Annotated in this window: 105 protein-coding genes (2 of these 105 cut by a window edge); 53 read left to right on the top strand and 52 right to left on the bottom strand. The window is 63.7% G+C overall.

The window, feature by feature from the left end; translation table 11 throughout:
* The 3 genes in view from K5607_RS12810 to K5607_RS12800 are tightly spaced (at most 31 nt apart) and all read right to left on the bottom strand, a layout consistent with a single transcriptional unit that may run on beyond the window.
* Positions 1-276: the 5' portion of an adenine phosphoribosyltransferase gene (locus K5607_RS12810; protein WP_054774420.1), read on the bottom strand. 243 nt of this gene lie to the left of the window's left edge; only the first 276 of its 519 coding nucleotides appear in the window; its start codon is at positions 274-276; its stop codon lies beyond the left edge, outside the window.
* A gap of 31 nt (positions 277-307) precedes the next feature.
* Positions 308-985, bottom strand: a complete 678-nt coding sequence (gene murU / locus K5607_RS12805; protein WP_221047250.1) for an N-acetylmuramate alpha-1-phosphate uridylyltransferase MurU — start codon at positions 983-985, stop codon at positions 308-310.
* Positions 982-2,022: an aminoglycoside phosphotransferase family protein gene (locus tag K5607_RS12800; protein ID WP_221047249.1), complete on the bottom strand. Its 1,041-nt coding sequence runs from the start codon at positions 2,020-2,022 to the stop codon at positions 982-984. Before K5607_RS12800 ends, murU begins: the two co-directional genes overlap by 4 nt.
* Positions 2,023-2,108: 86 nt before the next feature.
* Between K5607_RS12800 and K5607_RS12795 the strand changes: the two genes are divergently transcribed.
* Together K5607_RS12795 and K5607_RS12790 are read left to right on the top strand one after the other, a co-directional pair.
* Positions 2,109-5,210, top strand: a complete 3,102-nt coding sequence (locus tag K5607_RS12795) for an LPS-assembly protein LptD (protein WP_221047248.1) — start codon at positions 2,109-2,111, stop codon at positions 5,208-5,210.
* A gap of 29 nt (positions 5,211-5,239) precedes the next feature.
* Positions 5,240-6,568 (top strand): peptidylprolyl isomerase, encoded by a 1,329-nt coding sequence (locus tag K5607_RS12790; RefSeq protein WP_054774114.1) that lies wholly within the window; start codon positions 5,240-5,242, stop codon positions 6,566-6,568.
* A gap of 72 nt (positions 6,569-6,640) precedes the next feature.
* On the opposite strand, the gene K5607_RS12785 is transcribed toward K5607_RS12790, so the two are convergent.
* Positions 6,641-7,114, bottom strand: coding sequence for a hypothetical protein (locus K5607_RS12785; protein WP_054774113.1), 474 nt, complete (start codon positions 7,112-7,114; stop codon positions 6,641-6,643).
* A 119-nt stretch (positions 7,115-7,233) separates the two neighbouring features.
* Between K5607_RS12785 and K5607_RS12780 the strand changes: the two genes are divergently transcribed.
* A complete protein-coding gene (locus tag K5607_RS12780; protein ID WP_221047247.1) occupies positions 7,234-7,647 on the top strand; it encodes a Spy/CpxP family protein refolding chaperone in 414 nt (137 codons plus the stop codon).
* Between the two features lie 160 nt (positions 7,648-7,807).
* On the top strand, positions 7,808-11,077 hold the full coding sequence (gene recC, locus K5607_RS12775; protein ID WP_221047246.1) for an exodeoxyribonuclease V subunit gamma: 3,270 nt from the start codon (positions 7,808-7,810) through the stop codon (positions 11,075-11,077).
* 22 nt (positions 11,078-11,099) lie between these two features.
* Here recC and K5607_RS12770 read toward each other — a convergent pair whose 3' ends face one another.
* The 5 genes from K5607_RS12770 to purM form a co-directional block, all read right to left on the bottom strand.
* Entirely contained in the window at positions 11,100-11,645 is a 546-nt protein-coding gene (locus K5607_RS12770; protein WP_054774746.1) for a uracil-DNA glycosylase family protein, read from the bottom strand.
* Between the two features lie 65 nt (positions 11,646-11,710).
* Positions 11,711-12,076 carry a cupin domain-containing protein gene (locus K5607_RS12765; RefSeq protein WP_082411775.1) on the bottom strand — a complete coding sequence of 122 codons (366 nt, stop codon included), beginning with the start codon at positions 12,074-12,076 and terminating at the stop codon, positions 11,711-11,713.
* Between the two features lie 91 nt (positions 12,077-12,167).
* Positions 12,168-13,802: an ArnT family glycosyltransferase gene (locus tag K5607_RS12760; RefSeq protein ID WP_221047245.1), complete on the bottom strand. Its 1,635-nt coding sequence runs from the start codon at positions 13,800-13,802 to the stop codon at positions 12,168-12,170.
* 16 nt (positions 13,803-13,818) lie between these two features.
* A complete protein-coding gene (locus K5607_RS12755) occupies positions 13,819-14,544 on the bottom strand; it encodes a glycosyltransferase family 2 protein (RefSeq protein ID WP_221047244.1) in 726 nt (241 codons plus the stop codon).
* A gap of 187 nt (positions 14,545-14,731) precedes the next feature.
* Positions 14,732-15,787, bottom strand: coding sequence for a phosphoribosylformylglycinamidine cyclo-ligase (gene purM / locus K5607_RS12750; protein WP_221047243.1), 1,056 nt, complete (start codon positions 15,785-15,787; stop codon positions 14,732-14,734).
* Positions 15,788-15,905: 118 nt separating this feature from the next.
* Here purM and K5607_RS12745 point away from each other — a divergent pair, with 118 nt between their 5' ends.
* Positions 15,906-16,958, top strand: a complete 1,053-nt coding sequence (locus K5607_RS12745) for a DUF2066 domain-containing protein (RefSeq protein ID WP_221047242.1) — start codon at positions 15,906-15,908, stop codon at positions 16,956-16,958.
* Complete coding sequence (locus tag K5607_RS12740) at positions 16,955-17,515, top strand: CDP-alcohol phosphatidyltransferase family protein (RefSeq protein ID WP_221047241.1); 561 nt, start codon at positions 16,955-16,957, stop codon at positions 17,513-17,515. The genes K5607_RS12745 and K5607_RS12740 overlap by 4 nt, the downstream gene beginning before the upstream one ends.
* A 663-nt stretch (positions 17,516-18,178) precedes the next feature.
* On the opposite strand, the gene K5607_RS12735 is transcribed toward K5607_RS12740, so the two are convergent.
* From K5607_RS12735 to K5607_RS12715, 5 genes are all read right to left on the bottom strand, one after another.
* Positions 18,179-19,168 (bottom strand): serine/threonine protein kinase, encoded by a 990-nt coding sequence (locus K5607_RS12735; RefSeq protein ID WP_221047240.1) that lies wholly within the window; start codon positions 19,166-19,168, stop codon positions 18,179-18,181.
* 50 nt (positions 19,169-19,218) lie between these two features.
* Positions 19,219-21,915, bottom strand: a complete 2,697-nt coding sequence (locus tag K5607_RS12730; RefSeq protein WP_221047239.1) for a PAS domain S-box protein — start codon at positions 21,913-21,915, stop codon at positions 19,219-19,221.
* Positions 21,912-23,201, bottom strand: a complete 1,290-nt coding sequence (locus K5607_RS12725; protein ID WP_221047238.1) for an urea ABC transporter substrate-binding protein — start codon at positions 23,199-23,201, stop codon at positions 21,912-21,914. The genes K5607_RS12730 and K5607_RS12725 overlap by 4 nt, the downstream gene beginning before the upstream one ends.
* 231 nt (positions 23,202-23,432) lie before the next feature.
* The gene (locus tag K5607_RS12720) at positions 23,433-24,743 is read right to left on the bottom strand and encodes a L,D-transpeptidase family protein (protein ID WP_221047237.1); all 1,311 of its coding nucleotides are present in this window, start codon (positions 24,741-24,743) and stop codon (positions 23,433-23,435) included.
* Between the two features lie 61 nt (positions 24,744-24,804).
* The gene (locus K5607_RS12715; RefSeq protein ID WP_221048941.1) at positions 24,805-25,788 is read right to left on the bottom strand and encodes an NAD(P)H-quinone oxidoreductase; all 984 of its coding nucleotides are present in this window, start codon (positions 25,786-25,788) and stop codon (positions 24,805-24,807) included.
* 151 nt (positions 25,789-25,939) lie between these two features.
* Between K5607_RS12715 and yacG the strand changes: the two genes are divergently transcribed.
* On the top strand, positions 25,940-26,146 hold the full coding sequence (gene yacG / locus K5607_RS12710) for a DNA gyrase inhibitor YacG (protein WP_054773187.1): 207 nt from the start codon (positions 25,940-25,942) through the stop codon (positions 26,144-26,146).
* 9 nt (positions 26,147-26,155) lie between these two features.
* Here the strand turns inward: yacG and K5607_RS12705 are convergent, their stop codons facing one another.
* The 3 genes from K5607_RS12705 to K5607_RS12695 all read right to left on the bottom strand — a co-directional run bounded on the left by K5607_RS12705 (position 26,156) and on the right by K5607_RS12695 (position 30,185).
* Complete coding sequence (locus tag K5607_RS12705; protein WP_221047236.1) at positions 26,156-27,205, bottom strand: SAM-dependent methyltransferase; 1,050 nt, start codon at positions 27,203-27,205, stop codon at positions 26,156-26,158.
* A gap of 159 nt (positions 27,206-27,364) precedes the next feature.
* Positions 27,365-28,264, bottom strand: a complete 900-nt coding sequence (locus K5607_RS12700; protein ID WP_221047235.1) for a hypothetical protein — start codon at positions 28,262-28,264, stop codon at positions 27,365-27,367.
* Positions 28,265-28,475: 211 nt separating this feature from the next.
* Positions 28,476-30,185, bottom strand: a complete 1,710-nt coding sequence (locus K5607_RS12695; protein ID WP_221047234.1) for a proline--tRNA ligase — start codon at positions 30,183-30,185, stop codon at positions 28,476-28,478.
* A 218-nt stretch (positions 30,186-30,403) separates the two neighbouring features.
* Here K5607_RS12695 and K5607_RS12690 point away from each other — a divergent pair, with 218 nt between their 5' ends.
* Positions 30,404-32,704, top strand: a complete 2,301-nt coding sequence (locus K5607_RS12690) for a dynamin family protein (protein ID WP_221047233.1) — start codon at positions 30,404-30,406, stop codon at positions 32,702-32,704.
* A gap of 62 nt (positions 32,705-32,766) precedes the next feature.
* Here K5607_RS12690 and K5607_RS12685 read toward each other — a convergent pair whose 3' ends face one another.
* The 8 genes from K5607_RS12685 to pgaB form a co-directional block, all read right to left on the bottom strand.
* Positions 32,767-35,259 carry a serine/threonine protein kinase gene (locus tag K5607_RS12685; protein WP_281427704.1) on the bottom strand — a complete coding sequence of 831 codons (2,493 nt, stop codon included), beginning with the start codon at positions 35,257-35,259 and terminating at the stop codon, positions 32,767-32,769.
* A gap of 175 nt (positions 35,260-35,434) precedes the next feature.
* On the bottom strand, positions 35,435-35,827 hold the full coding sequence (gloA, locus tag K5607_RS12680; RefSeq protein ID WP_221047231.1) for a lactoylglutathione lyase: 393 nt from the start codon (positions 35,825-35,827) through the stop codon (positions 35,435-35,437).
* A gap of 12 nt (positions 35,828-35,839) precedes the next feature.
* On the bottom strand, positions 35,840-36,268 hold the full coding sequence (locus K5607_RS12675; RefSeq protein ID WP_054774415.1) for a hypothetical protein: 429 nt from the start codon (positions 36,266-36,268) through the stop codon (positions 35,840-35,842).
* A gap of 99 nt (positions 36,269-36,367) precedes the next feature.
* Positions 36,368-37,156, bottom strand: a complete 789-nt coding sequence (gene rsmA / locus K5607_RS12670) for a 16S rRNA (adenine(1518)-N(6)/adenine(1519)-N(6))-dimethyltransferase RsmA (RefSeq protein ID WP_054774416.1) — start codon at positions 37,154-37,156, stop codon at positions 36,368-36,370.
* Position 37,157: 1 nt separating this feature from the next.
* The gene (gene pdxA, locus K5607_RS12665) at positions 37,158-38,159 is read right to left on the bottom strand and encodes a 4-hydroxythreonine-4-phosphate dehydrogenase PdxA (protein ID WP_221047230.1); all 1,002 of its coding nucleotides are present in this window, start codon (positions 38,157-38,159) and stop codon (positions 37,158-37,160) included.
* A 109-nt stretch (positions 38,160-38,268) separates the two neighbouring features.
* Positions 38,269-38,748, bottom strand: coding sequence for a poly-beta-1,6-N-acetyl-D-glucosamine biosynthesis protein PgaD (gene pgaD / locus K5607_RS12660; protein ID WP_221047229.1), 480 nt, complete (start codon positions 38,746-38,748; stop codon positions 38,269-38,271).
* Positions 38,749-38,838: 90 nt separating this feature from the next.
* The gene (pgaC, locus tag K5607_RS12655; RefSeq protein WP_221047228.1) at positions 38,839-40,230 is read right to left on the bottom strand and encodes a poly-beta-1,6-N-acetyl-D-glucosamine synthase; all 1,392 of its coding nucleotides are present in this window, start codon (positions 40,228-40,230) and stop codon (positions 38,839-38,841) included.
* Between the two features lie 8 nt (positions 40,231-40,238).
* A complete protein-coding gene (gene pgaB, locus K5607_RS12650) occupies positions 40,239-42,143 on the bottom strand; it encodes a poly-beta-1,6-N-acetyl-D-glucosamine N-deacetylase PgaB (protein ID WP_246598860.1) in 1,905 nt (634 codons plus the stop codon).
* A gap of 372 nt (positions 42,144-42,515) precedes the next feature.
* On the opposite strand from pgaB, the gene K5607_RS12645 reads away from it, so the two are divergent.
* The 5 genes from K5607_RS12645 to lipB all read left to right on the top strand — a co-directional run bounded on the left by K5607_RS12645 (position 42,516) and on the right by lipB (position 47,041).
* Entirely contained in the window at positions 42,516-43,604 is a 1,089-nt protein-coding gene (locus K5607_RS12645) for a D-alanyl-D-alanine carboxypeptidase family protein (RefSeq protein WP_082411510.1), read from the top strand.
* 28 nt (positions 43,605-43,632) lie between these two features.
* Positions 43,633-44,475, top strand: coding sequence for an aminotransferase class IV (locus K5607_RS12640; protein ID WP_246598859.1), 843 nt, complete (start codon positions 43,633-43,635; stop codon positions 44,473-44,475).
* Positions 44,472-44,741 (top strand): YbeD family protein, encoded by a 270-nt coding sequence (locus tag K5607_RS12635; protein ID WP_221047226.1) that lies wholly within the window; start codon positions 44,472-44,474, stop codon positions 44,739-44,741. The genes K5607_RS12640 and K5607_RS12635 overlap by 4 nt, the downstream gene beginning before the upstream one ends.
* Before the next feature lie 79 nt (positions 44,742-44,820).
* Complete coding sequence (gene mgtE / locus K5607_RS12630; protein WP_221047225.1) at positions 44,821-46,263, top strand: magnesium transporter; 1,443 nt, start codon at positions 44,821-44,823, stop codon at positions 46,261-46,263.
* 109 nt (positions 46,264-46,372) lie between these two features.
* Positions 46,373-47,041, top strand: coding sequence for a lipoyl(octanoyl) transferase LipB (gene lipB, locus K5607_RS12625; protein WP_221047224.1), 669 nt, complete (start codon positions 46,373-46,375; stop codon positions 47,039-47,041).
* Here lipB and K5607_RS12620 read toward each other — a convergent pair.
* Together K5607_RS12620 and K5607_RS12615 are read right to left on the bottom strand one after the other, a co-directional pair.
* On the bottom strand, positions 47,038-48,351 hold the full coding sequence (locus K5607_RS12620; RefSeq protein WP_221047223.1) for a YhjD/YihY/BrkB family envelope integrity protein: 1,314 nt from the start codon (positions 48,349-48,351) through the stop codon (positions 47,038-47,040). The genes lipB and K5607_RS12620 overlap by 4 nt on opposite strands.
* A 2-nt stretch (positions 48,352-48,353) precedes the next feature.
* Positions 48,354-49,907: a phytoene desaturase family protein gene (locus K5607_RS12615; protein ID WP_221047222.1), complete on the bottom strand. Its 1,554-nt coding sequence runs from the start codon at positions 49,905-49,907 to the stop codon at positions 48,354-48,356.
* Positions 49,908-50,099: 192 nt separating this feature from the next.
* Between K5607_RS12615 and K5607_RS12610 the strand changes: the two genes are divergently transcribed.
* The gene (locus K5607_RS12610; protein ID WP_054774505.1) at positions 50,100-50,345 is read left to right on the top strand and encodes a type II toxin-antitoxin system Phd/YefM family antitoxin; all 246 of its coding nucleotides are present in this window, start codon (positions 50,100-50,102) and stop codon (positions 50,343-50,345) included.
* Positions 50,345-50,770 carry a type II toxin-antitoxin system VapC family toxin gene (locus K5607_RS12605; RefSeq protein WP_221047221.1) on the top strand — a complete coding sequence of 142 codons (426 nt, stop codon included), beginning with the start codon at positions 50,345-50,347 and terminating at the stop codon, positions 50,768-50,770. The genes K5607_RS12610 and K5607_RS12605 overlap by 1 nt, the downstream gene beginning before the upstream one ends.
* 111 nt (positions 50,771-50,881) lie before the next feature.
* Here K5607_RS12605 and K5607_RS12600 read toward each other — a convergent pair whose 3' ends face one another.
* A complete protein-coding gene (locus K5607_RS12600; protein WP_246598858.1) occupies positions 50,882-52,111 on the bottom strand; it encodes an AMP-binding protein in 1,230 nt (409 codons plus the stop codon).
* Between the two features lie 153 nt (positions 52,112-52,264).
* On the opposite strand from K5607_RS12600, the gene K5607_RS12595 reads away from it, so the two are divergent.
* The 17 genes from K5607_RS12595 to K5607_RS12515 all read left to right on the top strand — a co-directional run bounded on the left by K5607_RS12595 (position 52,265) and on the right by K5607_RS12515 (position 65,331).
* Complete coding sequence (locus K5607_RS12595) at positions 52,265-53,491, top strand: NAD(P)/FAD-dependent oxidoreductase (protein ID WP_221047219.1); 1,227 nt, start codon at positions 52,265-52,267, stop codon at positions 53,489-53,491.
* Between the two features lie 351 nt (positions 53,492-53,842).
* The gene (locus K5607_RS12590; protein ID WP_221047218.1) at positions 53,843-55,012 is read left to right on the top strand and encodes a beta-ketoacyl-ACP synthase; all 1,170 of its coding nucleotides are present in this window, start codon (positions 53,843-53,845) and stop codon (positions 55,010-55,012) included.
* On the top strand, positions 55,005-55,475 hold the full coding sequence (locus K5607_RS12585; protein WP_246598857.1) for a hotdog family protein: 471 nt from the start codon (positions 55,005-55,007) through the stop codon (positions 55,473-55,475). Before K5607_RS12590 ends, K5607_RS12585 begins: the two co-directional genes overlap by 8 nt.
* Positions 55,472-56,200, top strand: coding sequence for a 3-oxoacyl-ACP reductase FabG (fabG, locus tag K5607_RS12580; RefSeq protein ID WP_054774812.1), 729 nt, complete (start codon positions 55,472-55,474; stop codon positions 56,198-56,200). The genes K5607_RS12585 and fabG overlap by 4 nt, the downstream gene beginning before the upstream one ends.
* On the top strand, positions 56,194-57,429 hold the full coding sequence (locus K5607_RS12575) for a beta-ketoacyl-ACP synthase (protein WP_221047217.1): 1,236 nt from the start codon (positions 56,194-56,196) through the stop codon (positions 57,427-57,429). The genes fabG and K5607_RS12575 overlap by 7 nt, the downstream gene beginning before the upstream one ends.
* 13 nt (positions 57,430-57,442) lie before the next feature.
* Positions 57,443-58,168, top strand: coding sequence for a beta-ketoacyl synthase chain length factor (locus tag K5607_RS12570; RefSeq protein WP_246598856.1), 726 nt, complete (start codon positions 57,443-57,445; stop codon positions 58,166-58,168).
* Complete coding sequence (locus tag K5607_RS12565; protein ID WP_221047215.1) at positions 58,161-58,937, top strand: lysophospholipid acyltransferase family protein; 777 nt, start codon at positions 58,161-58,163, stop codon at positions 58,935-58,937. The genes K5607_RS12570 and K5607_RS12565 overlap by 8 nt, the downstream gene beginning before the upstream one ends.
* The gene (locus K5607_RS12560; protein ID WP_054774904.1) at positions 58,924-59,193 is read left to right on the top strand and encodes a phosphopantetheine-binding protein; all 270 of its coding nucleotides are present in this window, start codon (positions 58,924-58,926) and stop codon (positions 59,191-59,193) included. Before K5607_RS12565 ends, K5607_RS12560 begins: the two co-directional genes overlap by 14 nt.
* Positions 59,190-59,438 carry an acyl carrier protein gene (locus K5607_RS12555; RefSeq protein WP_054774903.1) on the top strand — a complete coding sequence of 83 codons (249 nt, stop codon included), beginning with the start codon at positions 59,190-59,192 and terminating at the stop codon, positions 59,436-59,438. Before K5607_RS12560 ends, K5607_RS12555 begins: the two co-directional genes overlap by 4 nt.
* Before the next feature lie 5 nt (positions 59,439-59,443).
* Positions 59,444-59,995 carry a COG4648 family protein gene (locus K5607_RS12550; protein ID WP_221047214.1) on the top strand — a complete coding sequence of 184 codons (552 nt, stop codon included), beginning with the start codon at positions 59,444-59,446 and terminating at the stop codon, positions 59,993-59,995.
* Positions 59,992-60,375 (top strand): ApeI family dehydratase, encoded by a 384-nt coding sequence (locus tag K5607_RS12545; RefSeq protein WP_156302759.1) that lies wholly within the window; start codon positions 59,992-59,994, stop codon positions 60,373-60,375. The genes K5607_RS12550 and K5607_RS12545 overlap by 4 nt, the downstream gene beginning before the upstream one ends.
* Positions 60,359-61,102 carry a glycosyltransferase family 2 protein gene (locus K5607_RS12540; RefSeq protein WP_221047213.1) on the top strand — a complete coding sequence of 248 codons (744 nt, stop codon included), beginning with the start codon at positions 60,359-60,361 and terminating at the stop codon, positions 61,100-61,102. Before K5607_RS12545 ends, K5607_RS12540 begins: the two co-directional genes overlap by 17 nt.
* Positions 61,099-62,055 (top strand): lysophospholipid acyltransferase family protein, encoded by a 957-nt coding sequence (locus K5607_RS12535; protein ID WP_054774222.1) that lies wholly within the window; start codon positions 61,099-61,101, stop codon positions 62,053-62,055. The genes K5607_RS12540 and K5607_RS12535 overlap by 4 nt, the downstream gene beginning before the upstream one ends.
* Positions 62,048-62,464 (top strand): acyl-CoA thioesterase, encoded by a 417-nt coding sequence (locus K5607_RS12530; RefSeq protein ID WP_054774221.1) that lies wholly within the window; start codon positions 62,048-62,050, stop codon positions 62,462-62,464. The genes K5607_RS12535 and K5607_RS12530 overlap by 8 nt, the downstream gene beginning before the upstream one ends.
* The gene (locus K5607_RS12525) at positions 62,454-63,410 is read left to right on the top strand and encodes a sulfite exporter TauE/SafE family protein (protein WP_054774220.1); all 957 of its coding nucleotides are present in this window, start codon (positions 62,454-62,456) and stop codon (positions 63,408-63,410) included. Before K5607_RS12530 ends, K5607_RS12525 begins: the two co-directional genes overlap by 11 nt.
* Positions 63,411-63,455: 45 nt before the next feature.
* On the top strand, positions 63,456-64,019 hold the full coding sequence (locus K5607_RS12520; protein WP_054774219.1) for a hypothetical protein: 564 nt from the start codon (positions 63,456-63,458) through the stop codon (positions 64,017-64,019).
* Positions 64,009-65,331: an NAD(P)/FAD-dependent oxidoreductase gene (locus K5607_RS12515; RefSeq protein WP_246598855.1), complete on the top strand. Its 1,323-nt coding sequence runs from the start codon at positions 64,009-64,011 to the stop codon at positions 65,329-65,331. The genes K5607_RS12520 and K5607_RS12515 overlap by 11 nt, the downstream gene beginning before the upstream one ends.
* Before the next feature lie 71 nt (positions 65,332-65,402).
* Here K5607_RS12515 and K5607_RS12510 read toward each other — a convergent pair whose 3' ends face one another.
* The 6 genes from K5607_RS12510 to K5607_RS12485 form a co-directional block, all read right to left on the bottom strand.
* Positions 65,403-66,230, bottom strand: a complete 828-nt coding sequence (locus K5607_RS12510) for a polysaccharide deacetylase family protein (RefSeq protein WP_221047211.1) — start codon at positions 66,228-66,230, stop codon at positions 65,403-65,405.
* Positions 66,231-66,307: 77 nt separating this feature from the next.
* Positions 66,308-67,423, bottom strand: a complete 1,116-nt coding sequence (locus K5607_RS12505; RefSeq protein ID WP_221047210.1) for an acyl-CoA dehydrogenase family protein — start codon at positions 67,421-67,423, stop codon at positions 66,308-66,310.
* Positions 67,420-68,853, bottom strand: a complete 1,434-nt coding sequence (locus K5607_RS12500; RefSeq protein ID WP_221047209.1) for an AMP-binding protein — start codon at positions 68,851-68,853, stop codon at positions 67,420-67,422. The genes K5607_RS12505 and K5607_RS12500 overlap by 4 nt, the downstream gene beginning before the upstream one ends.
* A gap of 3 nt (positions 68,854-68,856) precedes the next feature.
* Entirely contained in the window at positions 68,857-70,140 is a 1,284-nt protein-coding gene (locus K5607_RS12495; protein ID WP_221047208.1) for a hypothetical protein, read from the bottom strand.
* The gene (locus tag K5607_RS12490; RefSeq protein ID WP_054774935.1) at positions 70,140-70,379 is read right to left on the bottom strand and encodes an acyl carrier protein; all 240 of its coding nucleotides are present in this window, start codon (positions 70,377-70,379) and stop codon (positions 70,140-70,142) included. Before K5607_RS12490 ends, K5607_RS12495 begins: the two co-directional genes overlap by 1 nt.
* Positions 70,380-70,585: 206 nt before the next feature.
* A complete protein-coding gene (locus K5607_RS12485; protein WP_221047207.1) occupies positions 70,586-71,074 on the bottom strand; it encodes a methyltransferase family protein in 489 nt (162 codons plus the stop codon).
* 327 nt (positions 71,075-71,401) lie between these two features.
* Between K5607_RS12485 and K5607_RS12480 the strand changes: the two genes are divergently transcribed.
* The 8 genes from K5607_RS12480 to K5607_RS12445 all read left to right on the top strand — a co-directional run bounded on the left by K5607_RS12480 (position 71,402) and on the right by K5607_RS12445 (position 80,032).
* Entirely contained in the window at positions 71,402-71,665 is a 264-nt protein-coding gene (locus tag K5607_RS12480) for a phosphopantetheine-binding protein (protein WP_221047206.1), read from the top strand.
* 8 nt (positions 71,666-71,673) lie between these two features.
* Complete coding sequence (locus tag K5607_RS12475; protein WP_054774951.1) at positions 71,674-72,285, top strand: COG4648 family protein; 612 nt, start codon at positions 71,674-71,676, stop codon at positions 72,283-72,285.
* Positions 72,282-72,917: a LolA family protein gene (locus K5607_RS12470; RefSeq protein WP_246598854.1), complete on the top strand. Its 636-nt coding sequence runs from the start codon at positions 72,282-72,284 to the stop codon at positions 72,915-72,917. The genes K5607_RS12475 and K5607_RS12470 overlap by 4 nt, the downstream gene beginning before the upstream one ends.
* A 2-nt stretch (positions 72,918-72,919) precedes the next feature.
* Complete coding sequence (locus tag K5607_RS12465) at positions 72,920-75,229, top strand: MMPL family transporter (RefSeq protein WP_221047205.1); 2,310 nt, start codon at positions 72,920-72,922, stop codon at positions 75,227-75,229.
* On the top strand, positions 75,226-76,425 hold the full coding sequence (locus K5607_RS12460; RefSeq protein ID WP_221047204.1) for a beta-ketoacyl-ACP synthase: 1,200 nt from the start codon (positions 75,226-75,228) through the stop codon (positions 76,423-76,425). The genes K5607_RS12465 and K5607_RS12460 overlap by 4 nt, the downstream gene beginning before the upstream one ends.
* Positions 76,425-77,174: a beta-ketoacyl synthase chain length factor gene (locus K5607_RS12455; RefSeq protein ID WP_221047203.1), complete on the top strand. Its 750-nt coding sequence runs from the start codon at positions 76,425-76,427 to the stop codon at positions 77,172-77,174. Before K5607_RS12460 ends, K5607_RS12455 begins: the two co-directional genes overlap by 1 nt.
* Before the next feature lie 63 nt (positions 77,175-77,237).
* Positions 77,238-78,443: an NAD(P)/FAD-dependent oxidoreductase gene (locus K5607_RS12450; RefSeq protein WP_054774554.1), complete on the top strand. Its 1,206-nt coding sequence runs from the start codon at positions 77,238-77,240 to the stop codon at positions 78,441-78,443.
* A 347-nt stretch (positions 78,444-78,790) separates the two neighbouring features.
* Positions 78,791-80,032 (top strand): cation:proton antiporter, encoded by a 1,242-nt coding sequence (locus tag K5607_RS12445; RefSeq protein ID WP_221047202.1) that lies wholly within the window; start codon positions 78,791-78,793, stop codon positions 80,030-80,032.
* A 39-nt stretch (positions 80,033-80,071) separates the two neighbouring features.
* Here the strand turns inward: K5607_RS12445 and K5607_RS12440 are convergent, their stop codons facing one another.
* Positions 80,072-80,281: a hypothetical protein gene (locus K5607_RS12440; RefSeq protein WP_221047201.1), complete on the bottom strand. Its 210-nt coding sequence runs from the start codon at positions 80,279-80,281 to the stop codon at positions 80,072-80,074.
* A gap of 11 nt (positions 80,282-80,292) precedes the next feature.
* On the bottom strand, positions 80,293-81,957 hold the full coding sequence (locus tag K5607_RS12435) for a SulP family inorganic anion transporter (protein WP_221047200.1): 1,665 nt from the start codon (positions 81,955-81,957) through the stop codon (positions 80,293-80,295).
* Between the two features lie 466 nt (positions 81,958-82,423).
* On the opposite strand from K5607_RS12435, the gene K5607_RS12430 reads away from it, so the two are divergent.
* From K5607_RS12430 to K5607_RS12400, 7 genes are all read left to right on the top strand, one after another.
* The gene (locus K5607_RS12430; RefSeq protein ID WP_054772925.1) at positions 82,424-82,741 is read left to right on the top strand and encodes a hypothetical protein; all 318 of its coding nucleotides are present in this window, start codon (positions 82,424-82,426) and stop codon (positions 82,739-82,741) included.
* Between the two features lie 291 nt (positions 82,742-83,032).
* Positions 83,033-83,755 carry a DUF2490 domain-containing protein gene (locus K5607_RS12425; RefSeq protein WP_054772926.1) on the top strand — a complete coding sequence of 241 codons (723 nt, stop codon included), beginning with the start codon at positions 83,033-83,035 and terminating at the stop codon, positions 83,753-83,755.
* 81 nt (positions 83,756-83,836) lie between these two features.
* Entirely contained in the window at positions 83,837-85,288 is a 1,452-nt protein-coding gene (locus K5607_RS12420; protein WP_054772927.1) for a sensor histidine kinase, read from the top strand.
* Positions 85,285-86,673 carry a sigma-54-dependent transcriptional regulator gene (locus tag K5607_RS12415; protein WP_221047199.1) on the top strand — a complete coding sequence of 463 codons (1,389 nt, stop codon included), beginning with the start codon at positions 85,285-85,287 and terminating at the stop codon, positions 86,671-86,673. The genes K5607_RS12420 and K5607_RS12415 overlap by 4 nt, the downstream gene beginning before the upstream one ends.
* Before the next feature lie 322 nt (positions 86,674-86,995).
* Positions 86,996-87,637 carry a YchE family NAAT transporter gene (locus K5607_RS12410; RefSeq protein WP_221047198.1) on the top strand — a complete coding sequence of 214 codons (642 nt, stop codon included), beginning with the start codon at positions 86,996-86,998 and terminating at the stop codon, positions 87,635-87,637.
* A gap of 203 nt (positions 87,638-87,840) precedes the next feature.
* Entirely contained in the window at positions 87,841-90,450 is a 2,610-nt protein-coding gene (locus K5607_RS12405) for a YbcC family protein (protein WP_221047197.1), read from the top strand.
* Positions 90,447-92,387 carry a proton-conducting transporter transmembrane domain-containing protein gene (locus K5607_RS12400; RefSeq protein ID WP_221047196.1) on the top strand — a complete coding sequence of 647 codons (1,941 nt, stop codon included), beginning with the start codon at positions 90,447-90,449 and terminating at the stop codon, positions 92,385-92,387. Before K5607_RS12405 ends, K5607_RS12400 begins: the two co-directional genes overlap by 4 nt.
* A gap of 157 nt (positions 92,388-92,544) precedes the next feature.
* Here the strand turns inward: K5607_RS12400 and K5607_RS12395 are convergent, their stop codons facing one another.
* The 9 genes from K5607_RS12395 to K5607_RS12355 all read right to left on the bottom strand — a co-directional run bounded on the left by K5607_RS12395 (position 92,545) and on the right by K5607_RS12355 (position 99,065).
* Complete coding sequence (locus tag K5607_RS12395; protein ID WP_156302307.1) at positions 92,545-93,045, bottom strand: hypothetical protein; 501 nt, start codon at positions 93,043-93,045, stop codon at positions 92,545-92,547.
* Positions 93,032-93,754: a hypothetical protein gene (locus tag K5607_RS12390; protein WP_156302308.1), complete on the bottom strand. Its 723-nt coding sequence runs from the start codon at positions 93,752-93,754 to the stop codon at positions 93,032-93,034. The genes K5607_RS12395 and K5607_RS12390 overlap by 14 nt, the downstream gene beginning before the upstream one ends.
* Before the next feature lie 11 nt (positions 93,755-93,765).
* Positions 93,766-94,329 carry an RHS repeat-associated core domain-containing protein gene (locus K5607_RS12385; RefSeq protein WP_281427751.1) on the bottom strand — a complete coding sequence of 188 codons (564 nt, stop codon included), beginning with the start codon at positions 94,327-94,329 and terminating at the stop codon, positions 93,766-93,768.
* A 3-nt stretch (positions 94,330-94,332) separates the two neighbouring features.
* Entirely contained in the window at positions 94,333-94,752 is a 420-nt protein-coding gene (locus K5607_RS12380) for an RHS domain-containing protein (protein ID WP_054772930.1), read from the bottom strand.
* A gap of 253 nt (positions 94,753-95,005) precedes the next feature.
* On the bottom strand, positions 95,006-95,317 hold the full coding sequence (locus K5607_RS12375) for a hypothetical protein (RefSeq protein ID WP_221047194.1): 312 nt from the start codon (positions 95,315-95,317) through the stop codon (positions 95,006-95,008).
* A 217-nt stretch (positions 95,318-95,534) separates the two neighbouring features.
* On the bottom strand, positions 95,535-96,329 hold the full coding sequence (locus tag K5607_RS12370) for an RHS repeat domain-containing protein (protein ID WP_485020569.1): 795 nt from the start codon (positions 96,327-96,329) through the stop codon (positions 95,535-95,537).
* 233 nt (positions 96,330-96,562) lie between these two features.
* Positions 96,563-96,916 carry a DUF3969 family protein gene (locus K5607_RS12365; RefSeq protein ID WP_221047192.1) on the bottom strand — a complete coding sequence of 118 codons (354 nt, stop codon included), beginning with the start codon at positions 96,914-96,916 and terminating at the stop codon, positions 96,563-96,565.
* The gene (locus tag K5607_RS12360) at positions 96,913-97,695 is read right to left on the bottom strand and encodes an RHS repeat domain-containing protein (RefSeq protein ID WP_221047191.1); all 783 of its coding nucleotides are present in this window, start codon (positions 97,693-97,695) and stop codon (positions 96,913-96,915) included. The genes K5607_RS12365 and K5607_RS12360 overlap by 4 nt, the downstream gene beginning before the upstream one ends.
* Before the next feature lie 398 nt (positions 97,696-98,093).
* The gene (locus K5607_RS12355; RefSeq protein WP_156302386.1) at positions 98,094-99,065 is read right to left on the bottom strand and encodes a hypothetical protein; all 972 of its coding nucleotides are present in this window, start codon (positions 99,063-99,065) and stop codon (positions 98,094-98,096) included.
* Positions 99,066-99,791: 726 nt separating this feature from the next.
* Between K5607_RS12355 and lipA the strand changes: the two genes are divergently transcribed.
* Complete coding sequence (gene lipA / locus K5607_RS12350; protein WP_221047190.1) at positions 99,792-100,769, top strand: lipoyl synthase; 978 nt, start codon at positions 99,792-99,794, stop codon at positions 100,767-100,769.
* Positions 100,770-100,800: 31 nt separating this feature from the next.
* Entirely contained in the window at positions 100,801-101,256 is a 456-nt protein-coding gene (locus K5607_RS12345; RefSeq protein ID WP_221047189.1) for a nucleoside deaminase, read from the top strand.
* Between the two features lie 41 nt (positions 101,257-101,297).
* Here the strand turns inward: K5607_RS12345 and hpnR are convergent, their stop codons facing one another.
* The gene (gene hpnR / locus K5607_RS12340; protein ID WP_221047188.1) at positions 101,298-102,854 is read right to left on the bottom strand and encodes a hopanoid C-3 methylase HpnR; all 1,557 of its coding nucleotides are present in this window, start codon (positions 102,852-102,854) and stop codon (positions 101,298-101,300) included.
* A 515-nt stretch (positions 102,855-103,369) separates the two neighbouring features.
* On the opposite strand from hpnR, the gene K5607_RS12335 reads away from it, so the two are divergent.
* A complete protein-coding gene (locus tag K5607_RS12335) occupies positions 103,370-104,311 on the top strand; it encodes a chemotaxis protein CheV (RefSeq protein WP_221047187.1) in 942 nt (313 codons plus the stop codon).
* Positions 104,312-104,399: 88 nt separating this feature from the next.
* Here K5607_RS12335 and ilvD read toward each other — a convergent pair whose 3' ends face one another.
* The 4 genes from ilvD to K5607_RS12315 form a co-directional block, all read right to left on the bottom strand.
* Positions 104,400-106,100 carry a dihydroxy-acid dehydratase gene (ilvD, locus tag K5607_RS12330; protein WP_054773372.1) on the bottom strand — a complete coding sequence of 567 codons (1,701 nt, stop codon included), beginning with the start codon at positions 106,098-106,100 and terminating at the stop codon, positions 104,400-104,402.
* Between the two features lie 74 nt (positions 106,101-106,174).
* Positions 106,175-106,843: a TIGR04211 family SH3 domain-containing protein gene (locus K5607_RS12325; RefSeq protein ID WP_221047186.1), complete on the bottom strand. Its 669-nt coding sequence runs from the start codon at positions 106,841-106,843 to the stop codon at positions 106,175-106,177.
* 176 nt (positions 106,844-107,019) lie between these two features.
* Positions 107,020-107,925, bottom strand: a complete 906-nt coding sequence (argF, locus tag K5607_RS12320) for an ornithine carbamoyltransferase (protein WP_221047185.1) — start codon at positions 107,923-107,925, stop codon at positions 107,020-107,022.
* Between the two features lie 11 nt (positions 107,926-107,936).
* Positions 107,937-109,112 carry an aspartate aminotransferase family protein gene (locus K5607_RS12315; protein ID WP_221047184.1) on the bottom strand — a complete coding sequence of 392 codons (1,176 nt, stop codon included), beginning with the start codon at positions 109,110-109,112 and terminating at the stop codon, positions 107,937-107,939.
* A gap of 240 nt (positions 109,113-109,352) precedes the next feature.
* Here K5607_RS12315 and grxD point away from each other — a divergent pair, with 240 nt between their 5' ends.
* Positions 109,353-109,670: a Grx4 family monothiol glutaredoxin gene (grxD, locus tag K5607_RS12310; protein ID WP_054774076.1), complete on the top strand. Its 318-nt coding sequence runs from the start codon at positions 109,353-109,355 to the stop codon at positions 109,668-109,670.
* On the opposite strand, the gene rnt is transcribed toward grxD, so the two are convergent.
* Positions 109,660-110,304, bottom strand: coding sequence for a ribonuclease T (gene rnt, locus K5607_RS12305; RefSeq protein WP_221047182.1), 645 nt, complete (start codon positions 110,302-110,304; stop codon positions 109,660-109,662). The two genes, grxD and rnt, sit on opposite strands and share 11 nt — an antisense overlap.
* A gap of 214 nt (positions 110,305-110,518) precedes the next feature.
* Here rnt and K5607_RS12300 point away from each other — a divergent pair, with 214 nt between their 5' ends.
* Complete coding sequence (locus K5607_RS12300) at positions 110,519-111,271, top strand: MlaA family lipoprotein (RefSeq protein WP_221047179.1); 753 nt, start codon at positions 110,519-110,521, stop codon at positions 111,269-111,271.
* Positions 111,272-111,406: 135 nt separating this feature from the next.
* On the top strand, positions 111,407-112,213 hold the full coding sequence (locus K5607_RS12295; protein WP_054774075.1) for an MlaA family lipoprotein: 807 nt from the start codon (positions 111,407-111,409) through the stop codon (positions 112,211-112,213).
* 79 nt (positions 112,214-112,292) lie between these two features.
* Here K5607_RS12295 and mobA read toward each other — a convergent pair whose 3' ends face one another.
* A protein-coding gene (mobA, locus tag K5607_RS12290; protein WP_054774074.1) for a molybdenum cofactor guanylyltransferase MobA crosses the window boundary here: on the bottom strand, positions 112,293-112,770 show its 3' portion. Its footprint extends 137 nt past the window's final position; the window shows 478 of its 615 coding nt (coding positions 138-615); its start codon lies beyond the right edge, outside the window; it ends in the stop codon at positions 112,293-112,295.

The following is a 112,770-nucleotide window of genomic DNA, read 5'->3' as shown; positions in this document are numbered from 1 at the left end:
GGACACGCTGTGCACGTCGTGGGGCAGCTTGCCCGGCTTGCGCAGCGGGATGAAACCGACGCCCAGCTCCCACGCCACCAGGGAGCCGAATATGAAGCCGCGCGCTTCCATGCCGGCCACTGCGGTGATGTCTTGGCCGAGGAACGGGTGCAGCAGCTGATGCACGGCCAGCCGCAGCGTGGCGGGATCGCGCACCAGGGGGGTGATGTCCTTGAAGACGATGCCGGGCTTGGGGAAGTCGGGGATGTCGCGGATTTTGGCTTTGAGGCGTTCCATGGTCGTCGCTCGCTGGAGTTGGTTGGGCGGGTTAAGTCTCGTGTTCGGCGCAGCGGTAGTGCTCGTCGGCCGCTTGCAGGCGCTGCGGCGTGCCGACGTCCAGCCAATAGCCCCGGTACAGCTCGCCGCTGACTTGGCCTTGCGCCATGGCCTGGCGCAACAGCGGCGCCAGCGGATAGCGGCCGGGTTCCAGGCCGGCGAACAGCTCCGGCCGGTAGACGCCGATGCCGGCGAAGGTGTGGCCGTCGCCGGCGTCCGGCCGCAGCAGGCCGTCGGCCAGGGCAAAGTCGCCGTGGGCCTTGTGGGGCGGATTGGGAATCAGCACCAGGTGGGCCAGGCCGGCGGGCCGGCCGCGCAGGCTGGCGAAAGGGAAGTCGGTGGCGATGTCGCCGTTGACCACCAGGAACGGCTTGTCGCCCAGCAAGGGCAGGGCTTGGCGGATGCCGCCGCCGGTTTCCAGGGCGCCGTCCGGTTCTTGCGAGTATTGGAGAGCGACGCCGTAGCGGTCGCCGTCGCCCAGGGCGGCGCGCAGCTGTTCGCCCAGATGCCCCAGGTTGACGACGATGCGGCGGAAGCCGGCCGCCGCCAGGGATTCCAGCAAATGCCCGATGAGCGGCTTGCCGGCGGCTTGCAGCAGGGGCTTGGGGGTGTGGTCGGTCAGCGGCCGCAGCCGTTCGCCGCGGCCGGCGGCCAGGATCATGGCATTCATTGGGCTCCGCCGGCGACCTCGTCCAGGCGCGGCACCACGTGTTGCTCCAGCAGGGCGACGAAGGGGGCGAAAATGTCGTAGCGGCCGGCCGATTGCAGCACGTAGTTCAGCGTGCGGGGAATGTCCTGCAGGTATCCCGATTTTCCGTCGCGCAGCTTGAGGCGGGAGAAAATGCCGATGGCCTTGAGGTGGCGCTGCATGCCCATCAGGTCGAACCAGCGCAGGAATTGCTCGTCTTCCACTTCCCCGTCCAGCAGCTTGGCGTCGCGCAGCCGGGCGGCGTAGTTCAAGGCCCAGGTTTCCACCCGCGCCAGCGGCCAGTCCACGTAGCAGTCGCGCAGCAGCGACACGGCGTCGTAGGTGATGGGGCCGGTGACGGCGTCTTGGAAGTCCAGCACGCCGGGATTGCCGTTTTCCGTGACCATGAGATTGCGCGAATGGTAGTCGCGATGCACCACGACGGTGGGTTGTTCCAGGGCATTGGCGATCAACCTGGCGCAGCAGTCGTCGAGCAAAGCCTGCTCTTCGCTACTAAGCTCTATTCCCAGCAGACGCTGCAAGAACCAGTCGCGAAACAGTTCGAATTCCCGTTGCAGCAAACCGTCATGGTATTCGGGCAAGCCGCTGGCGGCGGGGGGGATTTTCGATTGCATCGTGAACAGCGCGTCCAGGGCGTCGCCGTAAAGGGCGTCGGCGCTTTGCGTGTGCAGCCGGTCCAGATAGGGTTCGGAACCGAAGTCCTCCAGCAGCAGAAAGCCCCGCGCCACGTCGGCCGCATGAACGCCGGGCACTTTTACGCCGGCTTTGGACATGAGTTCCGCGACGCGCAGGAACGGGCGCACGTCCTCCAGCGGCGGCGGGGCGTCCATCGCGATGTAGGTGCGGCCGTCGAGTTCCGCGCGGAAATAACGACGGAAGCTGGCGTCGCTGGACGCCGGGGCGAGTGAGCGCAATTCCAGCTTGAGGCTGACGGTCAACCACTGGTTAAGCAGATCGTAGCGGGCATCGCTAGCGTTGGAGGGGGCGGACTCAGTCATGGCAGGCGCGTGGATACAGGAGGACGAAATGCGGAATCGAAAATTCAGGGGTTAGCGGGTAGAATGCATACAATCTTTTCTATTATTTGACCATAAAAAGGCCTGTTGCTGCATGGTCTGCGCTCCCAGTTGATCGGTATTCCCCAATAATCATGTGGCAAAACTTTCCCCAGCCGCCGGTGCGCAGCGTTTATCATCCCGGTAAGGCGCTTTGTCCCCGTTGGTTGCCGGCGCTGTTTGCCGTGCTGGCCCTCGCATTCGCGCTGAGCGCCGAATCGGCCAATTGGAGTTGCCGCAAAGGCCCTACCGGCAAATGGATGTGCGCTTCGCCCAACGGCGGCGACGCCGCCGCGAGCACCGGCGCCGATGCGGCGCCGGCCCCGGCTGCGGCCGCCACGGCTCCCGCCGAGTCGAAACCGGCGGAAACCGCCGCGCCCGCGGTGGCCGCTCCCGCCCCGGCGCCTGCTCCCGCACCCCAAAAACCCATCGTATCCGAGCGGCCGGCGGAGCCGGTCGCTCCGGCGGCTTCTGCGCCGGCACCGGCACCGGCACCGGCATCGCCTCCCGCGGTAGCCGCGCCGCAAAAGACCGCGCCGCCGAAACCGGCCGCGCCTGAACCCAAGTTAACCCAAGCGACGCCCGCGCCGCAGGCGGCTTCCGCTCCGGCCGCGGCGAGCGAGCCGTCCACGCCGGCTAGCTCCAGCGGATCGGGCTGGATCTGCCGCGGCGGATCGGGCAAGCCGGGCAAAAAAGGCTGGGCTTGCGGTCCCGACACGAAGGGGGTGGCTCGCGCGCCGGCTACCAAGGGCAAGAGCGCTTACGCTTTCAACAGCGTGGACGAAGCGCGTTTTCGCCGCATGATCAAGGCGATGGGCGGCGATCCTTGGGCCGCCAGTTGCGCGGGGCGCCTGCCCACCTCGGTGCTGCCGTCCAACTATGGCGATCGAGAATCCACCGCGCTGGAAACGGATTCCGATTATTTGGAAGCGGAAGACAACGAGCTTTACACGTTCACCGGCGGCGTGGACCTGGTCCGGGCCGACCAACGGCTGCTGGGCGATTACGTGCTGCACGACAAGGTCGCCCACACCCTCAACGCCCACGGCAACGTGGTGTATCGCGAGACGGGCACCACCGTCGGCGCGGACACCCTGTTCATGCAGCTCGACACCAACCAGGGAAAACTGCGCAACACCCAATACATTTTCGAGGAGACGCCGGCTCGCGGTAAGGCCGAAACCACCTATTTCGACGGGCCGAAACATTCTCGCCACATCAAGGCGACGTTTACCACTTGCAAACCGGGCAACGACGACTGGATGGTGCACGCCAGCCGCTTGCGGGTGGATAAAGATACCGGACGGGGCGTGGCTTCCAACGCCTGGATTGAATTCAAAGGGGTTCCCTTCTTCTATACGCCGTGGATATCGTTCGCGACGGATAAGCGCCGGCAGTCGGGTTTCCTGGCGCCGAACTTCGCTATGTCTTCGGCGATGGGGTTTGGTTTTTCCATGCCCTATTACTGGAATATCGCGCCTAACTACGATTTGACCTTGTTCCCGCGCTACAGCTCCATGCACGGTCTGATTCTCGGTACCGAGTTCCGCTATATGGAACCGAACTACCACGGATACTTCATGGGGCAGATCATACCGAGCGACAAGCCGAAAAGCGTTACTAGTAGCAATGTGGACCAAACCAATAAAGTGCAGCTTCCCAAAACTCGCGGTTTCGCATCCTTTGTGGACGATCGTGCGCTGCTGTCGAATGTCAGCTCCAACGTCAAGTTGAACTACGTGACGGATAACAGGTATTTCGCCGATATGTGGAATACCATGTATCGCCATGATTTCATAAACAGGGCATACCTGACTTCCAGCGCGACGCTGAATTACGGCCAGTCTTTTGGGGATAATTACGTTTATTCGCAGCTTTTCGCGGCCAATTATCAGCTGCTTGTGGATAATCTGCCGGCGGCTTCGAAGCCCTATCGATACGCGCCCATGTGGACCTTCGGTTTCTCCAGGCCGTTGGGGATTGCCGGGGGCACCTTTACGTTGGCGAACGAGCTGACGAATTTCGACCACGATGCGCGCCCGCTGATTCAGCGGGCCAACATCAAACCGACGATTTCTTTCCCTTGGAAGGAGTCGTGGGGTTTCTTGATGCCCAAGCTATCGTTGCAGCAAACCAAATACTGGATCAACAACAGCGTGGCGCAGACTCCCGCGCCCTCGTCGGCGGCCGCTTCCCGAACCACGCCGATCTTCTCCGTGGATAGCGGGTTGCAGTTCGATCGGGAGACGGATTGGTTCGGCAAGTCTTATGTTCAGACCCTGGAACCCCGGCTGTTCTATTTATACGTGCCGTATACGAATCAAGACAATATTATCAATATCACCTCGGCGCTTTACGATTTCAACTTCCAGAGCTTGTTCCGGGAGAACCGGTTTACCGGTCTCGACCGCATGGGCGACGCCAACCAGGCGAGCGCCGCTTTGACGACCCGCATGGTGGACCAAGCCACGGGCCGGGAGAAGATGCGGCTTAGTCTGGGCAAGATGATCGAGTTTACCAATCCGAAAGTGGTATTGGTGAAAACCGAGGGGCTCAGTCCGGCGTTGCAAGCGTACTATGCTTCCACCAATACTTATATGGCTTCCCGGAATGACTTTATTGCGGACGCCACGGTATCTGTCACGGATCACATAAAACTGTCGCCTTTGGTTCTGTGGAACTATACGAAAAATTACGCGGACCGGTTCCAGGCCACGGTGCATTACAATGCCGGGAACAATCGCTTGCTCAATCTCGGCTATCGTTATCGCCGTAATTTGGTCGATAACTCCGACGTTTCCTGGAGTTGGCCGGTTACCGACGAGTGGTCCGTCGTCGGGCGCTGGCAGTATGCCTGGCAGGCTAAAACCACGTTGGAATCTTTTGTCGGCGTGCAAAAAGAAACCTGTTGTTGGAAGTTCAGTGTGGTCGCGCGCGAATACATGACCGGCGTCGCGTTGGCGGGCGGCGGGACGGTCACGGACAGCAAAGCGCAATCGCCGATGGCCCAGGGCGTTTTCCTTTCGCTCGAGTTGAAAGGCTTCGCGAATATCGGCGACAGCGTCAACGACTTCTACGTCCGGTCGATCCCCGGCTTTGAAGGCGACGACGACAAGGTAAGAACGCCGTAATCTGTGTTTTGGAATTAATTTAAGTACTTATGCCCATAAAACTGGTGTTTTTGCTCGGATTAGCTTTGGCCGGCGGGGCGTCCCCCCTGTCGGTTTTCGGCGCTTCCGCGTCCTGGAGCGGCGGCGATCGCATCGTCGCCGTGGTCGAGGATAGCGTCATCCTCGAGAGCGAGTTGTCGCAGAAGGTATTCGACATCTTGCGCAAGCTGGAGCAAAGCGGCACGCCCGCACCGCCCGAGGATGTGCTGCGCCGCCAGGTGCTGGACCGCATAATCAGCGAAAAATTGCAGTTGCAAATGGCCGAGCGCGTGGGCATCAAGGTCGACGACGAGACCTTGCGCCAGGCGGTGCAGCAAATCGCATCCCGCAACGGCATGTCCTTGGACCAGTTTCGCCATGCCTTGGAAGCGGAGGGCATGAGTTATGCGGATTTCACCGGGCAGATCAGGGACGAAATCACCCTCAGCCGTCTGCGCGGCAACCAGGTAACCAGCCGTATCAAGGTATCGGACCGGGAAATCGACAATTACCTGGCCGCCGGAGGCCCCACCGGCGGCGGCAGCGACGGCGGGTCCGAGTTTCACTTGGGACATATCCTCATCGCCACACCGCCGCGGGCTTCCTCGGCGCAACTGCAGGCCGCTTACGAGAGAGCCATGCGGGTGACGATGGAATTGCAGCGGGGCGGGGATTTCAAGCGGGCCGCGGTGAGTTATTCCAACGACAGCTTGGCGTTGAACGGCGGCGACCTGGGGTGGCGCAAGGCGCAGGACCTGCCGGGGCAGTTGGCCGAGCTGGTATTGCAGATGCGGGAAGGCGAGATCAAAGGGCCGCTGCGCAGCCCCAGCGGTTTCCACATCATCAAACTGTTCGGCGTGAAAGGTTCCGGTGACCACACCAGCACCAAGACCCACGTGCGCCACATCCTGCTGAAGACCAGCGAAGTGTTGTCCGACGACGACGCCAAACAGCGTTTGTTGGCGTTGAGGCAGCGCTTGGAACACGGCGAGGACTTCGCCACGTTGGCTCGCGGCCATTCCGACGACAAAGGTTCGGCCATCAAAGGCGGCGACCTGGGGTTCGTGGAACCGGGCGCCCTGGTGCCGCCCTTCGAAGAGGCCATGAACAAACTGGCGGTCAACCAACTGAGCGAGCCGGTGCAGTCGCAGTTCGGTTGGCATTTGATCCAGGTGCTGGAACGGCAGCAACAGTCCGATACGTCGGAGTTCCGCCGTGCGCAGGCGCGCGAGGCCTTGGTGCGGCGCAAATCGGAGGAGGAGACCGAGTTGTGGTTGCGGCAGATGCGCGACGAGGCTTACGTGGAAATTCGCTTGGACGGAGCAGAGGCGGCGGAATAGCGCAGGCCCGGCCCAGCGGCCTGCGGTTTCTTGTCCGGAACGGGGCGATCCGCCGTTCCGGACATGGTTGCCTCAGTTGGTCATTATCACCGACGATTCCAGCATAATAATTTTCGCTTTACCGTCCAGCCGTTCCAGCACAGCCCGCTCCTGATTCAGGTTGCGGGTTTTTTTGTTCTTGGTTTCGATGGTTTCGGTTACCAGGTCGGTGTAGAGGGCTTTGCCGTCTTTGAGCAGGGTGACCAGCGGCGCTTTGCGTTCGAGCCGGTAGTTTTGCACGTCGGACAGCGTGGTTTTGAGCATGTCGCCGTATTCGTTGCGGCCCAGCGGCAGGATTTGCGGGCCTTCGGCGCTGGTCACGGCCACGCGGATCTGGGCCGATTCGGCCACGTGGCCGAGGGCGCCTTCCACGTCTTTCTTCTGCAGGGCCGCGTCCATGGCTTGGATGACGGCCTTCACTTCGGCTTCTTTCAGCGGCGCCGGCTTTTCGCCGGCCAGGGCGGCACCGGCCGCCAGCGCAAGAGCTAATGCAATCGTTTTTCTCACCGTTATGCCTTCGTTGTGGGGAAATGTATGGCGCCGCCGCTGCGGCGGGCGCTAGTATATCAGCCGGCGGCGCGGCCTCGCGCCGCGCCGCCACGCCATCCATACTCGAGAGGTCGCCGATGAAACGTTTCCGCCATTGTTTAGCGCTGCTGTTGGCTTTGATCGGTTTTGCCGCCTGGGCCGAGCCGCCCAACGACGATCATTGGCTGGCGCACATGAAAAAGCAGCTCAACCTGACCGAGCAGCAGCTCGGCGAGCTGAAAAAAATTCACGAGGAATTGAAGCCGGAACGGGAGGCTTTGCGCGAGCAGCACAAGGCTTTGCACGCGAAAATAGTCGACCGCCTCAAGTCGGTCTTGACCGAAGCGCAGCAGAAGAAATTCCAGGAAATGCATGAACGCCGCATGGGGGGCGGCGCTCAGGGGATGCATGGCGCCGGCGCGGAGGGCGATACCGGCGACAAGCCGCGTAGACGCGGAATGCGCGGCAGGCAGGCGCCCGCGACCTCGGGCGGTGAAGCGGACCAGCCCTAACGTCCGAGCCGGCGGGCGCTGCGCCCGCCGCTATCCCTTTGCCCCGGCGGAGCGGGCGCCGCTTTAAGGCGCTCGCTCCGGGGCGTCCGCCGGATTGGCAAACCGGCTCTATTCCCTAACCCTCTGAATCTAGCGGCGCTTTGCGTCGTTCTTTGCGTTCATGCTTTATTTGCACCAATCCCATCGCTTGGAAGTCTTGCTGAACGGCTTGGCGGAAGTGGCGCGCTCGCCGCTGCCGGACCCGTTCGCCGCGGAGTTGATGGTGGTGCAAAGCAAGGGCATGGGGCGCTGGATTTCCCTGCGTTTGGCGGAGCGCCAGGGCGTGTGCGCGAACGTGCAGTTTCCCTTGCCGGCCTCTTTTCTCTGGCAATTGTTACGGCTGTGCTTCGGCGAACTGCCGGAACGTTCGGCTTTCGCTCCGGAAGTGCTGGTATGGCGCATCCGCGCTTGGCTGGAACGGGCGGAGGACGTTGCGCGCTCGCCGCGCTTGGCGGCCTATTTGAACAGCGGCGACGAGCGGCGCCGCCAGCAACTGGCCGAGCGGTTGGCGGACGTATTCGACCAATACTTGGTTTACCGTCCCGACTGGATCGAGGCTTGGGAGGAGGGAAGGCTCCTGGCGCTGGGCGCGGACGAGGAGTGGCAGGCGGCCCTGTGGCGGCATCTGGCCGCCGGCCAAGGGGACAGCCATCGGGCGCGGCTGGTGCGGCGTTTGCTGCATCGGCTGGAGGACGGTTCGCCGCTGGCTTTGCCGCCGCGCGTGTCGGTATTCGGCGTGTCTTCCCTGCCGCCGGTGTTTCTCGACGTGCTGCAAGCGCTCGCCCGGCGTATCGACGTGCACGTGTACGCCCTCAACCCCTGTCGCGAGTACTGGGGGGAAATTCGCGACCAGCGGGAAATCGCTCGCATCGCCGGCGAGCGTTCGGCGGACGATTTGTACCTGGAGGTGGGCCATCCTTTGCTGGCGTCCCTGGGCAAGCAAGGACGGGACTTTTTCGACCGGCTGGCCGAGTTTCCCCAGTTGGACAGCGAGTTCGCGGTCGATGAGGCCGAGCCGCCCCGCCGCAGCCTGTTGGAGGTGTTGCAAGCCGATATTCTGGAGTTGCGCGATCGCCGCGACGACCGGCCCTGGCGCTTGGCCGCGGAGGACGATTCCCTGCAAGTGCATGTTTGCCACGGCCCCATGCGCGAAGTGGAAGTGCTGCACGACCGCTTGCTGCACCTGTTTCAGCGCCATCCCGATCTGCAGCCGGACGATGTGGCGGTGCTGACGCCGGACATCGGCTTGTATGCACCCTATGTGGAGGCGGTATTCTCGCGCCGGCAGGGCGACACGTTCATCCCTTACAGCATCGCCGACCGGGGCATGAGCGCGGAGCAGCCGCTGCTGGAGGCGTTTTTGGCGCTGCTGGACTTGCCCGACAGCCGCTACCCGACCGATTGGGTGCTGGGTTTGATGGAACACCCAGCGGTGCTGCGCCGCTTCGGTTTGGAGGCGGACGACCTGGATTCCGTCCGTCATTGGCTGCAGGAAACCGGCGTGCGCTGGGGCCGCGACGGCGATCACAAGGCCGGCCTGGGCTTGCCGGCCACGACGCGGCACACTTGGCGGGAAGGCTTGAATCGCTTGCTGCTGGGTTACGCCATGCCCGCCAGCGGGGCGGCGCCGGCTTTGTACGCCGGCTTGTTGCCCTACGACGACGTCGAAGGCGGTCGGGCGCGGATTTTGGGGCGGATGGCCGCGTTCGCCGAAACGCTGTTCCAGCTGGCCGAGCGTTTGGCCCGGCCGCAAACCTTGCCGCACTGGGCCGATTGCCTGAGGGATTTGATCGAACGCCTGTTCGATCCCGCGGAAGAAGAGCTGGCCGCCCTGCAGACGGCGCGCGACGCCTTAGACCTGCTGGCGCAATTGGGCGAGCAGGCCGGCTACGGCAGTCCGGTGGGCCTGGCCGTGGTCAAGCACTGGCTGGCCGGCCAGTTGCGCCAGAGCGGCGGCGGCTCGGGGTTTCTCACCGGCGGCGTCACGTTCTGCACCATGGTGCCGATGCGCAACCTGCCGTTCCGCGTACTGTGCCTGGTGGGCCTGGACGAAGGCGCCTTCCCGCGCCGGCAGCGGCCTTCGGGGTTCGACCTGATGGCGCGCAACCCGCGCCGGGGCGACCGCTCGCGGCGGGCCGACGACCGCTATTTGTTCCTGGAGGCGCTCATGTCCGCCCGCCAAGTGCTGTACCTCAGCTACCGCGGCCGCGACGCCCGGGACAACGGCGAGCGGCCGCCGTCGGTGCTGGTGGAGGAACTGCTGGACACGATCAAGTCCGGTTGCGTCGGCGCCGACGGCGGCGATCCTTTGGCGGGCATCGTCGTCGCGCATCCGTTGCAGCCGTTCAGCCCGCTGTATTTCCAGGGTGGCGACAGGCTGGCTTCCTATTCCAGCGCCTGGCTGGCCGCGGCGCGATTGGCCGGGCGCGGCGACGGCGACGGGGTCCCGCTGTTCGACGGCGAACTGCCCGAACCGGAAAGCGAGTGGCTCACCCTGGAGCCGGAGGACTTGGCCTGGTTTTACGCCAATCCGGCCCGCTACCTGCTGGAAAAGCGCCTGGGCTTGCGTTTGGAGCGGGCCGAAGCGCAGTTGCCGGTGCGCGAGCCCTTCGGCCTGGACTATTTCGCCGCCCAGGATGTGCGGGCCGACGTATTGCGGCTGCGCCTGGCCGGCGGAGCGCGCCAGGACGGCCTGGCCTTGGCCTTGGCCGACGCCAAGGGCTGGTTGCCCCACGGCGAGTTCGGCGCGGCCTTGTTTGAACGGGAGGAGACGATGGCGAGCGGCCTGGCCGAGCGCTTGGCGCCGCTGCTGCCGACAGAGCGGCTGGAGCCGCTGGCCGTGTCCTTCCGCGCCGACGGCGTGACCTTGAGCGGCTGGCTGAAAGGCGTTTCGCCGCAGGGCTTGCTGGACTGGACGCCGGACAAGCTGCGGCCGCGCCATTTGCTGGGGTTGTGGCTGCGCCACCTGCTGCTGTGCTTGCTGCAGCCCGACGGCGTGGCGTTGCGTAGCCGGCTGGTGGCGGTGGACGGCAGCGTTTGTTTCGCGCCGCTGGATGATGCCGGGGAGCAGCTCGCCCGGTTGCTGGCCCGCTACCGCCAAGGATTGCGCCGGCCGCTGCCGTTTTTCCTCAAGAGCGCTTTCGCCTACGCGGAAAAGCTCGCCAAGCCGCCGCGCGGGATCGAAGGCGCCGATGCCGTCCGGCTGGCGGCTTTGCAGGCGGCGGCCGCCGCCTGGCGCGGGGCGGAATTCGGCAACAGTTTTCCCGAGGGCGCCAACGCTTACTACCAGGCGGTCTATCGCGGCGTCGATCCGCTCGATGGGGAGTTCGAGGCGGCAGCGGTGGACGTGTTCGCGCCGCTGTTGCGGGCGCTGCTGGACGACGAAGGATGATGTCCCTGCGCCCGCGCCGGGATTAACCGGTTCTCGCGTCCCGCCAGGCGGGATGGGCGTCCACTTGTTGCAGGGCTTGGCGCAGCAGGCTGAGGCCCGGTTCCATGCGGTGCCAGGGCGATGCGCCGGAAGGATGGGGCAGGGGGATTACGTCCATGGCGATGCCGTGTTTCTCCACGCGGAATTGCCGGCCCACCTGTTCCGCCAGGGGGGCCGGCGGCAGGAACAGCGCGATGGCCATTTTGCCCACCGGCAGCACCAACCGCGGCTGCAGCAGTTCGATTTCCCGTTGCAGCCAGCCGCCGCAGCTTTCGATTTCGCGGGGGCTGGGCGGCCGGTCGCCGCCCTTGGGGTTCTTGCCGGGAAAGCAGCGGCAAACGGCTGCCATGTAGACGCGCTGGCGGAACCGCTCCTCTTCCAGTCCCACGGAAGCGAACCAGCGGAACAGCGTTTTGCCGGCGGTCCAAGCGAACGGCTTGCCGGCCGGGCCTTCCTTGGCGCCCGGCGCCTGGCCCACCAGCATCACCGGCGAGAGCACCGGCAGGCCGGACACCACCGGACCGATCATGGCCGGACAACGGACGCAGGCCAGCAATTCCTCCCGATGGCGGATCAGGGCCAGCTGGCGGTCGCTCACGGCTTTTTAGCGGGCGCCATTTCGAAAATGACCATCACCGCCTCTTCCTTGCCCCGGTTGCCGGCCACCATGGGTTCGCCGGTTTCCCAGAAGACCTGGCCGGCCTTGTAGGTGTACGTCTGGCCGTGATCCTCCACGGTGATTTCGCCCTTCAGCACATAGCGGGGGCCGGGACCTTCGTGGGTGTGCAGCGGCGTTTTCACGCCGGCCGGGAAGCTGACGCGGACGACTTTGGCGAAGATGTCGGCGGAGGGCAGTTGCACCGGCTTGGCAAGCAGCACTTCGCGGGCCGGGCCTTCATCGGCCAGGGCGGGCAGGCTGACGGCGGCGGACAACAGGGTGGGCAGCAGGATTTTCCACATGGCTCGTTTCTCCGGAATGGGCGCCGGCCGCGTGTGGCCGGCATTCCCGAGGCATTTTATCTGGAATCGGCGCGGAGCGGAAAACGCTCGGTCAAGGCATGGAGCCGGCGACGGCCGAGGCTTTCCACAGGCCCAGTTTGCGGCTGCGGTAATCCCACACCGTCTCGGCCTTGTCCTGAGGCAGGGGCGAGGGCTTGCCGGCCACGAAACGGCCGATGATGTAGCCGTCGGGATGTTCGGCGATCCACTGCGGCAACAGCGCCGCGCGGGTGGTGGGCAGTCGTTCGGTCAAGCGGCCGAGGAATTGGAAATCGCCGTGGTAGATGCCGGTGTGCACCACCGGAACGCCGGATTTTTGCAACTCGCCGATGCGGCGCGCGATGGGCGTTACGTCCCAGGCGGTGTAGTTGGTGTAGTAGTAAGCCACGTGGGCCAGGACGAACAGGACGCTGGCGAGAATCACGGCTAGCCCGCCGGCCGCTTGCGGGGCGGGCATGGGGCGTTTCCACGCCACCAGGAATACGCCCACGGCGATCATGGCCAGCTTCCAGGCCAGCGGCAGGGGCGCTAGCAAGGCCAGCAGGGCGCTGTCGGCCTTGGGTTGGCCGAGCAACACCTGGGACAGTTGCAGCAATTCGTTGCCGAGTCCGCCGACGAGGAAAATCAGCCCCAAGCCCCAGAACGGCCTCGGGCTGACCACGGCGGAGGACGCGGAGAGGGCGCGGGCCGCCAGCAGGGCCAGCAGCGGGAACAGCGGCAGCAGGTAATGCACTTGCTTGCCGCTGATGAAGGAAAACATCACCAGCACTGGAACCAACACGGCGCAGCACAGCCGCAGGCCTTGGTCCCAATGCTGGCGGACTGCGCTGCGCCACAGGGTGGGCCAGACCACCCAGGGAAACAGCAGCAGCGGCAGCATGGGGCCGTACCACCACCAGGGTCGCTGGTGGGCGAAGGATTTTGTGACGCGGCCGGCGAACTGCCCCCATAGGATCAGCTTGCCGTAGCGCTCGCCCCCGGCGGAAGCGGCGGGCAGGGCCCAGGCCAGGGCGATGGCGGCGCCCAGCAGCAGCGCGCCGACAAAGCCCAGGTAGAAACGGCCCCAGCCTTGCTGCGGCTTGTTGTCGCTCCACCACGGCGCCGACAGCACCGGCGGCAGCAGGAACACCAGGATCACCGGCCCTTTGGCCAGCACCGCGCCGCCGACGGACAGGCCCGCTACGAGCCAGCCGCGCCAAGCCCGGCCTTCGACGGCGCTCAGCACGCCGTGCAGCGCGCCCAGCACGAAGAAGCCCATCAGCAAATCGTACAGGGTCAGTGTGGCCCAGAAGGCCCACAGCGGAATGCCCAGCAATAGCAGCGGCGCCAGGCGGGCGGCCTCCGGCAACTGCGGCCACAGGCGCCGGCCCAGCCGTTCGGTCAGCAGCAGATTGCCCAGGCCGAACAGGGGCGCGATCAGGCGCGGCGTCCAGTCGTTGACGCCGAACAGCAGCCAACTCAGGTGGATGCCCCATTGCAGCAACGGCGGCTTGTGGCTGTAAGGATGGCCGTTGAGGTAGGGCACCAGGAAGTCCTGGCGGTTCCACATTTCCCAGGCCACGGTGGCGACGCGGGTTTCGTCCAGGGGAGTCAACGGCCGCAGCAGCACGCCGGCGACCACCGTCAGCAGCCAGAGGGGCAGGTAGGGGCGGGCCGCGAAGGCGGCGGCGATGCGGGTGAGGTTCATGGTGCGAAGCCGAGCGTCAGCGGCGCACTTCTTCGACTACCGGCACCTTGGCGCGCCGTTGCAGCCACATCACGCCGAGCACGTCCCAAATGCCGACCCAAAGGCGGCCCCAGGTGCCGTACTTGGATACGCCCTGGGTGCGCGGGCGGTGGTTGACCTGCACCGACACCACCTTGCCGCCGGCCCGTTGCACCAGCGCCGGCAGGAAGCGGTGCATGTGATCGAAATAGGGCAGGGTCAGGTACACGTCGCGGTTGAATACTTTCAGGCCGCAGCCGGTGTCGGGGGTTTCGTCCTGCAGCAAGCGGGAGCGGATGCCGTTGGCGAATTTGGAAGAGAATTTCCTCCAGGGGGTATCCTGGCGCTTCTGCCGCCAGCCCGCCACCATGGCCAGGCCTTGCGGCCGGTCGGGGGCTTTCAATTGGGCGAACAGGGCGGGAATGTCGGCGGGGTCGTTCTGGCCGTCGCCGTCCAGGGTGGCGATCCAGGGGGCGCGGGCGGCGCGCACGCCGGTGAGGACCGCGGTGCTCTGGCCGCAGCAGTTGACGTGGCGGAGAACGCGCATGTGCGGACGGTTGCGCTGGGCGGCCTTCAGGGCTTGCGGGGTGTCGTCGCTGCTGCCGTCGTCCACGTAGACGATTTCGTATTGGCACACGCCCTTGAGGGCTTGGTCGATTTCGCCGACGAGGCTTTCGATGTTCTCGGACTCGTTGTGTACCGGGACGACCACGGAAAGATCCATGCGCTGCTCCTTTTATTGTTGCTTTGCGTTACGGGGCTTAGTCGGGCAGGGGCCCGCCCGCCTTCAATAGTGTATCGGGGGGCGGATTAGGCCGCTTTTGGCTCGCTGGATTTCGGCAGAGTTTAGCGAAAGGCCAGTTAGCGGCGGCTTAATGCCGGTTTCCCCTTGAATTTTCAGGCGTGCCGATTCAGGCGCCTTGATTGGCGTAGCGAATCGGCTCGTCGCCGCGGGTTTCGACGATTTCGCCGATGACGCAGGCTTGCTCGCCGAGGGCGTTGAGCCGGGCCACCGCCGCGTCGCTATGGCCGGCCGGCACGCAGAGGATCATGCCGATGCCGCAGTTGAAAGTGCGCAACATCTCGCTCTCCTCGACGCCGCCTTGTTTCTGCAGCCAGTCGAATACCGCCGGGCGGCGCCAGGACTCCAAATCGATGACGGCGCAAACGCCCTTGGGCAGCACCCGCGGCAGGTTTTCCGTGAGGCCGCCGCCGGTGATGTGGGCCAGGGCGTGCACCGGCAGTTCCTTCACCAATTGCAACAGGGACTTCACGTAAATGCGGGTGGGCGCCATGAGCCGGTCGCCCAGGCTGGCGCCGTCCAGGTCGCTGGCCAGGTCAACGCCGCTGCGTTCGACGATCTTGCGGATCAGGGAGTAGCCGTTGGAATGGGGGCCGGAGGAGGCCAGGCCGATGAGCACGTCGCCGCGGCGCACTTTGCTGCCGTCGAGGATGTCGTCCTTTTCCACCGCGCCGACGCAGAAGCCGGCCAGGTCGTAATCGCCTTCTGCGTACATGCCGGGCATTTCCGCCGTCTCGCCGCCCACCAGGGCGCAGCCGGCCTGCTCGCAGCCCTGGCCGATGCCGGCCACGACGCTGGCCGCCACGTCCACGTCCAGCTTGCCGCAGGCGAAATAATCCAGGAAGAACAGCGGTTCCGCGCCCTGCACGACGATGTCGTTGACGCACATGCCCACCAGGTCGATGCCGATGGTGTCGTGGCGGTCGAGTTGCTGGGCCAGTTTCAGCTTGGTGCCGACGCCGTCGGTGCCGGCCACCAGCACCGGGTTGCGGAATCGGTCCTTGGGCAGCTCGAACAGGGAGCCGAACCCGCCCAGGCCGGCCAACACGCCGGGAATGCGCGTGCGGGCGGCGATGGGTTTGATACGTTCCACCAGGGCATTGCCGGCGTTGATGTCTACGCCGGCGCTACGGTAGTCGAGACGGTCGGCAGCTGGCTCGCTCAAGGGATACCTCGTTGGCTGAAAGCGCAAGCCCGCCGTCGCGGGCGGGCTTGCGTTATGGGTGATAGGGTTGTGCTATTTTACATGCATTTGCCGCGAATGCTGCGGATCGGAGAGCGAGGTGCGCGTAGTCACAGCCGTGATGGGGATTTGTCTGCTGGCGGCGGCGGGGTGGGCCGGCGCCGGCGAGGTGAAAAATCTGTACCAAGGCGAGGTTGCCGTCGCCGGACGGGACGAGGCCGCCGCTAAAGCGGCCATGCCCGGCGCCTTGCGCGCCGTGTTGGGCAAGCTGCTGCACCGCGACAGCCTGGCCGACGCGGCTTGGTTGAAAGGCTTGCTCGGCCAAGCGCCGCAACTGGCGCAAAGCTACGGCTATGCCGAAGAGCCGGCGCCGGCCGGCGGCGCGCCGAATTTACGCTTGCGCGTGCAGTTCGCCCCCGCCGCGGTCAACGCCGCCCTGGCGGCGCAGCATCTCGCGCCTTGGGGGGCGCAGCGGCCGGACGTGCTGGCCTGGCTGTCGGTCAAGGACGGAACGGCGTCGCGCCTGGTCCTGGCCGGCGACGGCGGCTTGTCCTCCCTGGCGCAGAAAACGGCCCAGGAACGCGGCGTCGCCCTGCTGCTGCCGGCGGCGGACGATGCCGCGGCCAGCCGTTTGCAAGACCCGTCCTTCGGCGACGACGCCCGCGTACTGGCGGCTTCCTCCCGTTACGGCAGCGCCGCCATCTTGGCCGGCCAGATCGTCAAGCAGGGCGAGCAAGCCTGGCAGGCGCAATGGCGCTGGTGGCTGGGCGGCGAAGCGCGCCGTTGGAACGAAACCTATCCCACGTTGGCGGACGCGCTTCGGGCCGGATTTGGCGCCGCCTACGATAGCTTGGCGCCGCCTGTCGCCGCTGCCGCGCCCGGCGCGGCCGCCGCCGTCAACGAGGCGGCCGGCGTGGTGATTCGGGTGGAAGGTTTGACCGGCCTGGCCGAGTTGGCCGCCGCGCGCCGCCAGCTGGAGGCGCTGGCGGCGGACAAACAAGCGCAATGGCTGGATATGGACGGCGACGCCGCCCGTTTCCGCTTGAAGGTGACCGGCGGTGCGGCGGCCTTGGAACCCCTGCTCGGCGGCGCCCACTGGCAGCGCAGCGGCGAGCCGGACGGCGACGCATTGCGCTATCGGTGGCTGCCGTGAAGGCGCGCCACATCCCCAATATCATCAGCGTCCTGCGCATCGGCCTGGTGGCGCCGGTGGCGCTGGCCCTGTGGGAGCGGCGTTACCCGGACGCGCTGTACTGGTTCGCCGCGGCGGCCGCGTCCGACGGTTTGGACGGCTTCCTCGCCCGGCGTTGCGGCTGGACCAGCCGGCTGGGGTCGCATCTGGACCCCATCGCCGACAAGCTGCTGCTGTTGTCCGCCTATGCGGTGTTCGGCTGGCAGGGCCTGCTGCCGGCCGACCTGGTGTACGCCGTATTCGTTCGCGACGGCGTGATCGTGGCGGGCGCGACGTTGTATTGGCGTTTGCGGGGGCCGTTCGACGCCCATCCTTTGCTCCTCAGCAAGGTCAACACCGCGCTGCAAATTCTGCTGGTGGCGGCGGTGATGTATAGCCAAGGCATCAAGCCGGTGGCGGCGCCGATGCTCAACTTCCTGGTCGTTTGCACCTTCGTCACGACCGCGCTGAGCGGCTTGTTGTACGTGCTGCTATGGAGCGAGCGCTATCGGCGCGAATCGCGCGCCGGCCGGAACTGAGCGCTTCGATTCATCCACAGAAACCGTGGAAAAACTTGTGGATAAGTTTGTGGATGGGAAGGCTTTCGTCGCCGCTGGCGCGGCCTCCATTGGATCGTCCAGAAACTTGCCGCGAGTTCCCTCTGGTCCAAGGGCTTGCGATAACGTATTGAAACTGTTATCGAATTAGCCTTTCCTGTTTGAGGTTGTAGCGCCGCAGCCCTTGTGGCGCAAGGGCTGCAACCCCCCTTCCGCTTTGTCAAGCGGACGGTGGATAAGATGTAGCGGCTTTGCTTTTTCAAGTCTGCGGCATCGTCCGGCGAGGGGAGGACTCATGGACTCTCGGCACGGAGCGCCTTTCGGCTCGCCGGGTGTGACGCCACGCGTCGAAAGGCGGCGCCGATTCATCCACAGAAACCGTGGAAAAACCTGTGGGTAAGTTTGTGGATGGGACGGTTTTCGTCGCCGCTGGCGCGGCCTCCGTTGGATCGTCCAGAAACTTGCCGCGAGTTCCCTCTGATCCAAGGGCTTGCGATAAGGTATTGAAACTGTTATCGAATTAGCCTTTCCTGCTTAAGGGCATGCGGCTGGAAGCCTTGCCGCGCAAGGGCTGGGACTCCCCTTTTCCTTTGTCAAGCGCCGCGGTGGATAACGTGTCGCGGTTCCCATTTGCGACCGCGAATTTTAGGCGGACCATAGCGGCGCTTCGTCCATCAAGGCCAATTGTTCGCGCAGTTCCAGGATACGTTCCTGCCAATAGCGGGGCGTGTTGAACCAGGGGAAGGCGGCGGGGAAGGCCGGGTCGTGCCAGCGGCGCGCGAGCCAAGCGGAGTAGTGGAGCAGGCGCAGGGTGCGCAGGGCTTCGATCAGGTGCAGCTCAGCCGGATCGAAGTCGTAGAAGTCTTCGTAGCCGGCCAACAAGTCCGCCAGTTGCCGCGAGCGCTCGGCCCGTTCCCCCGACAGCAGCATCCACAGGTCCTGAACGGCCGGCCCCATGCGGCTGTCGTCGAAGTCGACGAAGTGGGGGCCGTCGTCGGTCCACAGCACGTTGCCGGCGTAGCAGTCGCCGTGCAGGCGCAGGTGGCGCACGTCGCCGGCCCGTTCGTAGGCGCGCGCTATCCGTTCCAGGGCGTGTTGCGCCACGCTGCTCCAGGCTTCGCGCAAATCCGCCGGTATGAAGTCGTGCTCCAGCAGGTAATCGCGCGGCTCCAGGCCGAAGCTGGCGATGTCCAGCGTCGGGCGGTGGCTGTAAGCCCGCAGCGCGCCGACGGCGTGGAGCCGGCCCATGAGCCGGCCCATGCGTTCCAGGGTGTCGCTGTTTTCCAGGTCGGGCGAGCGGCCGCCTTGCTTGGGAAACAGGGCGAAGCGCTGGTCCCGGTAACGGTGCAGGGTGCTTCCCGCCAGGCTCAGCGCCGGCACCACCGGCAGCTCGTCCTCGTGCAGCGCTTGCACGAATTCGTGCTCCTCGAGGATGGCCGCATCGTCCCAGCGGCCGGGGCGGTAGAACTTCGCCACCAGGGGCGGGCCGTCGTCCCGGCCCACTTGGTAAACGCGGTTCTCGTAGCTGTTGAGCGCCAGCAGCCGGCCGTCGCAGTTAAGGCCCAGGCTCTCGACGGCGTCGATGATGCAATCGGGGCTCAGGGAGGCGAAGGGCGTGGCGTTGGCGTCGTTCATAGCGCCTATTTTACGGGGCTTGGCCCGGCTCCGCGGGGAAAATCGGCGAGCTAGGCATCGTGCGGTTCCGCCGGCGTGAGCGGCAGTACCAGGGTGAACGTGCTGCCCCGTTCCGGTTGGCTGTCCACTTCGATGCGCCCGCCCATCAGTTCCATGTAGCGTTGCGTTACGGCCAGGCCGACGCCGCTGTCTTCGGTTTCCCACTGGTCGTCGTCGAAGTTTTCGAACGGTTGGAACAGGCGCGGCATTTGCTCGGGGGATATGCCCGGCCCCTGGTCGGTGACGGCGAGGCGGGCTCGACCTTGTTGCAACGAGCAGTGGACCGTTACCGTGTCCCGCTCACGGCTGTATTTGATGGCGTTGGACAGCAGTTTGATCAGGCACTGCTCCAGCCGTTGGCGATCGGCCCAAACGGTCCACGTGGCGCATTCGGTCAGCTTCACCTCGATGAGGACGTGGCGCGCTTCCGCCAGCGGCTCTACCAGATTGGCCGCTTCCGCCAGCACGTCGTCCAGGGCGAGGGCCTCCATGTAAAGGGCGCTTTGGCCGGATTCCAGCTGGGACAGCTCCAGTACCTCGTTGATCATTTTCAACAGCTGCCGGCCGGCGCCGGATATCTCGTCGATATTTTCCCGCTGCGATTCGCTCAAGGGCTCGTCCGGATCGTCCATGAGCTGGGCGAAGCCGATGATGGCATTGAGCGGGGTGCGCAGTTCGTGGCTCATGCGCGAGAGAAACTCGGACTTGGCGCGGCTGGCGGCGTCGGCTTGCTCCTTGGCTTGCTTCAATTCCTGCTGGGCGAGCTTGATGCCGGTGATGTCTTCGGCCACGGCGACGATGTGGCTGATGTCTCCGTCGCTGCCGAAAATCGGCGCCACCGAGGCCAGGAACCAGCGTTCGTCGCCGTTCGCGATCACATTGCGATATTGCCCTTGCCAGACCTCTTTCGACAGGACGGTATGCCATAAATCTTCGCCTGCGGGCTCGATCAATTTTGCCGCCGAGCCGATCAGCTCCTCGGCGCTGCGGCCGGCGGCGCGGCACATTTCCGGGTTGGCGTATTCGATGATGCCTTGTTTGTCGGCGATGTAGATCATGGACGGGCTTTGCTCCACCGCCGCGGACAGGATGCGCAGCCGCGTTTCCGTGCGGCTGCGTTCGGTAATGTCGCGAATCAGGGCGGTGAAGGCGATGGCGCCGCCGTGCGTCACCGGGCGCACGGACAGTTCCACGGGGAATTGCGTGCCGTCCTTGCGGCGTCCCAGCAATTCCCGCGTTTGGCCTAGTACCTTGGCCACGCCGGTGTTGTGGTAGTGGGCCAGATAACCGTCGTGCCGGCTTTGGTGGGGTTCCGGCATGAGTACGGTGACGTTGCGGCCGAGCAATTCCGCCGCGGTGTAACCGAATGTGGTTTCTACGGCGGCGTTGGCTGCGACGATGAGGCCTTGGGCATCGATGGAGACGATGGCTTCGGCGGTGGAGTCGAAAATTAAGCGGAGTTGCGCTTCGTTTTCCCGCGCCGCCAGTTCCGCTTCGGTGAGGCGTTCGGTCAGCTGCACCTGGGTTTGCATTTCCTGTTGCAGGGCCGCCTGGTTGCTTTGCAGCTTGTCCACCATATGGTTGAAGGACAGCGCCAGGCTGGCGGTTTCGTCTTCGCCGGCGATGTTGGCGCGGTAGGTTAAATCGCCCGCGGTGACGGCTTCGCTGGCGGCCTTGAGCCGCTTGATCGGGTCGGCGATGGCTTGGGCCAGCAGCCGGGACAGGAGCAGAACGGTCAGGACCACGATCAAGCCGGTGCCGAGCATTTGTCTTTGCAGCGCCGTAACGGGGGCGAGGGCTTCCTCGGCGTCGATGCTGATCGCCATGGCCAGGCGCAGCGACGGCAAATAGCGCCAGGCCGCCAAATGGGGCGGGGCGTCGTCGGGGACATAGAGGCCGTCGCCGTCGGCGCCGCTCAGGGCGGCCAGCAGCGGCGGTTGCGGGGCTTCCTTGACGGCCGCGACGCGTCGCTTAAAGGCGGCGTTGGGATCGAAGCGGGAGGGCGCTACCAGCACGGCGCCGTCACCGTCGGCCATGGCCAGTTGCACGTCGCCTTTGCGGCCCAGTTCGCGGTAGTCCGCGACGAGGTCGAACAGATCCTCCTTGCGCAGTTGCAAGGCCAGCGCTCCCGCCACGTCGTCTTGGCCGATTACCGGGGCGGCGGAGAAAAAAGCGATGTCCCTGGAGGGGGCGTAATACTGTAAATCGGATAGGCCGCTGCTAAGGGTGGACAAGGCGCCGGTCACGGCGTGGCGCAGTTGCCGGTTGTCGAAGTCGTCGCTGAACAGGTTGCCGCCCAGGTCGGACTCTTTGGCGCTGCTATAGACGATGTCGCCGTTGGGGGCGATGAGGAACAGGTCGTAATAGTCGAAAACCTCCCGGTAGGCGGCCAGCAATCGCCCATAATGCGCATCCGCTTGGCGATACGCCTCTCCGCCTAGGCCGCCTTGGCTGAAGGCCAGTTTATAGGCTGCCAGCGCTTCCCCGACGGTGGGGGTTTCGGCCAGGGCGGTGATCTCCTGGCGTTTGGTTTCGGTGTAGCTTTCCACCCGTTGGATACGGGCGTCGGCGATGGCTCGCACGCGGTGCAGAATTTCCCGCGTCAGTTGTTCGCGGGTTTGCCGGTAATCGCCCACCATGACCAGCCCCAAGGGCAGCAGGGCGGTCACCAGCAAGGCCAGTATCAGCTTGTGAGTGATGCGTTTCATGGCGCGGCCCAACGGTTGCCGTAGGCGCGGTACAAGTCGTCCAGGCGCGCCTGCCATTCTTGCCGGGAGAAAAAGCGCGGAAACGGCTCGGGCCGGATCGGCGTTTCCGACGACCAAACCACCTGGAATAGCCCGTCCGGGGCGAGACGGCCTATGCGGGCCGTTTTCCATGCGTGCTGGTTGGCCTTGTCCAAGATCAGCGGGCCGCCGGGCGCGGCGATGCTGAGCCCGGCCAGGGCTTGGCGCACCATGGACGGCGTCGCGTCGCCCAGCCCGGCCACGGCCGCCGACCACAGTTTGACGCCGGCGTAGCCGGCTTCCATGGGGGAGGAGACTTGCCGTTGCTGGCCGTAACGGCGGCGGAACGCCGCCACGAAGTCGCCGTTGGCCTGGTTGGGCAAGGACTGAAAATAGCTCCAGGCGGCGTAATCTCCCGGCAATTGCCCCACCGTTTGTCCTTCGGCGACGCTGAACGACAACACCGGCAGCTTGTCGGGCGCGATGCCGGCCTCGCGCAGGGCGGCGAAAAACGCCAGGTTGCTGTCGCCGTTGACGGTATTAAGGATCGCGTCGGGGCGGGTTTGGACGATGTCTCGGGCTATGGCGCCGAAGTTTTGATCCGCCAGGGGACGGTACTCTTCGCCGACGACGGTGCCGCCCAGTAGTTCCGCCTGGCGGCGGATGACGGCGTTGGCGATGCGGGGAAATACATAATCGCTGCCGACCAGGTACAGGCGTTTGCCCAGGTTGCGCAGCGCCCAGCTGGTGGCGGGAATGATCTGCTGGTTGGGGGACTCGCCCAGGTAGACGATGTTGGGCGATTGTTCGAGTCCTTCGTATTGCAGGGGATAAAACAGCAGGTGATCGTGCCGTTCCACGACGGTTTTGACCGCTTTGCGGCAGGCGGAGGTCCAGCAGCCGAACAATGCCGCCGCGTGCTCCTGGGTGATGAGCCGTTCCGCTTCGGCGGCGAATAGGTCGGGGTCGGAGCGGCCGTCGCCGATCTTGATTTCTACGGGACTGCCGTCGATGCCGCCGCGGGCGTTGATTTCCTCCACCGCGAACCGTATGGCGTCCGCCATGGGCGCGGTGTCGGCGGCCATGGTGCCGGATTGGGAATAGAGCAGGCCGATGGTGATGGCCGGCGCCTCCGCCTGGCCGGTACCGAGGCAAAGCCGCCACATGCTTAACACCAGCAACAGTGCCAGCACGACGACCGCCGACAGTTGCGCCTTGAGGGAGCGTTGCTCGCTAGAGCTTATGTCGGTGCGTCTGTGCTGGGCCATGGGGATGGTGGGTCAGGCTTTTGATGTCGTCCAAAACCGGAACTCAAGGCGGTTCTCGGTCGTTGGGCGCCCCCTGGCCGCGATAGGTTCGCATTGCCGCGTCCCGGCGGTGCGGCCGGGTTTGCTACGAAACCAGCGGCCGGGGGGCGCCGGCCATGTTTCCATGCTGGCGTCTAGTTGGGATGGTAGCTCAAGGCGGCGAAATTTGGGGATTTGTTTCCTGCGCCGTGTTCAAGGCCGCGCCGGTTCGGCGGTCTCCTTAGGGCTGACCAGGTGCAAGGACGCCAGCTCGAACTCCATCTGAATGCGGTCGCGGGCGCGTTTGGCCTGCTCCGCGGCCGGGAAGGGGCCGGCCAGTACCTGGTAGCGTTCTTGGCCTTTGGTGCGTACCAAGGCCGGGATCGGCGGTCCCTGGTGATTGACCATGGCGGCCAATTTCTGCGCCAGGACTTCGTTCGGCGTGTCGAGCACTTGCACGTACCAGCGGCCCGGTTCGAAGGCTACCGGCGCGGGAGCGCCGTGGAACCGCTCGGGGTGCTCGACGGTGGGCGGATCCGTGGCGTCCTGGGCGATGGGCTCGGCCACGCCGTCGGCCGCTTCCAGAATGGCGTCCACTCTTTTCCAGTCCACCGTCAGGCGCTGCTTGGCGGCCAATTGCTTAAGCCGCGCTTTCAACGCCTTGCGGGCGTTTTTCGCGTCCGTGCCTTCCAGCGGCGTGTGGGCTTCCAGGTACCATTGGTCGCCCAGTTGGCCCAGCAAATACGGCTGGTTGACGATGTGAACCGGCGTTTTTACCGGCACCTCCTTGAACAGCCGCTCGATATTTTCCGGGTACAGGCGCAGGCAGCCGTGGCTGACGCGCAATCCCACGCCGTAGGGTTTGTGGGTGCCGTGGATCAGGTATTTGGGGCGGCTCAGATAGAGCGCGTAGGCGCCTAGGGGGTTCTCCGGGCCGGGCGGCACGGCGGCGGGCAACGGATCGCCCTTTTCGGCGTGTTCTTTGCGCACGGAATCCGGCACGTACCAGGTGGGGCCGGCGACCTTGTTGTCGATGCTCATTTCGCCGGTGGGGGTACTCCAGCCTTCGCGGCCTATGCCCACCGGGTAGGTGCGCACTTGGCGGTTGCTTTTATCCTTGGGGAAATAGAACAGACGCATGGCGGCCAGGTTCACGACTATGCCTTGTCGAGGGGCGTCCGGCACGATCCATTGGGTGGGCAGCAGCACGCGGCTGCCGGGCGCCGGCACCCAGGTGTCCACCGCCGGGTTGGCGTCGTTGATGGCTTGCAGCCCCAGGCCGAAATGGCGGGCGATGTCCGGCAGGTTATCGCCGTCCCGCGTGACCAGCATGGCGTTGGCGCCTATGACGTCGGCGTCTTTCTCCAGCGTGAAACGGTGGCGTTCCAGCTCGTCGTCGAATAGGTCGGCGCTGGGTTGGGGCGGCGGCTCCGGCGGTGGTTGAACCCAGGTACAGCCGGACAGTAAAGACAGCAGCCATAGGCCGATAAGGGGCTTAGCTAGGGGGAAGTGACGACGGGACACGGGAGTTTCCTTGGGATGTGATTGGAGGCTGCGGCCGCGATCTATCCCCGGGCCGCAAGGCTCAAGGGGACACGGTCAGCACGATTTTGCCCATATGGCCGCCGCTTTCCATCAGACGATGGGCCTCGGCGGCTTCGGCCAAGGGGAAAGTGCAGTGCACCAGCGGCCGGATGCGGCCCGTTTCCAGCACGGGCCAAACCTTGGTTTGCAAGGTGTCGGCGATGACGGCCTTTTCCTTGACGGGGCGGGCGCGCAGGGTGGAGCCGGTAAGGGTGAGGCGTTTCAGCATGATGGGCAAAAGATTGATCTGGGTTTTCGGACCCTGCTGCAGGGCGATTTGCACCAAGCGGCCGTCGGTGGCCAAGCAATCCAGGTTGCGTTGCAGGTAGTCGCCGCCGACCATGTCCAGGATCAAGTCTACCCCCCGGCCGGCGGTCAGGGCTTTGATGCGCTCCACAAAATCCTCGTTGCGGTAATTGATGGCCTTATCGGCGCCGAGCGTTTCGCAGCAGCGGCATTTGTCGTCGCTGCCGGCGGTGGCGTAAACCGTGGCGCCCCAGACTTTCGCCAACTGGATGGCGCTGGTGCCGATGCCGCCGGCGCCGCCGTGCACCAACAATGTTTCGTGGGGTTGCAGCCGGCCTCGGTCGAACACGTTGCTCCACACGGTGAAGAAGGTTTCCGGCAGAGCCGCCGCTTGGACAGTGTTGAGGCTTTTGGGCGAGGGCAGGCACAGCAAGGCCGACGCGAGGCAGTATTCGGCGTAGCCGCCGCCGGTGACCAGGGCGCAGACTTGATCTCCCTCCGCCCATCCGGGCACGCCGGGCCCCAGGGCGGCGATTTCTCCGGCCACTTCCAGGCCGGGAATGTCGGAAGCGCCGGGCGGCGGCGGATACAGGCCCAGGCGCTGCATCACGTCGGGCCGGTTGACCCCGGCGGCGGCCACTTTGATCAATACCTCGCCCGCGCCCGGTTGCGGAACAGGCCGGTGGCACAGGCGCAGCATTTCCGGTCCGCCGGCGGCGGCGATGTCCACCGCTAACATCTGTTCTGGGAGATGGGATGGCAAGGCTGATTTCCTCTGGCGTGGCGGGGGGAGGTCCGCCGGCTATTGTAAAACAAGCGGGTGGCGGGCAATTGATCGGCGCGGCCAAGTGCGGCAGCATAATCCCATCGTTTGTCGCGAGCTCAGAGAAATGCCCGAATCCGCCGCCGTCTACAAAATCGTCAAGTGTCCCACCTGCCGCAAGCCCGTGCCTTGGCTGCCGTCGCAACGCTATCGGCCTTTTTGCAGCGAACGCTGCAAGCTCATCGACTTGGGCGAATGGGCCAACGAAGGCCACGTCATTCCCGGCGAACCGTTGCAGGAGGAACCGGCTACGGACGACGGGACTTGCGGCTGACTGGGTTGATTACTCGGCGAAGCGGTGTTCGAAGCCGGGACGCCGGCCCAGGCGGTAGGTGAATTCCCAGCGCGCCGGCCCTTCCGGCGGCGCGGTGATTTTCAAGCGCTCCGGGATGGTCAGGCTGGAGTCGTAGCAACCCAGCGTATGCGGACCGAACACGCGGATGTGGGTCAGCAAGGCGGGCCGCAATCCTTGCCGTTGTTGCTGTTCCGGCCAGGGCAGGGCGACCGGCGGCAGGCGTTCCGGCGTGGCGGCGGCGCCAAGGGATTGGGCCATGGCCTTGTCCAGCACCATCACCGCGCCCAGCTCCAGACGGCGGCGTTGCAACGGAGGCGGGGCGCCTTGATAGTCCGGCGGCAGCAGGGTGAATTCCTTGCCGGCGTCGAGCAGCGCCGCGCTCACGGTGATTTGCTCCGGCACCAGGATGCCGTCTGCTTCCAAGTAACGGGCCAGATTGGCGCTTACCGCCAGTTGCGGCTCCGTCATCATGGCCCGGTTCATGGTTTCCGTCACCGCCACGTGGATGGGGCGCAGGTTGGCGAAGTCCGCCGTGCTGGCATCCACCAGCAGATAGTCGTCGATGAAGTCCTCAAAGCCGAAATGGCCGATGATCTTACGGGCGTTGTCCAACGCCAGGGGGTGTACGTCGACGAGGGTGAAGCGGAAAGCGCCGCGCTGCAATCGTCCCAACAAAGGCAGGATCAGCGTGGCGTAGGGGCCGCAGCCGGCGTAGAGCGTGTGGATGGCTTGGCCGGGAAAGCGCCGTTGCGCTTCCAGCAGCGCGGCGTGCAGGCCGCGCGCGAAACGGCTGGTGCGGGCGAAGTCCCAGGCGCAGCGGGCGGCCACCAGCGGGCTTACCGCTTTGCCGCTGGACAGGATGGTTTCCCGCGCCTGGTCGGGCTCCGCGCTTTGTTCGCCTATGCCGGTCACTTCCTCTCCCAGGACGGAAAAGTCCTGGCAAGCCTGGCGCAATTCGCCGTAACTGGCGTTTTCGTCCAGCAGCGCGGCGGCTAGGCGTTCCAGGCGATTGGCGGTGGTTTCGGAGGGATTCGTCATTGGGTGTCCTTAAAAACGATGTTTGTATTCCCTGGGTTATTATTGCCGCATTCGATGCGGCGCTGTAGTTCCGATCCGGCGGGGCCGGCCGCTGCAGCAAAAAAAAAGGGGGACCCGCGAGGGTCCCCCTTTTTCGACCGTTGGGTCGGGGCTGTTGGCTTAGAAGCCGATACCCAGGTAAGCGCCGGACGTGAATCCGTCGGTATTGGTGCCTCTGGCGCCAGTACGCGTGCTCTTGTAACCCAGCGAGTCGCCGGTGAAGTGGTAGCGGAAGTCCGCGCCGGCGTAGATGTTGTTCCAGATTTTGTAATCTGCGCCCACGCCGGTCATCAGGCCGGGGTTCAGCACGGTTACGCCGTTGCTGGGCGGGCTGATGACGTGCATAGCCAGACCGGCGGGAATGATCCACGGACGGAAGTCGCTGCCAGGCATGAACTTGATCTTGGGCGACGCCGTGAGGGTGAACATGGTGATTTCGTTCTTCGTCTGCGGACCCGTGGAGCTGGTGCCCAGGATTTCCGCTACGCCGGTGAGGGTGTTGTGGCTGGAACCGAAGTTCTTGTACTCGAACATGATTTCGCCCAACAGCTCGGCTTGGTCGGTCAGACCGAACAGATTGTCGCTGAGGCTGAAGTCCAAACCGGCGCCGCTGTACCAGCCGTTGTTGTCGCCGTTGCTGACCAGCAGTTCGGGCGCGCCGGACGTGCCCAGCGGGCCGTTGCCGCCACGGGCCTGCTTGACTTGGGTATAACCGCCGCGGAAGAAGACCATGTTGCTCTTGCTCTTCTTGGCGGAGGCAGCGGCAACGGATTCGGTTTTCGCGACCTTGGCTTCCAGGTCGGCTACTTTCGCATTGGAAGCGGATTCAGCGCGGACGCGGCTCAGTTCGGAGCGCATGGCGTTCATCTGGTCTTCCATCATTTTCAGGCGCTGCTCGATGACGCCTGCGGATTTGTCCGCAGCGGTCACCTTACCGGCGGCGCTGGCGCCCTGGGCGCCCATCATCAAAACGCTGGCGGCTACGGCCGACGCCAGCAAAACATTGGTTTTCTTGCTCATAGACACTCCCCTTGTTATTGGTTTCTACGGGACGTTGCGAATTTAATCGCGTTTGTTGCATTGTCGCAATGCCTTTTTGCGAAAGCGCAACAAAACCCCCGTCTCACCCGTGATCGTAACAGAATACCTCGTTATCGGCAAGGTTTTTGCCTGCCTTGCGGCAGGCGAATATTCCGGCTTTACGGCGCAAATACGGCGCGGTTTACCGGTGTTATTCCGCGGCGAGTTTTCCCCGGAGAAAAGCCACGGCGTCGGATAAGGGGATATTTTGGCTTTCCGCATCGCGCCGGCCGCGATATTCCACCGTGCCGCCGGCCAGGCCGCGTTCGCTGATGACCAGCCGGTGGGGGATGCCGATCAGTTCCATGTCGGCGAACATGACGCCGGCGCGGGCCTTGCGGTCGTCGAACAGCACGTCGACGCCGGCCGCTTTCAGGTCGGCATAGAGCTGTTCCGCCGCGGCTTGCAGCGTCTCCGAAGCGTGCATGTTGACCGGCACCAGGCACACGTCGAAAGGCGCGATGGGGCCCGGCCAGATGACGCCCTTGTCGTCGTGGTTCTGCTCGATGGCGGCGGCCACCACGCGGGTGACGCCGATGCCGTAGCAGCCCATGATCATGGTGCGGTTCTGGCCGTTTTCGTCCAGCACCTGGGCCTGCATGGCTTCGCTGTATTTGGTGCCCAGCTGGAAGATGTGGCCCACCTCGATGCCGCGGGCGATGGTCAGGTTGCCCTGGCCGTCGGGGCTGGGATCGCCTGCTTGCACGGTGCGCAGGTCTACCACGGCGGGCAGTTCAGCGTCGCGGCCCCAATTGGTATTTATATAGTGCTTGCCGGCCTGGTTGGCGCCGCTGACGAAATTGACCAGGTTGGCGGCGCTGCGGTCCACCAGCATGGGGATGTTTAGTCCCACCGGGCCCATGAAGCCGGCCACGCTGCCGGCGCCCTGGATTTCCTCGTCGCTGGCGAAAGTGAGCGGCGCGGCCACGCCGTGCAGTTTTTCCGCCTTGATAGGGTTCAGTTCGTGGTCGCCGCGCAGCAACAGGGCGATGACGCCGCCGTCTTCCGCTTTCACCACCAGGGTTTTCAGGCAGCGGGAGGGCGGCACGTTCAGGTGGGCGGAAACTTCCTCGATACTGCGCTGGGTGGGGGTGTCGACCAGGCTCATGGGCTGCGGCGCACCGGCTTCCGGCGCCGGCAGGGCGACGGCTTCGGCCAATTCCACGTTGGCGGCGTAATCGCTGGCGCTGGAGAAGGCGATGGCGTCCTCGCCGGAGTCGGCCAGCACGTGGAATTCGTGGGAGGAACTGCCGCCGATGGCGCCGGTGTCGGCCCGCACCGGGCGGAATTCCAGCCCCAGCCGGGTGAAGATGCGGCTGTAGGCCTCGTGCATGGCGTCGTAGGTTTGTTGCAGCGACTCGTAATCGTTATGGAAGGAGTAGGCGTCCTTCATGACGAATTCGCGCGCGCGCATTACGCCGAAACGGGGACGCACCTCGTCGCGGAACTTGGTCTGGATCTGGTAATAGCACAGCGGCAGTTCCTTATAAGACTGCACTTCGTTGCGCACCAGATCGGTGATGATTTCCTCGTGAGTGGGGCCTAGGCAGAATTCGCGGGCGTGGCGATCGCGCAAGCGCGCCAATTCCGGGCCGTAGAACTCCCAGCGGCCCGATTCCTGCCACAGTTCCGCCGGCTGCACCACCGGCATCAGCACTTCCATGGCGCCGGTGCGGTCCATTTCTTCGCGGACGATGCGTTCCACCTTGCGCAGCACGCGCAGGCCCAGCGGCAGCCAGTTGTACATGCCGGCAGCCAATTTGCGGATCAGGCCGGCGCGCAGCATGAGCTTGTGGCTGACGATTTCCGCGTCGGCGGGGCTTTCCTTGAGTGTGTTGAGGGGGAACTGGCTGGTGCGCATGGCTGGATTGGTCCTAAAAAGTCGATGATGGGAACGGGGACATTTTAATGGAAGGGACGTGCAAAGCGGCACAAATCCGCCGCACGCCCCCGCCGATCGGCTTGCACAAAGCGGCGCTAAGGCCGCGACACAAGTGGTAACATATCGCTCATTTACGCCGGCCGAACACGGGGTAGCGGGGAAGGGCCGGTTGTCGCAGCCATGATGGGAACTCATCGATGAAAGAATCGGATTACAGCAACTACGTCAAGGCGTTCAGCCGGTTGTTCGAGGCCTATGACGCCGCCGAACCCTATCTGGACCTTGGCGAGGACTTCAAATATTTCATCGGCCGCAAGCGCAACTGGCTGGAGCGGCTCAAGTCGCCTGAATTTCCCGTGGCCTTTCTCGGCGCCTTTTCCGCCGGCAAGAGCACCATCATCAACGCCGTGCTGGGCGACGACATCCTGCCCCAGGCCACCAAGTCCTTCACCGCCATCCCTACCCTGATCCGCCGCGGCAAGCTCAATCGGGCCGTTATCCACTATCTGGACGAGGCCGAACGGGAAGAGCTGAAGTGCCTGTATGTGGAAGAGTTGGCCAAGGAGCTGCGCAAACCCAGCGACGGCTACCAGAAGCTGGGCAACAGCGAGCTGATGGGCAAGCTCACCAAGGATATCGAGCAGCACCGTAGCCAGTTCGGCAGCTTCAACAAGCAGAAGTTCTTCGACGAGTTGAAGGTGCTGGTCGCCGGCTGGAACAAGCTAACCGGCGCGGTGAAGGAAATCGCCCTGGCGGACCTTACCGGCTACGTGACGGAAGACTACGAAGACGTGCTGTTCGTGGACAAGGCCGAAATTTACCTGGCCGACGTCAATATCCCGGAAAACGTGGTGCTGGTGGATTTGCCCGGCCTGGGCGTGGTCAACCCGCGCCACCGCAAGGTGACCAAGTCCTACGTGGAAAACGACGCCAAGGCCTTCGTCATCGCCATGAAGGTGTTCCACCTGCTGGAAGGCGAGGAGATCGAGCTGCTGGCGGAAGTGCACAGTCAGCGCAAGCGGGTGCTGCAAAGGGCCTTCTGGGTCATCAACCAGTGGGACGTGCTGAGCCTGCAGCATAAAAAGGAAGAGCTGGCCAATTTCGAGGAAAAGATCGAGCACTACGGCTTCCACATCGCCAAGGACCGGGTGTTTCGCGTATCGGCCCTCAACTACCTGCTGCTCAAACTGATCCAGGACGGCAAGCTGGAGAAAAGCGGCAAGATCCGCGAGCACGTGGACGCTCTGGAAAAGGCCATCGGCAAGATTCCGGTCAGGGGCGAGGCGGAAAACTACATTCGCTCCCTGGAAGAGGCCAAGAGCTTCGCGCTGTTCCGTGCCCATCTGTTCGAATACCTGGCCAATACCGCCCGGGCGGAATTCCTGGAGGAGGCGCGCAGCGAATACCAGGACTTGGCGAACCGTTTGCGTGATAAGCTGGAGCCGTTGTTCCAGTCTTATAAAAACAAGAGCGATGACGGCATGAAGAACTCCTTTATTGCTGGGGAATTGTCCAAGCGCCAACACGACATCATCGAGCGCTTGCGCGACACGGTGGAGGAGCACGTCAAGCAGTTGCGCACCGAGGTATTGCCGGACTTCGAGTTCTGGCGCGAGCAAGACCAGGCGCAACTGGCCGAGCAAATTACCATGGCCATCGACGGCCTGGATCGCAAGGCGCTGAAAAACGAGTTGCTCAAAGGCTTGGACTCCCACAGCGTGGTGAGCCGACTGCCGCACAAGATCGAAGAAAACCTGCGCATCCAGAACACCTTCCGCGCCCAGTTGCAGAAGCTGTTGGAAGACCAGATCGTGCGCCAATACCTGCGCCAGCTGTTGGATGCCATCACCCAGGTGGACGCGTTGCCGGAGGAGTTGATGGAGTCGTTGCAGGATCGCCTCAGCGGCCGCGACATGCTCAATCGCTTGAAAGGCATGTGCGACGTGTTCCTGTTCGACTACGGCAACATCATCGACGAACTGGGGCGGGCCATTATGACCAGCCTGTCCGGCGCCGAGGCGCGGCAGGAGCCCAACCTCGTCGAGTTGCTGCAAAAAAACGCCGACGCGGCGTTGGAGATCGCCAAGTCCATGAATCTGGTCGGCCCCAACGACAACGTCAAGCAAATGCTGGCCTTGGGACTGGACAAGCTGAACCAAATCCACGGCGCCCTTGCCGCCGGCGCCAAGCAGGCCAAGGGCGTCACGCGCCGTTCCAACGACATCGATTATGCCCTGGACTATTACAAGGGCGGTTTGTTGGATTACACCCGCAAGCAGCAGGAGCAAATCAACAAATACGCCCGGCGCGGCATCAAGAACTACTTCGAGGAATTGGAGGAAGAGCTGCTGGCCTATTTCGACGCGCAGAAAGGCGAAATCGCCAAGGTCATCATGCAACGGCTCACCAGCGACATCGACAACGAATTGGGCGCCGAGATGGAGAAGCAGAAAGTCATTAAGGAAGCCTACCAGGTCGTCACGCAGCGGATCGCCTAGCGGCTTGCCCGGGTTCCCGCCGTTCCGCGCGGGAACTCGACGGCCGCGGTTCTCGCGGCGCGCTAAACCTTTTTGGTCGACAGGTTCATGCCGATATTCGCCTGTTGCACCAGCTCGACGAATACGTTGAAGGCTCCCAGATCCAGAGGGCGGTCGCTGTTGCCCCGGTCGGCGTAAAACAAGCCGATCACGGTTTTGTTGATGCTGATGGGCATGACGAAACATTCGTTCTGCCCCAACTGGCCGCGTACGCTGGGGGTGAAGAATTTCTGCATGGCTTCGTCCCGTTGCGGGATGATCCAGCTTCCGCCGTTTTCCGACAGCGCGAAAGAGAAGATGTTTTTCTCGTGGCGGATGTCGAATTCCAAAACGCCCTTGCGGTATTCGCCGCCCATGCCTTTCGACGATTTCTCCCGGAGCGTTGCGTGATTCGGGGTGATCGCCGCGAACATGACGCGGTCCATGCCGATGATTTTCTGCATGCCTTCCATGACTTTCTCGAACAGCGCGCTGATATCGATGGTGCTGTTGAGCATATTGGAAATGTCCTGCAGAACGCGGACTCTTTCCTCGATATTGACGGAGCCGAGCCCGGCGGCGCTAACGGCAACGGCCTCTTCGCCGCCGTTTTCGGCGGGTTCGTCGTCCGCCAAGGTCGGCGTGACGATAAAATGAGCCAGGCTGCGGGCGCCCAATTGGGCCGCGACGGCCACGGCTTGCTCGGCGTTTTCCACGACGATGGGGCGCAGCTCGGCGGCGGATTTCTGCGTGATGGCGGTGAGTTGGTCCAGGCTTTCCTGCGCGCCGGGCGCATCCAGGCCTTGTTCCAGTTCGTCGACAAGCTTATGGCTGTAGTGAACCAGCTTGGTTCTATAACTGCCCGACGCGTCCGCGTCGGCGATGCACTCCTCGATCAATCCGCCCAACTGCCAGGCTTTGCATAGGGCCGCTTCCAGTTCCTTGAGGGTGAAGCCCAATACGCGCCGCTCCGCTTCCGTGGCGGCGACGCCGGAGGCGATCAACTGGCGGATCCGCACGCACGCCCCTTGGCCGTAACACCAGAAAGCCACGCGCCCGAAATTATTCATCAGGGCGGCGACGAACACCTCTTCCGGGAAAGGGTCGCCCGCCAGCATGGCGAAGGCCTTGGCTTGCACGGCGGCATGCAGCGAGTTGGCGATGAGTCGGTTGATTTCCTCGCTGTTGTGCCGCGAGGCTGCGGATTCCATGTAGGAGCAGGCGATGGCGAGGTTGTGGATGTTCTTGATGCCCAGAATGATGATGGCCCGGCTGATGTTGGGCAGCTTTTGGCGGGACGGATTGTAATAAGGGCTGTTTCCCAGCTTCAGCAGCTTGGCGGTCAGGGTGGGGTCCTGCTGGATAATGCGCGCCAACTCCATGGCGCCGGCCGCTTTGGAGTTCATCGCCTGGTTGATGCGCAAGGCGGTGTGGGAAAAGATCGGCAATTCCTGTTTGGTCAGATAGGCGACCCATTCCTCCAGGGTGGCGGGAGGATGTCTCTGCGTTGCCGTTGCCGTTGCTGGAGCTGGAGCTGGAGCTGGAGCTGGAGCTGGAGCTGGAGCTGGAGCCGGAGCCGGAGCCGGAGCCGGAGCCGGAGCCGGAGCCGGAGCCGGAGCTACGGCTTCCCTGGCGAGTGCCGGGCGGGCATTGGCTGATGCGGCCGCGCTGGCCGCCATCACCATTTGTTTGCGTAAGCCGTTGAGCGCCGCGTTGAATTCTTCGGCGTTCTGGTAGCGGTCGGCGGCGTTCTTGGCGAGCGCCTTGGCGACAATGGCGTCGCAAATCGGCGGCAACAAGGGGTTGAGTTTGGTGGGCGCCGCGGGTTCGCCGGTCAACACGCTGTGCATGACCGCCGTGATGTTGTTGCCGCTGAAAGGTTTTTCGCCGGTCAGCAACTGATAGAAAATGACGCCCGCCGAGAACAGGTCGGCGCGCCCGTCGACCTGTTTTCCCATCAATTGCTCCGGCGCCATATGGGTGGGCGTGCCCATGACTTCGCCGGTTTGGGTCAATTCCGATGTGTCGATGCGGGCGATGCCGAAGTCGGCGATTTTCACCCGGCTGCCGCCGTCGAGCAGGATGATGTTGGCGGGTTTGATGTCGCGGTGGATGATGTTGTTGCGGTGGGAATACGCCAGTCCATCCAGCAGCTGGCACATGATGTCCACGGCGGTTTTCAACACGAAGCGCTGCTTGTGGCGGAAAAAATCCTCCAACTCCTTGCCGTGTATCATCTCCATGGCGATGAACACCGTGTCGCCGTCCTCGGCGTAGTCGTAGACCACCACGACGTTGGGGTGGTTCAGGCGGGCGGCGGCTTGGGCTTCGCGGCGAAACCGCTCGAGAATATTGTCGGCGTCGTATTTGGCGCTGTGCTGCAGTAAATCCTTGCGTATGGTTTTTAGCGCTACTTCGCGGCCCAATACCGGGTCGAAACCCTCGTATACGATGCCCATCGAGCCGCGTCCCAATTCCCGGACAACTTTATATTTGCCGAGCGTCACAGTTTCGCTGTTTGGTCGATTGACAGTCATGCCTGGTTGGCGCTGGGAAAGTGACGGTTTCCCAGGCATTTTACCCTCTGGCCGTGCGCTTGGGTACGTGGCTCGGCGGAAAAGTGGGGGATGCGTCCGGAGGAATAAATTGGCGGGCAATACCGCCGGCTGAGGGTGAAACCGGCGGTATTCAATGGGGGAAAAGCGGGGAAAATCAGCCGAATGAAGCTGCGTCCAACAATTCTATTTTATAACCGTCGGGATCTTCCACGAAGGCGATAACCGTATTGCCGTGCATCATGGGGCCGGCTTCACGCACCACCTTGCCGCCGGCCGCGCGGATTTTCTCCACGGATTGATAGACGTTTTCCACGCCGATGGCGATGTGGCCGAAGGCGTTGCCCAATTCGTATTTTTCCACGCCGTAGTTGTAGGTGAGCTCCAGCACCGTGTCGCGGCTTTCGTCGCCGTAGCCGACGAAGGCCAGGGTGAACTTGCCTTCGGGGAAGTCCATTTGGCGCAACAGCTTCATGCCCAGCACTTCGGTATAAAACCGCAGCGATCTTTCCAAATCGCCGACGCGGATCATGGTGTGCAGAAAACGCATGGCGGGTCCGCTTCAGGTGGCCGGTTTGGCGGGCGCTGCCGGACGCTGTTCCGGTTCGCGTTGGTCGGTCAGGCGGCCCATGCAGCTGACGATGTGCTCGGTGATGCTCAGCGCCGCTTTGCGGGCTTCCTTAACCGAGCCGAACAGTTGCGCGGCCTCGTCGATGGCCTTCTGCGCTTCCTGTGAATTGGCGATGGTCAGGAATTTCGCATAGGCTTCGTAGTAAGCGCCGCGACGGGTATCCACGGGCATCACCGGCAAGGATTGGGCGATTTCTTCCAGCACGCAGCCGGTCATGTCCTTGGGGTCGATCTTGTAGTCCTTCAGGTCGGAATCGGCTTCCATCTTGGCGAGCAGAGCTTGTTCCAGGGTGAGCTTCTCCTGGCGGCCGCAACCGGTCAGGGCCGAGACGGCCAGCAGGGCGAACACAAGTTTTTTCATCGGTTTCGATTCCAGTCTACTGTTGGTGGTGGGGCGATGCGGCGTCCGGTGCGGCGCCTTCGCTAACTGCATATTATGCGCGCGGGGCGCGGGTTTAAGTCAACCTTGCTTGCCTTGCAGCGCTTGGGCCAGGCGGGCATAGTCCGCCAGGGACAGGGTTTCGGCGCGGGCGCGCGGATCGACGCCGGCTTGCTCGATGCCGTCGTCGTCGAGCAGGCCTTTGAGGGCGTTGTGCAAGGTTTTGCGCCGCTGCGAAAAGGCTTTGGCCACCACTTGCTCCAGGTCGTGGAGATTGGCGACCGCCACCGGCGGCTGCCGGTGCGGGGTGAGGCGGAAGACGCTGGAGGTGACTTTGGGCTGCGGGTGGAAGCTTTCCGGGTAGACCTCGAACAGCGCCTCCGCATCGCAGTGGTATTGCGTCATGACGCTCAAACGGCCGTAGGCGTCGTCCCCCGGCCGGGCGCACAGGCGCTCCACCACTTCCTTTTGCAGCATGAAGTGCATGTCCTCGATGCAGTCGTTCTGTTCGAACAGGCGGAACAGCAGCGGCGTGGAAATGTTGTAGGGCAGGTTGCCGATAACGCGCAGCCTTTCGCCGTTTTCCACCAGTTCGCTCAAGGGAAACTGCAAGGCGTCGGCGCTGTGGATGCGCAGTTTGGCTTCGCCGTCGAACTGGCGTTGCAGGCGCGCCACTAGGTCGCGGTCGATTTCCAGCACGTCGAGGCGGCGACAGCCGCGCAGCAGCGGCCGGGTCAGGGCGCCCTGGCCGGGGCCGATTTCCACCAGGTGTTCGTCGGGCAGCGGATGGACGGCGCCGACGATGGCATTGATGACGCTTTCGTCGTGGAGGAAATTCTGGCCGAAGCGTTTGCGGGCTTGGTGTTGCATATCAGTTTCGCGTGGTTGTGCTGTGGCGCGCCATGTCCATGGCGGTTTCCAAGGCGGCGTAAAGGCTGCCCGCGTCGGCTCGGCCGGTTCCGGCCAAATCCAGCGCCGTACCGTGGTCCACCGAGGTGCGGATGATGGGCAGGCCCAAGGTGATGTTGACGGCTTGGCCGAAGCCCAGATGCTTGAGCACCGGCAGGCCCTGGTCGTGGTACATGGCCAATACCGCGTCGGTGTGTTGCAGGTATTTGGGGATGAACAGGGTGTCTGCCGGCAGCGGGCCTTGCAGGTCCATGCCCTCGGTTCTGAGTTGGGCCAGCACCGGTTCGATGACGTCGATTTCTTCCCTTCCCAAATGGCCGCCTTCGCCGGCGTGGGGATTGAGTCCGCACACCAGGATGCGCGGCGCGGCGAGGCCGAAGCGTTGCCGCAGGTCGCCGTGGAGGATGCGCAAAACCTTCTCCAGCACGGGACGGGTAACGGCGTCGGCCACTTGGCGCAAGGGCAGGTGGGTGGTGGCCAGCGCAACCCGCAGGCCGGGCGCCGCCAACATCATCACCGGATAGCCGCCGGTGAGTTCCGCCAGGAATTCCGTATGGCCGGTGAAGGGGATGCCGGCGTCGTTGATGACCCCTTTATGCACCGGGCCGGTCGTCAGGGCCTGGCTGCGGCCCGATCGGCACAGGGCGGCGGCGGCGCGCAGGGTGTCCAGCACATAGGGGGCGTTGGCGGCGTCGAGGCGGCCCGGTTGGACGGGACCGCGCAGGGCGACGGGCAGCGTTTGCAATCGACCGGGGCGGTGGATCGCCGGCTGGTTCGGATCGAAATCGTCGATGCGCAGCGGCAAGCCCAGTTGCTCGGCCCGTTGCCTCAGCAGGGCGGGATCGGCCACCGCCACCAGTTCGCAGGGCAGCTCCCGCTGGGCGGCCTGCACGGCCAAATCGGGGCCGATGCCGGCCGGTTCGCCGGGGGTTAGCACCAAGCGGGGCAGGGCTGTGTCGGTCATGGCGTGGTCGTTCCGCGTTTCGGAGGAGCTTGGGTGTGTTTGCTAATCGGCGGTTGCTCGGAGCGGTCGCCGCGGCGGAGGCCGGCGATGGCTTTACCGCGCGGTATCGCTACGCGCCTGGCGCAACCGCTGCGCCCGCCGGTTCGTCGGCGGCCGCGGCGGATTCCATTTGCACGATATGCCCGTGGTCGTCGAAATGCACGGTGATGCGTTGGGCGTTTTGGCAGCGGTCCAGATCGGCCGGCGCGACGGCGTAGGCCTGGCACAGCTCGGCTTTGCCCACCGGCGGCGGCTGTTGGCCGGGAGGCGAGCGTCGAAGGCTGGTCAGGAGGGTCCAGCACAACCACAGGGCGACGATGACCAGCACGGCTTCACCGTACAGCTCCATGAGCTCCATGAGGCTTTTGTAGCCGCCGAACCAGCGGATCTCCTTGGCCAGTTGGCGCAGGCCCATGAGCCAGCCGCTCAAGGTGACGATGGGAACCAGGAAATACAGCCACAGCAGCCAGCAGGTGACCGTCACCACGAAGGCGCCGAAGCGCTGCTGGAAGGTTTGCAGATGGGGGACGTTGATAATCAGGTCGCTCATTGGATTACACCCTGTCGATTCGGGTCGGCCGGCCAAGGATGTGGCGCGGCAGGCGGCGCGGGGTTGGAACATAAACGGCGCAGCCGGAATTCATCTTTTGGGCCGCAAGCCGCGGTCATGGGTTACCCACACCGCGCGAGTGCCGCGGGTTTTGCGCATGGCCTTGACGAAGCCGGTGACGGTGGTGCCGACGTTGATCATCCAATAAACGATGGGGTACCAGATCATCCAGTAGTAATAGCGCGACATGCCGCCGGTGCGGCGTTCGTAATGGGAGTCGATGGACAGGCTGACGGCGAATTGGATCAGGCAGGTGACGCTCAGCAGCATGCTGGTCCAGCTGGGGGACAGGTCCGCCAGTTGCTCGCGGCGCGACTCGGTGAACAGGTCGATGGGCAGGTAGAGCATCAAGGCCACCACCAGGAACGACCAGGAGATGCTGACCACGCATTCCAAATACAGGGGCCACATGGCCAGGGAGGTGCGGCGCAGCATGTCGCGGCCGTAACGGAACAGCACCTCGGCGCCGCCTTGGGCCCAACGCACCCGCTGCTTCCACAGGCCTTTGAGGGTTTCCGGCATCAGCACCCAGCACAGGGCGTTGGGCTCGAAGCGGATGTCCCAGCCGGCCAGTTGCAGCTTCCAGCTGATGTCGATGTCCTCCGTGATCATGTCGTTGCTCCAGTAGCCCACCTGGTGCAGGGCCGACTTGCGGAAGGCGGCGATGACGCCGGACACGGTGAACACCCGGCCGTAGGTGCGCTGGGCGCGCTTGATGGTGCCGACGATGGCGGAGAATTCGCCCACCTGCACCCGGCCCAGCAGGGTGGAGCGGTTGCGGATGCGGGGGTTGCCGGTGATGGCGCCGACTTTGGGATCGTCGATGAAGTGGCGCACCATCCAGGTGACCGCTTCCAGGCCCAGCAGGGTGTCGCCGTCGATGCACACCAGGTATTCGTTTTTCGCCAGCAGGGCGGCGGTGCGCAATCCCATGGCCTTGCCCTGGTTGGTGGCGAGATTCACCACCCGCAACTGGGGGTGGATGTCGGCCAGCTCCAGCAGGATTTCCAAGGTGTTGTCCTTGCTGCCGTCGTTGATGGCGATGATCTCGAAATCGGGGTATTTCTGCTTCAGCAGGAATTCCACGGTTTCCCGCACGTTGTCCGCTTCGTTGTGGCAGGGTACCAGTATGGACACCGGCGGATAGTGCGGTAGCGCCGGCAGGTTTTCCGGGTCGTTGTTGCGCCGTTCCCAGCGCAAGTAGTAGATGATGGCGCCGATCATCCAGACGTAGGCCATGAGCAGCGGGTAATAGAAGATGAAGCGGGCCGCCAGGTCCGTCAGGTCGTCCCAGTATTTCCAGCGGGCCAAGTGGTTGTAGCCGCGCACCGCTTCGTGCAGCCAATACTGGGCGTCGTCCAGCAGCGCCTCCCAGGGCAGGGTTTGGTGGCCTGCGTGAACCAATAGATCGAAGTCAGCCATGGTGGGGCCTAACGGGGTAAAGCGAAGTGTTGTTGGAGATCGGACAGGCGCGGCTGGTCATTATGGGCATTGTCCGGGTAGTAGCCAATATGGACGGCGCCCAGCTTGCGCAGCATGTCCACTTGGCGGTTGAAGGTTTCCATGGGCACCGGTTTCTGCGTGTTCCAGTCCATGCTTTGCAGCTCGAACACCGTCTTGCTCAGGCCGTCCTTGTGGGCGGCGGCGCGCTTGACCACTTCCGCCAGCCAGCGGTCCGGGTCGGCGGCTTTTTCCATGAAAGGCATGGCCTCGACGGCGACGTAGTCGTAGCCTTTGAGGAAGGCCGGGAAGGACTGGGCATACCACTCCTCGCTTTCCGGTTGCAGCAGGGGCAGCGTGTAAAAGTTGCGCGCGGTTTTGATGTAGGGCCGGTAGAGGCGCACTTTGTCCGCCAGGTAATCGGTGAATTCGATCATCAGGCCGGTTTTGCGCTGGGCCCAGGCCAGGCGCATCTTGGGCGTGGCGTGCAGGGCGGCGAAATCGCCGGGCAATCCCCACACGTCGCGGGTATAGGCCAACGCCTGCGGCGAGGCGTCCTCGAAGTCGGAGAGAATGCCGTCGTCGTGGAACAGGATGCCGTCGAAGGCGCAGTGCTTGGCCAGGTCTTCGTACAGCTCGCCCACCCAGCGGCGCGCCTCCGGGTTGAACGGCGAGAGGCGGGTGTAGATGTGGCCGGCGGTTTGCGCCTTGCCGTCGCGCCATTCCTTGACGTACCAGTCGTCCGGCAGCTTGGCCTTGTACGCCATCATGGGCATCCAGGCGTACACCTTGACGCCGGCCCGCGTTTTCAGCTGCCAGGCGACGCGGTTGAACAGGTCCTGACGCACCGGCAGGTGGCGGTTGGGGAAGTACAGCTGCTCGGCGTTGCCGTCGCCGTCCGGGTCGGAATAGGCCTGCAGGTAGACGGTGCTGATGCCCATGTCGCGGATGCGCTCGATCAGGGCGCCCAGGTTGCGTTCGGTTTGCGCCGGATCGGGGTCGTGGATGTAGTCCATGTCCACGTGCGCCACCCGCTGCGGCAGGGCGGCCCGCAGGCCGGTGACGATACCGGCGAACTGTTCCCGGTTGGGATCGTCGGCGATCAACAATCGCTTCATGGCGCGCAGGTCCGCCAGGGTATTGGCGCCGTCCTTCAGGCCCATGGTGATGGGCATGCCGGCTTCCTTCGCGGCTTCCAGGGTGATTTCGTTGTATTCGCCGTAGGGCCAGACCATGACGCGGGGACGCACGCCGACGTTTTGGAAAATGAAGTCGGCGCTTTGCTCCATGGCGTCGTGGATGCGCTTGCGGTAGGCCTCGTCGTCCTCGTAGCGGCCGGTTTCTTTGTTGTAGCGGCGCGCCACGGCGGCGCCCTGTTCGTTGCCCTGGGGATTGGCCGGGATGCCCTGGTGCAGGCCGTAGCTGTGGGAGGCGATTTCCACCAGGCCCGAGCGGGCCAGCTCGCGCGCCTGTTCCCAGGTGAGTATCTGCTTGTCGCCGGGCATGTCCGGCTTCACGGAGCGGTCCATCCAGGTGCCGATGAGGGCCACTGTGGCCGGGTAGTTGTATTTTTTCAGCAGCGGGAAGACTTTCGTATAGAAGCTCTGGTAGCCGTCGTCGAAGGTCAGCAGCACCGCCTTGGCCGGCAAGCTGCGTTTGCCGTCGGCGGCGTCCAATACGTCCTGCACGCTGACCACGCGGTAGCCTTGCTGCTTGAGCCAGGCGAAGTGGCTTTCGAAGTGATCGCGGCTCACCGCCACCCGGTCGAAGGGCGGCACCCGTTCTTCTTCGTCGATGATGTCGTGATAGTTGATCGCCAGGAAGGTCGGTTCGGCCGCCTGAACCGCACCAGCCGTCAGGGCCAGGCAGAACAGGCAGGCGAGGGTGCGCAGCATAGCTAACATGTGGCTGGGGGTAGTCCGTCAGGGTCGTTGATGTTCGTGGTCGTCGGCGGGCGGGGCCGCCGCCGGATGCGGGCGGTTTTTCTCGCGGTGCGGCATCGCCGGCGCTCGCGGAGGGGCGATGTCGCCGGCCGGATCGCTCCGCTCTATTTTGGTGCTTCATGCACAAATCCGCGACGGGCGGGCTCGCGCGGCTGGTGGTGCAGGGCTTGTAAGGCTAGAATAGAGGGCGCTTATCTCCCTCCTTCCAGACCATCGCGATACGCCGTGAACAACACATATTGTAAATCACATTCCTGGTATGCGGTTGCCGTTTTGGCCTTGGCTCTATGGAACCTGGGCCCGGCTTTTGCGGATGAGCCGCAAATGCAGATCATGATCCCCGCCGCGCCCGAGTTGCCCGCCAAAGCCTATTACGTCGAGGATTTCCACAGCGGCCGGGTGCTGGTCGAGTCCAATGCCGACGAACGCTTGCCGCCGGCCAGCCTTACCAAGATCATGACGGCTTACGTGGTGTTTCGCGAGCTGGGCAACGGCAACCTCAAACTCACCGACCTGGTCACCATCAGCCAGAAGGCCTGGCACACCGAAGGCTCGCGCATGTTCATCGAGGTGGGCAAAAAAGTGCCGGTGGAAGACCTCATCAAGGGCATGATTATCCAATCCGGCAACGACGCCAGCGTCGCCCTGGCCGAACACATCGCCGGGGACGAGACCATTTTCGCCCAGATGATGAACCAGCAGGCCGAGCGCCTGGGCATGAAGAACTCCCATTTCATCAACAGCCACGGCGACGTGACGCCGGAAGTCCAGGCGCAGCACTACACCACCGCCCGCGACATGTCCATCGTCACCCACGCCATCATCCGCGAGTATCCCCAATACTATAAGTGGCATTCGCAGAAGGAGTTTTTCTTCAACGGCATCAAGCAGATGAACCGCAACAAATTGTTGTGGCGCGACGAGACCGTGGACGGCGTGAAGACCGGGCACACGGAAGCCGCCGGTTTCTGCCTGGTGGCGTCGGCGTTGCGCGACGGCATGCGTTTGATCTCGGTGGTGTTGGGCACCAAGAGCGACGAAGCCCGCGCTTCCTCCAACCAAGCCCTGCTCAACTACGGTTTCCGTTTCTTTGAAACGCGGCCGTTGTACAAGGCGGGCGAGAAGCTGGCCGAGGCCAAGGTGTGGAAAGGCGCGGAGTCCGCGGCGCCCATGGGATTGCGCGAAGACTTGTATGTGACCATTCCGCGCAAGCAGTACGAAAAGCTGAAGGCCACCATGGACATGGACAAGGAAATCGCCGCGCCCATCGCCAAGGGCCAGGTGCTGGGCCGGGTGAACATTTACCTGAATGACGAGGTGATCACCCAGGCGCCGCTGGTGGCTTTGGCCGATGTGGCCGCCGGCGGGATATTCCGGCGCATGATGGACAATATACGCATGATAATGCATTGAGGCAGTGCCGGGACTTATGGCAAACGACATGCCCGATGTTTACCTGAACGGCCGCTTCCTGCCCCTGGACCAAGCTCAGGTGTCGGTGCTGGATCGCGGTTTCCTGTTCGCCGACGGCGTCTACGAAGTGATCCCGGTTTATGGCGGGCGCATGTTGCGCTGGTCGGAACACTGGCGCCGCCTGGAGGCCAGCCTGGCGGGCATCCGCATGGCTCCGCCGTTGTCCATGGACGAGTTGGAAAACGCGCTGCAGCGCCTCATCGACGGCGAGCACGACCAGTACGTCTACCTGCAGATCACCCGCGGCTACGCCGGCAAGCGCGACCATGCCCTGCCGGCCCAATACCAGCCGACGGTGTTCGCCATGTGCTCGCCCATCGTGTCCTTCGACCGCGCCGCCGGCATCAAGGCCGTGGTGCTGGACGACATCCGCTGGAAGTTGTGCCACATCAAATCCATCGCCTTGCTGGGCAACATCCTGCTGCGCCAGGAAGCGGTGGACCAAGGTGCGGCGGAGGCCATCCTGGCGCGCGACGGCCTGGTGACCGAAGCCGCCGCCGCCAACGTGTTCGCCTTGCTCGACGGCGTGCTGGTGACGCCCCCCAAGGGGCCGGAACTGCTGCCGGGCATTACCCGCGACCTGATTCTGGAAATCGCCCAGGAAAACGGCATTGCCGCCCGCGAGGGCGATATCTCCTTGGATGTCCTGCGAAGCGCCGAGGAAATCTGGGTGACCAGTTCCACCCGCGAGATCGTGCCGGTGATCGAACTGGACGGCAAGCCGGTGGGCAACGGCCAGGCCGGCGCGGCCTGGCGGCGCATGGATGCGCTGTACCAGGACTTCAAGGCTAAGGCGCGGAGGGGGCAATGAGCGAAGCGGCCCAACCGCTGTTGACTTTTCCCTGCGACTTTCCCATCAAGGCCATGGGCCGGGACGGGGAAGGCTTCGAGGCGACGGTGCTGGAATTGGTGCGCCGCCACGCGCCCGACCTGCGGGAAAACGCCGTGGCGATTCGCCCCAGCCGCAACGGCCGTTACCTGTCCGTGACGGTGACCGTGCGCGCCGTCAGCCAGGAGCAGCTGGACGCCATCTATCGTGAATTGTCTTCCAGCGAGGCCGTGCTGATGGCGCTTTAACCGCTCCGCCGAAGCCGCCCGGCGGCGAACTCACCCTTACTCTGGACCGTTGCCGGTCCACGGATGCAAAGCAGGCGGTATGGCTGAAGCGAACAACACCCAGTCCGAAGAAAAGCTGAAACAGCACCTGGAGCAGGTCCTCGAACTGCTCAACAAGCAGCGGTTGGAAGAGGCCGTGGTGCAACAGCAAGCCATGCCGCGCCACCAATTGGTGGAAACTTTGCTGCACAAGCAGCAGCAGGCCGCGCTCAAACACAAGCTCGACCAGCTCCACTCCGCCGACATCGCCTATATCCTGGAAGCGCTGCCCCTGGAGCAGCGTTTGCTGGTGTGGAACCTGGTCAAGTCGGAACTGGACGGCCAGATCCTGTTGGACGTGTCCGACGCCGTGCGGGAAACGCTCATTTCCGACATGGACCGGCACGAGCTGCTCAGCGCCACCGAGCAGCTGGACACGGACGAAATCGCCGACCTGGCGCCGGTGTTGCCCGAAGAGGTGATGCAGGAGCTGCTGGAGTCCTTGAACCACCAAAACCGCGCCCGTTTGGAGTCGGTGTTGGGCCACGAGGAGGACACGGTGGCGTCGCTGATGGACTTCGGCATGGTCACCATCCGCGAAGACATCACCCTGGGCGTGGTGCTGCGTTATTTGCGCCGCCGCGGCGAGCTGCCGGAGCACACCGACAAGCTGTTCGTGGTGGACAAGCAAAACCTGCTGCGCGGCGTGCTGCCCTTGCAAAGGCTGCTGGTCAATTCGCCCGACGCGCCGGTGGCGGACATCATGAGCCGCGACGTGGTCAGCTTCCAGTTGGACGCCGACGCGGAAGACGCCGCCCGCGCCTTCGAACGCTACGATCTGTTGTCCGCCCCGGTGGTGGACCGGGAAAACCGCCTGCAAGGCCGTATCGGCGTGGACGCCATCCTCGATCACATCCGCGAAAAGTCCAAAGAAGACATGCTGGCCCAGGCCGGCCTGCTGGAGGAAGAAGACCTGTTCTCCAGCGTGTGGAAGTCCGCCAAGAACCGTTGGTTCTGGCTGGCCGTCAACCTGGTCACGGCTTTCCTCAGCACGCGCGTCATCGGCCTGTTCGAAAACACCATCGCCCACATCGTCGCCCTGGCTTCCCTCATGCCCATCGTTGCCGGCATCGGCGGCAACACCGGCACGCAAACCAGCACCCTCATCGTGCGCTCCCTGGCGCTGGACCTGATCACCCCGGCCAACGCCGGCCGGCTTATCGCCAAGGAGCTGTCCATCGGTTTCCTCAACGGCGCGGTGTGGGGCACCGTCATCGGCCTGTTCGCCTGGGGCTTGTACGGCGACGAGCGACTGGCCTTGGTGATGGCCTCGGCCATGATGCTCAACTTGCTGCTGGCCGCCATGGTCGGCCTGGCCGTGCCGCTGATGCGCCACAAGCTGCACCTGGACCCGGCCATGGGCACCAGCGTGCTGCTTACCGCCATCACCGACGGCATGGGCTTTTTCATCTTCCTCGGCCTGGCCACGGTGTTTTTGCTGTAAGCCCCGGCGGGGCGGCACCGCCGCCCGTTCCGCCCGATGTTCCTTCTCCCCGGGGCTGGGGCGAGGAAAGTCCTAGGCCTATCGACCATCCGACGACCGCAATACGCCTATGTCGCCAACGTCTAAAAACCCCCTGCACCTACGCCGCCTCGGCCGCCGCGATTACCAGGACACCTGGCAAGCCATGCGCGCCTTCACCGACGCGCGGGGTGCCGACACCCCCGACGAAATCTGGATCGTCGAACACCCGCCGGTGTATACCCAGGGCGTGGCTGGCAAGCCCGAGCACGTGCTGGACGCCGGCGACGTCCCCCTGCTGCGCAGCGATCGGGGCGGCCAGGTCACTTACCACGGCCCCGGCCAGTTGGTGCTTTATACGCTGCTGGACTTGCGCCGGCTGAACCTGAGCGTGAAGGTGCTGGTGCAAATGCTGGAACAGGCGGTGATCGCCGCCCTGGCCCAATACGGCATCAGAGCGGAACCGCGGGAAGGCGCGCCCGGCGTCTACGTGGACGGCGCGAAAATCGCGTCCCTGGGCCTGCGGGTGCGCCAAGGCGGTTGCTACCATGGCCTCAGCCTGAACGTGGACATGGATTTAGGTCCCTTCGGCCGCATCAACCCCTGCGGCTACGCCGGCCTGGCCGTGACGCAGTTGGCCGATTTGGGCGTGTCCGCCCGTTACGACGACCCGGCCGCGCCGATCATCCAATGGCTGGCGCGGGCGCTGGGTTATGGGACGTTCGTGTTCGCCGGGGACGGGCTGCCCGGCGACGATTAGCCGCCGCCGGCCTCGATCAACTGCAACAGCGAGCGCTGCTCCAAGGCCTCCAAGCCGGCGGCCTCCGCTTGCCCGCAAAGCCGCGACGCCAGTTCGACGGGTGCATCCTGTATTCCGTGGGACGCGGCCGCTTCGCCGCGTATGGCCTGGTAAACGTCGCGCGGGCTGACGGCGGCGAGGTCCTTGGCCGGCAGGTAGGACTCCTCGCCGTTGTCCATGCAGAACAGCAAGCCGTGCCGGACGAGTTCGCGCAGCAGTTCGCGGGCGGCGTCGACGGGCAAGCGCAGGTGCTGGCACAACGCCTCCAGCGTCCACGGCCGCTGCCCTCGCGCGAAGCGCTCGGCGATCAACAGCATCATCGCCAATCCCGCCCATTCCTTCTGGCGGTTGCCGAGGGTGGGGCGGCGGCGTTCGAAGGCGAGATAGGCCGGATACTGGTGCAGGAAAGCCACCCGGCCGCCCAGCAATATCACCAGCCAGCTCAGGTACAACCACATCATGAACAGGACGGCGATGGCCAGGCTGGAGTATACGGCGTCGTAATTGGCGGAGCCGGCGACGAATTCGGCGAAGCCCCAGCCCAGGGCTTTCCAGGCCAGGCCGGCGCAGGCGCCGCCGGTGAGGGCGGAACGGAACGCCACCCGGGTGTTGGGCAGGAACAGGTAGATGAAAGTGAACGCCGCCACGATGAGGGCATAGGGCGCGACGACGCCCAGCAGCAGGTAGACGCCGCCGAACAGCTCGCGGTTGAGCAGGCTCTGGGCGGTTTGCGACGCGGCCATGGACGCCATGATGCCGATGGCGGAGAACACCAGCACCGGCCCCACCAGCACCACGCTCAGGTAGTCGCTGAAGCGGCGCGCGATGCCCCGGGACGACTTGGCATGCCAGATGTGGTTGAAGGCCGCCTCGGTTTTCTCCAGCATGGAACCCACCGTGTAGAACAACATGGCGACGCCCAGACTGCCCAGCACGCCGACGTTCATGTTCTCCACGAAGCCGATGATCCTCGACGTCAGCTCCCCGCCTTGCGGCCCCAGCGGCTTGAACAGCTCCGACAGGAACGGTTGCAGCTGGTTGTGGATGCCGAAGGATTTCAGCACCGAGAAACTCACCGCCAGCAGCGGCACCAGGGACAGCAGCGTGGTGTAGACCAGGCTCATGGCGCGCAGGTCCAGCTGCTCCTCGGTCGCCTCGCGGATGATGGCGCGCAGCCAGCGGCCGGCGCCATGGCTGGCCCAAAGGCGCCGGCAGCGGCGACGCAGCGCCTGGCTCGAGCGAACGGCGGCGGCCAAGCGTTTGCGCGGCACGGCTAAGCCTCCACGCCCAGGGACCGCCAGAAATCCTCCTGGCGGGGGATGTCGAGCACCGCCTGGGCGGCCAGTTGAGCGGAAATGCTGACGCCGGCGATGCCGCCGCCGGGGCGGGTCCAGTGGCCGGTGTGGTACAGGCCGGGCAGGGCGCCGCGCACGCCGGGGCGGTTGGGGCCGATCTGTTCCGGGGTGGGCGCGTAGCCGTAGGCGGCGCCCTGGCGGTTGAGGGTGTAGCGCTCCAACGTGCGGGGCGAGCCCGATTCCACCAGCAGCAGGCGGCCGTTGAGGCCGGGGAAACGCGACTCGGCTTTTTCCAGCAGCTGTCGTTCGAAGCCCGCCTTGGCCTGCCGCCAGGACTGGCCCACGTCGAACGGGCAAAGGGTAGTCAGCAGCAGGACGTGTTGGCCGGCCGGCGCCAGGGACGGATCGGCCAGGCAGGGCAGGGTGGCGGAGAACCAGTTGGGCCGGCCCGCCTGGGTGAGGGCGTAGCCTTGTTCGTGGTCGAAGGAGTCGTAGAAGAACGACTCGTGGGCGTGGCCCCGTTCGGCGAAGGGATAGTCGCTGGCGATGTAAGTGACGAACACCGACAGGGAGGGGGTGAGCTGTTCCAATCCTTGCCAATGGCCGTCCGGCAAATGCTCCCGCCCGACCAACAGCTCCGCCGTCTGGCGCGCGTCGGCGTTGGACACCACCGCCCCGGCGCGGATGACCTGGCCGTTTTCCAGCACGATGCCGCAGGCCCGGCCTTGCTCCACCCGGATGCGGCGCACGCTGGAGTTGAGCAGCACTTCGCCGCCCTGTTTCTCCACGGCGGCGGCCAGCTGGTTGGCGTAGTTCTGGAAACTGCCGCGGCAGTAGTAGCCGCCCTCGTAGGTATAGCCCGCCATCATGCTGGCCCAGTAGAGGAAGGACAGTCGGCCGGGCGGCAGGCCCAGGTACGGCCACAGCGAAGCGCATACGCTCTTCAGGCGCGGATCGGCGAGGAACTCGTCCAGCGCCTCGGCCAGGCTGGCGCGCCGGTAGCGCAACAGGTTGGGCAGGGCCTGCGCCGGCGAGACGCGGCTGCCGCGGCCTTGCGCCAGCACTTCCTCCGCCAGCATGGCCTCTTCCGCCAGCGCCCGGCACAGGCGCATCAGTTCCAACAGCCGGTCTTTTTCCCGGGGAAAACGCTCGGCCAGGCCGTCGACGAAAGCCGCTTCGCCCGCCCGCAACGGCACCTCGAACTCCGGATAGACCGCCCGGGCATAGTCGGGAACGGGCAGAAACAAGGCTTCGGTGTCCAGCCCCGCCGCCCGGCCGATCCTGTGGATGGTGCTGCCGTTGCGGTAGCCCTCCGCGCCGCAGCCGCTGACCAAGTGCACGCCCGAATCGAACTGGAAGCCCCGCCGCTTGAAGCCGTGGGCGTAACCGCCGGGCCGGTCGTGCCGTTCCACCACCAGCACCGATTTTCCCGCCTTCGCCAGCAAGGCCGCCGTGCTCAAGCCGCCGATGCCGGCGCCGACGATGGCCACGTCGTAGGCTTCTTGTTTGGATTCCCGGTGGATGCCGCGCATGGTTTTTCTTGTGGGCAGGATGATTTGCGAATCCGCTCGCAACAGGCGGGGGCAGGCTAACAGATTGGCGGCGGTGTCTCAAATGGCGCTACCCCTTGTGGAGGCCCCTACAAACTGTCCGGCAGGCAACCTTGTTGCTATGGCAACCGGCCGATACACTGATCCTAAAGGCGTAACCAGGAGCACAGGGCTATGACGACGGAAATTGGGGCTTATGAGGCTAAAACCCACTTACCGGAGCTATTGCGCAACGTTCAAGCGGGCCAGCACTTCATCATCACCCATCGAGGATCGCCCGTGGCGGAGCTGGCTCCCACCGGCTCGTCCGCCAAGCGCAAGGCCGGGCAAGCCGCGCTGCGCATGCAGGACTTCATGCGCGAGTCGGCAGGGGCCGAGGGCGTGGACATCAAAGCGTTGCTGGAAGAAGGCCGCGATTGATGCGTTTCGTGTTGGACAACTCGGTAGCCATGCGTTGGCTATTCGGCGACGGATCGCCTGAGGATTTGTCCTATGCCACGCACGTCCTGCAACGCATGGCACAGGACGGCGCCGAAGCGCTGGTGCCGGCCATCTGGGCGCTGGAGGCCGGCAACGTGATAGCGAGAGCGGAAGCCAAGGGGTGGTTGAAGGAGGCGCGCAGCGCCGAATTTCTCGGACTCATCCAACAAATGGCGATTACCGCCGATTCCGCCACTTTCGCCCAAGGCCTGGGCGACACGCTCCAACTTGCCCGCCGTTACAATCTATCCGCCTACGATGCGTCCTACTTGGAGCTGGCGTTGCGGGAAGGTTTGCCGTTGGCCACGCTGGATAGCGGCCTGCGAGATGCTGTACAACGAGCCGGCGTCGGCCTGTTCGAATGAGGGCGTGGGACTGTAGGATGCGGTGAGTCGGCGAACCGCATCGTTCGCGTTACTCGTCAGCGGAACCGCTGGCCCGTTCCGCCCTACGAGGCGGGAATCTAGGGCATCGTCTCACGCCAAATTCGCCAAAAACCTTTCCAATTCGGCTTTGGTCAGTTTGCCCACCGCGTTGCGCGGCAGCGACTCGGCGAAATGCACTCTGCGCGGCAGGAACACTTCGTCCACGTAGGGCCGCAAGCCTTGGCGGACGCTTTGCTTGTCCGCCGTTCCCACCACCACGGCGGCGAGGCGGCCTTCGCCGGTTTCGGTTTCCTGCAGGTAGCAAAAGCCGTCTTCCACCCCGTCGATGTCCTTGAGCCGCCGGTTCAGTTCGGCCAGGGAGGCGCGCTTGCCGCCGATCTTGACCATATCCTGCTGCCGGCCCAGCAGGTTGAAGCGGCCGTCCGGCTCGATGCGCAAGTCGTCTTGCAGCCAAACCGGGTCGGGCAAGTGGGGCGATTCCAGGCGGGTTTGGCCGGCTGCGTCGGGGATCAACCGGGCGCCGGCGTAGGGCCGCCACAGGCTGTCGCGCAAGGGTTCGCGGTTGGCGAATGAAAGAGTCTCCGTGCTACCATAAATTTCGTGTGGAGACCGCCCCAGGGCGGTTTTTATTTGACCGGCGAGCTGCTCGGGCAGGGCGTCGGTGGCGGAAATCACGCCGGCGATTTCGTCCCAGGAACCGGGTGCCTTGACCAGGGCGCGCAGGTGGGTGGGCGTGGAGGCCAGCAGGGCGGGCCAGGGGGCGTTTGCCGCGATGCGGCGGATGTCCTCGGGGAAGAAAGGCTTGCCGTCGTGCAGCACCAGCCGGGAAAACAGCGGCCAGAACACCGAGGTTTCCAGGCCGTACATATGTTGCGGCGGCGTGGTGGACAGCAGCAGCCGCGGTTGTTGTCCGAGGCCCAGGCTGGACAGCGCCATCAGGGCCGAGGTCCTGAACGTGCCGAGGCTGTGGACGCAGGGCTTGGGCCTGCCGCCGCTGCCCGAGGTGAAGGCGATGACGGCGGGGTGTCGCCAGTCGTAATCGGGTTCCGGGGCGGCGGCTCCGGATTGGGTTGCCGCCACCTCGAACCAGGGCAGGCCGGCCGCTTGCGCCTCCCGCTCGGCGGCCACATAGGCGCCGGGATAATCGTCCGCAATTTCCCGCAGCACCGCCGCCTGGCTTGAGGGCGGCAGCAGGCAAGCCTGTCCCCGCCACGCCGCCGCCAACAGGCTGACGCAAAACAGGTAGCGGTTTTCGCACAGGTTGAACATCGAGGGCCGCTCGGGCAGCCGCCGCGCCAATTCCCGCACGTCGGACCACAAGTTCCCGCGCGTAACTAGGCGGCCCCGGTAGAGGGCAAAAGGGGCTTCGTTTGGCTGAGGGGAGTGCAGGGGTTCCCGCATGGAAGGAGCTCGCTGGGCTGTAAGCGCTGACGTGGGCCGTCATTTTAACCGGGTGAGAGATATCAAGAAAAAATGGACGCGGATGTATTGATTATCGGCGCCGGCCCGTCCGGCAGCGTGGCGGCCAGCCTGTTGAAGCAACGGGGCCGCCGCGTGGTGATCCTGGAGAAAGAGCGGTTTCCGCGTTTCTCCATCGGCGAAAGCCTGCTGCCCCAGTGCATGGAATTTCTGCAGGAGGCGGGGATGTTGGATGCGGTGGCGGCGGAAGGCTTCCAGCACAAGAACGGCGCGGCCTTTTCCTGCGGCGGCAGGCGGGCGGAATTCGATTTCCGGGAAAAATTCAGCGCCGGCCCGGGCACCACCTACCAAGTGCCGCGCGCCCGCTTCGACCACGCGCTGGCCGAGGCCGCCGAGGCCGGCGGCGTGCCGATCCATTACCGCCACAGCATCGTCGCCGCCGACTTCTCCGTCCCCGGCAGGGCGCGCCTGACCAGCGTCGATGCCGAGGGCGCGCAGCGGGACTGGACCGCCGCCATGGTGCTGGACGCCAGCGGCTTCGGCCGGGTCCTGCCGCGCTTGCTCGACCTGGAAACGCCCTCGTCGCTGTCGCCGCGCCAGGCGCTGTTCACCCACATCGAGGACCGTATCGCCGTGGCCGATTACGACCGCGACAAGATCCTCATCGCCATCCATCCCCAGCACCACGAAATCTGGTATTGGCTGATCCCTTTCAGCAACGGCCGCAGCTCCCTCGGCGTGGTGGCGCCGCAAGGATTTCTTGACCAACGCGGCGGCGAGCCGCTGGCGCTGTTGCGGCAAATCGCCTCGGAGGAGCCGCGTCTGGCCGAATTGCTGGCGGATAGCCGCTTCGACACCCCGGCCAACCGTATCGGCGGCTATTCCGCCAACGTCAAAAGCCTGTACGGCCAGGGCTACGCCTTGCTGGGCAATGCCGGGGAGTTTCTCGATCCGGTGTTTTCCTCCGGCGTCACCATCGCCTTGAAATCCGCCTCCCTGGCCGCGCCCCTGGTGGAGCGGCAGTTGCAAGGCCTGCCGGTGGACTGGCAGGTGGAATACGAGCAGGCCCTGCGCAAGGGCATCGAGGTGTTCCGCGCCTACGTGGAGGCCTGGTACGACGGGCGCTTCCAACGGCTGATTTTCGAGGAAAACCAGCTGGCCAGCGTCAAGGCTATGATCAGTTCCATCCTGGCCGGTTACGCCTGGGACGAGGCCAATCCCATGACCCAGCGCAGCGCCAAGAAGATCGAGGCCATGGCCGAGATGTGTTTGCCTTTGTGATTGCTTTGCCGCCAATAACCGCCGGCGGTAGCCCAATGTGGCGGGTCAGGCTTTGAGCGCCTTCGGCGAGTGGTTTGAATGTGGGTTAGCCGCACCCACGGGCGGGTTCCTTTTCTTTGCTTGTCCAAAGAAAAGGAACCAAAAGAAAGGACACCCGATTGCCGCGCCCCTTCGGGGTGCCCTGCGCTCCTCGCTTGGACCGGGAGTTGGCCGACAGGCCATCCCTGGCCTGACGCCCAACCCGCCGCATCCGTGCGGCGGCCCTGCGGGTTATTCCCGGCCCAAGCTGCGGTGCTCGGCGCGGCAAACGGGACCGCTCAATCCGGCAAAGTGGAAGAACAAGGCAAAGTTTTGTTTCTGCATGATTTAGGCATCGTCTGCGCCTTGGGGCATGGCAAGGCCGAGGTGTTGGCCAACTGGCTCGCCGGGCGCCGCCCTGAGCCGGCGCCGGTCCCCTGGCTGGCTACGGCCATCCCCGCGTTGAGCGTGCCGGGCGAGTTGCCGCCGCTGCCGCCCGGTTTGGCGGATTACGACTGCCGCAACAACCGCCTGCTGCTGGCGGCCCTGGGGCAGATCGAACCGGCTGTGCGGCGGGCGCTGGAGCAATACGGCCCCCATCGCATCGGCGTGGTCGTCGGCACCAGCACTTCCGGCATCGCCGAGGGCGAAGAGGCGGTGGGAATGTTGCGCACCACCGGCCGGATGCCGGCCGGCTACCATTACCGGCAGCAGGAACTGGGCGGGGCGGCCGAGTTCCTTGCGCGCCATCTCGGCGCGCAAGGGCCGGCCTATACCGTTTCCACCACCTGCTCCTCCAGCGCCAACGCCCTGGCCTCGGCGCGCCGGTTGCTGCGGCTGGGCGTGTGCGACGCGGTGCTGGCGGGCGGCGGCGACGCCTTGTGCCGCACCACCCTGGAAGGCTTCGCCGCCCTGGGCGCCATCAGCAAGACCCGCTGCAACCCCTTCAGCCGTAACCGCGACGGCACCCTCATCGGCGAGGGGGCGGCGCTGTTCCTCATGAGCCGCGAGCCCGCCCCCGTCGCTCTGCTGGGCGCAGGCGCCAGCGCCGACGCCTACCACATTTCCGCGCCCCGCCCCGACGGTTCCTGCGCCAAGGCGGCCATGCAAGCCGCCTTGCGCGATGCGGGCCTTGCGCCGGAACGGCTGGACTACATCAACCTGCACGGCACGGCCACGCCGCAAAACGATGCCATGGAAAGCCGGGCGGTGGCCGAGCTGTTCGGCGGCGGCATTGCTTGCGGCTCCAGCAAGCCCGCCACCGGCCATTGCCTGGGCGCGGCCGGGGCCATCGAGGCGGGATTGTGCTGGCTGTTGCTGTCGGAATCGAACCGGGAAGGCAGGCTGCCGCCCCATTTGTGGGATGGTGAATTAGATCCCGAAATGCCGCGTCTGGGGTTCGCCGCGCTGGAAACCCGGCGCTCGAAACCACTACAATACTGCCTCAGCAACTCTTTCGCGTTCGGCGGCAACAATGTGTCCCTGCTCATCGGACATGCCTGAAACTTCAGTGGATTTTCCTTACCCCGTCGCCGCGCTTTTGCCCCAGTCCCACACCATGGTCCTGCTGGACCGGGTCGTCGAGGTGGGGGACGAGCACATCGTCGTCGAGGTGACCGTGCGCGACGACGGGCTGTTTTCCCTGCCCGACCGCACCGTTCCCGCCTGGGTCGGCCTGGAGTACATGGCGCAGGCCATCGCCGCTTATTCCGGGTACCACCGGCGCTGCCGGGGCGAGGAAATCGGCTTGGGGTTTTTGCTGGGCACCCGCCATTACCAATGTTCGGCCGGCGGTTTCCCTTGCGGCGCGCGCCTGCGGGTGCGGGCCGAAAAAATCATCGAGGCGGCCAACGAGATGTCGGTGTTCGGTTGCACCATCGACGGCGAGCACGTCCACGCGGATTCCAAGCTCAACGTGCTGTTGCCCAAGGACGCGAAAACATTTCTCGCCGGAAAAGGAATATGAGCCAAAAAACCATTCTGGTCACGGGTTCCAGCCGCGGCATCGGCAAAGCCATCGCCATGCGCCTGGCCCGCGAGGGCTACGACATCGTCGTGCACTGCCGCAGCCGTTTGGACGAAGCCGGTGAGGTGCGCGACGGCATCGTCGAGCTGGGCCGGCAGGCGCGGGTCTTGAGCTTCGACCTGGCCGACCGCGCCGCCGCCAAGGATGCCCTGGAAGCCGATATCCAGGCCCATGGCGCCTATTACGGCGTGGTGTGCAACGCCGGCCTGTCGCGCGACAACGCTTTTCCCGCCCTGAGCGGGGAGGATTGGGACCAGGTGCTGCGCAGCAATCTGGACGGCTTCTACAACGTGCTGTATCCCCTGGTGATGCCAATGATCCAGCGCCGCAAGCCGGGGCGCATCGTCACCCTGTCGTCGGTGTCGGGGCTCATCGGCAACCGCGGCCAGGTCAACTACAGCGCCGCCAAGGCCGGCATCATCGGCGCCAGCAAGGCGCTGGCGGTGGAACTGGCCAAGCGCAAGATCACCGTCAACTGCGTGGCGCCGGGCCTGATCGAGACCGACATGCTGGACGGCGCGCCCCTGGATGAAATCATGGCGGCGATTCCCGCCAAGCGCATGGGCACCCCGGAGGAGGTCGCCGCCCTGGTGGCCTTCCTCATGTCGGAAGACGCCGGCTACATCACCCGCCAGGTGATCGCGGTGAACGGCGGCCTATGTTGACGCGGCGCGTGGTGGTCACCGGCATGGCCGGTTTTTCCCCCATCGGCAACGATTGGGAGGCGATGCGCGCCAGGCTCCAGGCGGGTCAGTCGGGCATCCGTTATCTGCCGGAGTGGGAGCAGTACAACGGCCTCCTCACCCGGCTGGGCGCGCCGGTGGAGAATTTCAGCCTGCCGGCCCATTACACCCGCAAGAACACCCGCAGCATGGGGCGCGTGTCCCTGCTGGCGACCCGCGCCACGGAACTGGCCCTGGAGGACGCCGGCCTGCTGGGCGACGCCGTGGTGGTCGGCGGCCGCACCGGCGTGGCTTACGGCTCCTCGGTGGGCTCGACGCCGGCCATCGCCGATTTCGGCCGCATGCTCATCAACCGCGACATCGGCACCCTCAACGCCACCACCTACCTGAAAATGATGGGCCACACCAGCGCCGCCAACGTGGCGGTGTTTTTCCAGGTGCGCGGCCGCGTCATACCCTCCGTCAGCGCCTGCACGTCCGGCAGCATGGGCATCGGTTACGCCTACGAGGCCATCAAGTTCGGCTTGCAGGACGTGATGCTGGCCGGCGGCGCGGAAGAGCTGTGTCCGACCGAGGCGGCAACCTTCGACGCTTTGTACGCCACCAGCACGCGCAATAGCGAGCCGCAGCTCACCCCCAGGCCCTTCGACCGCGACCGCGACGGCCTGGTGATCGGCGAGGGCGGCTGCACCCTGGTGCTGGAGGAGCTGGGCCGAGCCCAGGCGCGGGGGGCGCGCATCCATGCCGAGGTGGCCGGTTTCGCCTCCAACGCCGACGGCTCCCATATCACCCAACCCAACCCGGACACCATGCAGGTGGTCATGCGCCTGGCCTTGCAGGACGCCGCCGTGGAGCCGGGCCAAATCGGCTATATCAGCGCCCACGGCACCGCCACCGACCAGGGCGACGTCGCCGAAAGCCACGCCACCCGGGCGGTTTTCGGGCGGCACACGCCCATCAGCAGTATGAAGGGCTACACCGGCCATACCTTGGGGGCTTGCGGCGCCCTGGAGGCCATGGCCGCCATCCACATGATGCGGGAGGGCTGGTTCCATCCCAACCTGAACCTGGACAATCCCGATCCCCGGTGCGCGGAACTGGATTACATCGTAGGCTCCGGCCGCGCCATCGACACCGAATACGTGGTAAGCAACAACTTCGCCTTCGGCGGCATCAACACCTCCCTGGTCCTGCGCCGCTGGGATGACTGAGGCGGCGCAGCCCATGGGGCGGGAAACCCAGTTGTGCTTCACGCTCGAACATTGGTGCCTGTGGCGCTCCGAGGCTACGCCGTCCGCCGGCTGCTGGCCGGCCGGGGAGGTGCTGCCCTGCAACGGCGGCGCCGCCGACGTGGGTTTTTTGCCCATGATGCAGCGGCGCCGGCTGTCGCCCTTGGGCCGGGCCGCCAGCGCCGTGGCTTGGCGCTGCCGGCAGGTCGGCGGCGACATGCCGTCGGTGTTTTTCTCCCGTCACGGCGAAAGCCAATACTACTTCGAGATGCTGGAAGGGCTGGCGGCCGGCGAGGAGGTCTCCCCCAGCCGCTTCAGCCTCAGCGTGCACAACGCCATCGCCGGGCTGTGTAGCTTCCACGGCGACAGTTTCCAGCCTTACGTGTCCCTGGCCGGCGGCACGGAAGGCCTGTTCGCGGCGTTCCTGGAGGCCGCCGGGTTGTTGCTGGAAAGCCCCCGGACGCTGGTGGTTTGTTACGAGCAGCCGTTGCCCGGCGCCTATCGGGACTATGCGGCGTCGCCGCGGATTACCTGGGCCTTGGGGATGGTGTTGGCCGGCGGCGGGACCGGCCCGAAGCTGCGGTTGGCGCGGGTTGGCGGCGCGGTGGGCGATGCGGATGCCGACGAGCCCGGTTTGGTGCAGGCGATCCGGCAAGGGCGGCGCAGCGGGTGCAGCCGGCCGGGATCGTCGGTTTGGCGCTGGAGTCTGGACGATGCTTGAACGGATCAATTATTACTGGCGGCTGGTGGGCACGGGCTTGAGCTTCTTCCTGTTCGGCGCCGTGGGCCTGCTGTTTTGGGGGCTGCTGTTCCCGCTGATCGAGCGGTTTCTCGGCGCGGGGTTGGAAAAAAAGCTCACCAGCCGCGCCTGGATGCACGGCCTCTTCCGCTGGTATATGAACTTTATGCGTCGCATCGGCATCCTCACCTACGAAGTGCGCGGCGGCGAGCGGCTCAACGCGCCGGGCCGGCTGGTGGTCGCCAATCACCCGTCTTTGCTGGACGTGGTGTTCCTGATTTCCCAGATCCGCAACGCCACCTGCATTGTCAAGCCCGCCTTGGCGGCCAACCCGTTCATGCGTTTTCCCATCCGCGCCATGGGTTATATCTACGCCGAAGACCCGGAAGCTTTGGTGGAACAGTGCGCCGCCGAACTGCGCGAGGGCGCTTCGCTCATCATTTTTCCCGAGGGGACGCGGACCACGCCCGGCAAGCCCATCAAGTTCCAGCGCGGCACCGCCGCCATCGCGCTACAGTCGGGCGCCCCGGTGCTGCCGGTGCGCATCGGCTGCACGCCGACCACCTTGACCAAGCACGAGAAGTGGTACCAGATACCCCATAAAAAGTTTACATTAAGCTTGGATGTAGGCGATGATATCGAGTTTGGCTCGATGAATGCGGGCGTAAGCCGCCCTCTCGCCGCTCGGCATATCACCCGGCGCTTGGAACAGTATTTCATTGAGCGGCAGGCCGATCATGGAAAACCTTGAAGCCGAATTGAAAAATTTGATTATCCATACTTTCGAGCTGGACGGCATGGAGCCGTCGGACATCGTCTCCGACGCGCCGCTGTTCGGCGATGGCCTGGGGCTGGACTCCATCGACGCCTTGGAGCTCGGCATGGCCTTGAAGAAAAAATATCATATTCATATCGACACCGATTCCACCGAACTGGCGAATTATTTTTCGTCGGTGAAAAATCTGGCCGGTTTCGTCGTATCGCAACAGGAAAAAAACGCCCGATGAAAACCAAAGAAGAAGTCTTTTCCACTTTACGGCAAATCATGTCGGAAATGTTCGACCTGCCGGCGGAGGAAATCGCTTTAGATTCGAGCTTGGGTCAGGATTTGGATATCGACAGCATCGACGCGGTGGACTTGATGGTGAAACTCCGGGAAATCACCGGCAAACGCATCGACCCGGAGGATTTCAAAAACGCCCGCACCATTCAGGACGTGGTGGATACGGTTTATCGCATCACCGCCGCTTAAAGCCCATGCTCAACGGGATAATCGGGGCGGTAACAGTGGGTTATCCATTCCTGGTTTGGTATTCCCGGGATTATCTCCAGCCTCGGTCCCTGGCTTTGGCCCTGGCGGCGCTGTTTTTGCTGCGCCTGCTGCGTCGCGGTTCCCGAGCGGCGGCGGGCGCGGCGGGGCGGTGGTTGTTGCCGGTCGCCTGCGTCCTGTTCCTGTCGGGCATCGCCCTCGCCAACGAAACCCGTTGGCTGCTGGCTTATCCGGTATTCGTCAGCTTGGCGTTTTTCGCCGTTTTTTCCTACAGCTTGGTCCACCCTCCGACGGTGGTGGAGCGCTTGGCGCGGCTGGAGGATCCCGATCTGCCGCCCAAGGGCGTGGCTTATACCCGTACGGTGACGCGGGTATGGAGCGGTTTTTTCCTCGCCAACGCCGCCGTGTCCTCCGCCACCGTGTGGTACGGCGACCAGTGGCTGTGGAGCGTTTACAACGGCGTCGTGTTTTATGTGTTGATGGGCGGCTTGATGGCCGGTGAAATGGCCGTGCGACGCAAAGTCAAGGCAAGTTTTTGAGCGATACGATGGGGCGGGACGGTCAGGCGGTTTTGTTGCCGGAGGTCCTCGGAGTCAGTCCGCGGGACGACGGCATCGAGTTGGCTTTGCGCATTCCGGAAGATCTGGCTTATTTTCACGGCCATTTCGACGAAATATCCGTCGTGCCCGGCGTGGCGCAAATCCAATGGGCGGTGGGGTATGCCCGGTCGTATTTGGGGTTGGATTGGGTGTTCAGCCACATGGAGGCGGTCAAATTCAAGGAGTTGATGTTGCCGGGGCAGGGCTTGGCCTTGCGTTTGCGCTATTTGGACGGCGGCCGCAAACTGGAGTTTCGTTATTTTTCGGAACAAGCCGAATACAGCTCGGGAAGGATCTATTTCCATGGCGACTCCGTTTAATCCCTGCATACTCATTCCGGTCTACAACCACGAGGGCCCGTTGCCGAAGATCATGCAGCGGCTGGCCTTGTATAAGCTGCCCTGCATCTTGGTGGACGACGGCAGCCGCGAGTCCTGTGCCGCGGTGATTCGGGGCCTGGCCGGCCAATATCCCTGGGCGCGCAGCATCCGGCTGGGCATCAATCGCGGCAAAGGCGGGGCGGTGAAGGCGGGCATCCTGCTGGCGAAGGATCTGGGGTATTCCCACGCCGTGCAAATCGACGCCGACGGCCAGCACGATTTGGACGATCTGGACCGTTTCCTGGCCGCCGCCCTGGAAAACCCCCAGGCGGTGGTCACCGGTCGGCCGCTATACGACGAGTCGGTGCCCAAGCTGCGCTACTACGCCCGTTATCTGACCCACGCCTGGGTGTATATCAACACCTTGTCGGCGGCGATTCCCGATTCCATGTGCGGCTACCGCGTTTATCCGGTCAATGCCTGCGTACGGCTGCTGCAAAGCACACGGCTGGAGGATCGCATGGCGTTCGACGTGGAAATATTGGTGCGCTTGTATTGGCAGGGCCTGACCGTGGTGGCCATCCCGACCCGCGTCGGTTATCCCCAGGACGGCGTGTCCCATTTCCGCGGCTGGGAAGACAACGTCCGTATCAGCCTGACCCACGCCAAGCTGTTTTTCGGCATGTTGCCGCGCCTGCCGAAATTGCTCGCGCGGCACTGCCAATGAAGACCCCCGCGGGCCATTGGGCGGCGCTGGAGGAAACCAGCCTGCTGTGGGGCATTCGGCTCCTGGTGTGGGTATATCGACTGTGCGGTCGTTGGGCCTTCCGATTGTTCCTGCGGCCGGTGGTCAGCTATTACTTCCTTGGCGGCCGCGTCGCCCGTGCAGCGTCGATGGAATATTTGCGCCGCCTCGGGGCGTTTTTCCCGGAGCTGGGCCTGCGGGGCGGCTGGTGGGAGAGCTACCGTCACTTCCTCAGCTTCGGCGAAACCCTGTTGGACAAGATCATCGTTTGGATGGGGCGCATCGATCCCGTCCAGGTGGATTTTCCCAACCGCCGGCTGCTGCTCGATCTGCTGGAGCAAAAGCGCGGCGCCATGCTGTTGTCGGGCCATATCGGCAACCTGGAAATCTGCCAGGCCATCGCCAACCTGCGCGGCCACATCCGCCTCAACATCCTGGTTCACACCAAGCACGCCGAGAAATTCAACCGCCTGCTGGGCGGACGCACGGGCAGCGCCACCATCCGACTGATTCAGGTGACGGAGCTGAATCCCGCCATCGCCATCGCCTTGCAGGAAAAAATCGAGCAGGGCGAGTTTGTGGTGATGGTGGGCGACCGCATCCCGGTGCAAGGCGGGCGCACGGTGAAAGCGAGCTTCCTCGGCCGGGAGGCGGAGTTCCCGCAAGGCCCTTACCTGCTCGCCTCACTGCTGCGCTGCCCGGTGTATACCCTGTTTTGCTATGCAAAAGATGGCCGCTACCAGGTGCATCTGGCGCCTTTCGCCGAATCCATCCGCGTTCCCCGCGCCGAGCCGCAACGGGGCCGGATGCTGCAAGACTTGGCGCGGCGCTACGCCGAAACCCTGGAAGGCCACTGCCGGGCCGCGCCGCTGCAATGGTTCAATTTCTACCCCTATTGGAAAGCGTCCGACGCGGGGGAGGGCGGCCGTGATTAGCGCCGAAGTGGAGCTGACGGTGGAGTTCTACGAGGTGGACATGCTCGGCATCGTCTGGCACGGCCACTATTGCAAATACATCGAGTCGGCCCGCTGCGCCATGCTGGAGAAGATCGGCTACGGCTATATGGCCATGAAGGACAGCGGCTACGTCTGGCCCATCGTCGACTTGCAGTTGCGCTACGTCCGCCCGGCCCGCTTCGGCCAGCGCATCGTCGCGGCGGCGGAGCTGGTGGAGTACGAATACCGCATGAAGATCAAGTACCAGGTGCGGGACGCGGAAACCGGCACGGTGCTGGCCAAGGGCCATACCGTCCAGGCGGCGGTGGACGCCGCCAGCGGCGAAATGCTGTACGCCTCGCCGGCGGTCTTTTTGGAAAAGCTGGGGATCAAGCCCGATGTCCCGTAACCGCATCCTGGTGTTTCTCATCCCGCCCTTGGTGTGGCTGGCCTGGTATTGCCTGCCCGACACGCCGCCCTGGTGGGCGCTGCGGGAGCACTGGCGCATCACCCTGACCATGGCGCTGGGCTCCTTCATCGGCGGCGCCACCAGCGAAGCGGGCGGGGCGGTGGCTTTTCCGGTGTTCACCAAAGTGCTGGCCATTCCGCCGGCCCACGCCAAGCTGTTTTCCCTGGCGACGCAGAGCATCGGCATGGGCTCCGGCTTTTTGACCATATTGCTGTTGCGCATCCGCGTCGAATGGCGCGCGGTGGCTTGGGTGGTGCTGGGCTCCGTGCCCATGCTGGCGGTGGGCTTGTCGCTGTCCAACCTGTTGCCCTCCAGCGCCGTGCGGATCCTGTTCACTGTGGTGCAATGCAGTTTCGCCCTGGCGCTGTTGTGGCACAACCTGGACACGGCCCGCGACCGCCATCTGCACCTGCCCCGTTTCGGCGCCTTGGAAAAAGGCATCCTGCTGGCCTTCGGCATGCTCGGCGGGTTGGTGAGCGGCCTGCTGGGCAGCGGCTTGGAAATCATCGTGTTTTCCGTGCTGGTGCTGCTGTTCCGCCTGTGCGAGAAGGCCGCCACGCCGACCGTCATCGTCATGATGGTGCTCACCTCCTGGTCCGGTTTCGCCATGATCGCCGCCGCCGGGCAGTTCGTGCCGCCGGTGAGCGAATACTGGCTGGCCGCCGTCCCCATCGTGGTTGTGGGCGCGCCGCTCGGCGTGTATGTTTGCTCGCGCATGTCCAGGCTGCTGGTGGTGGGTACCTTGATCGTGCTGATCCTGGCGGAACTGGTTTCCTCGCTGATCCTGATTCCCCTGAGCCGGGAAATCGCCGCCGGCTCCGCCGCGCTGTTCCTGCTTTTCTCTTGCCTGTACTACCTGATGTACCGCTCGCACCGGTATCGGTAGGTGCGCGGCTATTGCATTTTCGACGAGTGATTAAGGAAGAAAACGATGCACAAAAAAATCGCCCTGGGATTCGCCCTGCTGTCGGCCCTGCTGCTGGCCGGCTGCAAGAAGGAGCTCAAATCGGAGGACCTCGCCCCCGGCGTGCAGTTGGGCGCGCTTTATTACACCCAATTCAGCCTGTTCCAGGAAAAGGACAACTTCCGCACCACCAACTACCGCAAGGGGCAGCTGATTCCCGTCAACACGGCGGTGACGCTGTTGTCCATCGATGCGGAAAAGGCGCAGCTCAAGCTGCTGGACAGCGGCCAGACCCTCACCATCGAAAACGTGCCCAAGTTCACCAAGGACGACATGCAGACGGCGTTCAAGAAAATCGCCGGCCCCGCCAAGGTCAACCTGGCGCAGTTCAGCAAGGCCGACCAGGCCAATATTTTGGCCGGCCAGGTGCAGAAAGGCATGGATCGCAAGGCCGTGCTGGCCGCCATCGGTTATCCGCCCCAGCATGAAACCCCTTCCCTGGACGGCGACAACTGGACCTATTGGTCCAACCTGTTCAACAAGTTCATCGTCCGCTTCAAGAACGGCAAGGTCGACAGCATTGTCGACTAAGCCCGGCGGCGAGCTGCCGCCAGCCTGCGACGTGGTCGTGATCGGCGGCGGCCCGGCCGGCGCCAGCGTCGCCGCCTTGCTGGCCAAGCAAGGGGTGGAAGTGGTACTGCTGGAAAAGGCCCGCCACCCCCGCCCCCAAGTGGGCGAGAGCCTCATCCCCCATGTGTGGAAATACGCCGAACAGACCGGCGCCGCGCCCCTCATCGAGCAAGAGGGCTTCGTTTCCAAGGCCGGCGGCATCACCGTATGGAACGGCCGCATCCACCGCATCGCTTTCGCCGAATTCGGCTTCAGCCGTCCCGCCCTGCACGTGGAGCGGGACGTGTTCGACGAGCTGTTGTTGAAACACGCCGAAAGCGCCGGGGCGCAGGTGTTCCAGCAAGTGGCGGCGCAACAGGCCGAGCTGGGCTTGGACCGTCCCCGCGTGTCTTACCTGGACCGGCGCGGCGGCGACGCCCGCGAAGGCAGCCTGACTTGCCGGGTGGTCATCGACGCCAGCGGCTCGTCCGCGCTGCTGGCCGGACAGTTCAAGTCCAAGCGCCTGATCGATTCGCGCATGCGTTTCCTGTCCCTGTGGGGCTATTTCGACAACTCCCGCTTCGTCGGCGCCGACGGACGCAGCTACCCGGCGGCCGATATCGGCAAAGTCCGCCCCGTCACTTTCGTCACCTCCTTCGAGGACGGCTGGATCTGGCACATCGCCCTGCGGAAGCTCACCAGCGTCGGCCTGGTCATCAACACCGACCGCGCCCGCGCCATGGACAAGGCCGAGCGCGAGCGGTTCTTCCTAGACACCCTCAAGCGCGCGCCGTACCTGGAGCGATTGCTGGAGAGCGCCGAGTACGTGGAAGACTCCTTCTGCGAGAGGCCGGATTATTCCTACTACTCGACCCGGCTGTGCGGCGAGAACTTCTACTGCATCGGCGACGCCGCTTCCTTCGTCGATCCCATCTATTCCCACGGCGTGCTCAACGCCTTCTACAACGCCGCCATGACCGCCCTGGCGGTGGGCGAATCCCTCAAAGACCCGTCCCGCCGCGCCCGCCACGCCCAGCTGTGCGAGAGCCGCATGCGCCAGTTCTACGGCTTCTCCCGCTCCCTCGCCCTGGGTGAATTCGGCGGCGACGGCGTGGACGCGGAGCTGGTGCGGCGCTTCATGCGCCAGGTGCCGAAAGTGGAGCTGGAGCTGATGCTGGCCGCCTCCACCATGTCGGAGCGCTCGGAAAACTTCCACCGCCTGGCGCGCGACGCCGGCCTGGCTCCCCACGCCGCCCGCGCCGGGGCGCATTTCATGGAGGGACTGGCGCTGTAGGCGTCAATCGATCCGAAACCGTGAGAAAGGTTTCCCTTCGTCGCGTCGGTGCTTGACGGCCAAGACGGCGGCTATGGATCGCTTGCCGCTAGCGCCTCCCGCAACGTCGCCGGCCGCAGCCCGGCTGCAGCGATGGCTTCCAGCAAGGGCTGCAGCGCTTCCAGGATCACCGGTCGGCCGCTCGCCGTGCGGGCGGCGCTGCCGTCGTGCAGCAGCAGGATGTCGCCGGCTTGCAGGCCTTTCAACAATTTCGCCAGGACCGCCTGGGGATTTTTTTCCACCGTGTCGTAGCCGCGCCGGGTCCAGCTGGCCAGGCGCAGGCCGAGGCGGCCGAGCACGGGATCGAGCAGGGGGTTGCGCAGTCCGGCCGGGGCGCGGAAGAAGCGGGGCCGGGTGCCGGTGATGGCGGTCAAGGCGTCCTGGGCGGCTTGCAGTTCGGCCAAATAGCCGCCCAGCAGCAGCAGAGCGAAATTGTGCCGATGGCGCATGGTGTGGTTTTCCACGGCGTGGCCGCGGGCGGCGATTTCGCGGCACAGTGCCGGGTATCGCTCGGCCCGTTCGCCGATACAGAAAAAGGTGGCCTTGGCGCCGTATCGATCCAGCAGGTCGAGCACGGCCGGGGTGACGGCTGGGTCGGGGCCGTCGTCGATGGTGAGGGCGACCATGCCTCGCTCCGCGGCGGCCGCCGGCAGGTGCGTCCAGTTCGGCCCCACCCAGTCGCAGCGGGGCCACAGGCCGGCGAAAGTCATGACGGCGTTGGCGGCGGCGATGGCGGCCAGTACCCAGGGCCACCAGTCGGGGTTGGCCGCCAGGGCGACGGGCGCCGCCAGGGTGAGCAGGGTGGAACCCATGAGCAGCGGCGTGGGGCGCCATTGACGGTATGGGGAAAATAGCGGCATGGGATCGGGGCGTGTTACGGTCGGAATGGATCAAGGGCGCGTAGGCGCGTGGGGCGGAACCGCTGTCGCGTGCCGTCCTACGCTGGCGGCGGCTTATAGGCGTCGCCGGTGCCCAGCAGGGCGGCGATAAGATTCTTCTGCACTTCGGAACTGCCGGAGAACAGCCGGCCGGCCATGGCGTCGCGCACCAGGCCGGCCATGGGGTTGCCCGCCTCCAGGGCGGCGGCGCCGAGGATCTGCACGGCGTCCAGGCTGGATTGCAAAAACGCTTCGGCGGCGTAGAGCTTGGTCTGCGCCGAGGCCAGGGTCAGCCTTTGGCCGGCGTCGCACAGCCTGGCGCATTCGCGCAGCCACAGATCGACGGTGTCCAGGCGCAGCTTCATGTCGGCGATGCGGTGGCTTATGGCCTGGTGGCGGCCCAGATGGACGCCGCCGGAGCGCCTGTCCCGGCTGTGGCTCACAGCTACTTCCAACTGCCATTCCATGATGCCGGCGATGCCGGCGAAGACGAAGGCGCGCTCGTATTCCAGCGCTTTTTGGATCATCTGCGCGCCGGCGCCGGCCTTGCCCAGCAGGCGGTCGGCTGGGAGCCGGCAGGATTCCAGCGCCACGCTGCCGGTGGCGCTGCCGGGGCAGGCGTCCAGGCCGCCGTCCCGGCCGAAGCGGCAGCCCGCATCCTCGCGTGACAGCAGGAAGGCGCTGACGCGTCCCTCCAGCTTGCCGTAGACCACCAGCCAGTCCGCCAGGGGCGCGTTGGTGATGTAGCGTTTCTCGCCGGTTAAAACGAAGCCGTCGCCGTCGCCGTCGCGCTCGGCATGGCAGGCCATGGCCTGCACGTCGGAGCCGCAAGCCGGTTCGGTGATGGCGTGGCCGCCCAGATAGTCGCCGGCCAGCAGGGCCGGCAGCAGGCTTTGCTTCTGGGTTGGGGTGCCGTACAGCAGGACGGGAAACACGATCCCCCATAGATGGGCGTTGACCGCCAGCAACAGGCCGGGGTCGCGGCAGGCCCGGCCCAGGCGGCGGTGGCTGGCATAGAGTTCGGCGAAACCGTCGCCCAGGCCGCCGTCGGTTGCGGGAATGGCATGGCGCAGGGCGCCGCCGGCGGCCACGGCGGCGATGCGGGCGCGGATTTGCGCTTCTTCCAGCGGGGCGGAATAGGGGGCCAGGTCGGCAAAATCCACCGGCGTGTTCATGCGTGTGCCTCCAGCAGGGCGCGCAGCCCTTGGTAATCCAGCTTGCCGTTGGCAAGGCGCGGCAAGTCTTCCAGCACCAGATAGCGGCTGGGCTGCATATAGGCGGGCAATTGCCGGGCCAGCGCCTGGCGAATGTGGGCTAGCGCGACCTGGGGTTCCAGGCACAAAGCCAGGGCCGGTCGCTGGCCGGCGGCGGGGTCGTCCAGGCCCACCACGGCGCAGCTGCGCACGCCCGGCAGGGCGAGGACGCAGGCCTCGATTTCCGCCGGCTCCACCCGGTAGCCGGAGCATTTCAGCATGCGCCCAAGCCGGCCGTGGAAGCGGTATTCGCCCTGCTGGAAGCTGACCCGGTCGCCGGTGGCGTACCAGCCTTCGTCATTGAGGAACGGGCGCAATGCGCCGCCGCTCCAGTAGCCGCTCGCCAGGGTGGGGCCCTGCACCCACAGCTCGCCGCTGGCCGGTTCCACGTGCAGGCGGCAGCCGGCGGCGGGCAGGCCGATGGGGATGGACTCGGCCGGGTCGAGCCGTTCGTGTATTACCGGCCAGTGGCAGCACACATTGGTTTCGGTGGGGCCGAACAGGTTGTACAGCGTCGCGTGGGGCCATCGGCCGGCCAGCTCCATGAGGGCCGGAGTGGGGAACACCTCGCCGGCGAACAGCACGAAGCGCAGGGAGGCCAAGTCGATTTCCCCCAGGTTGCCTTTGTAAGCCAGGAAGGCCAGGAGGGAGGGGACGGTGTACCAGCCGCTGATGGCCTCGGTTTGCAGCCAGGCGGCCAAGCGCGCCGGGGCCAGGGTGAGGGCGGCGGGCAGGAAGTGCAGGCTGGCGCCTCGCCCCAGCACGGCGTACAGGTCGAAAGTGGACAGGTCGAAGAAGAACGGCGTGCTGCCGGCGATGCGGTCGGCCTCGCTCAGTTGCACCAGATCGGCGGCCCAGCCGGCGAAAGCGGCGATGGCCCCATGGCTCAAGGCCACGCCGCGCGGCTGGCCGGTGGAGCCGGAGGTATAGAGAATGGCGGCCAGGGATTCCGCCGGGGTTTCCACCGGCTGCGGCGCGGCTGGGGCGATCGTCTCCAGGTCGATCCAGCGTTTATCCTCAACTCCCGCGGGGGGCTGGCCCAGGCCCAGCACCGCCGCCGCTTGGGCGTCGGCCAGGATGAAGGCGAGGCGGGCGGCGGGATTTTTCGTGTCCAGCGGCACGTAGCAGGCCCCCGCCAGCAGGGTGCCGAAGACGGCGATGACGGCGTCGATGCCGCGCGGCAAGTGGACGGCTACCGGCCGGCCGGGCGCAACGCCCACGGCTTGCAGGGCGGCGGCCAGCGCCTGCGCCCGCGCCAGGAGTTCGCCGTAACCGAGGCGGCGCTCGCCTTCCGCCAGGGCCAGCGCTTGCGGCCGGCGCCGGCATTGCTCCAGGAAGGGTTGCAGCAGCATGGCCTAAGCCCCGGCCTCGTCCAGAAGCTCCGCGTCCATGCACGCCATGACCTGCTCCAGCCAGGCCTCATCCACCGCCGGTTGCAGGTAGCTGTAGGACAGATTCAGCTTGCCGTCCAGCTGCCCGGCCAACAGCGCCAGGCCGGGCGGCAGGGGCATCCAGCACATCATGGACAGGCCCGTGACGGGAATTCCGCCGAAGCCCTTCTTGCCCCAGGACAGGTCGCCCACGTCGGAAAACCACAGGGAGCTCAGCTCGCCGCCGCTGTGCTGCTTGCGCAGCAGCTTGGCGTAGCGCGCCGGCGCCAGCCATTGGCCCAGCCACATGAGGGGCAGGTAAGCCAGGTCCAGTTCCTCGCGCACGGTTTGCTTGTATTCCGCCAGCAGGTGGTCGAACAGGCCTTGCCGGTCGCGGGTCTGGGCGCGGCTGGCGCGGGCGAACAAGCAGCCGACGTGGTTGCCGAACAGCGGCGTCGGGGCGCCCTGGCGGCGCAGGTTGAAGGCGTAGGGGATGCAATAGCCGGCTTTGGTGGCGGGCGGCCCCACCTGTTCCATGGCGCGCATGAAACAGCCCAGGTAGTAGAGGGTGCGGCCGGCCGCGCCGGTGTGCTGCTGGGCCAGGCGGGCGATCCGGCGCGATTCCTCTGCGTCGTAGCGCCGCACTTTCACGCCGAGGGTTTGCGGCCCATCTTCCGCCGTGGTGGGCAGGCAGCTGTCCACGCTGTTGGATTGGTGGTTGTGGCGCTTGGCCTTGATCAGCAAGCGCAGTTTTTTCCACCAGCTCCACTGGGCCAGCTTGGCGTTGATCAGGGGCGGCGACTCCTTGAAGCTTTCCGGCCGGTCGGACGAGAGGAAGTCCAGCAGGATCTTGGCGCCTCTAGCGTCCATCAGCGGATGGTTCCACACCAACAGCAGGGTGCCGCCCTGGCCTTGGGCGATCCAGTGCAAGGCCAGCGGCCGGGTCTCGTGGCGGTTGAAGACCTCCAGCAGCACGGCTTGCGTGGCCTCCCCCTCGCTGCCGCCGTCGTGGCGCTCCAGCGCGATGGGCTGGTCGGTATATATCCAGGCATAGCGCTTGCCTTGCCGCTCGATGCGGGCCGAGGCGCGAGGGAAGTGCTCCACCAAATAGTCGAGCCGCTGTTGCAAGCGCGCCAGGTCCGGTGCCGCCGCCAGTTCCAGGGCGAAGCCGCAATAGCCGCCCGGCAGGCCGGCGGCGCGGATTTCCTGGTCGAGCACGTAGGTGAAGTAGTCGGCCGGATTGAACGGCAGGGGGGCGGCCGCTTGCATCACGCCTTGCCGGCCGTGGCGATCCAGTGTTGCAGCGCGTTCAGGCTGCGGACGTTCTCCGGCTCGATTTCGGTGTCCGGCAGGGTCACGCCGAAGGTTTTCTCGGCGAACATGATGAGGCGCATGATGCCCATGCTGTCCAGCCCGGCTTCCAACAGGTCCTCGTCGTCGCCGAAATCCGCCGGGTTTTCGTGGTAAATGAGTTCGGAAAAAATGAAGTTTCGTAGTTTTTCTTTCATGGTATCGATTGGGTTATTGCGGGACGGAATATTCTGGTGCGGGCGCGTATGGCGTTTCTCGGTGCGAGGAATATGGAAACCGTTTGGCGTTTTCGCCGTATCGCCCGTCAGCGGACGGGAAGGCCTTATTTTGCGACGGATATTTTGCCGGGTATGTTAATTCCTTGGCCGTGGCGGCTACGGCCCGCGCATAGGGTGGGCGCCGTTCACGGCGACAAGGCGAATCCCCAGCGCGGCACGGTGCGGCAGTAGGCGCGGTAGGCGTCGCCGAAGCGCAGGCCGAGCAGCGGCTCTTCGTAAAACACCACGAGGCAGTGCAGGACCAGGGCCACCGCGGCGGCGTACGCCGCCAGGGCGGGGTCGGCGAACAGCAGGCATTCGGCCAGCAGGATCAACAGCACGCCCTGATACATGGGGTTGCGCGTGCGGCGGTAAAGGCCGCCGACGACCAGGTTCTTCGGCGGGTCCAGCGGCGCGGGCGTGCCCAGGCCCTGGACGGCGAAGTCCCGGGCGCACCATAGGTAAATGGCCGCGCCGACCAGGATGCAGGCGCCGGCCGGCACGGCCAGGGCCGGGTCGGCCGGTTGCAGGCCGCCGCCGGCGCGGGACAGGATGTTGTAAGGGAAGTAAAGGGTAACCGCGCCGGGGACGAGCACGCTGAAGAGCGCAACCTTGAAAACGAGGAAAAAACGCATGTAGGCCTGTGGCGATGAGATGGTCGGCGGCCGCGCCGTCGGACAATTTTGACACTCCCGGAGGCCCAATCCAAGCGTTTTGAACCGGGCGGGAATCTTGTGTAAAATTTAACCGTTTTTGCCGATATTCGCGTTCGATCCCGGGGCTGACGGGGTTGCGCGCCGGTTTAAATAGGGATGATGTAACCCGGCGTAAAATGCATCGCTCCCGGTTTTCAATCGAGCGATAAACGCGGCGGATCGCCGCAATCGGCCTGTATTTTCCCGCTCCCGCGCACGCCGTCGGCGCCATCGATACGAACCTGCTCTTGAGGAATTCCACCCGCCATGCCGGATGATTTGATCGACCAATTGAAATCCATGCTGATCGAGGGCTTGCGCCTGGAAGACGTGGCGCCCGACGACCTGTCCCCCGACGCTGCTTTGTTCGGCGGCGGCCTGGGCCTGGATTCCATCGACGCGCTGGAAATCGGCGTGATGCTGGACCGCCAATACGGCATCAAGGTTTCCTCCGGCGACGAGCGCAACCACCAGATTTTCGCCTCCCTGCGGTCGCTGGCGGAGTTCGTCGCTTCCCATCGCACCCGCTAGCCGTGGGCATGCTCAAGGCGATCGGCATCACCAGCCTGCTCGTCGCCTATCCCTTCCTTATCGCTTACCTGGCCCGTCAGGGTTTCGCCAGCGCGGAACTGCTGGTGTTCGCCGGGCTGACCCTGTGGCGGGGATACGCTTCGGGCAGGACCGCCTTGCGCCTGGGTGCGTTGTCGCTGACGGTTGCGCTGCTGGCGGGGGCGTATTTCGCCCAAGTCTATTTCGTCTGGCTGGTTCCTTCTTTCGCCTACCTGTGGCTCACGATCCTGTTCGGCCAGACCCTCTGGTCGCCTCCCTCCTTGTGCGAGCGTCTGGTGCGTTTGCAGTACCCGGATCTCATGCCGGGCATGGTGGAATACCTGCGCCAGGTGACTTGGGCCTGGACGCTGTTCTTCGCCGTCAACGTGCCGGTGTGCGCCTTGTTGCCGCTGCTGGCCGGGCAGCGGGCCTGGGCTTTTTATACCGGCGTGGCGGTCTACGGCCTGATGGGCTTGCTGGGGGTGGGGGAGTGGCTGTACCGGCCGCGGCGTTTTCCCGACCTGGAGATTCCGCCCGCGTGGGAGACCTTCAAATTCATGGCCCGGCACGGCCACAAAGTCTTCCAGGGGCTGAAGGCGTGAAGCGCCGCCTGTGCCTGCTGCTGGCCTTGTGGCCCATGGCGTCATGGGCCGGCGGAGCCGACGGGACCGCCCTGCCGGAGCTGCTGGCGCGCATCCGGCAAAGCGGCCCGGCGCAATTCCATTACGAGGAAACCCGCCGGCTGGAGCTGGCCGCCGCCCCCTGGCACGGTGAGGGCTACATGCTGTCCGGCGCCGACGGCAGCCTGGTCAAGCTGCAGCTGCTGCCCAAGCGGGTCATCATGGCGATCGTGCAGGATCGCATGTATTACTGGGATCCGGAGCAGCGGCAGCGCAGCAGCGCGCCGCTGAGTTTCGCGGGATCCGCAGCCGGCCAGATCGCCGTGTTCCGCGCCATTCTGCAGGGCCAGGCCGAGACCCTGGCGCCGGACTACGACTTTGCCGCCGACAGGCAGGGCAAGCGCTGGAGCCTGCGGGTGACGCCCAAGCCAGGCCAGGGCGGCGAGGAGGCGCCTTCCGTCGAAATCTCCGGCGACGAGGACACCAACCGGCGGCGCATCGCCATTAGCCAGCCCGACGGCGAATCCACCGAGTACCGCATGGAAAGAACCGACGAAGGCCAGCGCCTGGAATATTCCATCCAGCGCCTGCTGCTGGAAGCCGCCGGGGAGTGACGATGTCCTTCGCTTGGCGCAAGCGCTGGTTTTTGCTGTCGTTGCCGCTGCTGTTGGCGGCGACGGCGTGGATCATCCGCGTCGACACCGACCTCAACGCTTTTTTCACCGCCACCGACAGCGAGGACGCCCGGCTGCTGTCCGACCTGCTGCAAGCGGGCGAGCTGTCGCGGCGTTATCTCCTGGTGGTGGAGGCGCAGCCGGGGACCAAGGCGGACGCGGTGTCCCTGGGCGCGTTCAGCGCCAAGCTGGTAAGTCGCCTGGCGGAGCTGGAGGGCGTGGAGCGGGTGTGGCCGGCCAACGAGCCGCCGCGCGAATGGCTAGCCGCCGTGCGTTCTTACGCCCCCTACCACGCCCGTTTGTTCAGCCTCGCCCCCCGAACCGAGGCGGCGGCGCTGTTCGACGCGGACGGGCTGGCGGCGCGGGCCGAGGGTCTCAAGCAGGCGCTGCTGTCGCCCCAGGGCGGCTTCGTCAAAGCCATCGCCAAGCAGGACCCGCTGCTGCTGTCCCTGCGCGGCTTCCAGGGGCTGCAGGGCCGCTTCGAGCGCCAAGCCGCGCGGGACGGCGGCGGCGCCTTGGTGCTGCAAAGCCGGCCGGCGGCCCTCGATTCGGAGGCGCAAGAGCGCTTGCAGGCCGCCATTCGCGCCGCGTTCGACCAGTCGAACGGCGCGGCCGGCGGCGTCTTCCGCCTGTCCATGGCCGGCGTGCCGGTGTTCAGCGCGGCGGCCCACGCCGAAATCGGCCGGGACGTGACCCTGGTGTCCACCGTTTCCAGCCTGGCGGTGGTGCTGGTGTTCCTGCTGCTGTTCCGCTCTTTTTCCGCCCTGCACTGGGTCATGCTGGTGCAGATCGCCGCCTTCGTGGCGGGCACCCTGGTGATCGCCCTGGTGTTCGAGCACGTCCACAGCCTGACCCTGGCCCTGGGCGCCAGCCTCATCGGCATCTGCACCGACTATCCCATGCACGTCATGGTGCACTGCGCCAAGCACCGCAACACGCCCCTGGCCGCCGCTTGCCTGCTGTGGCCCAGCCTGGCCATGGGCGGCCTGACCACGGTGGTGGGCTATGCCGCCTTGGGCTTGACCGGCTTTCCCGGCTTCGAGCAGATCGCCGTGTTCGCCTTCGCCAGCATCGCCGCCTCCCTGGGATTGACCCGCTGGGTGCTGCCGGCCTTGCTGGCCCATTCCTCCATCCACGCCGCCCACTTGCCCGGCATCGCCGCCTGGGTGGACTTTTGCGCCAGGCGGCGCAAGGCCTTGCTGGCCGCGTTCACGGCCTGCGTCGTGCTGGCCGGGCTGGCCTTGCCGCAGTTGCGCTGGATGGACGACTTGCAGAAGCTGGCCATGGACATGGGGCCGATGAAGCGGCAGGACGAGGCGGTGCGCGCCCATTTTTCCGGCATCGAACCGGGCCGTTTCGTGCTGGTGCAGGCGGGCGACTTGGAAACGGCCTTGATTCGTTCCGAAGCGGCGGAGCGGCGCTTGCAGGCGTTGAAACAGGCCGGGGTGGTGAGCGAATACCACGGCCTGTTTCCCTGGCTGGCGTCGCGGCAGTTGCAAGCCGAAAACGCGGCGGCCTATGAGCAGGCCCTCGTTCCGGCGTTCCAGGAGGCCTGGCGCGCGGCCCTGGGGCAAGCCGGCTTGGCGGTGGACAAGCTCGGCGTCCTGGCGCCGCCCGCGCCGGAGTTTTTGGACCCCCGGGCGGTGCTGGCGGGGCCGGTGGGCCAGGTGTTGTCGGGCCAGGTGATGGAAAGCGAAAACGGCGTGGCCTTGGCGCTGTGGCTGGGCGAGCACGATCCCGCCAAGCTGGCGGAAGGCTTGGCCGGCCTGGAAGGGACGCGTTACTTCAGCCAGAAGGATCAGCTGGACCGTCTGGCCGCGCAATACCGCGACCGTTCCCTGGCGATGCTGGCCGTCGGCATCGCCGTCATGAGCCTGTTCATTTGGTTGCAGCAGCGGGACCTGCGCAAAGTGGCGCTGACCTTGCTGCCCTCGGTGGCTTCGGTGCTGTTCATCTTCGCCACCTGGGCGTTGCTGGGGGAGGAGGTGAGCTTCCTGCACGTCATCGGCCTGTTGTTGTCCATATCCCTGTGCGTGGATTACGGCATCTTCTTCATGGACAATCGCGGCCGCGACACCGACGTCACCTACCACGCCATCGCCTCGTCCACCCTCACCACCCTGGCGTCTTTCGGCGCCATGGGGCTGGGCAAGACGCCGACCTTGCCGATCCTGGCCTTGTCCGTGAGCCTCGGCGTGACCCTGGGATTCCTGCTGTGTCCTTTGCTCATCCAACAGTCCGACCAGTCATGACCGCACCCGTCATCGCTCCCGTCGCCGTCACCGCTTACCAGTGCGTCAGCGCCGCCGGCGACGACGTGGAAGCGCTCCATGCGGCCCTGGTCGCCAACCGTCCTTGTTTGCAACCGCCGCGCTTGTTCGAGCTTCCCTTCGACACGGTGGTGGGCGAGGTGGTGTCCCCCCTGCCGGCGATTCGTGCGGAACTCCGAGCCTACGACTGCCGCAACGCCCGCCTGGCCTTGAAGGCGCTGAACCAGGGCGGCTTCCGCGCCGAGGCGGAGCGCGCCGTGGCGCGCTACGGCGCCGGCCGGGTCGGACTGGTGCTGGGCACCAGCACCTCCGGCATTTACGACTCGGAACTCGCTTACATGCATTTGCTGCGCGACGGCGCCATGCCGGCCGATTTCAGCTTTATGCATATCCAGACCGCCCAGGCCAGCGCCGAATTCCTGCACCGGGAGCTGGGCCTGGAAGGGCCCTGTTACGGCATTTCCACCGCTTGCTCCTCCAGCGCCAAGGCGCTGGGGGCGGCGCAGCGGCTGATCGCCGCCGATGTCTGCGACGCCGTGCTGGCGGCGGGCGTCGACAGCCTGTGCCGCCTGACTTTGCGCGGTTTCCACAGCCTGCAGCTGGTGTCGGCGGAAGCCTGCCGGCCGCTGGATGCGGAGCGGCGCGGCATCAATATCGGCGAAGGGGCGGCCCTCTTGCTGCTGGAGAGAGCCACGCCGGACAATGCATCCAAGCCGCGCCTGTTGGCGGTGGGGGAGTCCTCCGACGCCCACCACATGAGCGCTCCCCATCCGCAAGGCGCCGGGGCGGCGGCGGCCATGGCCCAGGCCCTGCGACTGGCGGGCCGCCGCGTGGAGGATGTCGATTACGTCAACCTGCACGCCACCGCCAGCGCGCTCAACGACCGGTCCGAGGCCAAGGCGGTGGCGAGCCTGTTTCCGAGCCCGCCGCCGTGCAGCGGCGTGAAAGGCCTGCTCGGCCACACCCTGGGGGCGGCGGGGGCGGTGGAGGCGGTGGTGAGCCTGTTGGCCCTGGAGCAGGGCTTTTTGCCCGGTACCTGCGGCTTGCAGCAGCCCGACCCGGCCTGTCCTTGCCCGGTGATCGCCGCGCCGCGCCTGGATGTGGCGCCGAAGCTGGTGCTGAGCAACGCCCTCGGCTTCGGCGGCAACAACGCCAGCGTGCTGCTGGAGGCGGCTTGATGGATCGCATGAGCTTGCTGGGCTACGGCGTCTGCGCCCCCGATGCGGCCTTGCGGGAGACTTTGCCGTTCGCGGCTTCCGACATCGTGCGCGAGGCGATTCCCGCGACGCTGCGCCGCCGCAGCAGCGCGGCCACGCAGTTGGCTTTCAGCGCCGCCGCGGCCGCATGCGGCCAGGCCGGCCGTTCGCCCTCGTCGTTGCCGGCGATATTCGCCAGCGTGGCCGGCGAAATCCAGACCACCGATCTCTTGTGCCGGGAACTGGCCCGGCCCGAAGGCGTGGTTTCTCCCAATGCCTTCCACAACTCCGTGCAGAATACGGCGGCCGGTTATTGGAGCATCGCCCAGCAATGCACCCAGCCCGCCAGTGCCCTGGCGGCGGGTCACGACACCTTCGCCATGGCTTTGCTGGAGGCCTGGTGCCAGCTGGCTTGCTCGGGCGGCGAGCTGCTGCTGGTGTGTTACGACGAGACCTGGCCGGCCCCATTGGATCCGGGCCGGGGCGAGCCGGCTTTCGCCTGCGCCCTGGTGCTGGCGGCCGGGGACGTAGCCGGCCGCCTGGCCCACATCGGCCGGCCCGAGCGCGGCGGGGCGGAGTTTCCCGAGGCCTGGCGGGCCATGGCGGAGCGGATGCCGGCCTTGGCGGCGCTGCCCCTGTTGGATCTGGCCGCGTCGGGCGGGAAGGCGCGGGCCGTGCCGCTCAGCGCCGCCGTTTCCGGCTGGCAGGCGCGGATGAATTGTGACGACTGAGCGTTTTTTGGCGAATAGCAACTGGCCCGGTGACGCGGGCCGCGCACCATGAGGGACTAGCCCATGAGCAATGACACACAGCATTCTTTCGATTACGACGTGGTGGTGGTCGGCGGCGGGCCGGCGGGGTCCACGGCGGCCACCTTGCTGGCGCAATACGGACACAAGGTCCTGCTGCTGGAGCAGGGCAAGCATCCGCGCTTCCACATCGGCGAATCCATGCTGCCTTTCAGCGAGCCGGTGGTGCAGCGTTTGGGCATCGACTGGAGCGAAGGCAACCAGTTCAAGAGCGGCGCGGTGTTCATCGACGAGGCCACCGGCCAGCGCATGTATTTCCCCCTAAGCGTCTATCGTAAGACCTACCAGCTGGAGCGCGCGCCCTTCGACCAGAAGCTGTTCCAGAACGCTGCCAAGCACGGCGCCGAGACCCGTGAGGAAGAAAAAGTGCTGGAGGTGGCTTGCCTGCCGGAAAGGGTGGACATCGTCACCGACCGGGGTCGTTACCGCAGCCGCTACCTAGTGGACGCCACCGGCCGCAGCGCCCTCATGGGCAGGAAGAACGACGGCATCGACCGCATCGGGAACCTGGGCAAGTTCGCCGTCTACAGCCATTTCGACAACATCCCCTCCAACGAGGAGGCCGACGAGCTGTTCCGCTCCGGCAGCATCTACGTGCCGGTGGTGGACATCGGCTGGATCTGGATCATCCCCCTGTCCGGCCGCCGCCTGAGCGTGGGCCTGGTGGTGCAGAAGGAGCGGCCCAAGGATTGCAGCGTGGAAGACCTCTACCGCCGCTATGTGGCGGCATCGCCCATACTCGGCCGCTTGCTGGGCGGCGCGGAGCAATTCGCGCCGATCCGCACCGAGGCGGACTTCAGCTACAGCAACCAGCGCCGCCACGGCCTGCGCTACGCCTGCTGCGGCGACGCCGCCGGCTTCCTCGACCCGGTGTTCTCCTCCGGCGTGTTCCTCGCCTTCACCAGCGCCGCCCGCGTCGCCGACCGGGTGCATGAGGGGCTGGTTGAGGGGCGCGAGGCCGATCCGGATCTGCACGTGGTGGACGACGAGGCGTATTTGCTGAGCTTCAACACCATGCGGGTGTTCGTCGAGCGCTTCTACCAGTCCAACATCGTCCACAACCTGTTCTTCGAGGCCGACCGCAATCCCGAGCTGAAGGACCAGATAGCCCGCCTCTTGTCCGGCGACATGTGGGCCGACGACAACGCCTTGCAGCAGAGCCTTTTGGCCGGGCGGCGCATGGCGGGTTAACCCTTTGCTTGTAAGCCATAAGGGGGTAGGTTTTGAGCGCCTGCGGCGGGGTGTTTGAATGTGGGTTTCCCGCACCCACGGGCGGGTTACTTTCTTTTGTTCGGCCAAAAGAAAGTAACCAAAGAAAAAGCCGCCCGATTGCCGCGCCGCTACGCGGTGCCTTGCGCTCCTCGTTTTCGTCGGGAGTTGCCCGACAGGCCATCCCTGGCCTGGCGGGCAACCGGCCGCTTCCATGCGGCCGCCCTGCGGGTTATTCCCGTCGAAAACTGCGGTGCTCAGCGCGGCAAACGGGACGGTGAGCGGGCACTGCGGATAATTTGGCAAGACAGAATCAAAAACTTCTCCTTATGAGCCCCACGCAACTGCAAATCCTGTTCGTCCAGATCGGCCTGATGCTGTCCGTCGCCTGGGGCATGGGGTACTTGGCCCGCCGCTTGGGCCAGCCGGCGGTGCTGGGCGAGCTGCTGGGCGGCATCCTGCTGGGGCCGACCTTGCTCGGCGCCTTCGCCCCGCAGGCCCACGCTTTGCTGTTTCCCTTGGACAAAGCCGTCGCCACCAGCCTGGACGCCTTGCTAAAGGTTGGCATGCTGTTCTTCATGTTCGCCGCGGGCTTGGAGGTCAACCTGGTTCACGTGCGCCGCCATCCCCGCGTCATCGCCCTCACCAGCCTGGGCGGAGGGGCCGTGCCCCTGGTGCTGGGTTACGCCATGGTGGCGCTGTTTCCGGGGCTGTGGGGGCAACAGTCGCGTCCCGATTTATTGGCCTTGTTCATCGGCGCGGCCCTGTCCATTTCCGCCTTGCCGGTGATCGCCCGCATGCTGATGGACACCCGCTTGATCGACACCCAAATCGGCGCCACGGTGATGGCCTCGGCCATGGCCAACGACGTGATCGGCTGGTCCTTGTTCGCCCTCATCCTGCACGATCTCTCGCCGGGGCAGGCCGACAGCAACTTGGCGGTGGCGTTGGCCTTGGTGTTGGGATTCGCCGCATTGGTCTTGGGCGTGGGCCGCTGGCTGTTGCAGCCGCTGCTGCACCAGGCCCGCTATTTCAAGGACTGGCCGGGGGGCTTGCTGACCTTTCTGGCGGCCTTGGTAGTGCTGGCGGCGGTGGGAGCGGAGCATGCCGGCATTCACGGCATCTTCGGCGCTTTTTTGGTGGGTGTGGCTTTCGGCCAGGATCGGGAGCCGGATCAGGACCAGCGCATCCACGACATGATCCAGCCTTTCGCGCTGAATTTTTTCGCGCCGCTGTATTTCGTTTCCGTCGGGTTGAAGGCCGATTTTTCCGGCCAGTTCGACGGCCCGCTGGTGTTGTGGGTGTTCCTGGTCGCCTGTTTGGGAAAAATCCTCGGCGGCAGCCTGGGCGCGCGTTTGGGCGGCTTGTCGGGTCGGGAGGCTTTGGCGGTGGGCGTCGGCCTCAACGCGCGCGGCGCGGTGGAAATCGTCTTGGCCTCCGTGGCGCTGGAGCAGCGTTTGATCGATCAGCGCATCTTCGTCGCCCTGGTGGCGATGGCCTTCGCCACCACCCTCATCAGCGGTCCTTTGTTGCAGCGCTTGGTGGCGCCGCTGCGCCGGACGAACCCATAGAATCGGGGCCGCGTAGGCGGCCCCGGGGCGCGGCGCGGCTCAACCCGCCCCTTGGAGCGCCCGGCGCGGCGCGGCGGGCGGATGTTCCGGTTTATGTTCGACCACCACGTGCCCGCGGCGGCAGGGTTCCGCCGCGGCGGCGCTCTTGTCCTTGAGCCGATCCTGGGACGGGCCGGGGTCTTGGCAGGTGACGGCGGCGGGATGCGACATCAGCGTGCCGACGAGCAGGAGTTCTAGAGGACTGGGCATGGCGGTTCTCCTCAGGCTGCGGCCGGCTTGCGGTCGAGCCGCCTGCGTGCGGCCAGCGGATGGCTGGAAAACGGTTCGTGGTTGTGGAGGCCGTGGATGGCGCACTGACCGCCGCGGCTGTTGTAGTCGTGGCAATAGTGGTCGATGAATTCCATCACCGTGTGGTCGATCAGGTAGACGTCGGACAAATCGAACACGACGGTCTTCCCTTGCGGCAGCTCGGCGGCGGCGCTTTTCAGCGCCATGAAGTTGGAGAACACCGCCGCGCCTTCGATCTTGATCACGTAATGGTCGGCGTCTTTCTGCTCGACGTGATAGAACAGCTTGAACAAATTGGTCAGGCTGACGCCGCGCAGGAGGTGCAGGGCGAACTTGGCGGCGATGCCCATGGCGACGCCGATCAACAGGTCCGTGGCCAGCACGCCGGCGATGGTGACGACGAACAGGGTGAGCTGCTCCCAGCCGATCGCCATGGTCTTGGCGAACTCCTTGGGGGAGGCCAAGCGGAAGCCGGTGTAGACCAACAGCGCCGCCAGGGACGCCAGCGGGATCTCGTGGATGAAGTGGGGGAACAAGGCCACGAAAATCAGCAGGAACAGGCCGTGGAAGAAGTTGGCCCAACCGGTCTGGGCGCCGTTGTTGACGTTGGCCGAACTGCGCACGATCTCCGCGATCATGGGCAGGCCGCCCAACAACCCGCAAACCACGTTGCCCATGCCCACCGCCGCCAAATCGCGGTTCAAATCCGAACAGCGCTTGTAGGGATCCAGCTTGTCCACAGCGGCGGCCGACAACAGGCTTTCCACGCTGCCCACCAGGCAGATGCTGAGCACGGCCGACCAGAACTCCACCGTAGCGATCTTGCCGAAATCGGGGAAATAAAAGCCCGCCAGGAAATCGTCCGGGATCGACACCAGGAACTTCGGGCCGATGCTGAACTCGTGGTGGGGCAGGAACTCCTGATCCGGCAGGAACATATAGACGTGTTCGTGATCCAGATCGAAATACCGCTCCAGCAGTATGCCCACCGCCACCACCACCAGCGGCGCCGGGATCATCTTCAACACCCGGTTCTTGATGAGCGACCAAGCGATCAGCAGCGCCAGGCCGGCGAAGCCGATGCAAGCGATCTCCGGATTGAGGTCGACGACACTGTGGGGAATGGCCAGGATGGTATCGATCAACTCCTTGGCCTCCGGCTTCACCCCCAGCATCACGTGGATCTGCTTGGCCATGATGATGATGCCGATGGCCGCCAGCATGCCGTGCACCACCGACGAAGGGAAAAAGGCCGACAAGCGTCCGGCCTTGAACAGCCCCATCAAAGTCTGGAACACGCTGGCGACGACGATGGCGGCCAAGGTATAGCGGTAGCCGGCCATGGCATCGCCCTGCCCCAAGGACTGCACGGCGCCCAGCACCACCACGATGAGGCCGGCGGCGGGCCCGTTGATGGTGACGAAGGAACCGTTGAGGCGGGACACCAGCACGCCGCCGACGATGGCGGTGATGATGCCGCCCATGGGCGGGAAGCCGGAGGCCATGGCGATGCCCAAGCACAAGGGCAGGGCGATCAAAAACACCAGAAAGCCGGAAAGCAAATCGCTGCGCCAGTTTTGCTTGAGGCCGGCCAGGCCGGTGAGCGGCGGGGTGGTGCTCAGGGAGGGGGTGGACATGGTCTTCGATTCCGATGGAAGTTTGTTCAGCGTGATCCAAGCCAGAGCTGTGCCAATTTCTTGCCTCGGCGGTAATGTACGCCTAATCAAATGCTTACATAATTCGTTCGCCGCCGTGCGACGACCTTGGCCGCGGGCTGTGGTGGATATGAGCTGGCGGCCCGGTTGAATTGCACCACCGCCGTGCGGCGGCCGGGGATGCCGCGGCTAGGGCCTCCTTCTTCGGCCAACAGCGGTTTTAACGGCGTGCGGCGCGCCGCTTAGTGCAAAACCACCGGGGCGGTGGTTTTGCACTGGTCGCCGAGCAGGGTGTCGCCGCATTGGGTCTGTCGTCCTGCCGCAACTGTCTGGCAGCCTTGAAAAAAACGAAAATCAATAAAGTTGGTACGGTTCTGGCTTCGGGCGTGGCACGCTTAATCGGCCACCCTATGGATGGCCGGCAGACCGATAAGGGATAGAGACATCCATGAATTCCGTTCGCAGCGAACTGCTCGTCCGCATCTTTACTGTGGCTTCGTCCATGGTGGGGGTGTGCATGGGCGGCATCAGCCTATTCCACATCATCAATTCCATCGGCCGCGCGAGTATCTTCGGCGGCGAACTGCTCGCCACCGATTCGCTGCTGTTCCTGCTCGCCAGCGCCGTCGCTTTTTGGGCTTTGCGCACGCCCCACCTGGCGCGGGGCATCTTTCTGGAAAAGATCGCCGATGGGCTATTTTTAGTAGCGCTGACCTGCATGGTGGCGGTTTGCGGGCTGCTGGTTTACGCGGTATCGGCGGTTTGAACGCCATCCCGCGCGTGCCCCGATGCCGTTACGCGGGCGGAAATCGCCGGGACGCTCGCCGGTTGCGATTCATTGGCGTTTTTGCGGGCGGCAAAGACACCTGTTGTCAGTTAGAGACGCCTTGAATGGCGGCGTTGTTTCGATCTACCCCCGGACAACGGCCGGGTTTTGGCGCTCTTTGCCTTGATAAGTCGCCAATATTCATGGGCGAAGCGCATGGATATTCGACGCCAGAAGAAATGCATACGCCGGAATCGACGGTTTATATTTATAAAAAGAGGAGTGAATCATATGAGAAAAAAAATCACCGCTTGCCTTAGGATTCCGGCAGTCGTTTTGGGCGTTTTTTGCCTTTTGTCGTCCCCGGCGCAGGCGGTCGACGACTTGTTTCAAGATGCGGGAAGCTGGCTGCAAGTGGTCGGCGAAGGCAGCTTGAAGGTGATAGATCCAAGCCTGGAGAAAGGGCGCGTATGGCTGGAAGGCCAATCCCGCTTCGACCAGAACTGGGGGCACTGGTATCAGGGCATGGTCCGTGCGGCGGTGGGGTATTCGCTGAGCGATCGCGCGACAATCTGGGCGGGCTATACGTGGCTGCCCACCCAGAACGTCGGCAAGTCCTATATTTCCCAGCAGGATGTGTGGCCCGCGTTCCGTTACGTTTTGCCGACCGATTTCGGTACCTTCACGTTCCGGACGATGGTCGAAAGCAATTATTTGAGGGGGAGCGACGTTCGCGTCCGGCCGCGGCAAATGATCCGCTTTATGCATCCGCTCGACTTCGAACCCCGTTTGAGCTTGATTGCCTGGGACGAATTTTTCGTTCGCGCCAACTCAACCCGATTCGGCGGCAAGTCGGGCTTCGACCAGAACCGCGCATTCGCGGGGCTCGGTTGGACCTTCAATCCGAATTTCCGCACCGAATTCGGTTATTTGAACCAGTATCTGGACGATGCGACGCACACCAACAATACGATGCATCATATGGTTATGGGATCGTTGTTCGTCAATTTTTAGCCGCGTCGTCGGGCGCCCGGGTTCCCATCCGCCATGCGGCCCTGGGGACTCGGCCCCGGCAATGGAAGAGCGTATCGACACATGAAGCCCTACCGTTATCCGGTGCATAGCCGCGCGATCGCGCTGCTCGGACTTTTAGTGCTCGTATTGGCCATACTCGGCGGCATGATTTGGCGCAATCTCCAGCGCCTGGATCGCATCCGCGGCTACGTCACTTATTCCCATCAGGTGGAAAGCGTGGCGGTCGACCTGCAAGCGTTGTTGATGGACGCGCTGTCCGGCGCCGCGCCTTTGCCGCCTCCGGCGGTGGAGCAACTGCGGCGCGATTTGGCGGTGTTCCACCAACAGGACGCGCACTTGTCGCCGATGACGCCGATGCGGCTGAACGAGGTGCAAAGCTTGCTCGGCGGATTGAAGAGCAATCCCGACGTGGCCGCCGCCAGGGAAAACCGCATCGCGCTGGTGTCGGCCTTGGGCGCCATGGGCCGCATTCTGGACGACGAAACGGAGCAGCGCGGCCGGGCCTTGGACGAACTGAGCGCCGGCACGCAAACGGAACTGGACTTGGCGCTGGTGACGTTGACGGCCATTCTGCTGCTGGCCGGCTGGTTTTTTCACAAGCGTATCCTCATTCCCCTCAACGACCTCAAGCAGTTGCTGGCCCGCTTGGCGGAAGAGGACTTCCGTCCCATCGCCACCCATCACCTGGACCCGCTGCTGGAACCAGTGTTTCACAGCTATAACGACATGGTGGTGCGCTTGGCGGAGCTGGAGGAGGAAAAGCGCCGCCACGCCCATTCCCTGCAAGCGGAAGTGCACGTGGCTACCCACGCGTTGCTGGAACAGCAGCGCAGCCTCGCGCGGGCCGAACGCCTGGCGGCGGTGGGCGAAATGGCGGCGGAATTGGCCCACGAGTTGCGCAATCCCCTTGCCGGCATACAAATCGCTTGCGCCAATTTGCGGCGGGAATTGGAGCCTTCGGACCAGGCCGAGCGCCTGGACCTGATCGTCGACGAACTGCGGCGCATGGCGCGTTTGCTCAACGGCGTGCTGGATCAAAGCCGCCACTCCCCGTCGCCTCCCAGCGAATTCGACGCCGTGCGGCTGTTGCGGGAACTGATGGCCCTGGTGCGTTACCAAATTCCGGAGCACATCGAATTGCTGCTGGACGTACCCCTTAGCCTGCCGGTATTTTTGATCGAGCCGGGCCTGCGGCAGAGCGTGCTGAACCTGGTGTTGAACGCCGCCGAGGCCTTGGGCGCGTCGCCCGGCACCGTCAGCGTGTCGCTGCGGGCGGGGCAGGGCGAGGTGGTCCTGACCGTCAGCGACGACGGCCCCGGGTTTCCCCGGGAGATACTGGAGCAGGGCATACGCGCCTTCCGCACCACCCATGCCGGCGGCACGGGGCTGGGGTTGGCCGTTGTGCAGCGCTACGTGCAAGACCAAGGCGGCAAGCTGAAATTCTCCAACCGCCAGCCCCACGGCGCTTGCGTTACCCTCACCCTGCCGGAAACTCCGCTAAGCCATCCATGAACACATTGCTGTTGATCGAAGACGAGAAGCTGCTGGGCGCCGAATTGTCGCGGCACTACGAAAAACTCGGTTGGGAAGTGACCCTGGCCGCCAACATGGCGGAAGCCCGCCGCTGGCTGCTGGACCAGCGGTTGGACCCGCTCCTGGTCATTTCGGACATGAACCTGCCGGACGGCAATGCCCTGGATTTGATGGAGGAGGTCAAAGGCAAGGCGGCGCATGCGGAATGGCTGCTGCTGACCGGCTACGGCAGCGTGCGCGACTCGGTGCGCGCCTTGCGCCTGGGCGCCTACGACTTTCTGGAAAAGCCCTGCGACCTGGAGCGCCTGGACCTGGTGACCACCAGCGCCATGCGCAACGCCAACCTGCAACGGCGCATCATCGACCAGACCCAGTCGCGCCACCGCCGTTATGCGCCCGAAGCTTACGTCGGCCGCAGCGCCAAGGCCCAGGAGGTGCGCCTGATGCTGGGCAAGCTGACCCAGGTGCCGTTCAGCGCCTTGATCCTGGGCGGAGAAACCGGCACCGGCAAGGGATTGGCGGCGCGCATCCTGCACTACGGTGGGCCGCGCGCCCAGCAGCCGCTGGTGGAACTCAATTGCGCCGCGCTGCCCCGGGAATTGCTGGAGTCGGAATTGTTCGGCCACGAAGCCGGCGCCTTCACCGGCGCCGCCGGCCGCCACCGGGGGTTGCTGGAACAAGCTTCCGGCGGCACCTTGTTCCTCGACGAAATCGGCGAAATGGCGCCCGACTTGCAGGCCAAGCTGCTCAAGGCCATCGAGGACCGCAAGGTGCGGCGCCTGGGGGGAGAGAAAGAGATCGCCGTGGACGTGCAGATCATCGCCGCCAGCCATCGCGACCTGGAGAAAATGGTGGGGGACGGCGACTTCCGCGCCGACCTGTTCCACCGTCTCAGCGTGTTCCGCCTGACCCTGCCGCCGTTAAGGGAGTCCAAGGAAGACCTGGACGACCTGGTGCCGCTGTTCGTGGCGGAGTTCAACGCCAAGGCGGGCAAGCAGGTCAGCGTCATTCCGGACGAGGTGTGGAGCAAGCTGCGGGCGCACAATTGGCCGGGCAACGTCCGAGAGTTGCGCAACGTCATCGAGCGCTGCGTGTTGTTCGCCGACGGTCCGGTGCTGCCCTCCCTGTGGCTGCAACTGCCAGGGCAAGCGGCCCCGTCGGCGGCGGCCGGCGTCGTCGACAACGGCATTTTCCTTCCCTTGGACGGCAGCATGGCCTTGGACGACATGGATCGCCATATCATCAAGATCGCCCTGGAGCGCGCCGGCCACAACCTGACCGCCGCCGCCCGGGATTTGGGCGCCACCCGCGAAACTTTGCGCTATCGGGTGCGCAAATATGGTTTGAAAGCTTCGGAGGCCTAAGCCTTGCCCAAGGCAATCGGGCTCGGAGCTGCCAAGGTTCGGGGGTTTTCCACGCAGCGTCCGGTGCATTTCAACCGATATAGCGGAGCGAGAGACCGGCCGGCCTCGTCTATCCCCGGTGACACGGGGTTATGCATCGTTGGCACGATGATTGCCTGATATTTGATGTGTATCCTACCTGACGCACCAGCGACGTCGTCCCTCCTTGGCCCCCTTCTATGCCTATTGTTGACGTCGCTGCTTTTTTCGATTTCCGCAGAAAGCCGATCCCGACGCCTTTGGACAATCCGGGCGGCATCCGCGCCGACGCGTTTGACGATGCATGCTGAATTTGAACGAATACCTGCAACTGTTGGCCGGCCTAGTTTCCGTGGTGAATCCGGTGGGCGCCATTCCGACTTTCATTTCGCTGACCACCAATCGCACGCCGGAGGATAGGCGGCGCACCGCCATCGTCTGCGCCTCCGCCGTAGCCATGGTGTTGTTGGTCGCTCTGCTGCTCGGCGAGCCGATCCTGCGCTTTTTCGGCATAGGCATTCCGGCCTTCCGGGTCGCCGGCGGCATCCTCGTGCTGTTGATGGGCATTTCCATGCTGCGCGCCTCCCATGACCGGGCCCGGCACACGCCGGAGGAGCGCGCCGAGTCCTACGACAAGGAGTCCGTGGCGGTGGTGCCGTTGGCCATTCCCTTGCTCAGCGGGCCGGGGGCCATCAGTACGGCCATCGTTTACGCCCATATGGAGCATTCCCTGGCTCACTATCTGCTGGTGGGCGCGGTCATCCTGTCGGTGGCCGCCATCGTCTTGGCCGCCTTGCTTTCGGCCCCCAAGCTCGCCTTGGTGATGGGCCGGACCGGCATGAACGTGGTGACCCGCGTCATGGGCCTGATTTTGGCCTCCATCGCGGTGGAGTTCATCGCCAAGGGACTGTCCGCCCTGTTTCCCATTTTGGGGAAAGCGGCGTAACGCGCATTCCCGCCCCGCCTGGTTGATTAGCACCGCCCGCCGGGGCTTTTCAACCACCGCCGCTGGCCCCGCCTCGCGACGTTCTTCGCAAGTCATTGAAAATATTGTCCGGAGCCGTGCCGAAACGGCTGGCATGAACGCTGCTAAACCAACGCCATAAAGACTATCGTTTCTTTGCGGCGCGGGCCGTTCGGTGAAAATTCATGTCTAAATCAGCATTGGCGGCGAAGTTACCCGACTACGACGACGTTCCCGGATCGTCCGGCTTTCATCTCGATACGGCGATAGAGCGCATCGCCCATTGGTTGCCCACTCAAGGTCCGATCAAGGACTTCATCCACCACAACACGCTGCACGCGGTGCAAGACCGCCCGTTTCACGAAGGCGTGGCGATAGCGGCCAACCTGTTCGGCGCGCGCAGCTACTTGCCGCTGGCCGATTACCAGGCGATGTACCGGGAGGGCAGGATTCGGGATTTCGCCATCGATTGGGCCCTGGAGCATTCGGGCGCGGGCCGCGGCAATTCGGCCGCCCTGCGCGAATCGCTGTTCCAGACGGACGACGAGGTGCATTACCCGCCCGTTTCCCTTGCCAACCATGGCATCAGGGAGCGCTGGCTGACCCATATCCAAGTCAATTTGAACGCCTTGGTTCATCCCATCCTGTTCCGCTTGGTGGCGAATTTCTTGGACCAGGGCATCAGCGGCTGGAGCGTGGCCCGCGACGGGGAATCCCTGTGGGATTGCGTATGGCGCTTGGTGGAGAACAGCGTCATCCCGCTGCATCCCTTTAGCGAAACTTCCGCCCGCGCCGTGATCAATCAAAGCGCGGACGAGGCCATATTGGCCTGTCTGGGGGAAATCGTCGGGTCGGAGCCGCTGTACGAGCAATACGTCATGGAGATGCTGCTGGCCCATCCCGGCTGGGCCGGCATGGTGCATTTGATCGAGCAGAACCCGCAAGCCTTGCTGGCGAAACGCCGCATATCCCTGAAGGAGCTCATCGCGGTGGAATTGGCCTGCGAGCTGGCCTTCCTGCACCGGAAGCGCGGGGCCGGCTTCCTGCCCGTCGCCAAACTGCCCCACCTCAGTCAAGTTCCGCGGTTGGCCGACGCCACGGCGAAACCGTTGGTTCCCCTGCGCCTCAAGGTGTGGCACGAAGCCATGGAGTTTTCCCTCCACGCGGAACTGCTGCAAGCCCTGAAAGTGCAGGCTGCGCCGGCGGCCATCGCGTCGTCGGACAAAGCCGTTCCCATGGCCCAGGCGTTTTTCTGCATCGACGACCGCGAGTGTTCGCTGCGCCGCCATTTGGAGGAGATTGATCCGCGCATCGAAACCTTCGGCGCCGCCGGCTTCTTCGGCATCGACTTCCTCTATAAAGGGCTGGACGACGCCTATCCGGTGGCGCAATGCCCGGTGGTGATCCAGCCCAAGCATTTGGTGCTCGAATCCAGGCTGCACCCGGCGCCCGCCGAGGAAAAGCCCGCGCGCGTCAAGCTGGGGAAGCTGCATTTCACGCCTCAGTCCATGGTGCGCAACTGGGTTTACACGCAAACCCTGGGCCTGGGCTACGCCGCCCGCCTGGCCTGGGACGTGTTCCGTCCCGGCTCGCTGCTGCCCAAAATCCAGCAATTGAGCGAAGTGCAAGCCCATACCCGCCTGCATTTGCTGCGGGAAAGCGACGAGCCCACGGAAGACGGCCGCTTGCTGGGCTTTTCCCACACCGAAATGGCCGACCGCATCGAGGGGTTGCTGCGCAACATCGGCTTGACGCAAAACTTCGCGCCCCTGGTGGTGGTGGTGGCCCACGGCTCCAGCAGCGCCAACAATCCCCATTTCGCCGCTTACGATTGCGGCGCTTGCGCCGGCAAACCGGGTGCGCCCAACGCCCGCGCCTTCGCCTGGATGGCCAACGACGAAACCGTGCGGGCGGTGTTGCGCGAGCGCGGCATCGACATTCCGCCGGCTACCCGCTTCGTGGCCGCCTTGCACAACACCAGCCGCGACGAAGTGACCTATTTCGACCAGCATTTGCTGGCGCAACACCCGGCGGCCGGCCTGGAGTCGTTCCAGCAGGCGATGCGGGAGGCGCTGGAAAGGAATGCCCACGAACGCTGCCGCTGGTTCGAGCTGGGGCCGGAATCGGCTTCGGCCAAGCTGTCCCACGAGCACGTCAAAGCGCGCGCCTCGTCCATTTTCGAGCCCCGGCCGGAGCTCAACCACTCCAACAATCTCTATTGCGTGGTGGGCGAGCGGGCGTTGACGACCAATCTGTTCCTGGATCGGCGCGCGTTCCTTCATTCCTACGATCCCAAGTCCGATCCGCGGGGCGATATTCTCGTGAAAATACTGTCCGCCATCATTCCGGTGTGCGGCGGCATCAACCTGGAATACCTGTTCTCCCGCATCGACAATTCGGTCTACGGCGCCGGCACCAAGCTGCCGCACAACGTCATCGGCCTGCTGGGCGTGGCCAACGGCGTCGAGGGAGACCTTCGCACCGGCTTGCCGTCGCAGATGATCGAAGTGCACGAACCGGCCAGGCTGTTGATCGTCATCGAGCAAAGCCGCGAGATCGTGGAAGCGGCCTTGTCTCGCTTGGGCGAGCTGAAGGAATGGGTCGATAACGAATGGATCAGGCTGGCTTGCCACGATCCCCTCAGCCGGGAAACGCGTTTGTATTCGCGGCAGGGTTGGGAAGACGTGGACTTGCCGGCGGAATTCGAAGTGCCGGCGGCGGCGAGCTCGGCGGCCATTTTCCCCGGTCGCAATAAAACCATCCCCGTTCACCTTTTGACGAAGAGCCAGCCATGAACGTACTGCTTTTGGCCTGCCAATTCGTGCCCCTGCTGGGGCTGCTGCTCATCGCCTTGTTCGGCCGCAGCGAGAAACGGATCGCCGTCATCAGCTCCTGGGCGACCCGGCTCCTCGGCGGCTGCATACTGGCGCTACTGGGCATGTGGGCGGCCCACGGTTTCGGCGGCTACGAATACCTGTGGTTTACCGTGTATTCCAGCGGCGATTATCAGTTGCCGGTGCTGTTCTACCTGGACCGGATCAGCGCGGCCTATCTGTTCGCCGTGTGGGTGATTTTTTCCGTCATCGTGCGTTACTGCCGCTATTACCTGCACCGCGAGGCCGGCTATAAACGGTTTTTCCTGACCATCTTCGCCTTCGTGCTGGGCTTGAACATGGTGGTGCTGTCCGGTTCGCTGGACGTGTTGTTCGCCGGCTGGGAAATCGTCGGCATCGCCTCGTTCCTGCTGATCGCTTTCTACCGGCACCGCGTCCAGCCGATTCGCAACGCGCTGCGCGCCTACAGCATCTATCGGTTTTGCGACATCGGCCTGTTGCTGGGCGCCTGGTTCAGCCACCAGATATTGCATGGCGGCAACCATTTCGCGGAGTTGGCGCAGTTGTTCGGTAACGACACCGTGCTGCCGGCCAATTTGACGGCGCTGTTCGTGTTGTCCTGGTTCATCACCATCGCTGCCTGCGGCAAGTCGGCGCAGTTCCCGTTTTGCTTTTGGTTGCCCCGCGCCATGGAAGGCCCCACTCCCTCCAGCGCGATTTTCTACGGCGCCTTGTCCGTCCACCTCGGCGTGTTCCTGCTGCTGCGCACCCTCCCGATTTGGGGCTTTATGTTCATCACCCGGTTGATGGTGTTCGTCATCGGGCTGCTAACCGTCATCGTCGCCGCCCTCTCGGAAAAAGCGCAGTCCAGCATTAAAGGCCAGATCGCCTACGCTTCCATCGGCCAGGTGGGCTTCATGTTCATGGAACTGGCGCTGGGGTTGGAATCCCTGGTGCTGCTGCATTTCCTCGGCAATGCCTTCCTGCGTTGCTATCAGCTGCTGGTGTCGCCCTCTATCGTCGCCCACTTGCTGCGCGTCGAAGGCGCCGCCGACACGGGCCTCAATGTCCGGGGCAATTCCATGGCGCAATGGCTGCCGCTGTCCCTGCGCGATACCTTGCCCGAGGTGTTGCGGAACACGCTACAGGTTTTCGCGTTGCAGGAATGCAACCTGGAGGGGCTGGTCCGGGCGACGCTGTGGGATCCTTTGAAACAAGCTGGCGCGGCGGTGAATGCCGTCGGCCTGGGGCGCAAGCTCGTCGTCGCCTCCGGCGTGTTGCTGGTCGGCTGGCTGGGGTTGGAGAGCGGATTGCTGGAACGGCAGTATTTGGCCGGGCCGGCGGTGTTGGGCATGGCCCTGGCGTCGGTGGCGGGTTTCAGCCAAAAAGGCAGTGTGTTCAAAGTGTGGAACGCCGTCGGCGCCAGTTGCCTGCTGGCCGGCGCCACCATCTGGCTGCTGCGGATGGAGGCCGGCAGCGACGTGGAACTGTTTTTGGCCGGCATCGTACCGTCCTGGCTGTTGGGCTTGGGGGTGTTGAGCCTGATGCTGCGCGGCGAGAACTTCGCCGAAACGCCCTTTGCCTATCGCGCCATGGCGGAAACCAAGCCGGGGCTCTCCCTGCTGTTGTTTTTCAGCTTCCTGGGCTTGGTGAGCTTTCCCATCAGCCCCGCCTTCATCGGCGAAGACCTGTTGCTCTACCATGCCAGCGGCCACCACGGCTGGATCGTCGCGCTGATCGCCGTCTCCTTCGTCATCAACGGCATCGCCGCGGCCCGCGTCTTCCTGCGCTTGAGCATGGGCCGGCCGGTGGAAGTGCGGCGGGACGCTGTGGAGGCCGCATTGGCCGCCGCGCCGGTGCCTCGTTTGGCCGCCGTGCAGGAAACGGCTCCAGGTTGAGGACGGGACGTGAGAGAAAAGGGGGCGGGTTACATTTAAATAATTGAACCTGCCCCCCTTTTCCGGTGGACGTAGGTCAGCCATGCGGCGCAATACGCGGAGGACCGCTATTGACGCCCTACGCTCGAATGCAGGTTACGAGTTGTCTGGGAAATCTTTACTTTTGTTTGTCGATTGTAATAACCTGAAATGTTGTTGGATCGATTATATATCTCACCTGCCCACCATTACCGGCAATTATTTGAAATCGGTCAGAATGCCTTAACTGAAATACGACCGTATATCCTTCGCTACCTTCTTTAACTGCAATATCATAACTCTCTAGTCTTGCGCTATACGCTGGAAAGCTATCTGCGCCGGACTCTTTTTCCTCTTTAGCCGCTTTCGCCTGGTTAACCTCTTTCGAAAAGTCATCATAGGCCGCCAGGATAGCGCGCAAATGCTCGCCCTTGACAACCGCGGCCAAGTTGCTCCAGGTCACGGCATGGCCGCCTCCCGTCTTTATTTCTTTGGCGTAACCGATGCCCCCTAGAATACAAAATATAGCCAAAAAGACCACCGCCTTACTTATTGACGGTAGGAAGCCAAACATATCAGCGCTGCGCCAATCGTTGGGGTTCGCCGACTCACCACAACCTACGCGCTTACGGGTTATCATATAGTATTGGCATCTTATCTTTAGACTTGATTACTGTAGTTTTTGGCACAACAAGGTCCGCTCGCAAAACGCATTGTCCGCACACATTCTGTTTTTTTGTCTCAGTGCTACGCAACTCAATTTTTGCGTCAATAGTTATATGCGCCCCACCCTCGTTATTGAGCACAGAAAAAATTCGCTGGTTTATAGGGTCAAGGGGCCTCCATGCTCTTGTCGCGGCGCGAAACCTGCCTGTTGCTGCATACCCATAACAATAGCTTCTAAAAGCAGGAAACCCTGCACTATAAAAAACTATGGCCTCGCTTTTGGCTAAATCGAACTCCATTTTCCTGTCGTTAACCAGCATGTCGGGTATATAAATACTCACACGCGTTAACATTTCGGTGTCTGTTGTGCCAGGCCATCCCAAGAAATACTCTCCGTAAGAAAAAGTGCTGCCCTCACCTATATCAATCCCGTGCCCTAACATTGGAAACATATCCGATATATCCGGCCGCTTCTTGTGACCAATCAAGTCTAAATTTAATTTGTGGGTTGAGTGGTGAGAAAAAACACTAGACGGCACCCAATATCCTTCTTTTGTAATGGGCAAAGAATTGTTGACACCGAAGCATGGCGCAACTTCATCACTAAGCGCGCCGCTATTAAAGCATGCTGCAAAAACAAAAAAACCATACTGCAAGATACTTACTTCCCAGTGCAGTCGCATCGCATTTTCCTTTATTTTGCATATTTGTTTCGGAGAGCATTTTTTGTTAACAAACGTTTGGTTTCGTCATATACATAACCCCGCCCGCTGGAATCATCTTGCCGAGAATCGCTTGACGGGAGCGAGTAATGAACACCTTCATGAACCATAGTATCCACCAAGCCAGCAGCTTCGTCGGCAGACAGTGACTGCAAATACTTATCGGATAAGTGAATTGTCCTAACATCGGTGTATGCGCTAGCAGGCGCCCCTGTTGCAGGGTGCACTGGCATCTCACCAACAACAATATGGTCATCTGCTGGCAACGTGTAGGGGTATCTCCCCGTACCTGATAACCGTTTGCCCTCCAAGGATTGCCGAGCAACATCACGCGCCACATCGATGTCACACTGGGTTAAGCCTAAGATGTCAATAAAGTTCACTGGGTCTCCAGAGACATAGGCATAAGTATTCAACCCACCCCGTAGCCCAATCGGATCAGACTCGATATACCGCCCCGTCCCCGGATCGTAGTCCCGGAAGACGTTGTAATGCAACCCGGTTTCCCTGTCGTAGTACTGGCCGGGTAGGCGCAGGTTTTAGGCGATCTTGCCGCGGGCGGTGTCTTTGCCTTGGCCGCTCCAGGCGGCGCCGTAGGGGTCGCTGTGCCAGGTCCAGGCGATTTGGTTGTCCTGGTCCAGCAGGGCGCGAGGGGCGCCTAGGTGGTCGGTGTGGACGTAGTGGATCGCGGCGGTTTTGCCGTCTTCGTCGCCTTGTGCGGAGACGGCCACCGGGGTGCGGCCGAGGTAGACGGTTTCCTGGAGGGGCTTGCCGCTGTCGTCGTATTCGCCCAGGAGTTGGCCTTGTGCGTCGTAGACGAAGTGGGTGGTGTGGCGTTTGACGGTTTTGGCGATGCGCTGGCCGAGGCCGTTGTAGCGGTAGTCGGCGCTTTCGGCTTGGCCGAGGCGTCCGGCGTCGTTGTAGGCAAAACGGTGCTTGCCGTGACGCAGGTCAGCCATGCGGCGCAATATTCGGAGGACCGCTATTGACGCCCTACGCTCGAATGTGGGTTACGAGTTGGTAGGCGAGAGTGAGGCGGTGTTGTTCCTGCTTGCCGTCGTCTTCTTGCGCGGTGGCGGTGCGGTAGCGCGTTGGGCTGACGGTAGGAGGCCCAACATATCAGCGCTGCGCTAATTGTTGGGGTTCGCCGGCTCACCCCAAGGCGCTGTGTAGGAATGTTAGAACTGACCCCGCCGCCCTTGCGAATGCGGGTTAATCAGGAAGCGCCGTGTATTTTTTTGTCGCGATGCGAAACATTAGGCGGCCGCATCGTTGGCATTCTTGCGTGCTTCCATCGACAATAACTTGTTTTACGCCGCAATCAGTATGACATACGGCATAAGCGAGATATATGTTCTCTGGAAAATCTGGCGTTTCATCAGGATAGTTCATCGCTTCTTGCTCCCACGAGCCAAGGGATTGAAGGTGAGCCATGAATGAGTCATATCTCGCGGAGCCTACCCTAAGTTCTGCGTGTCGCGTTTTTATCTGTGCAATCAGTGCATCTAGTTTACTTTTAGGCATCGTTACTGTCCTTTCTATATCCCCCCGTATATGGGATTTCCAGGAAATGGTATTAATAGAATCAAGACCCACCACGGAGGTGATTGAAGTTCTGGATTTTGAGAATTGGACGGATCGATAGACTCTAATTTGGCATCTGGGCTGCCAGGCAATAAACTCCCATCCTTATCCCAGCGATTATCGCTATTTTCGTCATCCCAGTGACCGCCCTGTGGCCCTAAGCCACGATCAATGCCTGTTCCGTGGGAATGGTCACCCCGGTTAAGTTACGGCCTTTCTTGCCCTCCCAGTATCCGCTTGGGCTCCATTTCGGTTTCTTGCCACATGCCTCAATAGGAGGTGTTGGCCAACTGTTGGGCGGTGTCTTGCCTGGCTTACGTTCTAAGCCTAAAGGGTCAATCCAATGTATTGGGTTGTTCCCAACATAGGCATAAGTATTAACCCCACCCTTCAACCCAATCGGATCGGACTCGATATACCGCCCCGTCCCCGGATCGTAGTCCCTAAAGTAGTTGTAATGCAACCCGGTTTCCCTGTCGTAGTACTGTCCTGGCAGGCGCAGGTTGTAGGTGATCTTGCCGCGTTCGCCGTTCCAGGCGGCGCCGTAGGGGTCGCTGTGCCAAGTCCAGGCGATTTGGTTGTCCTGGTCCAGCAGGGCGCGGGGGGCGCCCAGGTGGTCGGTGTGGATGTCGTAGAGGCCGGCTGGGCGTTCGTCGTCGTCGCTTTTGGCGGCAACGGCCAATGGGGTGCGGCCCAGGTAGACGGTTTCCCGGAGGGGCTTGCCGTTGTCGTCGTATTCGCCCAGGAGTTGGCCTTGGGCGTCGTAGACGAAGCGGGTGGTATGGCGTTGACTGTTTTGGCGATGCGCTGGCCGAGGCCGTTGTAGCGATAGTCGGCGCCTTCGGCTTGGCTGAGGCGTCCGGCGTCGTTGTAGGTGAAGCGGTGTTTGCCGCCGTTTTCTTGTTCGGTGGCGGTGCGGAGCGCGTTGAGCTGACGGTAGGACGCCCAGCATATCAGCGCTGCGCCAATCGTTGGGGGGCGCCGGCTAACCCCAAGGTGCGGTGTTGGAATGTTAGAACTGACCCCGCCGCACAGGAACCGAGTATCTACGCGCTTGCCGTGACGTAGGTCAGCCATGCTACGCTCGAATGCGGGTTACGAGTTAAACGAAAGTGGCGGAAAGGGATAGGTCAAACCTACGGAATGTGGAATTCTGTTCTCTACTCTACCTTTATCCGTGACCCTTTATCCGTTCACCTTCCGGTTTCCAAAAAAAACCTCATACCACTTTGGCAAGCACAAGTTTATTTCGTTTTTTGACAGCAGAAACGCTATCGCACTATCCGAAAGCGACGTCAGCTCCTTTTCAAGATTATCCGGGAGCAGTCTCGCTATGTTTTCCAGCTCGGTCCCGGAGAAAATTATTGACAATACCGTCTTGTCAGCTCTGGCGCTTTTCAATACCTCAAAAGTTCTTGGCGAGTAAAGCAATTGCTCCGCCTCGCTTATACTAACCGCCCCACGCTTCAGAGAAACAGAAACACCTATTGCGATTATTGCCATCAGTTTTTCAAGCCTATCCAGCTCATCGTGCGTCATAAGTTGCTCCACCCAGGCTTTACATCTAGATCAAATACGGCCCCAGAGTCACTTTTAAAATAGTGCACAAATACTTGATTGCCACTAGAGTCAAAGCCATCCTTGTATACCTTGCTCCACTTACCTGGCTCTATTTCCTTTAGCTTTTCTAGCAACTCTTTTTTGTTGACAGAATACTTTTTAGTTCCATTCTGAACATCTCTAAACCCGGCCGGATATTTCGGACAGGCCTTGATTGATCTAAAAACGTTCAGCGCCCCCTTTCCAATAGTTCCCAATACAATGCCGGGAAGCTTAAGTTCAGGCGCTGCTGCATTAACCGCTGTTTCAAGCGCGCCCAGTGGACTACCAGGCCCATCCATAGAGACCGCGCCCTCGGGAATAGGCGCTCCGTCTCGCAAAGTCTGAGTTTGTTGTCCATAACCTATTTGCTGTTCCAGACCGCTTGGGGCAACAAAACTGAGTGGGGAGTTTTCAACATAGGCATAGATATTCAGCCCACTCTTCAGCCCAATCGGATCGGATTCGATATACCGCCCCGTCCCCGGATCGTAGCCCCTAAAGTAATTGTAATGCAACCCGGTTTTCCTGTCGTAGTACTGTCCGGGCAGGCGGAGGTTGTAGGTGATCTTGCCGTGGGCGGTGTCTTTGCCTTCGCCGCTCCAGGCGGCGCTGTGCCAGGTCCAGGCGATTTGGTTGTCCTGATCCAGCAGGGCGTGGGGGGGCGCCCAGGTGGTCGGTGTGGACGGAGTAGATGGCTGTCCCTTTGCTGTCTTCATCGCCTTGCGCGGAGACGGCCACCGGGGTGCGGCCCAGGTAGACGGTTTCCTGGAGGGGCTTGCCGCTGTCGTCGTATTCGCCCAGGAGTTGGCCTTGGGCGTCGTAGACGAAGCGGGTGGTATGGCGTTGACTGTTTTGGCGATGCGCTGGCCGAGGCCGTTGTAGGTAAAACGGTGCTTGCGGTCGTCGGTGAGGTGACCGGGAGCGTCGTATCGGTGAGTGCGGGTTGCGTCTTCGTCGTTACTGTAGTCGATGCGGTGGCGCGTTGGGCTGACGGCGGGAAACCCAATATATCAACGCTATGCCAATCGTGGGGGGCGGCTCACTCCAAGGCGTTGTGTTGGAGTGTTAGAACTGATTCCGCCGCCTGCGAATACGGATTACGATGAGCGATTACTCAGTATCCTGATACGGTTACCATGGCAAGTGGGGACGTTAAGTTGTTTTGTGATATGGCAAATATTTCTTTTGAGTCATTGTCTATAAGCAAATACGCAAAACCAGTATGAAAGCCAAGCGATGTGCATTTTGTTTCATCGCACAGAATGATCTCCCCCTTATCTAAAGGACTGGTTTGCAGCAAAACCCCTCCTTTAGGGCAGTATGCGGCGGCACTGTTCAGCAGTTTATACCCGCTCACAGACTCCGGCAAGAACGTTTTGTGCCAAGAAACTGCTTGGTCTCTTTCGATATTCCAAGCTGCGATATCTAGCTCTCTAATAATAGGTGAGCCAGGCCTGTGTAGCGTAACCAGCAGTTTTTCTTCCGCGAACGCAAATAAAAGACTCGTGGGTAGCAATGCCGATAAAACTGCAGTTTTCGCTTCTCTTGGGTGGGCTTTTTGCTCTATGGCATGAGTTACAGGCTGCGGAATATCGCTTACGATATTTCCCGATGCATTGAAAAATATTCCACAGTAAAAAAGTCGATCGCCCATGCGGATGGGGCTATTGTGAAGCCACATTGTCCGTTCGCATGGCGGAAGTAGTGTCGAGGTTGAGCGGCCAGATAACATTACTCCAGTATCGGTTTTATAAATCGCAAAGTCAGAGTCAACGTATATTGCGGAGTCAGCAGCATCTCCTGTCTCAAGATTTATGGTGCGACTTTCCCTCGTTTCCGTCCTTGGGATTCTCTTGATGAGTTGCTTGCTTTCCTCTTTAACTAAGGTGCCATTGATGTCATTAGTGTCGTAGCTTACTTCAGCAAAGCGGTCTTTATATAGAAGATATATGTATGCCGAGTCGAACCAGGCTCTGTCGATTTTATATGTGTGATAGGACTTCGTGGCAGCGCTAGCCTCAGCGCTCATTAATAGCACGAGGCATTTCACAACAAGCCTTGCCACATGGCTGCGTAGATCATTCATAGCACGAGTAATTCAGCTTATTTCCGCTAATAGCAGCATTCATCATGTCAATCGTTCGGTTAAGCACGGTAGGTTGGGGTGAGTCGGCGAACCCCAACGATTAACGCAGTGGTGTCATGTTGGGTTTCCTTTCGTCAGCTCAACCTACCGCGCTGGGAATGCAACCTCTGGCTTGATACAAATGTCCTGGCGTATCTAGCACTCCGGTAGGCTAGTTACGTGTTCATCTCCACAGACGGGAATAGAACAACACCATTTCCAATATCGTCAACACCGCAAAGGCAACGTACAGTGGCGATAGTGTGCCTTCTACCAGGCTGAAATATACGGCGACACACATTCCACCGATTCCGATAAAGCGTCCGAGTAATGTTAGAAATGGGTTGTAAAATGGATTTCTGCGACGCTTAAAACGAAACATCATTTATTTATTGTACTCGCATTCTGTACGAGGCCTGTCTGGCAGGTGCGGCATACGATCACCAAAAGCTCCTCGAAGTACCTGCTCCGCACTAGATGCATCAGCGCGATTTGTTGAGGCTTGCCGTATCACCTCTATCCATGCGCCGCGATTCTAATGGCGCCGGCCCGGCGCTCAATGGCTTGTTAGCTTGTGACTGTGCAGGCCGGACGGCCGTTGAGTGGGGAAAATTTCAAGATCAGGTTCGGCTTGCACCCGGCGCGGCTTCCAGGCATTTTAGAAGTCTATCCGCAACGATGCCGCTCATGTCCAAAGCCAGCGATTTTCCCCATTTTAGTCCTCTGTCCCGCGCCACTCCGGAAACCCACGAGCGGGGCGCTGCCAAGCTGTCGCGTATTCCGGTGAAGGTGGAGTCCGCTCCCGCCTTGCGCAAACCCAACTGGATCCGGGTGAAGCTGGCCGCGCCGGAGGCGGTGGGCAAGGTGCGGGCGGTGCTGCGGGAGCAGGGCCTGCACTCCGTTTGCGAGGAAGCGGCCTGTCCCAATTTGTCCGAATGCTTCAGCCACGGCACGGCGACGTTCATGGTGCTGGGCGATATTTGCACGCGCCGCTGCCCCTTTTGCGACGTGGCCCACGGCAAGCCGAAGCCGCCGGATGCCGAGGAGCCGGCCCGTTTGGCTCGGGCGGTGGCCGAGCTGGGGTTGCGTTACGTGGTGGTGACTTCGGTGGATCGGGACGATTTGCGCGACGGCGGCGCGGGACATTTCGCCGCTTGCGTAGCGGCCTTGCGGGCGGCGCAGCCTTCCATCCAGGTGGAAATCCTCACGCCGGATTTCCGCGGGCGCTTGGACGCGGCGCTGGAGGCTTTGGCCGCCGCGCCGCCGGACGTGTTCAACCACAATCTGGAGACGGTGCCGCGTTTGTACCGCGCGGTGCGGCCGGGTGCGGACTATCAGGTGTCGCTGGATTTGTTGCGACGCTTCCGCGAGAGGATGGCGGGTGTGCCCACCAAGTCGGGCCTGATGCTGGGGTTGGGCGAAACCCTGGAAGAGGTGAGGGAGGTCATGGCCCATTTGCGCGCCCACGGCTGCGATTTGCTTACCCTGGGCCAGTATTTGCAGCCGTCGCCCGATCATTTGCCGGTGATCCGTTACGTGACGCCGGAGGAGTTCGCCGAGCTAGCCGAGGCGGCGCGCGCCATGGGCTTTCGCGACGTGGCCAGCGGCCCGCTGGTGCGCTCTTCCTATGGGGCGGAGCAGTTGCTGAAAGGCGGCGCGGGTTAAAGGTGGCCGTTCAATTCATCGGGAGGATTTTATGAATTATGCGAACTTGTTGGCCGTTGCTTTCGAGGAGGCGCAACAGGGATTCGACGAGGGCGGCGTGCCGGTCGGTGCGGCGCTGTTCGACGCCGAAGGCCGCTTGCTCGGCCGCGGCCGCAACCGCCGCGTGCAGGACAACGATCCTTCCGTGCACGGCGAAACCGACGCGTTCCGCAAGGCGGGGCGGCAGAAGACCTACCGCGACAAGATCTTGGTGACGACTTTGGCGCCGTGCTGGTATTGCTCGGGGTTGATCCGGCAGTTCAACATCGGCACCGTGGTGGTGGGCGAATCCGCCAACTTCGCCGGCCATTTGGATTGGCTGCGTGAGGTGGGCGTCAAGGTGGTGGAATTGAACGATTCCGCTTGCACCGAGCTGATGGCGCGCTTTATCCGGCAATCGCCGGGGATCTGGTTCGAGGACATCGGCGAATGCGACTGCGAGGCGTAGCGGCGGGCCGGTTTTTGGGGCCGGCCCGGTTTTCGCCCGCCTTAGTTTGACGGCACCGCGTCGCAGGCTAGGCGTCCCTCGTCGACGAATTGTTCCGTGGCGTCGTCTAGGGCGCGGCTTTTGCGGCCCAGATTCTTGTGCACATAGAGGCTCTTGGCGTCGATCTTGTGTTCGGCGGCCGGCGGCGGTAAGGGGATTTCGTATTTCACCGGCTGGCGGTGGTCGGCCAGTTGCAGTTCCGGGTTGAACACGCTGTTGAACTTCCACAGGCTGCGCAGGAAGTTGGTTTGGCCGTGCAGCAAGTGACCGCCGAGGATTTTCATGGTGTCGCGCACCGCTGCCCAGCCCATGTGTTTCTTGAACAGCACTTGTTGGGTTTTCACCAATTCCCCGTAGAACTCGTGCAGGGGCAGCTTGGTGGGCAGCACCGCGTGCTGGATGTCGAATAGGCGGTAGTCGCGGGTGGTCAGCTTGCGCGCTTCGGTATGCCAGCTTTCCGTGCCGGGGTAAGGCGTGTTGACGCTGATGTTGACGATTTCCGGGATCTCCATGCACCACTGGCGGATCACCTCGAAGCGTTCCTTGTCCCAGTCCGGGTCGGCGATGATGTTGATGGCGACGGCAATGTCCAGCGAGCGGGCGAATTCCAGCGCTTCGAAGTTCTTGCCCAGGCTGACGCGCTTGCGGAATTTCTGCAGCCCTTCGGCGTCGATGGCCTCTATGCCCAGGAACATGTATTCCATGCCCAGTTTGCGCCACAACTGGAATACCTCCTTGTTGCGCAGCAGCACGTCGCCGCGGGTTTCTAGATAGTAGTTCTTTTTGATGCCGGCGCGGGCGATGGCTTCGCCGATTTCCATGCCGCGTTGGCCTTGGATGAAGGCCACATCGTCAACGATGAAAACCCCCGGCTCCTTGATTCGGCGCATGTCCTCCATGATCCGCTCGGTGCTCATCACGCGGTAGCTACGGCCGTAGAAGGTCCAGGCGCTGCAGAAGTTGCAGTCCCACGGGCAGCCGCGGCTGAATTCGATGGAGGCGCAGGGGTCGAGGGTGCCGAGGAAATACTTGCGCCGGTGCTTGACCAGGTCGCGAGCCGGCAGGTGGTCTTCCAGGCTTTCGATGAAGCTGGGCGGCGGGCCTTCGCCGTCCAGGGTCAGCGCGCCGGGCACCGTCGTCAAATCGCCGCCGTTGGCCAGCGTTTCGAGCAGCAGCGGTGCTGCCGCCTCGCCTTCGCCGCGCAGCACGCAATCGAGCAGGCCTTCGCCGTGTTCCAACAACGCGCCGGCGACGAAAGAGGCGCTATGGCCGCCGACAAAGGTGAAGCATTCCGGCAGCCGGGTCTTGGCGGCTTTGGCCAAGTCCACCACTTCCGGCACGTTGGCCAGGTAATTGAGGGAAAAACAGACGACGTCGGGTTTCCAGGCGTCCAATTCGCGCTGGAAATCGTCGTGGGATTCCACTTGCAAGTCCATCAGTCGGATTTCATGGCCGGCGCTGCGCAGGGCCGCAGCCACCAATTCGAGGCCCAGGGGTTCCAGCCGCAGGAACACCTTGGTGTACATCAGAGGGCTGGGGTGGACGCAAAAAACCTTCATGACGCATGGCTCCTTATTGTTGTTTGTGGCCACGCCGCGGGTTGGGGCGCCGCCCGTCGTATCACCGGATGGAATCATGGACCGGCTTCGGCGGCCGATCAGGTTGGCTTAAGAATATGAATAAAAACTGTGCGAGGGCAAGAGTGCCGGGGGAGGAGTCTCGGGACGAGCCGCCTGGGTTCCTGGTCGCTCGTGCGGGCGGGGCGAACGCTGCGGAGGAGGGCTTGCAAGGGCGGAAAATGCCACTAAAATATCGGGTTTAAATGCTTTTCGCCAATAGGGACGGCGCCACGTAGTGGGTCGTAGAGTCGCGCAGGCTGGCGCGCCGGATCATGGCGAATCCCTCCCGAAGTGCAGACGGTCGTTTCCGCTCGGCCCGTCAAGGCGTATCGTTTTCTCTCTGGGTTATCCTTTCAATCGGCTTCCCGCTCCGTCGGAGCATTTTCCGCTCTCCGCATTGGCGCCCGGATGGTGCCGTGTCCGCTAAATGTTTTCCCACATCAAGGGGCTAACCAATGGTTGGATTACTCGACGGCATCGATAAGCGCACCAATCTTGCCGGCCATAACCGTATCGAGTTGCTGCTATTCCGTTTGGAAAACGGCCAGCGCTTCGGAATCAACGTCTTCAAGGTACAGGAGGCGATTCAGTGCCCGGTGTTCACCCAGGTTCCCCGCTCCCACTCGGTGGTTTGCGGTATTGCCAATTTACGCGGCAAGACGGTGTCCATCATCGATTTGTCCATGGCTGTCGGTGGCGCTCCCCATCCGCGGGACGGCAGCGGCTACGTCATCATCACCGAATACAACCGTTCCACGCATGGGTTCCTGGTCGCTTCGGTGGAGCAAATCATCCATTTGGAATGGAGCCAGATATATCCGGCCCCGAAGGGCGTGGGGGCCGGCAGTTATATGACGGCGGTGACCCAATACAACAAGGAGTTGGTGGAAATCGTCGACGTGGAGAAGGTGCTGACGGAAGTCATCGGCGTGGATGAGCATCTGTCCGATAGCTTGGTGGTGGACAGCCCGGCTGAGGCGCACCACGTGCTGGTGGTGGACGACTCCAGCGTCGCCCGCCATCAAGTCAAGCAGGTGCTGGATGCGCTAAAAGTCACCTGCACCCTGGCCAAGGATGGACAGGAGGCGTGGGAGCAGTTGCAAGCCTGGCTGAAAGAAGGCAAGGATTTGCCCTCATACTTGTCGTTGGTGATCTCGGACATCGAAATGCCGCGCATGGATGGATACACGCTGACCACCCGCATGCGCGCCGATCCCCGTACGGCGGACTTGTACATTTTGCTGCATAGCTCCCTGAGCGGGGTTTTCAACCAGTCCATGGTGGAGAAGGTCGGCGCCGACAAATTCCTGGCCAAATTCGTGCCGGACGAGTTGGCTACTTTGGTCAAGGATTGCTTGACGGAACACCGCAGCCATTCCACGGCGTCGGCGGCTTAGCCGCCGACGGTTGGGGCATTCCCTCGGCCAGGGACGCGAAAGCCCGTCGGCTCGTGGCGAGCCGACGGGCTTTCGTTTGGGTAAGGCTTTACAGTTCGCCCAAATCCTTATCCGTCACGGCGCCTTCCGAAGCCGAGCTGGCCAGCTTGGCGTATTTCGCCAGCACGCCCTTGGTGTAGCGCGGGGCGGGCTTTTGCCATTGGGCCAGGCGGGCGGCGATTTCGCCGCTGTCCACGTGCAGGGTCAGCTCGCGGGTTTCGGCGTCGATGGTGATCTGGTCGCCGTTGCGCACCACGGCCAGCGGGCCGCCGGTGTAGGCTTCCGGGGTGATGTGGCCGACCACGAAGCCGTGGGTGCCGCCGGAGAAGCGGCCGTCGGTGATGAGGGCGACTTCCTTGCCCAGGCCTTTGCCCATGACGGCGGAGGTGGGGGAGAGCATTTCCCGCATGCCGGGGCCGCCCTTGGGGCCTTCGTAGCGGATGACGATGACGTCGCCCTTGGTCACCGTGCCGTCCAGGATGCGCTGCAGGGCTTCTTCCTCGCAATCGAACACGCGGGCGGAGCCGGTGAACTTGAGGCCTTCCTTGCCGGTGATCTTCGCCACCGAGCCTTCCGGCGATAGGTTGCCGCGCAGGATCACCAGGTGGCTGTCTTTCTTGATCGGGTCGGACAGGGGCCGGATCATGTCCTGGCCGGCCGGGTAATCCGGCGCTTCCGCCAGGTTCTCCGCCAGGGTCTTGCCGGTGACGGTGAGGCAGTCGCCGTGCAGCAGGTCGGCCTTCAACAGCTCTTTCATCAAGGGCTGGATGCCGCCGATTTCCACCAGTTCCGCCATGGCGTAGCGGCCGGAAGGCTTCAGGTCGGCCAGCATGGGCACGCGGGCGCCGATGCGGTTGAAGTCGTCCAGGGCGAGGTCCACGCCGCAGGCGTCGGCCATGGCCAACAGGTGCAGCACGGCGTTGGTGGAGCCGCCTAAGGCGATCACCACGGTGATGGCGTTTTCGAACGCCTTTTTGGTCATGATGTCGCGCGGGCGGATGTTCTTTTTCAGCAACTCCAGCACGGCGGCGCCGGCCCGTTCGCAGTCCAGCAGCTTGTCGGTGGACACGGCGGCTTGCGCGGAGGAGCCGGGCAGGCTCATGCCCAAGGCTTCGATGGCCGAGGCCATGGTGTTGGCGGTGTACATGCCGCCGCAGGAGCCGGGGCCGGGGATGGCCTTGGATTCGATGGCGTGCAGCTCGCCGTCGTCGATCTTGTCGTTGGCGCGCGCGCCGACGGCCTCGAACACGGAAACGATGTCCAGCTTTTTGTCGCCGTGGCAGCCGGTCAGAATCGTGCCGCCGTAAACGAACACCGAAGGACGGTTGAGGCGCGCGATGCCGATCATGCAGCCGGGCATGTTCTTGTCGCAGCCGCCGATGGCCACCACGCCGTCGAAGCCCTGGCAGCCCACCACGGTTTCGATGGAGTCGGCGATCACTTCCCGCGACACCAGGGAGTACTTCATGCCTTCGGTGCCCATGGAGATGCCGTCGGAGATGGTGATGGTGCCGAACACCACCGCCTTGCCGCCGTGGCCGTCCACGCCCTTGGCCGCTTCCAGCGCCAGCTTGTCGATGTGCATATTGCAGGGGGTGACCATGCTCCAGGTGGAGGCCACGCCGATCTGCGGTTTCTTGAAGTCCGCGTCGGTGAAGCCCACGGCGTGCAACATGGCGCGGCTGGGGGCGCGCTCCATGCCGTCCACCACTTGGGCGGAATAAGTGCGGGTTTGGTCGTCGTTGCTCATAGCAATGGGTCTCCGGTTGCCGGCTGTGTTGGGTGGTAACGAAGGCGGGCCGCTTGAGGCGGCCCGCTGGGTGGTTAGAAGCTGTCCCAGCCTCGGCGTCTGCCGCCGGACAGTTTGGGTAGGATGAAGCCGAGCAGGATGCCGCCGAGCAGGACGCCGGCCCCTTTCATAAACCAGTCTTGGGAGTCTTTCTCCGCCAGGGTTTCTTTTTCCCGGCGCAGGTTTTCCAGCTCGTTTTCCAGCGCGGCGGTTTTTTCCAGCAATTGGTTGCGCTCTTCCAGCAGCGCTACGCTGCCGGCCGAGGCCTGGCGGATCTGCGCCGTTTCGTTGTTCAGGCGCTGCATTTGCGCGATGGCCTCTTCCTTGGCGTTGTTGGTGTCGCCGATCTGCTTTTTCAGGCTGTCCAACTCTGCGTGCAACTGCTTGTTTTCCTGGGTCAGGCTATCCAGCTTTTGCGTGGTGTCCTGCAATTGGGCGCGGGCCAGCGGTTGGGAAGTGATGTGGCGGGTGAGTATCCAGCCGTCGGCGCCGCTCTCGGATACGACGTGGGTGTAGCCCGCTTCCTTGTCCTCTTCCAGCACGGTGAGCTTTACGCCGGAATGGAGCACGCGGACGATCTTGTTCTGCAGGCTGGGGCCGCTGCGCAATTGGGCTTCCAGCTTGTCGCTGACGTAGGCGGTTTCGTCGGCCGTCGCGGAGGCGAAGGGGATAAGCAGGCAGGCTGCGAGGATCAGCTTTCTCACCGGATGTTCCTTCAAGGTTTGCGAGTCGTCGCGTTTGGGGCGGGATTCTAGCAGGAAACCGCCTGGGCCTAGAAATTGGCTGCGCCCGCCGTGGGAGAAAGATCACACTAAGCCGGGCGCGCCTCTGCGGGTAGCGAATGCCGTTTAGGCGTTAAAGCGCACGGAATAAAAACCCATCAGGCTGCCGTCGGCGCCAGCAGGAATTCCAGCAAGGCCTTTTGCGCGTGCAGACGATTTTCCGCTTCGTCCCATACCACGCTTTGCGGGCCGTCGATGACTTCCGCGCTCACTTCCTCGCCGCGATGGGCCGGCAGGCAGTGCATGAAGATGGCGTCGGGCGCCGCCAACCGCATGAGAGCGGCGTCCACTTGGTAGTCGGCGAAAGCCAGTCGGCGCTTTTCCTGTTCTTCCTCCTGGCCCATGCTGGCCCAGACGTCGGTGACCAGCAGGTCCGCGCCGGCGGCGGCGCTCTTGGGATCGCGCAGGATTTCCACGTGGCCGCCGGCTTTGGCGGCGATGGCCGCGTCCGGCTCGTAGCCTTCCGGGCAGGCGACGCGCAGCTTGAAGTCCAGCAATACGGCGGCTTCCATATAGGAGTTGCACATATTGTTGCCGTCGCCGATCCACGCCACGGTTTTGCCGCGGATGTCGCCGCGTTGTTCGAAGTAAGTCTGCATGTCGGCCAGCACCTGGCAGGGATGCATCAAGTCGGTGAGGCCGTTGATGACCGGCACGCGCGAATGGCGGGCGAAGGTTTCCACCGTGTCGTGGCGGAAGGTGCGCAGCATGATGCCGTCCACCATGCGCGACATGACGCGGGCGCTGTCTTCGATAGGTTCGCCGCGGCCCAGCTGGGTGTCGCGCGGTGACAGGAAGATGGCGTTGCCGCCGAACTGCGTCATGGCCACTTCGAAGGAGATGCGCGTGCGGGTGGAGGACTTTTCGAAAATCATCCCCAGGGTTTTGTTCTTCAGCGGCTCGTAGATGCCGGTTTGGTGCTTCAGTTCGATGGCGCGGCGCAGCAGGAGGCGGAATTCGTCGCTGCTCAGGTCGAATAAGCTGATGAGGTGTCTTGGCTTCATGGCCGTTGTGCTTAGGGTGTTGTAGACAAAAAGGCCTCGACCAAGTCGCCGAGTTGGGCGATCAACTGGTCGGCGGCGGCGTCTTCCATGACCAAGGCCGGCAACAGCCGGATGGTTTTGTCGGCGGTGACGTTGATGAGCAGGCCTTGTTCCAGGGCTGCGCCCACCAGCGGCAGGCAGGGCCGGTCCAGCTCGATGCCCACCATCAGTCCCTGGCCGCGAATTTCCGTTACGCCGGGGAGGGCGGCGAGACGGGCGCTCAGGCCTTGCCGCAGTCTTTCGCCCAGCTGCGTGGCGCGGGCCGGTAAATTCAGTTTTTCCATTTCGCCCAGCACCGCCAAGCCCACGGCGCAGCCCAGAGGGTTGCCGCCGTAAGTGGTGGCGTGTTGGCCGGCCTTGAGCAGGCCGGCCGCCGCGCCGTGGGCCATGCAGGCGCCGATGGGGAAGCCGTTGCCCAGCGCCTTGGCCAGGGTGCACACGTCGGGCAGGATGCCGTTGCGCTGGAAGGCGAAGAAGGTGCCGGTGCGGCCGATGCCGGTCTGCACCTCGTCCAGCATCAGCAGCCAACCGCGCGCATCGCAGAGTTCCCGCAGGCGGTTGAGGTAGTCGGGCGCCGGCACTCGCACTCCGCCTTCGCCCTGCACCGGCTCCACCAGGATGGCGGCGACGCTGGGATCGTCGATGTGCTCCACCGCGTTCACATCGTTGTAAGGCACGCGGATGAAGCCTTCCACCAGGGGCTCGAAGCCGGCCTGCACCTTGGGGTTGCCGGTGGCGCTCAGGGTGGCGAGGGTGCGGCCGTGGAAGCTGCCTTCCATGACGATGACGGCCGGCCGTTCGATGCCTTTGTCGTGGCCGTGGCGGCGGGCGATTTTCAGTGCCGCTTCGTTGGCTTCGGCGCCGGAGTTGCTGAAGAACACGTTGTCCATGCCGCTGAGGCGGACCAGCTCGGCGGCCAGCTGTTCCTGGCGCGGAATGCGGTAGATGTTGGAGGTATGCACCAGCCGGCCGGCCTGTTCGCACAGGGCCTGCTGCACGGCGGGGTGGGCGTGTCCCAGGCTGCACACGGCGACGCCGGAGATGGCGTCCAAATAACGCTTGCCGGACTCGTCCCACAGCCAAACGCCTTCGCCGCGGTCGAAGGCCACGGGTTGGCGGGCATAGGTTGGCATGACGCAGTCGTTCATCGGTTTCCTGATCTCTGAGGGCGTAAAAATAAAAAGGCAGTCCAAAAGACTGCCTGTACGCATTGGCTCGGGATTATATAAGAATCGTTCGGCAAGGCAAGTTACAGCCTTCCAGGCCGCGCCGTTCAAGGGCGCCGGCCGTGTCGGGGTGGGCCGCGGACGGTTATGCCTTTAGCGTTGGGGCGGAAAATTGATAGAATTTGTCGGGATTAATGTCGCAACGAACCACAAGGTGCCATGATGAACGTTATCGAGCGTATCGAGTCCCAGCTCAAGGGCCATCCCGTATTGCTTTATATGAAGGGCACGCCGGCTTTTCCCCAATGCGGTTTTTCCGCCCGCGCCGTGCAGATCCTGGAAGCCAGCGGCGCCGCATACGAAACCGTCAACATTTTCGACGATCCCGAACTGCGGGAAGCGCTGAAGGAATATTCCCATTGGCCGACCTATCCCCAGCTCTACGTGAACGGCGAGTTGGTCGGCGGTTGCGACATCATGATGGAAATGCACCAGAGCGGCGAATTGCAGAAGCTGCTGGGCGGCGCGGTCAAGCAATAGCCGAGGCTTCCGGCGCCGCCGCGGCAACCAAGTCCTTCCAACGGTTGACGATGCCGCAGAACAGTTCGGCCGTGCGTTCGGCGTCGTAGACGGCGGAATGGGCCTGGCTGTGGTCCCAGTCCATGCCGGCGGCGCGGGCGGCCTTGGCCAGCACCGTCTGGCCGTAGGCTAGGCCGCAAAGCGTGGCGGTGTCGAAGGTGCTGAACGGATGGAAAGGGTTGCGCTTGATGCCGCAGCGATCCACCGCCGCGTTGAGGAAGTTCAGGTCGAAGGCCGGGTTGTGGCCCACCAGGATGGCCCGGGTGCAGCCGTGGCGCTTGACGGCCGCCCGTATGGGCTGGAAGATTTTTGCCAGGGCTTGCTCTTCGTCCAGGGCGATGCGGAAGGGGTGGTAGGGGTCAATCTTGTTGAAGTCCAGCGCCGCCTGGTCCAGCTTGGCGCCGGGGAAGGGCGTGACGTGGCTATGATGCACTTCGGCAATGCCTATGCGCCCGTCTTCATCCATGTCCGGAATGACGGCCGCGATTTCCAATAGGGCGTTCTTGACGGGATCGAAACCGGCGGTTTCCACGTCGACGATGACGGGGAGGTATCCCCTGAAACGTGATGCTAAAGGCGATTTTTGACTACACATATGAGCGCTGAAAGGTGAGAATACGGCTTGGGTTAGGTTCCCGCCATTGTTCGGCGGGACCGCGAGCGCTCGGCGGCTCGATCATTTGCACTGAGGTTAATGTACAGCAAGTACTTGCTGATAATAAATATTCGATAGGACGAATTAGGAAAGAAAGATGATGAAGAACAGGTCGTTACGGGTGGCGCTTTGGCGTAGTTTGTGTGGCGTTGGGATGGCGGCAGCGATAGCCGGTTGCGCTCCCGCAATCACCGAAAGCCATGTGGCGGAGGCGCAGCAGCACGATCCGCGGGATCCTTACGAGGGCTGGAATCGGGGCGTTCAGTCCTTCAACGATTCGTTGGACGACCACGTCATGAAGCCCATCGCAAACGGTTACCAGTGGATTATGCCCGGATTCGCCGATAAGGGCGTGACCAACTTCTTCAGCAACATGAACGACATTACCGTGACGCTGAACGACCTACTGCAGGCGAAGTTCCTGCAAGGCGGCATGGACGCCGGGCGTTTCCTCGTCAACACCACGGTGGGCGTGGCCGGCTTGGTGGACGTGGCGAGCATGATCGACCTGCCCAAGCACGAGGAGGACTTCGATCAGACCCTCGGTACCTGGGGCGTGCCCACCGGACCTTACATCGTCCTGCCGTTGCTCGGCCCCAATTCGCCGCGCGGTTTCGGCGGGTTGATCGGCGATACGGTGGCGAACCCGTCCACCTACGTCGGCGCGGGGATCGGGTCCGCGCTGTACGCCTTGCGTTTGGGCGACAGCCGTGCCGATTTGTTGAGCGCCACGAAGATCGTCGACGAGGCGGCGTTGGACCGTTACGAATTCATCCGCAACGCCTATTTCCAGCAGCGCAACTATCTGGTGCACGACGGCAATCCGCCTCGCCAAGCCGGTTTCGAAGACGAGCTGGACAAGGAGATGGAAGAGAGCTTGAGCGAAAGCGAAAAGAAGAAGCCGTAACGGTGGGCGCTTGTTCCATGGAGACGCCGTCCGGCGGGCGGCCGTCCCATGGCTCGAAGATTTGTCGGGTTTATGCTACTGTGTGACGATAGATTGCCGGTCTTCCCTATCCGATTAAGACGAGTGGAAAGAGAAATGAACAAGAACGAGTCGTTGCGGAACGCCCTGTCGCGCTGTCTGCTTGGCGTCGCCATGGGGGCTGCGCTGGTCGGCTGCGCTCCGGCCGTCACCGAGAGCAAGGCGGAACTGGTGCAGCAGCTGCACGATCCTCGCGATCCCTACGAGGGTTGGAACCGCGACGTGCAGTCGTTCAACGACGGCTTGGACGACTACGTCATGAAGCCTTTGGCCCACGGCTACCAGTTCATTACCCCTTCCTTCGTCGATAAGGGCGTGAGCAATTTCTTCAGCAATATCGACGATATCGCTGTGACGTTCAACGACCTGCTGCAGTGGAAGTTCCTGCAGGGCGGTATGGATGCCGGGCGTTTCCTGGTCAACACTTCGGCCGGCGTGGGCGGCTTCATCGACGTGGCGAGCATGATCGATTTGCCCAAGCACAATGAAGATTTCGATCAAACGTTGGGCGCTTGGGGCTTGCCGACCGGACCGTACATCGTCCTGCCGCTGGTCGGTCCGAGCACGCCGCGCGGGTTGGGCGGCCTGGTGGGCGACACCCTCACCAATCCCTTTACCTATGTGGGAGGGGCGGCCATCAGCTCGGGCATCTATGCGTTGCGCATGGTTGACGCTCGCGCCGATTTGCTCAGCGCCTCGAAGATCGCCGACGAAGCGGCGCTGGATCGTTACGAGTTCATCCGCAACGCTTACTTCCAGCAGCGCGATTATTTGGTTTACGACGGCCATCCCCCTCTCAAGGAAGGCTTCGAGGACGACTTGGACCAGGAAATGGAAAACAGTCTGGAACCGAACCAAAAGTAGCATTGCGGCGGGCCCTGCTGCGGCCGCGGCGAGAACCCCTGGCGGATGAATCCGTCCAGGGGTTTTTTGTGGTCGTCAGCTAGGCGATTTCTTTTTCCAAGGCGGCCAGTTCTTCCGGCGTGTTGGCGTTGCGGAACAGCGCCGGCGCGTCGCTGAAATCCACCACCGCCAGCCTGTGCCGCCGCAGCCACCCTTCGGCTTTGCGCTCGCCGCTGTCCATATAGGCCGACAAGCTGTTCGCCAGGTCGCTCTTCAACACGGCGAATACCGGGTTGAGCCGCGCGCCGTCGTGGGCCGTGCAGGCTTCGGCGTCTTGCGCCAACAGCGTGTCGTACAGACGCCGTAGCTGCGCCGGTTGCAGCAAGGGGCAGTCGCAGGGCACCACCAGCACATGGGGCGTTTGCGCCGCGCGCAGGGCGGCCAGCATGCCGGCCAGGGGACCTTCGTATCCGTCGCCGGCGTCGCCGATCACCGGATAGCCCAGTTGTTCGTAAGTTTCCCGGTAGCGGTTGGCGTTGATCAACACGCGGCCGGCCACTCGGCCAAGGGCGTCCAGG

It is taken from the genome of Methylogaea oryzae (assembly GCF_019669985.1).
In the GTDB taxonomy this organism is placed as follows: domain Bacteria; phylum Pseudomonadota; class Gammaproteobacteria; order Methylococcales; family Methylococcaceae; genus Methylogaea; species Methylogaea oryzae.
The sequence above is the reverse complement of the archived record's forward strand: the minus strand, read 5'-3'. Positions and strand labels throughout refer to the sequence as shown.

What these genes read in the sequence shown, in the direction of transcription:
- murU (WP_221047250.1), bottom strand. Translation starts at nt 985, where the DNA reads ATGAATGCCATGATCCTGGCCGCCGGCCGCGGCGAACGGCTGCGGCCG.
- K5607_RS12800 (WP_221047249.1), bottom strand. Translation starts at nt 2,022, where the DNA reads ATGACTGAGTCCGCCCCCTCCAACGCTAGCGATGCCCGCTACGATCTG.
- K5607_RS12790 (WP_054774114.1), top strand. Translation starts at nt 5,240, where the DNA reads ATGCCCATAAAACTGGTGTTTTTGCTCGGATTAGCTTTGGCCGGCGGG.
- K5607_RS12780 (WP_221047247.1), top strand. Translation starts at nt 7,234, where the DNA reads ATGAAACGTTTCCGCCATTGTTTAGCGCTGCTGTTGGCTTTGATCGGT.
- recC (WP_221047246.1), top strand. Translation starts at nt 7,808, where the DNA reads ATGCTTTATTTGCACCAATCCCATCGCTTGGAAGTCTTGCTGAACGGC.
- K5607_RS12770 (WP_054774746.1), bottom strand. Translation starts at nt 11,645, where the DNA reads ATGATCGGTCCGGTGGTGTCCGGCCTGCCGGTGCTCTCGCCGGTGATG.
- K5607_RS12765 (WP_082411775.1), bottom strand. Translation starts at nt 12,076, where the DNA reads ATGTGGAAAATCCTGCTGCCCACCCTGTTGTCCGCCGCCGTCAGCCTG.
- K5607_RS12760 (WP_221047245.1), bottom strand. Translation starts at nt 13,802, where the DNA reads ATGAACCTCACCCGCATCGCCGCCGCCTTCGCGGCCCGCCCCTACCTG.
- K5607_RS12755 (WP_221047244.1), bottom strand. Translation starts at nt 14,544, where the DNA reads ATGGATCTTTCCGTGGTCGTCCCGGTACACAACGAGTCCGAGAACATC.
- K5607_RS12735 (WP_221047240.1), bottom strand. Translation starts at nt 19,168, where the DNA reads ATGAACGACGCCAACGCCACGCCCTTCGCCTCCCTGAGCCCCGATTGC.
- K5607_RS12730 (WP_221047239.1), bottom strand. Translation starts at nt 21,915, where the DNA reads ATGAAACGCATCACTCACAAGCTGATACTGGCCTTGCTGGTGACCGCC.
- K5607_RS12725 (WP_221047238.1), bottom strand. Translation starts at nt 23,201, where the DNA reads ATGGCCCAGCACAGACGCACCGACATAAGCTCTAGCGAGCAACGCTCC.
- K5607_RS12715 (WP_221048941.1), bottom strand. Translation starts at nt 25,788, where the DNA reads ATGTTAGCGGTGGACATCGCCGCCGCCGGCGGACCGGAAATGCTGCGC.
- yacG (WP_054773187.1), top strand. Translation starts at nt 25,940, where the DNA reads ATGCCCGAATCCGCCGCCGTCTACAAAATCGTCAAGTGTCCCACCTGC.
- K5607_RS12705 (WP_221047236.1), bottom strand. Translation starts at nt 27,205, where the DNA reads ATGACGAATCCCTCCGAAACCACCGCCAATCGCCTGGAACGCCTAGCC.
- K5607_RS12700 (WP_221047235.1), bottom strand. Translation starts at nt 28,264, where the DNA reads ATGAGCAAGAAAACCAATGTTTTGCTGGCGTCGGCCGTAGCCGCCAGC.
- K5607_RS12695 (WP_221047234.1), bottom strand. Translation starts at nt 30,185, where the DNA reads ATGCGCACCAGCCAGTTCCCCCTCAACACACTCAAGGAAAGCCCCGCC.
- K5607_RS12690 (WP_221047233.1), top strand. Translation starts at nt 30,404, where the DNA reads ATGAAAGAATCGGATTACAGCAACTACGTCAAGGCGTTCAGCCGGTTG.
- K5607_RS12685 (WP_281427704.1), bottom strand. Translation starts at nt 35,259, where the DNA reads ATGACTGTCAATCGACCAAACAGCGAAACTGTGACGCTCGGCAAATAT.
- gloA (WP_221047231.1), bottom strand. Translation starts at nt 35,827, where the DNA reads ATGCGTTTTCTGCACACCATGATCCGCGTCGGCGATTTGGAAAGATCG.
- K5607_RS12675 (WP_054774415.1), bottom strand. Translation starts at nt 36,268, where the DNA reads ATGAAAAAACTTGTGTTCGCCCTGCTGGCCGTCTCGGCCCTGACCGGT.
- rsmA (WP_054774416.1), bottom strand. Translation starts at nt 37,156, where the DNA reads ATGCAACACCAAGCCCGCAAACGCTTCGGCCAGAATTTCCTCCACGAC.
- pdxA (WP_221047230.1), bottom strand. Translation starts at nt 38,159, where the DNA reads ATGACCGACACAGCCCTGCCCCGCTTGGTGCTAACCCCCGGCGAACCG.
- pgaD (WP_221047229.1), bottom strand. Translation starts at nt 38,748, where the DNA reads ATGAGCGACCTGATTATCAACGTCCCCCATCTGCAAACCTTCCAGCAG.
- pgaC (WP_221047228.1), bottom strand. Translation starts at nt 40,230, where the DNA reads ATGGCTGACTTCGATCTATTGGTTCACGCAGGCCACCAAACCCTGCCC.
- pgaB (WP_246598860.1), bottom strand. Translation starts at nt 42,143, where the DNA reads ATGCTGCGCACCCTCGCCTGCCTGTTCTGCCTGGCCCTGACGGCTGGT.
- K5607_RS12645 (WP_082411510.1), top strand. Translation starts at nt 42,516, where the DNA reads ATGCAGATCATGATCCCCGCCGCGCCCGAGTTGCCCGCCAAAGCCTAT.
- K5607_RS12640 (WP_246598859.1), top strand. Translation starts at nt 43,633, where the DNA reads ATGCCCGATGTTTACCTGAACGGCCGCTTCCTGCCCCTGGACCAAGCT.
- K5607_RS12635 (WP_221047226.1), top strand. Translation starts at nt 44,472, where the DNA reads ATGAGCGAAGCGGCCCAACCGCTGTTGACTTTTCCCTGCGACTTTCCC.
- mgtE (WP_221047225.1), top strand. Translation starts at nt 44,821, where the DNA reads ATGGCTGAAGCGAACAACACCCAGTCCGAAGAAAAGCTGAAACAGCAC.
- lipB (WP_221047224.1), top strand. Translation starts at nt 46,373, where the DNA reads ATGTCGCCAACGTCTAAAAACCCCCTGCACCTACGCCGCCTCGGCCGC.
- K5607_RS12615 (WP_221047222.1), bottom strand. Translation starts at nt 49,907, where the DNA reads ATGCGCGGCATCCACCGGGAATCCAAACAAGAAGCCTACGACGTGGCC.
- K5607_RS12610 (WP_054774505.1), top strand. Translation starts at nt 50,100, where the DNA reads ATGACGACGGAAATTGGGGCTTATGAGGCTAAAACCCACTTACCGGAG.
- K5607_RS12605 (WP_221047221.1), top strand. Translation starts at nt 50,345, where the DNA reads ATGCGTTTCGTGTTGGACAACTCGGTAGCCATGCGTTGGCTATTCGGC.
- K5607_RS12595 (WP_221047219.1), top strand. Translation starts at nt 52,265, where the DNA reads ATGGACGCGGATGTATTGATTATCGGCGCCGGCCCGTCCGGCAGCGTG.
- K5607_RS12585 (WP_246598857.1), top strand. Translation starts at nt 55,005, where the DNA reads ATGCCTGAAACTTCAGTGGATTTTCCTTACCCCGTCGCCGCGCTTTTG.
- fabG (WP_054774812.1), top strand. Translation starts at nt 55,472, where the DNA reads ATGAGCCAAAAAACCATTCTGGTCACGGGTTCCAGCCGCGGCATCGGC.
- K5607_RS12575 (WP_221047217.1), top strand. Translation starts at nt 56,194, where the DNA reads ATGTTGACGCGGCGCGTGGTGGTCACCGGCATGGCCGGTTTTTCCCCC.
- K5607_RS12570 (WP_246598856.1), top strand. Translation starts at nt 57,443, where the DNA reads ATGGGGCGGGAAACCCAGTTGTGCTTCACGCTCGAACATTGGTGCCTG.
- K5607_RS12565 (WP_221047215.1), top strand. Translation starts at nt 58,161, where the DNA reads ATGCTTGAACGGATCAATTATTACTGGCGGCTGGTGGGCACGGGCTTG.
- K5607_RS12560 (WP_054774904.1), top strand. Translation starts at nt 58,924, where the DNA reads ATGGAAAACCTTGAAGCCGAATTGAAAAATTTGATTATCCATACTTTC.
- K5607_RS12555 (WP_054774903.1), top strand. Translation starts at nt 59,190, where the DNA reads ATGAAAACCAAAGAAGAAGTCTTTTCCACTTTACGGCAAATCATGTCG.
- K5607_RS12550 (WP_221047214.1), top strand. Translation starts at nt 59,444, where the DNA reads ATGCTCAACGGGATAATCGGGGCGGTAACAGTGGGTTATCCATTCCTG.
- K5607_RS12540 (WP_221047213.1), top strand. Translation starts at nt 60,359, where the DNA reads ATGGCGACTCCGTTTAATCCCTGCATACTCATTCCGGTCTACAACCAC.
- K5607_RS12535 (WP_054774222.1), top strand. Translation starts at nt 61,099, where the DNA reads ATGAAGACCCCCGCGGGCCATTGGGCGGCGCTGGAGGAAACCAGCCTG.
- K5607_RS12525 (WP_054774220.1), top strand. Translation starts at nt 62,454, where the DNA reads ATGTCCCGTAACCGCATCCTGGTGTTTCTCATCCCGCCCTTGGTGTGG.
- K5607_RS12520 (WP_054774219.1), top strand. Translation starts at nt 63,456, where the DNA reads ATGCACAAAAAAATCGCCCTGGGATTCGCCCTGCTGTCGGCCCTGCTG.
- K5607_RS12510 (WP_221047211.1), bottom strand. Translation starts at nt 66,230, where the DNA reads ATGCCGCTATTTTCCCCATACCGTCAATGGCGCCCCACGCCGCTGCTC.
- K5607_RS12505 (WP_221047210.1), bottom strand. Translation starts at nt 67,423, where the DNA reads ATGAACACGCCGGTGGATTTTGCCGACCTGGCCCCCTATTCCGCCCCG.
- K5607_RS12500 (WP_221047209.1), bottom strand. Translation starts at nt 68,853, where the DNA reads ATGCTGCTGCAACCCTTCCTGGAGCAATGCCGGCGCCGGCCGCAAGCG.
- K5607_RS12495 (WP_221047208.1), bottom strand. Translation starts at nt 70,140, where the DNA reads ATGCAAGCGGCCGCCCCCCTGCCGTTCAATCCGGCCGACTACTTCACC.
- K5607_RS12490 (WP_054774935.1), bottom strand. Translation starts at nt 70,379, where the DNA reads ATGAAAGAAAAACTACGAAACTTCATTTTTTCCGAACTCATTTACCAC.
- K5607_RS12485 (WP_221047207.1), bottom strand. Translation starts at nt 71,074, where the DNA reads ATGCGTTTTTTCCTCGTTTTCAAGGTTGCGCTCTTCAGCGTGCTCGTC.
- K5607_RS12480 (WP_221047206.1), top strand. Translation starts at nt 71,402, where the DNA reads ATGCCGGATGATTTGATCGACCAATTGAAATCCATGCTGATCGAGGGC.
- K5607_RS12475 (WP_054774951.1), top strand. Translation starts at nt 71,674, where the DNA reads ATGCTCAAGGCGATCGGCATCACCAGCCTGCTCGTCGCCTATCCCTTC.
- K5607_RS12465 (WP_221047205.1), top strand. Translation starts at nt 72,920, where the DNA reads ATGTCCTTCGCTTGGCGCAAGCGCTGGTTTTTGCTGTCGTTGCCGCTG.
- K5607_RS12460 (WP_221047204.1), top strand. Translation starts at nt 75,226, where the DNA reads ATGACCGCACCCGTCATCGCTCCCGTCGCCGTCACCGCTTACCAGTGC.
- K5607_RS12455 (WP_221047203.1), top strand. Translation starts at nt 76,425, where the DNA reads ATGGATCGCATGAGCTTGCTGGGCTACGGCGTCTGCGCCCCCGATGCG.
- K5607_RS12450 (WP_054774554.1), top strand. Translation starts at nt 77,238, where the DNA reads ATGAGCAATGACACACAGCATTCTTTCGATTACGACGTGGTGGTGGTC.
- K5607_RS12445 (WP_221047202.1), top strand. Translation starts at nt 78,791, where the DNA reads ATGAGCCCCACGCAACTGCAAATCCTGTTCGTCCAGATCGGCCTGATG.
- K5607_RS12440 (WP_221047201.1), bottom strand. Translation starts at nt 80,281, where the DNA reads ATGCCCAGTCCTCTAGAACTCCTGCTCGTCGGCACGCTGATGTCGCAT.
- K5607_RS12435 (WP_221047200.1), bottom strand. Translation starts at nt 81,957, where the DNA reads ATGTCCACCCCCTCCCTGAGCACCACCCCGCCGCTCACCGGCCTGGCC.
- K5607_RS12430 (WP_054772925.1), top strand. Translation starts at nt 82,424, where the DNA reads ATGAATTCCGTTCGCAGCGAACTGCTCGTCCGCATCTTTACTGTGGCT.
- K5607_RS12425 (WP_054772926.1), top strand. Translation starts at nt 83,033, where the DNA reads ATGAGAAAAAAAATCACCGCTTGCCTTAGGATTCCGGCAGTCGTTTTG.
- K5607_RS12420 (WP_054772927.1), top strand. Translation starts at nt 83,837, where the DNA reads ATGAAGCCCTACCGTTATCCGGTGCATAGCCGCGCGATCGCGCTGCTC.
- K5607_RS12415 (WP_221047199.1), top strand. Translation starts at nt 85,285, where the DNA reads ATGAACACATTGCTGTTGATCGAAGACGAGAAGCTGCTGGGCGCCGAA.
- K5607_RS12410 (WP_221047198.1), top strand. Translation starts at nt 86,996, where the DNA reads ATGCTGAATTTGAACGAATACCTGCAACTGTTGGCCGGCCTAGTTTCC.
- K5607_RS12405 (WP_221047197.1), top strand. Translation starts at nt 87,841, where the DNA reads ATGTCTAAATCAGCATTGGCGGCGAAGTTACCCGACTACGACGACGTT.
- K5607_RS12400 (WP_221047196.1), top strand. Translation starts at nt 90,447, where the DNA reads ATGAACGTACTGCTTTTGGCCTGCCAATTCGTGCCCCTGCTGGGGCTG.
- K5607_RS12395 (WP_156302307.1), bottom strand. Translation starts at nt 93,045, where the DNA reads ATGATAACCCGTAAGCGCGTAGGTTGTGGTGAGTCGGCGAACCCCAAC.
- K5607_RS12390 (WP_156302308.1), bottom strand. Translation starts at nt 93,754, where the DNA reads ATGCGACTGCACTGGGAAGTAAGTATCTTGCAGTATGGTTTTTTTGTT.
- K5607_RS12380 (WP_054772930.1), bottom strand. Translation starts at nt 94,752, where the DNA reads ATGGCTGACCTGCGTCACGGCAAGCACCGTTTTGCCTACAACGACGCC.
- K5607_RS12375 (WP_221047194.1), bottom strand. Translation starts at nt 95,317, where the DNA reads ATGCCTAAAAGTAAACTAGATGCACTGATTGCACAGATAAAAACGCGA.
- K5607_RS12370 (WP_485020569.1), bottom strand. Translation starts at nt 96,329, where the DNA reads ATGCTGGGCGTCCTACCGTCAGCTCAACGCGCTCCGCACCGCCACCGA.
- K5607_RS12365 (WP_221047192.1), bottom strand. Translation starts at nt 96,916, where the DNA reads ATGACGCACGATGAGCTGGATAGGCTTGAAAAACTGATGGCAATAATC.
- K5607_RS12360 (WP_221047191.1), bottom strand. Translation starts at nt 97,695, where the DNA reads ATGAAGACAGCAAAGGGACAGCCATCTACTCCGTCCACACCGACCACC.
- K5607_RS12355 (WP_156302386.1), bottom strand. Translation starts at nt 99,065, where the DNA reads ATGAATGATCTACGCAGCCATGTGGCAAGGCTTGTTGTGAAATGCCTC.
- lipA (WP_221047190.1), top strand. Translation starts at nt 99,792, where the DNA reads ATGTCCAAAGCCAGCGATTTTCCCCATTTTAGTCCTCTGTCCCGCGCC.
- K5607_RS12345 (WP_221047189.1), top strand. Translation starts at nt 100,801, where the DNA reads ATGAATTATGCGAACTTGTTGGCCGTTGCTTTCGAGGAGGCGCAACAG.
- hpnR (WP_221047188.1), bottom strand. Translation starts at nt 102,854, where the DNA reads ATGAAGGTTTTTTGCGTCCACCCCAGCCCTCTGATGTACACCAAGGTG.
- K5607_RS12335 (WP_221047187.1), top strand. Translation starts at nt 103,370, where the DNA reads ATGGTTGGATTACTCGACGGCATCGATAAGCGCACCAATCTTGCCGGC.
- ilvD (WP_054773372.1), bottom strand. Translation starts at nt 106,100, where the DNA reads ATGAGCAACGACGACCAAACCCGCACTTATTCCGCCCAAGTGGTGGAC.
- argF (WP_221047185.1), bottom strand. Translation starts at nt 107,925, where the DNA reads ATGAAGCCAAGACACCTCATCAGCTTATTCGACCTGAGCAGCGACGAA.
- K5607_RS12315 (WP_221047184.1), bottom strand. Translation starts at nt 109,112, where the DNA reads ATGAACGACTGCGTCATGCCAACCTATGCCCGCCAACCCGTGGCCTTC.
- grxD (WP_054774076.1), top strand. Translation starts at nt 109,353, where the DNA reads ATGAACGTTATCGAGCGTATCGAGTCCCAGCTCAAGGGCCATCCCGTA.
- rnt (WP_221047182.1), bottom strand. Translation starts at nt 110,304, where the DNA reads ATGTGTAGTCAAAAATCGCCTTTAGCATCACGTTTCAGGGGATACCTC.
- K5607_RS12300 (WP_221047179.1), top strand. Translation starts at nt 110,519, where the DNA reads ATGGCGGCAGCGATAGCCGGTTGCGCTCCCGCAATCACCGAAAGCCAT.
- K5607_RS12295 (WP_054774075.1), top strand. Translation starts at nt 111,407, where the DNA reads ATGAACAAGAACGAGTCGTTGCGGAACGCCCTGTCGCGCTGTCTGCTT.